Here is a 115343-nt window from a genome sequence, read left to right on the forward strand (position 1 = left end):
GCAACTCGCTCGGCTCGTTGCGGCTGGTGGCGCCGGCGGCACGCTCGGCGGCGGTGCGGTACAGCCAGGCGGGCGGGATGTCGGGCGCGTCGGTCTCCAGCACCACGGCGGTCTCGGGCAGTTCGGTGGCCAGGCGGCGGATCTGCAGCGCGCGCTCATGCGTCATCGCGCCGCCGAAGCCCAGGCGGAAGCCCTGCTCGGTGAAGCGCCGCGCCTGCTCGACGCTGCCATTGAACGCATGGGCGATGCCGCCGGCCACCGGCACGCGGTTCAGCCCGGCCAGCAACTGGTCGGCCGAACGCCGCACATGCAGGATCACCGGCAGCCCGGCGTCGCGCGCCAGCTTCAGCTGCGCCAGGTAGAAGCGCTGCTGGCGCGCCGCGTCCAGCCCGGGCACGAAGAAGTCCAGCCCGATCTCGCCCACGGCCACGAGAAGCGGGTCGTCGCGCCAGCGCTGCAGGGCCTCGGCCAGGCGGTCGAGGTCGGAATCGGCGGCGCGGTCCACGTACAGCGGGTGGATGCCCAGCGCATAGGCCAGGCCCTGGGCATGGGCCAGGTTGCGCACGGCGTCGAAGTGCCCGGCCATCACCGCCGGCAACACCTGCAGCGCCACGCCGGCCGCGCGCGCGCGCTGCGCCACCGCGGCGCGGTCGGCGTCGAACTCGGGCGCATCCAGGTGGCAATGGGTGTCGATCCAGCGGGCCATCGCGCGATGATGCCTTGCGCCAGGGCCGAGCCCCCCGCACGCGCAGGGGCTGGCCGTGCGTGTTACCTTCACGGCACGCAGCCCCGCCACGGCTGCCGGAGCCGGTGATGAAGGCCCGCACACCGCTGTACAGCCGTTCGCCGCAGCGCCCGGTCGCCGGGGGCGACGGTGCCATGCCGGCCGCTACGGTGCCGGGTGCCGCGCCTGCGGCCGTGCCGGCCTCCGCCGGGCCCGTGCGGGCAGCGCCGGTGGCCACGGTGCAGCGCCCTGTGCGGTGGGCCTGGCTGCGCCGGCACGAGCGCTGGGCCTGGGCGCTGGGCGCGCTGCTGCTGGCCATGGCCGCCGGCTGGCCGGCCTGGACGCAGCGGCTGCCGCTGGCCGGCGCGGCGGGCGATGCGGCGCGCCTGAAGGCACTGGACGCCGCACTGCGCGAATCGCTCACCCGCGAGCCCCTGCCCGCCGCCACGGCCGCGGCCCATGCCGCGGTGCTGCCCTCGGTGGTGCGGGTGCAGGGGCATGGCGCACCGGCCGAGGGCCGATCGCCCGGCCGCGCAACCCGCTCGCCCCCATCGGCCCGGCCCCAGGCCGGCACGCCGCCCGACGAGGCCGAGCCCAGCAGCGTGGGCACCGGCGTGGTCATCGTCGACCGGGGCCTGATCCTCACCGCGCTGCACGTGGTGGACGGCGCCGCGCGCATCACCGTCACGTTCTCGGACGGCAGCGACAGCCCGGCCGTGGTGGTGGCCCGCCAGCCCGAGAACGACCTGGCCGTGCTGCAGGCCACCGTGCTGCCCGACGACCTGCACGCCGCCACGATGCGCAGCACGCAAGGCCTGGCGCCGGGCGACGCAGTGCTGGCGGTGGGCTTTCCGTTCGGCATCGGGCCGTCGGCCTCGGCCGGCGTGGTGTCGGGCCTGCAGCGCGAGTTCCGCGCGCCCGGCGGCGGGCCGCTGATGCGCAACCTGATCCAGTTCGATGCCGCGGCCAACCCCGGCAACTCGGGCGGCCCGCTGGTGACGATGGACGGCCATGTGGTCGGCATCGTCACCGCGATCATGAACCCCAACCAGCAGCGCACCTTCATCGGCATCGCCTTCGCGGTGCCGATCGAGAACGCCGCCGCGGCGGCCGGCATGCCGCCGTTCTGACCCCCAGGAACCGACGCCCATGACCGCCTCCGAATCGCCGGCCCCGCTGATCGAGCAACTGCTGTACGAGGTCAAGCGCGTGGTGGTGGGCCAGGACCGCTTCCTCGAGCGCGTGATGGTCGCGCTGCTGGCCCAGGGCCACCTGCTGGTCGAAGGCGTGCCGGGCCTGGCCAAGACGCTCACCGTGCGCACGCTGGCGGCCACGCTGCGCGGCAGCTTCAAGCGCATCCAGTTCACACCCGACCTGGTGCCGGCCGACCTGGTGGGCACGCGCATCTTCAACCAGAAGACCGGCGAGTTCGGCACCACGCTGGGCCCGGTGTTCGCCCACCTGCTGCTGGCCGACGAGATCAACCGCGCACCGGCCAAGGTGCAGAGCGCGCTGCTGGAGGTGATGCAGGAGCGCCAGGTCACGATCGCCGGCGAGACGCACCCGGTGCCGCAGCCCTTCGTGGTGATGGCCACGCAGAACCCGATCGAGACCGAGGGCACCTACCCGCTGCCCGAGGCGCAGGTCGACCGCTTCATGATGAAGGTGCTGGTCGACTACCCCAGCGACGAGGAGGAGTTCGTCATCGTGCAGCGCGTGATCGGCCCGCCGGTGACGGTGCAGGCCGTCACCAGCACCCGCGAGCTGGTGGAACTGCAGCAGCAGTGCCGCGCGGTGTACGTGGACCCCAGCCTGATCCAGTACGCGGTGCGCCTGGTGGGCGCCACGCGGCGGCCGGCCCAGCACGGCCTGGCCGGGCTGGAGAAGTACCTGCAGTACGGCGCCAGCCCGCGCGCCAGCATCGCGCTGGTGGAGGCCGCGCGCGCACTGGCGCTGATGCGCGGACGCCGCTACGCGCTGGCCGAAGACCTCGGCGCGCTGGCCGCCGACTGCCTGCGCCACCGCCTGGTGCCCAGCTACGAAGCGCTGGCCGAGGGCCTGGACGCCGACGCGTTGATCGCCCGCGTGATGGCCCAGGTGAAGCCGCCCGAACAGCCGCTGCAGCATGGCCCGCAAGCCTGAGGCGGACCCGGATTCCCCCGGGGGAGCGCACGGCGCACCCGCCGGGCGAGGGGCCGATGAGGCACTTTTGCAGCGCCTGGAGTGGACGGTGCTCAAACGCCTGGACGGCCTGCTGCAGGGTGACTGGCGCACGCTGTGGCGCGGCAGCGGGCTGGACCTGGCCGACCTGCGCGAATACCAGCCCGGCGACGATGTGCGCCACATCGACTGGAACGTCAGCGCCCGGCTGCAGCAGCCGCATGTGCGCCAGTTCACCGAAGACCGCGACGCCAGCGCCTGGTTCCTGCTGGACCTGAGCGGCAGCATGGACTTCGGCAGCGTGGCCAGCGACGATGCCGACCCCGCCGCGCCGCTGCGCAGCAAGAGGGCGCTGGCCGAGACTTTCACCGCCGCGCTGGCGCGGGTGCTCACGCGCCACGGCAACCGCGTCGGCGCGGTGCTGTACCGCCAGGGCATCGAGGCCGTGCTGCCGCCGCGCGCCGGGCGGGCGCAGGTGCTGCAGCTGCTGGCGCGGCTGCGCGCACCGGCCCCCGCCAAGCGCGCCGCAGCGCCGGAGGCCCGCCACGGCACCCGCCTGGCCGACCTGCTGCAGCACGGCCTGGCGGTGATGCCGCGCCGCAGCGTGGTGTTCGTGCTGTCGGACTTCATCAGCGCGCCGGGCTGGGCCGCGCCGCTGGGCCGGCTGGCGCAGCGCCACGACGTGCTGGCGGTGCGCCTGTACGACCCGGCCGAGCTGGCCCTGCCCGCGCTGGGCCTGCTGACCGTGCAGGACGCCGAAACCGGCGAACAGCTGCTGCTGGACACGCAGGACCCAGGCTTTCGCGCCCGCTATGCCGCGCTGGCCACCGCGCACGAGGCGGCGTTGCGCCAGCAGCTGGCCGAGGCCGCGGTGGACGTGCTGGAACTGGCCACCGGCGACGCGCTGCTGCCCGCCCTGCTGCGCTGCGTGCAGCTGCGCCGCCAGCGCCAGCGCCTGCCGGCACCCCGCCGCGCCCCCGCCTGGCTGGGCGGCGGTGTGGCCACGGCCTGCACCTAGCCCACGACACGAGCGACCACCATGCCCGACTGGCTGCCCGCACTGCACCTGCTCGACTTCCTGTGGCCCCAGGCGCTGTGGGCGCTGGCGCTGCTGCCGCTGGCGGTGGCGGGCTACCTGGCGCTGCTGCGCCGCCGGCGCCGCCAGGTGCTGCAGGTGCCCAGCCTGGCGCTGATCCGCCAGGCCCAGGGCGCCGGGCCGGGCTGGCGCCGCCATGTGCCGCCGGCCCTGCTGCTGGCCGCGCTGGCGCTGCTGATCGTGGCCGCCGCGCGGCCCACGGCCAAGCTCACGCTGCCCGCGTCGCAGCAGACCATCATCCTGGCCATGGATGTCTCGGGCAGCATGCGCGCGGCCGATGTGCAGCCCAACCGCCTGGTGGCGGCGCAGGCGGCGGCCAAGGCCTTCGTGGCCGGGCTGCCGCGCAGCGTGCGCGTGGGCGTGGTCAGCTTTGCCGGCACCGCCGCCGTGGTGCAGGCCCCCACGCTCAGCCGCGACGACGTGGTGGCCGCGATCGACCGCTTCCAGCTGCAGCGCGGCACGGCCATCGGCTCGGGCCTGGTGCTGTCGCTGGCCACGCTGTTCCCCGACGAGGGCATCGACCTGTCGCAGATCACCGGCGCGCGCGCCATGCCCGGCAGCCCGGCCGACGGCCCGGCGAAGAAGCCGCCGGCGCCGGTGGAACCGGGCAGCTTCCGCTCGGCGGCGGTGATCCTGCTCACCGACGGCCAGCGCACCACCGGCCCCGACCCGCTGGAGGCCGCCAAGATGGCCGCCGAGCATGGCGTGAAGGTGTTCACCGTGGGCATCGGCACCAAGGCCGGCGAGGTCATCGGCTTCGAAGGCTGGAGCATGCGCGTGCGCCTGGACGAGGAGACGCTGAAGACCATCGCCACGCTGACCCGCGGCAGCTACTTCTACGCCGGCACCGCGCAGGACCTGCAGCAGGTGTACGAGGGCCTGTCCACCCGCTTGGTGGTGCAGACGCAGGAGACCGAGGTCAGCGCGCTGGCCGCCGCCGCTGCGGCGCTGCTGATGCTGCTGGGCGCCGGGCTGGGGTTGTGGTGGTTCGGCCGCGCGGTGTAGGCGCTCAGCGCGCTGCGCCGGCCACCGGCCCCAGGCATTCGGCCAGCACCCGCTCCAGCTCAGCCACCAGGGCCTGCAGCCGGTCATCGAGCTCGGCCACCTGATCGATCAGCGGCCGCGCCGGATCGGCCGCGTCCAGGGCATCGGCCAGGTCCTGCACCTGCACCGCACCCACCGCGGCGGCGGCGCCGCACAGCGCATGGGCCGCGGCCTGCAGGGCCGGCACGTCGTCCACCAGGGCGGCCAGCTCGGGCACGCCGTCGGCGTACTGGCGCAGGAAGCTGCGCATCACGCGCAGCGCACGGCCGCCATGGCCGCCCACCCGCGCCCACAGCGCATCGGCATCGAAACCGGCCACGGCGGCCAGGCGCCGGCGCAGCGCGGCCTCGTCGGCCGGGGCCAGCGTGGGCGGCACCGGCGCGGCGGGTGCAGCAGGTGCGGCGGTTGCCGCAGCGGCCCCGCCGTCGGGCCCGGCGCCCTGCCCGTGGGACAGCGCATCGCCGCGCGGCAGCCAGCGCAGCAGCGCGCCGTACAGGCGCTCGGGGTCCACGGGCTTGGCCACATGGTCGTCCATGCCGGCGGCCAGGCAGGCGGCGCGGTCCTCGGCAAAGGCGTTGGCGGTCATCGCCAGGATGGGCAGGCGCGGCCCCACCAGCGCCCGGATGGCGCGCGTGGCGGCCAGGCCGTCCATGCCCGGCATCTGCACGTCCATCAGGATCAGCGCCGGCCGCTCCACCGTGGCCATGGCCACGGCCTGCTCGCCGTCCTCGGCCACCAGGGGCTGCAGGCCTGCAGCCAGCAGCAGTTCAGCGGCCACCTCGCGGTTGGTGGCGTTGTCGTCGACCAGCAGCACGCGGGCGCCGCCATGGCGCTGGCGCAGCAGGCCTTCGGCGCGGCCCGGGCCTTGGCCCTGGCCTTGGACGGGCTGGCCGCGGCGCAGCACGTTGCGCAGCAGTGCCTCGTTCAGCAGCGACGGCCCGATGGGCTTGACCAGCACCTCGCCAAAGCCCGCCGCCTGCGCCTGCTGGCGCATCTGCGGGTCGTCGTAGGCGGTGACCAGCAGCGCCGGCGGCGTGCCGTCGCCCAGCAGGCCGCGCAGGCGGTGCAGCGTCTCGATGCCGTCCATCGGCACCATGCGCCAGTCGATCAGCAGCACGTCGTAGCTGCCACCGCTGGCCAGCGCGCGCTGCACGCGGGCGATGGCCTCCTCGCCCGAGTCGGCCATCTCGACCTCCAGGCCCAGCAGTTCCAGCCGGTCACGCAGCACCACGCGCGACTCGGGCAGGTCGTCCACCAGCAGCGCGCGCAGGCGGTCCAGGCCGCCGTGGTCGCCGCTGGCCTCGGGCTGGTCGACGGCCTCCAGCCACGCGGTGAACCAGAAGGTGCTGCCCTCGCCCGGCACGCTGCTGACGCCGGCGTCACCGCCCATCAACCGCGCCAGGTGGCGGGTGAGCGCCAGGCCCAGGCCGGTGCCGCCGTAGCGCCGCGTGGTGCCCGAATCGGCCTGCACGAAGGGGTTGAACAGCAGCGCCTGCTGGGCGGGCGTGATGCCGATGCCGGTGTCGCGCACCTCGAAGCGCACCAGCACGCGGCCATCGGCCTCGCGCAGCCGCTCGCCCAGCAGGCGCACCCAGCCGCGCTCGGTGAACTTCACCGCGTTGGACAGCAGGTTCAGCAGCGCCTGGGCCAGGCGCGTGCTGTCGCCGCGCAGGCGGTCGGGCAGGTGGTCGGTGTCGAGCACCAGCTCGAGGCCCTTGCCGCGCGCGCGCTCGCCCACCATCTCGCAGGCGCGCACCATCAGCGCCTCGACCGAGAACACGCTGCTGTCGAGCACCAGCTTGCCGGCCTCGATCTTGGACAGGTCGAGCACGTCGTCGATCAGCTGCAGCAGGTGCTGCGCGGCCGCGCCCAGGCGGTCGATGCGCTCGCGCTGCAGCGTGTCGCGGCTGTCGCGGCGGATCAGGTGCGCCAGGCCGATGATGGCGTTCATCGGCGTGCGGATCTCGTGGCTCATGTTGGCCAGGAAGGCGCTCTTGGCCCGGTTGGCAGCCTCGGCCGCGTCGCGCGCCTGCTCCAGCGCCAGGTAGGCGTTCTTCAGGTCGCTGATGTCGGTGGCCAGCACGATGACGCCGCGCACCTGACCGTCCACCACGTCGGGCAGGTGGTCCATCTGGTGCACCTGGCGACCGCCGTCGCGCGTGGTCACGCGCTCGAAGCGCTGCGTCTTGCCCCCCAGCGTTTCGCGCAGGCGCTGCTCGACACCGTCGGCCACGAAGCTCGGCCGCAGCTCGGTGGCGGTGTGGCCCAGCGAGGTGTCGGGGTCGAGCCGGTTCCAGCTGAACCAGGCGCGGTTGGCATAGCGCAGGCGCAGCTCGCTGTCCCAGTAGGCCACGCGGCCCGGCACGCCGTTGAGCACGGTGCGGATGAAGCGCTCGGCATCGGCCAGCCGCGCATGCGATTCGCGCAGCGACTCCGTGCGCTCGGCCACCGTCTGCTCCAGCGAGGCGCGCGCGGCCTCCAGGTCCTGGCGCAGGCGGGCCAGCTCGGTGATGTCGCGCGAGATGCCGTACATGCCGATCACCTGGCCCTCGGCATCGCGCAGCGGGCCCTTGGTGGCCAGGAACACGGTGGGGCCGTCCACCGTCTGCACATGCTCCTCGAAGCGGCGGGCCGCACCCTCGGCCATCACCGCCGCGTCATTGGCCATCATCTGCGCCGCCTCGTCGGGCGTGAACAGCGCGCGGTCGTCCTGGCCGAGCACGGCCTCGGCGTCGCGGCCGGTGACGCGCGCGGCCTCGCGGTTGAACAGCAGGTAGCGGCCCTGGCGGTCCTTGGCGAAGATGGCGTCGGTGGAGTGCTGGCCGATGGCCTCCAGCAAGGCCATGGCCTGCAGGCGCTCATGCTGCGCCTGGGCGTGGCTGCGCGCCTCGGCCAGCGCCAGGCGCTGGCGCATCAGCCGCGCCACCAGGCCCAGCACGCCCAGCAGCAGCAGCGCCACCAGGCCGATGACCCCGCACTCGCGCCAGGCCTGGGCGCGCACCGCGTCCAGCGGCAGCGCCAGCTGCAGCCACCAGCCGGTGCCCGGCATGGCCTCCAGCTGCAGCAGCACCGGGCCGGGGCCGGGCACACCGGCGGCCACCGGCGGCGCCTCGAACACCTGGGCCTGGCCGGCCGGCCACTGGCCGCGCAGCACGCGGGCGGCCGGCTGCAGCGCATCGTCCACGGCCACCGCGGCCGGTGAGAGCGCGGCCGCCGCACCCGCGGCCGCACCACTGACACCCAGCAGCTGCGCCTCGTCGCGCAGCCACAGCGTGGCCTGGGCGCGCATGCCGGCGCCCTGGTCGGGCGTGTCGAGCATGGGGCCCAGCTCGCGGCGCGTGTCCACCTGCCACACCACGGCCGCCCGCGCCGGGCTGCCGGTGGCCAGCAGCGGCATCACCACGTCCACACGCGGGGACACGCCGCCTGCGCCGGCCCCGCCGGCCCCACTGACAGGCAGCACGATGTGCGACGGCAGCAGCCGCAGCTCGCCGCTGCGCAGCGATTCGCGCACCACCGCGCGCAGCCCGGGCGACAGCGCCGGCGCACCGGGTCCGGCCGCCGCCACCTCGCCCTCGGCGTCGAACACACGCACGTTCTCGCCGCCGTTGGCCTGCAAGAAGGCCTGGGCACGCCCCAGCAGGCGCAGCGGACCAGCGGGCTCACCGGGCTCGGCCGGCCGCAGGTACAGCTCGGCCCACAGCGGGCTGCCCGACAGGAAGCGGGCCAGCCCCATGCGCGACTGCAGCCAGCCCTTCAGGCGCGCCTGCCGCACCGCGGCGGCGGCATGCAGGCGCTCGACGGCCAGCTCCTGGTGGCGCTGGTGCACCTGCAGCGCGGCACCCAGTGCCGCGGCCAGCACCACCGCCGCCATGCCGATCAGCAACCAGCGCACCGAGGCGCTCAATCGTCCGGCTCCGGCGTCGGGCAGGGTGTTGGCGGTCATGGTGCGCAGTGTCGCAGAGCGCGTGACCCAACCCTGACGCCGGCGACCCACCGGGCCGGCGCGGGCTCCTCAGGCCAGGCGCCCGCGGTCCAGCCGCAGCTGGCGGTCGCAGCGCGCGGCCAGCGCGGTGTCGTGCGTCACCAGCACGAAGGCGGTGCCGCGCTCGCGGGCGATCTCCAGCATCAGCGCGAACACCGCGTCGGCGGTGCCGCGATCCAGGTTGCCGGTGGGCTCGTCGGCCAGCACGCAGGCCGGGTGGCTGACCAGCGCCCGCGCAATCGCCACGCGCTGACGCTCGCCGCCCGACAGCTCGGCCGGCCGGTGCGCCACGCGCTCGGCCAGCCCCACGCGGCCCAGCATGGCCTGCGCCTGGGCCTGCGCCTCGGCCACGCCCTGGCGGCGGATGCGCAGCGGCATGGCCACGTTGTCGAGCGCGCTGAACTCGGGCAGCAGGTGGTGGAACTGGTAGACGAAGCCCAGGTGCTGGTTGCGCCAACGGCCTTGCGCGGCGGCATCCAATTGCGCCAGGTCCTGGCCCTTGAGCGTGACACGGCCGGTGCTGGGCGCGTCCAGCCCGCCCAGCAGGTGCAGCAGCGTGCTCTTGCCCGAGCCCGAGGCGCCCACGATGGCCAGCGTCTCGCCGGCATTCACCTGCAGGTCCACGCCCTGCAGCACGGCCACGTCCAGCCCGCCCTCGGTGAAGCGGCGGCCGAGGTTCTCGCAACGCAGTACCGGATCACTCATAGCGCAGGGCCTCGGCCGGCTTGACACGGCTGGCGCGCCAGCTGGGGTACAGCGTGGCCACGAAGGCCAGCGCCAGCGAGATCAGCGCGATGGGCAGCACATCGCCAAGGCGCGGATCGCTGGGCATGCGGCTGATGACGTAGATGCTGCCGGGCAGGAAGGCCACGCCCAGCGCCCGCTCGATGGCCGGCACGATGGTGCCCACGTTGAAGGCGATCAGCAGGCCGCCGGCCACGCCGGCGAAGGTGCCGATGATGCCGCTCATGGCCCCCTGCACGACGAAGATGCCCATGATCGAGCGCGGGCTGGCGCCCAGCGTGCGCAGGATGGCGATGTCGGCGCGCTTGTCGGTCACGGTCATCACCAGCGTGGAGACGAGGTTGAACGCGGCCACGGCCACGATCAGCGTGAGGATGATGAACATCAGCCGCTTTTCCAGCTGCACGGCGTCGAACCAGTTGCGGTTGGTGCGCGTCCAGTCGCGCACGTACAGCCCCGGCGGCAAGGTCTTGACCAGCTGCTCGGCCACGCCGCGCGCCTGGTGCAGGTCGGCCAGGCGCAGCTGCACGCCGGCCGGGCCGTCCAGCCGGTACAGGCGCTGCGCATCGGCGATGTGGATCAGCGCCAGGCCCGAGTCGTACTCGTAATGCCCGGCGTCGAAGGTGCCAGCCACCGTGAAGGCCTTGAGCCGCGGCACCGTGCCGGCCGGCGTCACCTGCCCGCCCGGCGCCACCAACGTGACGCTGTCACCGGGCATCACGCGCAGCTGGCGCGCCAGCTCCACGCCCAGCACGATGTTCCAGGCCCCGGGCTGCAGCTTGGCCAGCACGCCGTTCTTCAGTTGCGCGGCCATCGGCGTCACGCCGGCTTCCAGCGCGGGGTCGATGCCGCGCACGATGGCGCCACGCATCTCGTCGCCCCGCGCCACCAGCGACTGCACCGCGATGAAGGGCGCCGCGGCCTGCACCTGCGCATTCGCCCGGGCTTGCTGGGCCGTGGCCTGCCAGTCGGCCAGCGCGCCGCCCTGGGCATCGAACACCTCGATGTGCGACACCACGCTGAGCATGCGGTCGGTGACTTCCTTCTGGAAGCCGTTCATCACGCTCAGCACGATGATCAGCGCCGCCACGCCGAGCGCGATGCCCAGCACCGACACGAAGGAGATGAAGGAGATGAAGCCGTTGCGCCGGCCCGCGCGGCCGGCGCGGGTGTAGCGCCAGCCGACCTGCCACTCATAGGGCATGGACATGGGGCAAGCACAAAGTCATAGGCGCTGCATGCTACCGGAGCGCAGCCGGGCGACGCATCGGCGCCGCGCCCTCGTGCCTGTAGGACGGGGCCGCGTGGCCGCGATAATCCCGGGCATGCACCTGGTGCTCCCTTACGCCGGCGCGCTGACGCCGGCCGCCGCGCAGGCGGCGTCCACCCTCGCCCTGCCCCACCTCGAACGCCTGCTGGCCCGGCTGGCCCCCACGCACCGTGATGCGGGCGACGAGCTCACGCTGTCGCCGCCGCATGAGCGCGCCTGGGCGCTGGCCGCTGGCTGGCCGGTGGACGCCGCCACCGATGGCCTGCTGCCGCTGGCGGCCGCCGCCGCACGGCGCGACGGCCTGGCCGTGGACGATGCCGATGCCCAAGACAGCCCCGGCTGGGGCCTGCTGTCGCCCACGCACTGGCACTTCGGCACCGAGCAGGCCTCGCTGATGGACCCGGCCGGCCTGGCGCTGGACGATGCCGATGCGCGCGAGCTGTTCGACGCGCTGCAGTCGCTGTTCAACGACGAGGGCTGGCAGCTGCTGTGGGGCGCGCCCACGCGCTGGTACCTGCGCCACGCCAGCCTGGCCACGCTGCCCACCGCCTCGCTGGACCGCGTGGTGGGCCGCAACGTCGACCCCTGGCTGACCAGCCACCCGCTGGCCCGGCCCTTCCGCCGCCGCCAGGCCGAGGCGCAGATGCTGCTGCACACGCACCCGGTGAATGCCCGGCGCGAGGCGCGCGGCAAGCTGCCGGTCAACTCGTTCTGGCTGTCGGGCACCGGCCGGGCCCGCCCCGGCCAGCCGGGCGCCGACTGGCAGGCCGACGACCGCCTGCGCGAGCCCGCGCTGGCCGAGGACTGGACCGCCTGGGCCGAGGCCTGGGCCCAGCTGGATGCCGGCCCGCTGCGCGAACTGCTGGCCCGCGCCGAGGCCGGCGAGAGCGTGGCCCTGACGCTGTGCGGCGAGCGCCATGCCCAACGCTTCGAGGCCCAACCGCGCGGGCTGATGAAGCGCCTGTTCGGCGCGCGGCGTGTGGCCGCTGCGCCCTTGCTCGAATCCCTGTGAACGCCCCGATGACCGACCAACCCACCCTGCTGACCAGGGACGTGCCACCGCGCACCGCCTTCGCGCTGGAGCAGGCCGGCGTGCACCCGCTGCTGGCGCGCCTGTTCGCCGCGCGCGGCGTGCGCAGCCCCGAGGCGCTGGACGACGGCCTGGGCAAGCTGCTGCCGCCGGCCACGCTGAAGGGCGCGCCCGAGGCCGCCGTGCTGCTGGCCGACGCCATCGCCGCCGGCCAGCGCATCTGCATCGTGGCCGACTACGACTGCGATGGCGCCACCGCCTGCGCCGTGGCGCTGCGCGGCCTGGTGATGCTGGGCGCGGCGCCGGGCCGCGTGCAGTACGTGGTGCCCGACCGCCAGATCCACGGCTACGGTCTCACGCCCGAAATCGTCGACCTGGCCATCGCCCAGCACCGGCCCGACCTGCTGGTGACGGTGGACAACGGCATCGCCAGCAGTGCCGGCGTGGCCCATGCCCGCGCGTGCGGCCTGAAGGTGCTGGTGACCGATCACCACCTGCCGGCGGTCGACGAGCAGGGCGCGGTGCAGCTGCCCGACGCCGATGTCATCGTCAACCCCAACCAGCCGGGCTGCGGCTTCGCCAGCAAGGCCCTGGCCGGCGTGGGCGTGATGTTCTACGTGCTGCTGGCCACGCGGGCCGAGCTGCGCGCGCGGGGGGTGTTCTCAGCCGAGCAGCAACCGAGGCTGGACGCCCTGCTCGACCTGGTGGCGCTGGGCACCGTGGCCGATGTGGTGGCGCTGGACGACAACAACCGCCGCCTGGTCGCGCAAGGCCTCAAGCGCCTGCGCGCGGGCCGCGTGCAGCCGGGCGTGGCCGCGCTGTTCCAGGCCGCCGCGCGGCAGATGCCCCGGGCCTCGGCCTTCGACTTCGGCTTCGCGCTGGGCCCGCGCATCAACGCCGCCGGCCGCCTGGCCGACATGACACTCGGCATCGCCTGCCTGACCACGGATGATGCCGACACCGCCGCGCGCCTGGCGCAGCAACTCGACGCCATCAACCGCGAGCGCCGCGAGGTGGAGGCCGACATGCGCGTGGCCGCCGAGCTGCAGCTCGACCGCCTGCTGGCCGCGCAAAGCACGCAGGGCGAGGTGCCGCCGGCGCTGGTGCTGTTCGACGAGGAGTTCCACGAGGGCGTGGTCGGCATCGTGGCGGGGCGGCTGAAGGACCGGCTGCACCGCCCCACCTTCGTGCTGGCGCGCGGGCAGGACGGCTGGCTCAAGGGCTCGGGCCGCTCGATCGCCGGCTTCCACCTGCGCGACGCGCTCGATCTGGTGAGCAAGCGCCACCCCGGCGTGCTGAGGAAGTTCGGCGGCCACGCCATGGCCGCCGGATGCACGCTGGCCGAAGACCAGGTGGCCACCTTCGCCAGCGCACTGCGCCAGGTGGCCGCCGAGTGGCTGCAGCCCGCGGCGCTGAACCGCACGCTGGCCACCGACGGCCCGCTGGCGTTGGAGTGGTTCAACGCCGACACCGTGGGCGCGCTGGACGCCCAGGTGTGGGGCCAGGGCTTTCCGGCGCCGGTGTTCTGCGACGAGGTCGAGATCGTGCAGCAGCGCCTGGTGGGCGAGAAGCACCTGAAGCTGCGTGTGCGCCAGCAAGGCGCGCTGCGCGACGCGATCTGGTTCGGCCACACCGAGCCGCTGCCGCCGCGCGTGCGCCTGGCCTACCGGCTCAGCCTCGACGAGTTCCAGGGCCAGCAGCGCATCCAGATGGTGGTGGAAGCCGCGGCCTGAAGGCCGCAGCCCTGGCGCAACCCTGGGCGCCGCTCACAGCTCGGCCGACGCCCTGGGCTCCAGGATCTCCACCTGGGCGCGCGCGCCCCACTCGCGCAGCAGGTCGGCGAAGGCGCGGCCGCTGCCGCCGTCGGTGGCACTGGCCGCGGCCTCGCCCAGCAGCGGGCTGAGCTTGGCGTGGCGCAGCCGCATGCCGGCCAGCATGGGCAGCGCCGTGCGGCCGACCCCGAAGTCACGCAGGCCCAGGCGGCAGCCGCTGCGGCTGGCCAGCTCACCCAGCGTGCGCAGCGCGCGCAGCAGCTCGACCGTGTCGCGCAGGTCGGCCAGCTCCAGCGTCAGGCGCCCGGCACGCTGCGGATGGGCCTGCAGCAGCGCGCCCAGGCGCCGCACCAGGATCGGCCGCGCCAGCGACTGGGGCATCAGCTCCAGCGACAGCGACAGCGACTCGTCGGACAGGCGGTTCAGCGCGATCTCCACGGCCTTCAGGTCGAGGTCGGCGATGCGGCCGCAGCGCACGGCTGCGGGCATCCATTCCTCGCGGCCGATGCGGGCGCCGTCGGGCAGCAGCAGGTGCAGCTGCCCGTGGTGGTGCGACAGGCGGCCCAGGCGGTCGTGCACGGGCTCCAGCGTCATGCCCAGGTGGCCGGTGTCCAGCGCGTACTCGATCACCTGCCGCCATTGCGAGGCCTGCTGGAAGCGCACGCCGGCATCGGCGCCCACCACCATCACCTGCCGGCCCTGGCCGATGGCCTGCATCACCTGGCTGTCCACGCGGGCCAGCACCTGCGACAGGGTTTCACCATGCTGGAAGCAGGTGCCGCCGATCCAGGCCGTCACCGGCAGGTCGGTCAGGCCGTCGTCGGACAGGCGCTGCAGCCCGTCGGCCAGCACCTGCAGCAGTGCGCGCCAGTCGTCCACCGAGCGCTCGGGCACCAGCAGGCCGAAGTCGGCGCCGTTCAGCCGGGCGAAGGTGCAGTCCTCGCCGGGCAGGCGGGTCAGCAGGCCGGCGCGCACCGCGGTGGCCACGGCCACCAGCAGCTCGTCGGTGCGCTGGCGGCCCATGCGCTGGTTCAGGCCCTCCAGGTCATTGACGCGCAGGATGGCCACCGCGCCGGTGGCGTCGCGCGTCTGCAGCAGACGGTCCAGCGACCACATGAAGTGCTGCCGGCTGGACGCATGCGTCAGGTCGTCGCGCGCCAGCTGGTTGCGCAGGTCGCCCACCGCGTCGTCGCGCTCGCGCAGGCTGGTCTGCACCTTCTCGATCAGCACGTTGACGGCGCGCGCCAGCGGCACCCACTCCTGCACCGTGGGCTGCTTCATCGGCATGAAGCGCCACTCGCCGAGCGCCTGCACCTGCTCGACGATCTGCCGGGCCGGGCGCATGGCCCAGGCCCGGATGCAGGCCAGGCCGCCCAGCTGCATCGCCAGACCGGCCAGCTGCACACCCAGCATACCGGTCGCGCCGGCTTGCTGCCCCAGCCACCACCAGGTGGCCGGTACCACGATGCACTGGACCGCCAAGATCCAGGCCATCGCCCATGTTGTTGCGGACATCATCCACTCCCTGTTGCGTGCGCGGGCACCCTGCGGATGCCGGCTCAGGCCAGCGCGGGGCTGGCCTGCAGATCACCGAAATCGGTCTCGGCCGCCGGGCTGGCGAGGTAGGCGCCCAGGCCCAGGGTGTCGACCAGCTCCATGTTCACGCCGCTCAGCGTCTGCTCCAGGCTCTCGCCCAGCGCGGCGCCGGCGGCCATGCTGGCGGCCACCTGCAGCGTGCGGATCATGCGCACGTCGGTCACGCGCCCATCGTTGCGCTGGAGCGACTGCGCAATGGCCACCACCACCGGCTGCGGCATGCCCAGCTTGTCGGCCCACACCGCACTGACCATCGGGTGGCTGACGCCGAACAGCTTGTGCTCCAGCCGCGCCAGCGGCTCGCCCCACAGCGGCCGCACGCTCGGAAAGCCCTCGATGGCCTGGCGCGGGTGGCACTGGCACAGGATCAGGTGGCCGATGCCCTGCAGCAGCCCGGCGCCATAGGCGTCGTCGGCGTTCACGCCGGTCTGGCGCGCCAGCATGCGCGCCAGCGAGGCCGTGAGCGTGGATGCCAGCCAGAAGTGCCGCAGGTTGACCGCCGGCACCTGCGCGAAGGCCGCCTGCGCGCCGCAGGCCACCACCAGGGTCTGCAGCGTGCGCGAGCCGACCATGCCCACCGCATCGCCCAGCGACGCGGCGGTGCGCCGGCCACCGAAGTACGAGGAATTGGCCAGCCGCAGCACGCGCGAGCTCATCACCGGGTCCTGCTCCAGCTCGGACACCAGCTCGTGCAGCGCGGCGTCGGGGCGGCGCATCAGCGTCAGCAGGCGCTCCACCACGCGGGGCACGGTGGGCAGCTCGATGCGCCCGGACAGCACGTCGTCGATGAAATTCATGGGGTTCTCTCCAGTCGGGTGGGTGCGTCAGTTCGCCGGGTCGGCGGTCAGCGCATCGCGCATCGAGCGCTTCTCGGTGTTCCACAGCACGGCGTCCATGCGCTTGAGCGCCGCGCCCTGGTGGCGCACCTCCACGGTCAGTTCCAGGTTGGCGGTGTGGCACTGCTCGACCTGCTCGCGCAGCGCCGCCATCGCGGTCAGCGCCTGGCGCAGGTCGGCGTTCATCGCCGCCTGGTCGGGGATGTGGCGCACGATCTGGGCCACGTCCTCGCGGGTCTGGCTGGCCTCGTTCAGGCCCAGTGCGGTGCCTTGCGCCAGCTCGCCGATCAGCGGCACCACGTCGCGCACCTGCCCCACCGCGGCGGTGGTGCGGTCCAGCGCCTCGTGCTGGCTGCGCACCGCGCCGGCCAGCTGCACGCTGGACGTGGCGGCCTGCGTCACCTGCGGCGTCAGCTCGGCGATCTGGCGCGCCACCTCGCTCAGCCGCTCCTGCGACTGGCGGTGCTGCTCCAGCATGTCGGCCATCAGCGTGGCCAGGTAGCGCTCGGTGATCTCGACGTTGGCGTTGACCTTGGACTTCTCGGCCAGCGACAGCACCTCCTCGCGGATCTGGTCGATCAGGCTGGCCATCGTCTTGTTCACGATCACCGCCTGGAAGCCCAGCATGATCGAGCCCACCAGGCCGAACATCGAGGCCGAGAACGCCGTGCCCATGGCCGCCAGCGGCTTTTGCAGGCCGCCGATGATCTTGGCGAACTCCGACTCCATGCCGCCACCGCCACCGCCCACCGAGTGGGCGATGCTGCCGATCAGCTCGCTGGTGGCCAGCAGCGTCTCCAGCAGGCCGATGAAGGTGCCCAGCAGGCCCAGGCCCACCATCAGGCCGACCAGGAAGTTCGACAGCTCCTGGCGCTTTTGCAGGTGGTGCTCCAGCGCCTCCAGCTCGGGCTCCATCGCGGCGGACTGCACGTACACCTGGTGGCCCAGGCCCAGCTTCTCCAGCCGCTCCAGCATGCCCAGCACATAGGCGCCGGGGCCCAGGCGCGGATCGGGCTCGTTGCTCCAGGCACCCTTGCGAAGCCAGGCGATGCCCGAGGAGAAGACCCGGTCCTCGCGGTAGGCCACGCGCACATGGCCGAACATGGCCACCGCACCCCAGACGGCCACCGACAGGATCACGCCGTTGAGCACGGGGTTCGAGGCGAACGAGGTGTGCACGAAATGCCAGGCGCCCACCGCGCCCAGCGCCACCGCCACCAGCGGCAGCCAGATCAGCAGGCCGTACAGGCGGCTCAGGCGGCGCACGCGCAGCGTGCTGTCAGCGGGTTTTGCAGACGCAGTACCGGGCGCCTTTGACTCGGCAGGCAGCAGCGTGTCGTTGTCGTCATCGTGAAGGTCGTGGCTCATTTGCGATCCCGAAAGGCTGTGGCAGACAGGGCGCGCACCGGCGACAGCAGGTACTGCAGCACGGTGCGCTGACCGGTGACGGCATCGGCCGTGACGGTCATGCCGGGGGTGAGGGGCTGGTGGAAGGCTTGCACGCTGGCGGCGTCCACGGCGATGCCCACGCGGAAGTAGCGCTCGCCGCGCTCGTCGACGAGCGAGTCGGCGCTGATCTCGTCGATGCGGCCCTGCAGCGTGCCGTGCACCGTGTAGTCGAAGGCGGCCACCTTGATCACCGCCTTCTGGCCCTGCTGCAGCGCGCCGCGCTCGGCCGGCGACACGCGGGTCTCGAGCACCGTGCCGCCGTCGCGCGGCGTCAGCTCCATCAGCGTGTCGCCGGGCTTGACGACGCCGCCCACGGTGTTGAAGAACAGCTTGTTGACCGTGCCGTCCACCGGCGCCGTGACCACCGTGCGGTGCACGCGGTCGTTGTCGGCGCCGATCTCCTGCTGCAGGCGCTGCAGTTCCACGCGGCTCTCGGCCAGCTGGGTACTGGCCTCGCTGCGGAACTGCGCGCGCGCCTCGGCCATGCGCGCCTGCAGCTCGGCCGCGGCGGTCTGCAGGCGCGGCACGGCGGTCTCGGCCTCGCGCACCTGGGTGACCAGGCGCTCCACCCGGGCCCGTGCGTCCAGCAGCTCCAGCTGCGACGCGGCCTGGCGCGCGATCATGCCGCTGACCAGGTTGAGCTGCTGGCGCGCCACCTCCAGCTCGGCGGCCAGGCCCTTGCGCCGGGCCTCCTGCTCGACGGCCTCCTGGCGCTTCTGCTGGGCCTGCTCCTCGATCACGCGCAGCGACTGCTGCAGCCGCGCCTGGCGGGCCGCGAAGGCCTCGACCTGGGTGCGCATCTCGGCGTTGTCGGCCGTGGTGCCGGCCGGCGTGCCCACGCGACCCGAACCCTCGGTCTCGGCCTGCAGGCGCGCCACGCGGGCCAGCAGCCCGTCCAGCCGGGCCTGCTTCTCGCCGCGGCTGGAATTGGCCTGCAGGTCCGACACCGCGATCAGTGGCTGGCCCTTGCGCACCGTGTCGCCCTCGCGGACGAACACGCGCGCCACCAGGCCGCCTTCCAGGTGCTGCACCAGCTGCTGCCGGCCCGAGGGCACCACGCGGCCCTGGGTGCGCACCACCATGTCCACCTGGGCCACGGCCAGCCAGGCGGCCAGCGCCAGCACCAGCACGCCACCGCTCCACACCAGCGCACGCGGCCGGCGCAGCCGCCGCTGCAGGCCCAGGGCACTGTCGAAATGCCGCCCGATCAGATCCATCGGATCGCTGGGCAGCGCCGCCGTGGCCTGGGCGGCCGCCGGCATCGAAAGCACGGGATTCATCGTCACTCCTTGATGACCAGGCGCACCTGGGGTTCGGCGGCATCGCGCTGGGTGTCGATGCGCACCTGGATGCGCTCGGCCGCGTAGCCCAGCTCCAGCAGCTGGTTGCGCACCGCCATCACGCGCACATAGGCGGCGCGCTGGTTGTCGCTGCTGCTCATCTGTGGCCCGCTGGCCACCACCTCCACGCTGCGCTGGCCGGCGCCGCCGGCCGGCGGCTGCAGCGCGGCACGCAGGCGCTGCGCGGCCTCGTCGTCCAGCGTCAGCGCGCCGGGGGCGTAGGTCAGCTGCAGCAGGTTCTGGCCGGTGCGCACGCGCGCGGCCACGGTGCCGGCCGCGCGCTCGTTGCCCTTCACCGCGATCAGCGTGCGCCCGGCCACCGCCGAGGCATCGCCATCGGCCGCCTGGTCGCCCGGTGGCGGCGGCGCCGCCGGCGCCGAGGCCGCCACCCGCGCCGCCTGCTCCTGCATCAGGCGCTCGGCCAGCTTCTTGCCCATCAGCTGCGCCGCGAAGGTCAGCGAGATGGCCAGCGCCACCACCACGAAGATCATCGCAATGACCACGTTGGTCAGCGCATCCACGAACCCGGGCCAATAGGCATTGACGCCGGAACTTCCACCACCAGCCATGTCAGGCTCCTTCGATCACGGGCGCCAGCCCAGGTTGAACAGCCGGCCGGTGAGGTGCGCCACCTTGAACTGGTTCTGCACTTCGCCGACCACCACCGAGGTCAGGTCCAGCCGGGTCTGGTAAAGGCGCTGGTACGCGTCCAGCACGTCCAGCAGCGGCCGGTTGCCGCCCACCAGCTGCGCCTGGAAGGCCTGCACCACCGTGGCGTTGGCTTCCAGCTCGGTGCGCAGCGCCGCGAAGCGCTCGCCCACCGCGTCGAGGTTGGCGTAGGCACCGTCCAGCTCCTGGCGCAGCTTGCGTTCGGTCTCTTCCAGGCGCAGCTGCTTCTCGCGCTGGCGGGCCAGGGCGGCGCGCTCCTGCGCGCGCTCGGTGCCGCCGTCGCTGAGCGACCAGCTCATCACCACCTGGGCGCGCGTGTCGCGCTGGTGGTTCACCGAGCCGGCGGCGTTGGCGCCGCGGTTGTGCACCACCTCCAGGTCCACGCGCGGCAGGCCGCGGGCGCCGTGGCCGCTGGCCTCCAGGCGCACGGCCTCCACCTCGGCGCGGGCCGAGGCCAGCTCGGGGTTGGCCTGGCGCGCCTCCTCCAGCGCGTAGCCGGCATCGCCAGGCACCAGCAGGCCCTCGGGCAGCGCCACCAGCAGGCCGGTGGGCGCCTCGCCCAGCAGGCTTTCGAGGTTGCGCACCGCGGTGCGCAGCATGGCGCGCGAATCGGCCATCTGCGCCCGCGCATTGGCCACGCGGGCCTTGACGCGATCGCGCTCGGCATTGCTGGTGCCGCCGGCCTCGGCGCGCTTGCTGATGTAGTCGAGCAGCTCGCCCAGGCGCTGCTCGTGGTCGCGGCTGAGTTCCAGCGTCAGCCGCGACTGCAGGGCCTGCAGGTAGGCCGAGGCCACGTCCACCGAGGCGGTGGACACCGCCCCGCGCCACTGCAGCTGTGCCGAGCGGAACAGCGCCGACTGGCGGTCCACCTCCAGCCGGGTGGGCCGGTCGAACAGCGACTGGCGCACGGTGAGGTTGCTGTCGTGGCGGTCGAGGTCGTCGCCGCCCGCGCCCGGCGTCTCCAGCCGGCCACGGCCCTGGGCCACACGCAGGTTGACCTGCGGGCGGCCTGCGCCCTGCGCGGCATGCACGGTGTATTCGAAGGACTCGCGGCGTGCATCAGCGGCTTGCACCTCGCGGCTCTGGGAGACGCCGCGCGGCAGCGCCGCGGCCAGGCTCAGGGCCGGGACCGCATCGTCGGTGCGCGCACCCTCGGCCAGCGGCAGCGCGGGCGCCACGCGCAGCAGCGCAGGCAGCTCGCTCAGCCGGCCGGCACGCGCGGCGGCGGCCGCGGCATTGGCCGCCTCGGTGGCGGCGCTCGGCGCGCCGGGCGCACCGGGCGCCGGCACCGGCGCGGCACCGGCCGCAGGGGTGGCGGCGGCCGGCGTGGCATCGGCCACCACCAGCGGATCGCCCCACTGCGCCTGGCGCGGGGCCGGCGGGGTGGCGGTGGTGGTCGTGGTGGTCGTGGTGGTGACCACCGATGCGGTGGCCGCCTCGGACGCGGCAGGGCCGGGTTCGGCGGTGGCATCGGCGCGCGCAGCACCGGCGGCCAGCAGGCCAGCCAGCGTGGCCACGGTGACCCAGGCGGCCAGCGGCCGGTGGATGTCGGGGTGGATCATGCGGACTCCAGGGCGTTCGAAGAGGGGGTGCGGGGTGCCGCGGCAGGCGCCGCCGCAGGGCGTTGACGCTGGGCCTGCGGACCCAGCAGGCGCGAGGGCGGGCCATCGGCCACGACGCGGCCGCGCTCGAGCACCAGCACGCGGTCGGCCAGTTGCAGCAGCTCGGTGGCGTGGGTGGCGATCAGCACGCAGCGCCCGGCGCGCAGCGTGGGCAGCGCCTGGAACAGCTGCTCCTGCGCCACGCGGTCCAGACCCAGCGTGGGCTCGTCCAGCAGCACCAGCGGCTGCTCGCCGACGAACGCGCCGGCCAGCGCCAGCATCTGCCGCTGGCCGCCCGACAGGCCGGTGCCATTGGTGCCCACCGGGCTGTTCAGGCCCAGCTCGCCACTGTCGAGCTGCGGGCCCAGGCCGGCGCGGCGCAGCGCGGCGATCAGCTGGTCGTCGCCGGCGCCGGGATGGGCGGCGGCCACCACGTCGCGCAGCGTGCCGCCCAGGAAGCACGGGTCCTGCGCCTTGTGGAAGGCCAGACCGGCCAGCGCCAGGCGCTCGGGCTCGCCGTCGATCAGGCAGCCGCCCACCGACAGCCGGCCCTGGCTGGGCGGCAGCTGGCCGGCCAGCAGGCGCAGCAGCGTGGACTTGCCGGCGCCCGAAGCGCCCACCACGGCCACGATCTGCCCGGTGGCCAGGTGCAGGTTCAGGCCCTGCAGCTGTTCGCGGGCGGTCTGGCCCTCGGCGCGGGGGTACTGGAAGCCCAGGTCCTCCAGACGCACACCTTCCTGGCGCAGCGCGGCGGCCTCCAGCCGCGCCGGCTGGGCGCTGCCGGCCTGCAGGTCGAGCGCGGTCGACAGGCCCGCCAGCGCGGCGCGGAACTCGCGCCAGCGGCCCAGCAGCGGCGTCAGCCCGCACAGCGTGCCCACCATGCGGCCGGCCAGCATGTTGGCCGAGATCAGGCCACCCACGCTGAGCAGCTGCGCCTCGACGCGGAACACGCCCCACACCAGCACCGCCACCGAGGCCAGCGCCATCGTGGTGGGCAGCAGCTGCAGGTGCCACTGGCTCCACAGCCGCGCCCGCGAGGCGGCGCGCGCCCCGGCCTGCGACTGGCGGCGCCACAGCGCCTCGGCGCGCTGGCCATCGGCGCGGCCGTACAGGGCCTCGCGGGCGGCCAGCACGTCCACCAGCGTGGCCAGCTTGCCGCGCGTGGCCTCGTGGGCCACGGCCTGGCGCCGGCCCACCAGGGCCATCTGCAGCCAGCCGGCGGCCAGCACCACCGCGCCAGCGGCCAGCGGCACCCACACCAGCGGGCCGGCCACCACCGCCATCACCCCCGCGAACAGCAGCGCGAAGGGCAGATCGGCCAGCGACAGCAGCGCCTGCGCGCTGAGCACATCGCGCGTGGCCGACACCTCGCGCAGCCGCGCCAGCATGTCACCGGCGGTGAGCGTGCGCGACAGCGGCGTGGCCAGCACACCGCGCATCACGCGCTCGTCGAGGTAGGCGTCCCAGCGCGCGCCAGCGTGCTCGAGCAGGTGGATGCGTGCGGCGCGCAACACCAGCTCCAGGCCCAGCAGCAGCGTGACGCCCAGGGTCAGGGCCCACAGCGTGTCGTGCACCTGGTTGCCCACCGCCTTGTCGTAGACGAGCATGGTGAACAGCGGCATCGCCAGCATCAGCAGGTTGATCAGCAGGCTGGCCACACCCAGTTCGCCCAGGTGCCGGCGGTTGGCCCGCAGAAAGAGCAGGATCGATTGGCTCATGGTCTTGGGGTTGGATGAAGGGGGAAACGACCGGGCCACGGCAGCCTCAGCCACCGGGCACGCCCAGCACGCGCACATGCACCAGGGCGTCGGGTGACAGGCTGGTGTCGCTGCTGCTGTAGAGCGCGTAGTCGATGGTCTGCACGCCCTGCGCGTCGGTGCTGCGGCCCAGTTCCCGGTGGGTGTCGGAGATCACCAGGCTGTCGCCGCTGTCGAGCTGCACCACCAGGTCGTGCCGGCTGTCGGTGATGGCCAGCACGCTGTTGAGGTCCAGGCTCACCGTGGCGCCGCCGGTGCCGTCGTCCACACGCACCGTCTCGATGTCGGTGGCGCGGCCCACCAGGCTGGACAGGTCCACCGCCAGGCCGGGCGCGGTGAGCTGCAGCACGTCCTCGCCGGTGCCACCGGCCGCCTGGGCCAGCGCGCTGGCATCGGCCGCCCGCAGCGTGTCGTTGCCGGCGCCGCCCAGCAGCGTGTCGGCACCGCCCACGGCGGTGAGCGTGTCGTTGGCCGCACCGCCGGTCAGCACGTTGTTGCCGGCGCCGCCGGTCAGCACGTTGGCGGCGGTGGCCGAGCCGGTGAGGTTCTCGATGCCCGACAGCACATCGCCCGCCGCGTCGCCGCTGCCCGACTGGCCCGTGGCCAGGCCCAGGTCCACGGTGACACCGGCGGTGCTGGCGCTGTAGTCGGCCATGTCGGTGCCCTCGCCGCCCATCAGCCAGTCGGCGCCGGCACTGCCCTGCAGGGTGTCGTTGCCAGCCGCACCCACCTGGATGTCGCGGCCGGTGGTGCCGGCCAGGGTGTCAGCCGCGGTGGTGCCGAAGTTGCCGGTGAGCGAGCCGTTGCTGAAGGTGAGGGTTTCGATCGACGTCAGGACGTCCGAGCCCATGTTGAGGCCCGAGCGGGTGTCGGCCACGCGGATCCAGCCGTCGCTGACATAGGTGATCGCGAAGTCGCTGGCCGTGCCGGTGCCTCGGTTGTCGGAGGCGGTCCACGACTGGAAGAACGAGACCCGGTCGGATCCTGCCCCTCCGTCAATCGTGTCGTTGCCTTCGCCACCGTCCAGGATGTCGTTGCCGGCACCACCGGTCAGCGTGTCGTTGCCGCCGGCACCGAAGACGCTGTCGACGCCCTCGTGACCGGTGAAGCTGTCGTCGCCACTGCCCAGGTCGAAGCCAATGGCACTGCTGGCCGCCGAAGCGACGACCGAGTCCGCGTAGCTGCTGAGATAGATTTTCTCGATGCTGCTGAAGGTGACGCCGCTGGCCGACCCGCCGAACACACCGGTCACATAGTTCAGGGTCAGGCTGGCTGCCCCGTTGAAGCCAACGGAGTCACTGCCGGCGCCACCGATGAATGTGTCGGCACCGCCCAGCCCGTAGAAGAAGTCATTCCCGCTGCCGCCAGTGAACACATTGGCGCCGCTGGTGCCGTACAAGGTGCTGGCCGCGGTGGCCGAACCGGTGACGTTCTCGATGCCGCTGAGGATGTCGCCCGCCGCATCGCCGCTGCCGGCCTGCGCGGTCGTCAATGCCAGGTTCACTGTGACGCCGGCGGTGCTGGCGCTGTAGTCGGCCACGTCGGTGCCGTCACCACCCATCAACCAGTCGGCGCCGGCGCTGCCGGTCAGCGTGTCGTTGCCGTCGCCGCCGACCTGCACGTCCTGGTTGGCCGTACCCGCAACAGTGTCTGCACCGGCGGTGCCACTGGCGACGTAGATGGTGGAGATGCCGCCGCTGCCGTCGTTGAACTTCAGCAGTTCCACATTGGTCAGCGTGTCCATGCCGTTGCCGGCGGTGCCACTGCGGGTGTCGGTCAAGATCAGAGCGTTGCCGGTACCTGCGGTCAGCGTCACCTGGGCCAGTGTGGTGTCCACCACGGTGCCGTTGGCCGTGTACCAGCTTGTGTCGGTGCCGGTGCCGCCGTCAATCGCGTCGTTGCCTTTCCCGCCGAAGGCGTCATCGTTGCCTCCGTTCAGCATCATCACGTCATCGCCTTCGAAGCCCCTGAAGCCGTCCCACGACTCGCTCCCGATCAGCGTGTCGCCCAGGGCCGTGCCGAACACGGAATCCACGCCGCTGAAGCTGAGCCCAGTCACCAGCGTGCCAGTGGCGGTTTGTGTCGCCAGATTGACAGTGACGGCGCCAAAGCCGCTGGCGTTGTTGAAACTGATGACATCTGCGCCGTCACCGCCCGTGAAGGTGATGTTTCCCGTGAACGACGAGACCAAGGTAAGGCTGTCAGCTCCCGTCCCACCGTCAAAGGTAAAGCCGGCGGCATCGATGGTTGAACCGCTGTTAACAGTGACAGAGTCGTTGCCAGCACCGCCAGCAACGAACTGGGTGCCCACGCCCAGCGTGACGATGTCGGTGTAGGCCGTTCCGACGAGGCGCTCGATGCCGCTGAGGATGTCGCCCGACGCGTCGCCCGTGCTGGTCTGCGCGGTGCTCAGCCGCAGGTCCACCGTCACCCCCGCCGTGCTGGCGCTGTAGTCCACCGTGTCGGTGCCGCTGCCGCCGAACAGCCAGTCGGCGCCGGCGCTGCCGGTGAGGGTGTCGTTGCCATCGCCACCCACCTGCACGTCACGGCCGGTGGTGCCGGCCAGGGTGTCGGCGGCCGAGGTGCCGAAGCGGCCCGTCACGTTGCCGTCGTAGAACGCGAAGGTCTCGACGTTGGTGACCTGGTCGGTGCCCATGGGGGTGCCGGTGCGCGTGTCCACCACCGTCACCCAGCCGCTGCCGGCATCGGTGAAGGTGAAGTCGGCGATGGCACCGATGTTCTGCGCCCCCAGGCTGCCCCAACTGATGAAGAAGTACGCGGTGTCGTTGCCGGCGCCACCGTCGATGGTGTCGTTGCCGTCCCAGCCCCATAGGCTGTCATCCCCCCCCAGGCCGCTCAACGTGTCTGCTCCGCCGCCGCCGTACAGCAGATTGGATGCAGCGTTGCCCGTGAGCACGTCGTCGCCGCCACCGGCGTCAACCGTCGACACCAGGGCTGCGTCGCTCAAGGTAATGTTGTCGGCGTAACTCGTCGTGAAGAACTTCTCGATGCCGATGTAGACATCGCCCGCGGCCTCGCCCGTCTGGGTTCCGCTGATGAGGTTGATGGTGATGCCCGCCGTCGCCAACTGATAGCCAACCGAATCGCCCCCGGCTCCGCCATTGAAGGTGTCATTGCCACCACCGGATGAGTAGAAGAGGTCGTTGCCGCTGCCGCCCGTCAGCACGTTGTCGCTGCTGTTGCCGTACAGGATGTTGGCCGCCGTGGCCGAACCAGTGACGTTCTCGATGCCGCTCAGGATGTCGCCCGACGCATCGCCCGTGCTGGTCTGCGCGGTGCTCAATCGCAGGTCCACGGTCACCCCCGCCGTGCTGGCGCTGTAGTTGGCGGTGTCGGTGCCGTCGCCACCCATCAGCCAGTCGGCGCCGGCGCTGCCGGCCAGTGTGTCGTTGCCGTCGCCGCCCACCAGCACGTCCTGGTTAGTGGTGCCGGCCAGGGTGTCGGCGCCGGCGGTGCCGTTGGTGATGTAGACCAAGGCCTGGCCACCGGCACCGTCGTTGAACCTCAACTGCTCCACATTGGTCAGCGTGTCCACCCCGTTGCCGGCGGTGCCGCTGCGGGTGTCGGTCACGATCAGCGCGTTGCCGGTTCCGGCCGTCAGCGTCACCTGGGCCAGCGTGGTGTCCACCACCGTGCCGCTGCCGGTGTACCAAGCGGTGTCGACGTCGCTGCCACCGTCGATGGTGTCATTGCCCTTGCCGCCGAAGGCGTTGTCGCTACCGCCATTCAGCGTCATCACGTCGTCGCCTTCACCACCCTTGATTTCATCGAAGGTGTTGCTGCCGACGAAGGTGTCGGCCGAAGCGGTGCCGAAGACGATCTCCACCCCGCTGAAGGTGAGCCCGGTGGCCAGCGTGCCGGTGGCCGTCTGCGTCATGAGGTTGACGCTGACGCCGCCATAGCCACCTGCAATAAACATGAGTTGATCCAGGTCCGATCCGCCCTGGAAGTTGACGGTGTTCAACAAGAGGCCTTCAATGGACAGGGTGTTGGTGCCCGAGCCAGCGTTGAAGGTGAAGGCCGCCTGGCTGCCCAGGCCGCTGGAGATGATGACGGTGTCATTGCCGGCACCGCCCGTGATGGCTGTGGTGATGCTTCCGATGCGGAAGTTGTTGTTCAAGCCACTGCCCACCACCGCCTCGATGCCGCTGAGGATGTCGCCCGAGGCGTCGCCAGAGCTGGTCTGTGCGGTGTTCAGGCGCAGGTCCACCGTCACACCCGCCGTGCTGGCGCTGTAGTCGACGGTGTCAGTGCCCTCGCCGCCAAACAACCAGTCGGCGCCTGCGCTGCCGGTCAGGGTGTCGTTGCCCAGGCCGCCCACCTGCACGTCGCGGTCGGTGGTGCCGGCCAGGGTGTCGTTGCCGGTGGTGCCGAAGTTGCCTCTCAGGTTGACGTCGTAGAAGTTCAGCACCTCCACATTGGTCACCAGGTCCACACCCATGGTGTAGGTGGCGGTGCGGTTGTCGGTGAACCGCACCCAGCCATTGCCGGCGTCGGCCAAGGTGAAGTCTGCGATCGTGCCGCTGGCCAGTGAATGGCCGGCGCCATACCAACTCTCGATGAACCTCACCGAGTCTGTGCCGGCGCCTCCATCGATCGTGTCATTGCCTGCGCTGCCGTAGAGCGTGTCGTTCCCACCATTCCCGCTGATCGTGTCGTTGCCGATGGATCCCACCACGTTGTCGGCCAGGTCACTGCCGATGATGGTGTCGTCGCCGCCTCCCGCGTCAATGCTGTAGATCGAGCCATCCAAGGTGATCGTGTCCGCATAGTCGGTACCGAACACCTTCTCGATGCCGCTGAAGGTGTCGCCCGTGGCATCGCCCGAGTGCACACCGGTCACCAGGTTCAGGGTCAGCCCGGCGGCGGTGCCGCTGTAGGACACCACGTCGTAGGAGCCGCCTGCACCCACAAAGGTGTCGGCACCGGCGCCGCCGATGAAGTAGTCGTCCAGGCTGCCGCCGACGAGCACGTTGTTGCCAGCGTTGCCCACCAGGGTGTTGGCCGCGGTGGCCGAACCGGTGACGTTCTCGATGCCCACCAGCACATCGCCCGCCGACCAGGTGCTGGTGGTGGTTCCCCAGACGCCGGTCTGGCTGCCGGTCAAGCGCAGATCCACCACCAGCGCGCTCGACGCCGCCGCATAGCTGACGGTGTCGGTGCCGTCGCCGCCCACGATCACGTCGGCATCGGCGGTGGCGGTCAGGGTGTCGTTGCCGGATGTGCCCTGCACCACCGTCAGCGTGGTGTCGGTGAACACCAGGCGTTCCACGTTGGTCAGCGTGTCGGTGCCGTTGCCGTTGGTGCCGGTGCGCGTGTCGGTGACCACCACCTGGCCGGCGCTGTTGCCGCTGATGGTGAACTGCGCGCGGGTGCCGGCCACGCCGGTGGCGGTCTCGTTGTTGTAGATGACGCGGTCCCCGCCGTCGCCACCGTCAATGAAATCATCGCCGCGGCCGCCGGAGAGGTCGTCTGCGCCACCCATGCCATAGAGGCTGTCGTTGCCGTCGTAGCCACGCAGGAAGTTGTAGCCGGCGCTGCCGGTCAGGCTGTCCGCGAACGAAGTACCTGCGACGCTCTCAATCACATCGCCCAGCGTGCTGCCTTCGGCAATGCCTCCACTGATGGTCTGTGCTCCCAGGTTGAGCGTGACGCCTGCGCCGCCCACCGTGGTGTTGTTGAAGTTCAGGATGTCCAGCCCGTCACCACCGATCAGGATGGGACGCAGGTTGGCGGCGCTGAACACGTACAGGGCGTCATCGCCCGTCCCTCCGTCCAGGGTCACATTGATACCTGCTGATGCGTAAAGGCTATCCACCCCCGACGCACCCTCCAGCCGCACGGTGTTGTTGCCCGAGGCCAAGCTGTCGGCATAGGCCGAGCCCACCAACACCTCGATGCCGGTGAGCAGGTCGCCCGAGGCAAAGCCGGTGCTGGTCTGCGCCGTGCTCTGGTTCAGCGACACCGTGACGCCGGCGGTGGAGGCCGCGTAGCTGACGGTGTCGGTGCCGGCACCGCCGGTGAAGGTGTTGACCTCGGCATTGGCCACGAACACGTCGTCGTAGGCCGAGCCGGTGACGTTCTCGATGCTGACCAGGGTGTCGCCGGTGGCGTCCCCGCCGCTGGCCGTGGCCGTCGCCAGGTTGATGGTCACGGCTGCGGTGCTCAGGCTGTAGTCGGCCGTGTCACTGCCACCGCCGCCGTCCAGCGTGTCGGCGCCGACCAGGCCGGCCAGGGTGTCGTCGCCGGCCCCACCGCTGAGGGTGTTGGCGTCGGCATTGCCGATCAGGGTGTCGGCCTGCGAAGAGCCCTGCAAATTGGTGATGCCGACGAGCACATCGCCCGAGGCATCGCCCGCGCTGACCTGCGCGCCGGTGAGGCGCAGGTCCACGGTCACGCCGGCGGTGCTGCCCAGGTAGCTGGCGGTGTCTGTGCCGCCGCCGCCGGTGAGAGTGTCGGCACCTGCGCCGCCGGTGAGCACGTTGTCGCCGGCGTCGCCGGTCAGGTTGTCGGCGAAGGCGCTGCCGATCAGGTTCTCGATGCCGCTGAGCACGTCGCCCGAGGCGTCGCCGGCGCTGGTCTGCGCGCCGGTGAGCCCCAGATTGACAGTGACGCCAGCGGTCGAGCTGGCATAGCTGGCCGTGTCGTTGCCGTCGCCGCCGACCAGTGTGTCGGCCCCAGCGCCGCCTTGCAGCATGTCGTTGCCTGCACCGCCGCTCAGGATGTTGGCGGTTGTGCTGCCCACCAGGGTGTCTGCGCCGCTGCCGCCGGTGGCGTTCTCGATGCTGGTGAGCGTGGCCTCCGCGCTGAACAGCGAAGAGGCTGTGCTGTAGCCGCTGGCCGAGGCCAGCTTGGCGATGTCGCTGGCGCTCAGCGCGTCGTCGCTGATGACCAGATCGTCGAACTGGCCGGTGGTGGCACCGTCGTTGGAGTAGTTGGACTTGCCCAGGTAATTGCTGGTGCGCGTGACCGTGCTCAGCGCACTGGTCAGCGTCGTGCTGCCGGCCAACGTGCCGTTGACATACAGCTGCATGGTGGTGCCATTGACCACTGCGGCCACATGCATCCAACTGCCTGTGGTGATGGCGGTGGCATCGCTGCGGACAATGCCGGCAGTCGTCCCTCCGTTCAGCGCAAGCAGGTACAACTGGTTGCCCGTTCCAGATCGAGACAAGAGGATGTTGTTGTTGCCGGCGCCGTTGCCGAAGTCGAACACCCGGCTCTGGGCCGTCACGGTGTCGAAGCGCACCCAGGTCGCGATGGTGAAGGTGCTGTCCAGCGTCAGGCTGCCCACCAGCCCGTACGCTTGGGTGGCGTAGGTGGTGCCGGTATTGGCCAGCGTGAGCGCGTTGCCGTGGGTGGCCATGCCGGCGTCCAGCGTGGCGCCGTTCACCAGCGTGAGCGTGGCATTGACGGTGCCGTTGCTCGATGTGGTGACGTTGCTGCTGGCGCTGCTGAAGTCGTAGACGTTGACAGCCGTGGTGGCACTGGCCAGGCCCACTGTGCCGGCGGCCAGGTTGATGGCCAGCGCCGCGCTGCTGGCGCTGCCGTCCACCGTGTCGCTGCCGCCCGCGCCATCCAGGCGATCGACCCCGCCGCTGAGGTAGAGGGTGTTGTTGCCGCCGTTGCCCGTGAGCGTGTCGTTGAAGCTGCTGCCGCGCAGGTTCTCCACATTGCGCAGCAGGTCGCCGGCAGCGTCGCCCGCGCTGCCGCTGCCCATGCCGTCGCCGCGGTCCAGCGTCACCGTCACGCCGCTGGCGCTGTCGGCGTAGCTCACGGTGTCGGTGCCGTCGCCCCCGTCGATGGTGTTGGCGGCGCTGCCCGAGGTGATGGTGTCGTTGCCGCTGCCGCCCAGCGCGTTCTCGAAGCCGCTGACCACATCGCCCTCGGCGTCGCCGCCGCTGACGGCCTGGGTGCCCAGGTGGATGCGCACGCCGGTGGTGTCGCCGGCGTAGCTGAGCGTGTCGCTGCCCAGGCCGCCCTGCAGCACGTCGGCGCCGGCGCCGCCTTCGATGACGTTGTCGCCGTCGTCGCCGGTCAGGGTGTCCACCAGCGCGCTGCCCACCAGGTTCTCGATGCCGATCAGCGTGTCGCCGGCGGCAAAGCCCACGCCCAGCTGCGGCGTGGCCAGCCCCAGGTTGACGGTGACGCCGGCCGTGGAGGCGCTGTAGCGCACCGTGTCGCGGCCGCTGCCGCCGGTGATGACGTTGGCCGAGCCGTTGGCGGTGATGGTGTCGTCGCCGCTGGTGCCGATGACGTTCTCGACGTTGTTCACCACATCGCCCGCGGCGTCGCCGCCGCTGCTGGCGCCGCCGGTCAGGTCCACGCGCACGGCGCCGGCGCTGGCGCTGTAATCCACGGTGTCGATGCCGCCGGCCCCGTCCAGGGTGTCGGCGCCCGCCCCGCCGATCAGCAGGTTGTTGTTGGCGTCGCCGCTCAGGGTGTCGGCATAGGCGCTGCCGATGAGGTTCTCCACCCGCACCAGCACGTCGCCCTGGGCGTCGCCGCCCACGCCGGCGCTGCCGCCCAGGCCGATGGTGACGCCGCTGGCGCTGGCCGCGTAGCTCACCGTGTCGGAGCCGCCGCCGCCGTCGATGCGGTTGGCATTGCCGTCACCCACCAGGGTGTCGGCCATGTCGCTGCCGGTCAGGTTCTCGATGCTGCTGTAGCTGTCGCCCGCCGCGTCGCCGGTGTTGGTGCCGGGGTTCAGCAGGCTGGCGGTCACGCCGGCCGAGGCACCGGCGTAGCTGGCGGTGTCGCTGCCGCTGCCGCCCACCAGGGTGTCGGCGCCGCGGCCGCCTTCCAGCACGTCGTCGCCGGCGTCGCCGTCCAGGCGGTTGTCGCCGGCGTCGCCGGTCAAGGTGTCGGCATAGAAGCTGCCGCGCAGGTGCTCGATGCCGCCCAGCACGTCGCCGGCCGCATCGCCGGCGCTGGATTGCGCGCCGCTGAGGTTGAGGTTGACGGTCACGCCCACGGCGCTGCCGGCATAGCTGGCGGTGTCGTCGCCCAGGCCGCCTTGCAGGGTGTCGGCCCCGGCGCCGCCGATCAGCGTGTCGTTGCCAGCGCCGCCGTCCAGGCTGTCCTGGCCTTCGCCGCCGTCCAGCGCGTCGTCGCCGCCCCAGCCGGCCAGCGCGTTGTTGTCGCCGTTGCCGGTGAGGTTGTCGCCCAGGTCCGAGCCGCCCAGGTTCTCGATGCCGATGAAGCTGTCGCCCGCCGCATCGCCACCGGCGGCCACGCTGGCGCCCAGGTTGACGGTGACGGCCGCGCTGCTGCTGCGGTAGTCGGCCCAGTCGCTGCCGGCGCCGCCGCTCAGCACGTCGGCCCCACCGCCGCCGCTGAGGTGGTCGTCGCCCAGGCCGCCTTGCAGGGTGTTGGCATCGGCATTGCCGGCCAGGGTGTCGGCCAGCGCGCTGCCGCTCAGGTTCTCGAAGCCGCTGATCGCATCGCCATCGGCGTCACCGCCGCTGGCCGCGCCGGTGCCCAGGTTGACGCTGACGCCTTCGGTGCTGCCGGCGTAGCTGAGCGTGTCGTTGCCGTCGCCGCCCTCCAGCGTGTCGGCGCCGGCGCCGCCTTCGATCAGGTCGCCGCCGCCGCCGCCACGGATGATGTTGGCCAGGCCGGTGCCCACCAGCGTGTCGCTGAAGTTGCTGCCGGTGATGTGCTCGATGCTGCTGAAGGTGTCGCCCTCGGCATCGCCGCCGGTGCCCACGTTGTCGCGCAGGTTCACCGTCACGCCGGCGCTGCTGCCGCTGTAGCTGGCGGTGTCGTTGCCGCTGCCGCCGATCAGCGCGTCGGCACCACCGCCGCCGGTCAGCACGTCGTTGCCCGCGCCGCCGCTCAGCACATTGGCATCGCCGTCGCCGGTCAGGGTGTCGCCATAGGCGCTGCCGGTCAGGTTCTCGATGCCCAGCAGGGTGTCGCCGGCCGCGTCGCCGCCGCTGGCGGTGTGCGTGTCGAGGTTGACGTTGACCGAGGCCGACGAGCCCGCATAGCTGGCCGTGTCGGCCCCGGCGCCGCCCTGCAGCGTGTCGGCGCCTTCGCCGCCTTCGAGCACGTCGTTGCCCGCGCCGCCGTCCAGCAGGTTGTCGCTGGCATTGCCCTGAAGGCTGTCGGCCAGGCCGCTGCCCACCAGGTTCTCGATCTCGCCGAGCACGTCGCCCTCGGCATCACCGCCCACGCCGGTGCTGCCGCCCAGGCTCACCGTCACGCCGCTGGCCGAGCGGGCGTAGGTGGCCGTGTCGTTGCCGCTGCCGCCGGTCAGCGTGTCGGCGCCGCCGCAGCCTTCCAGCACGTCGTCGCCGCCGCCGCCGGTGAGCACGTTGGCGCTGGCATTGCCGCGCAGGGTGTCGTTGCCGGCACCGCCGGTCACGCCCTCGATCTCGCTGAGCGTGTCGCCGGTGGCATCGCCGCCGCTGGCCGTGCCGGCGTCCAGGTCCACCACCACGGCGGTGCTGCCGGCGTAGCTGGCGATGTCGTCGCCCAGGCCGCCGCGCAGCTCGTCGCCGCCCGCGCCGCCCAGCAGCAGGTCGTCGCCGGCGCCGCCGTCCAGCACGTTGGCGCCGCTGTTGCCGGTCAGGCGGTCGGCCAATGCGCTGCCGGTGAGGTTCTCGATGTTGGCCAGGCTGTCGCCCTCGGCATCGCCGCCCACGCCGGGGCCGCCCACCAGGCTGACGGTGACGCCCGCGCTGCTGTTGGCATAGGTGACGGTGTCGGTGCCGGTGCCGCCGTCCAGCACGTCGGCGCCCGCGCCGCCGTCCAGCACATCGTTGCCGGCGCCGCTTTCCAGGCGGTTGACGTCGGTGCCGCCCACCAGGGTGTCGGCCAGCGCGCTGCCGACCACGTTCTCCACGCCGCTCAGGCGGTCGCCCTCGGCATCGCCGCCGGCGCCCGTGCCGCTGGCCAGGTTGACGCTGACGCCCGCGGCCGAGGCCGCGTAGGTGACGGTGTCGCTGCCATCGCCACCCACCAGGGTGTCGGCGCCGGCGCCGCCGTCCAGCAGGTCGTTGCCGGCGCCGCCGTCCAGGCGGTTGACGGCCTCGGTGCCGCTCAGCGTGTCGGCCAGTGCCGAGCCGATCAGGTTCTCGATCGAATCCAGCGCATCGCCTTCGGCATCGCCGCCCTGGGCGCTGTTGGCCGCCAGGTTGACGCGCACCGCCGCGCTGGAGCCGGCATAGCTGGCCGTGTCGCTGCCCTCGCCGCCCAGCAGGGTGTCGGCGCCGTCGCCGCCTTCGAGCACGTCGTTGCCGGCGCCGCCGTCCAGGCGGTTGGCGCGGCCGTCACCGCTCAGCACATCGGCGTAGGCCGAGCCGCTGAGGTGCTCGATGCTGGCCAGGGTGTCGCCCTCGGCATCGCCGCCCAAGCCGGTGCCGCGGGCCAGGCTGACGTTCACGCCCTCGCCGCTGCCGGCGTAGCTGGCGGTGTCGTTGCCGTCGCCGCCGGTCAGGGTGTCGGCGCTGCCGCCGCCTTCCAGCCAGTCGTTGCCGGCACCGCCGTCCAGGCGGTTGGCGGTGCCGTCGCCGGTCAGCGTGTCGGCCTGGGCCGAGCCGGTGAGGTTCTCGAAGCCACTGATGGCATCGCCCTCGGCATCACCGCCGCTGGCGCTGTTGACGCGCAGGTTGACGGCCACGCCGCTGCTGCTGCCGGCGTAGCTGAGGGTGTCGTTGCCCTGGCCGCCATCCAGCGTGTCGGCACCCGCGCCGCCGCTGATCAGGTCGTTGCCGGCGCCGCCGCTCAGCACGTTGGCCGCGTCGCTGCCGTACAGCGCATCGGCCAGCGCGCTGCCGATCAGGTTCTCGATGGCCGTCAGCACATCGCCCGCGGCCACGCCGCCGCTGGCGGTGCCGTTGGCCAGGTCCACGCTGACGCCCAGGTCGGATCCGGCGTAGGTGACGGTGTCGGTGCCGTCGCCGCCGGCCAGGGTGTCGGCCCCGGCGCCGCCGTCGAGCAGGTCGTTGCCCGCGCCGCCGCTCAGGCTGTTGGCCTCGGCATCGCCCACCAGGGTGTCGGCGTAGGCCGAGCCCACCAGGTTCTCGATGCCGCTGAGGGTGTCGCCCTGCGCGTCGCCGCCGCTGCCGGTGCCGCTGTCCAGGCTGACGCTGACGCCCGCGCCCGAGCTGGCGTAGGTGGCCGTGTCGCTGCCGTCGCCACCCACCAGGGTGTCGGCGCCGGCGCGGCCGTCGAGCAGGTCGTTGCCCGCGCCGCCGTCCAGCAGGTTGGTGCCGGCGTCGCCGCGCAGCGTGTCGTTGCCGCTGCCGCCGGTCACACCCTCGATGCCGCTGAAGCTGTCGCCCGCCGCATCGCCGCCGGTGGCGGTGCCGCCGGCCAGGTCCACCACCACGGCGGTGCTGCCGGCGTAGCTGGCGGTGTCGGTGCCGTCGCCGCCGCGCAGCTCATCGGCGCCGGCGCCGCCCTGCAGCACATCGTCGCCGGCGCCGCCGTCCAGCAGGTTGCCGTTGGCGTCGCCGGTCAGGCGGTCGGACCAGGCGCTGCCGGTGAGGTTCTCGATGCCGCTCAGCGTGTCGCCCTGTGCATGGCCACCGCTGCCGGTGCCCACGCCGCCCGCGCCCGCCAGGTTGACGGTGACGCCGGCATCGCTGTTGGCGTAGCTGGCGGTGTCGGTGCCCGCGCCGCCCACCAGTGCATCGGCCCCGGCGCCGCCTTCGAGCTGGTCGTTGCCGTCGCCGCCGTCCAGGCGGTTGTCACGCAGGTCGCCGGTCAGGCGGTCGGCCAGTGCGCTGCCGATCAGGTTCTCCACCTCGCTGAGGCGGTCGCCATCGGCATCGCCACCGCTGCCGGTGCCAGCGGCCAGGCTGACAATCACGGACGCGTACGACGCCGCATAGGTGGCCGTGTCCACCCCCTCGCCGCCGGTCAGCGTGTCGGCCCCGCCGCCGCCGTCCAGCGTGTCGTTGCCGGCGCCGCCGCTCAGCTGGTTGGCGGCGTTGTTGCCCACCAGCGTGTCGGCAAAGGCCGAGCCACCCAGGTTCTCGATGCCGCTCAGGCTGTCGCCCGCGGCGTCGCCGCCGCTGGTGGCGCCGCTGGCCAGGTCGATGCTGACGCCGGCGCTGGAGCCGCTGTAGCGCGCGGTGTCGCTGCCGGCGCCGCCGATCAGCGTGTCGGCGCCCGCGCCGCCTTCCAGGGTGTCGTTGCCATCGCCGCCATCCAGGCGGTTGTTGCCGTCGCCGCCGCTGAGGCTGTCGGCCCCGGCGCTGCCCAGCAGGTTCTCGATGGCCGTGAGCGTGTCGCCCTCGGCGTCACCCCCCTGGCCGCTGCCATCGGCCAGGCTGACGGTGACGGCCTCGGCGCTGCCGGCGTAGCTGGCGGTGTCGGTGCCGCTGCCGCCGTCCAGCGCGTCGGCGCCGGCCCCGCCGGTGAGCACGTCGTTGCCGGCGCCGGCGGTCAGCGCGTTGTCCTGGCCGTCGCCGGTCAGCGTGTCGGCATAGGCCGAGCCGGTGAGGTTCTCGATGCCGCGCAGCGTGTCGCCGGCGGCGTCGCCGCCAGCGGCGCTGCCCAGGCCGCCGTTGGCCGACAGGTCGACCTGCACGCCGGCGCTGGAGGCGCTGTAGCTGGCGGTGTCGACGCCGTCGCCACCAGTCAGCGTGTCGGCGCCCGCGCCGCCCTGCAGCACGTCGTTGCCCTGGCCGCCATCGAGCAGGTTGTCGCCCTGGTCGCCGGTGAGGCGGTCGTCGCGGCCGCTGCCCACCAGGTTCTCGATGCCCGACAGCACATCGCCCGCGGCATCGCCGCTGCTGCTCTGCGCGCCGGTGTTGGACAGGTCGACGCTGACGCCCACCGTCGCACCGGCGTACACCGCGGTGTCGTTGCCCGCGCCGCCGATCAGCGTGTCGGCGCCGGCGCCACCGCTCAGGCGGTCGTTGCCGGCGCCGCCGTCGATCAGGTTCGCGCCCGCATCGCCGCTCAGCGTGTCGTCGTAGGCGCTGCCCAGCAGGTTCTCGATGCCGCTGAGGCTGTCGCCCGCGGCCTCGCCCTGCGTGCCGGCGCCCAGGCCGTTGTCGCCGGCCAGGGTGACGGTCACAGCGCCACCGGCCTGCGTGTAGCTGGCCGTGTCGGTGCCTTCGCCGCCCACCAGGGTGTCGCTGCCCAGGCCGCCTTCGAGCCGGTCGTCGCCCGCGCCGCCGTCCAGGCGGTTGGCCTCGTCGTTGCCCACCAGGGTGTCGGCCTGCGCGCCGCCCAGCAGGTTCTCGATGCTGCTGTAGGTGTCGCCCTGGGCGTCGCCGCCGGTGCCGATGCCCGTGGCCAGGCTGACGCTGACGCCGGCCTGCGAGCTGGCGTAGCTGGCGGTGTCGCTGCCGCTGCCGCCCAGCAGCGTGTCGTCGCCGCCGCGGCCTTCCAGCACGTCGTCGCCGGCACCGCCGTCCAGCCGGTTGCTGCCGGCATCGCCCGCCAGGCGGTCGTCGCGGGCCGAGCCGGTCAGGTCCTCGATGTTGCTGAGCACATCGCCCTCGGCATCGCCGCCCGTGCCACGGCCGCTGGCCAGGCTGACGGTGACGCCCTGGGCCGAGGCCGCGTAGCTGAGCAGGTCGCGGCCGCTGCCGCCGTCGATCGTGTCGGCACCGGCGCCGCCGTCCAGCGTGTCGTCGCCGGCGCCACCGTCCAGGCGGTTGTCCTGGCGGTCGCCGGTCAGGGTGTCGGCAAAGGCCGAGCCCACCACGTTCTCGATGCTGGTCAGGCGGTCGCCCTGGGCATCGCCGCCCTGGGCCAGGCCGGTGTCGAGGTTGATCACCACGGCCTGGGCCGACACGGCGTAGCTGGCCGTGTCGCTGCCGTCGCCACCGTCGATCGTGTCGGCGCCGCCGCGGCCGTCCAGCAGGTCGTCGCCCGCGCCGCCGGCCAGGCGGTTGGCGCCGCCGTCGCCAGTCAGGCTGTCGGCGTAGGCACTGCCGCTGAGGTGCTCGATGCTGCTGAAAGTGTCGCCCGCGGCATCGCCCGCGCTGCCGCCGCCGGCCAGCAGGCTGGCGCTGACGCCGGCACCGGCATGGGCGTAGCTGGCGGTGTCGTCGCCATCGCCGCCCTGCAGCACGTCGGCCCCGGCCCCGCCTTCCAGTTCGTCGTCGCCCAGGCCGCCCTGCAGGCGGTTGGCCGCGCTGTTGCCGCGCAGGCTGTCGCCCAGCGCACTGCCCACCAGGTTCTCCACGCGGTTGAGCACGTCGCCCTCGGCGTCGCCGCCGGTGCTGGCCTCGCTGGCGCTGCCGTCGTTGAGCAGCACCTGCACGGCGCGCGTGCTGGTGGCGTAGGTGGCGGTGTCGGTGCCGTCGCCGCCGTCGATCACGTCGGCACCGCTGCCGCCGCTGAGTTCGTCGTCGCCCGCGCCGCCGCGCAGCGTGTCGCTGCCGCTGCCGGCCTCGATGCGGTCATTGCCGCCGTTGCCCTCCAGCACGTTGGCGCTGGTGCTGCCCAGCAGCACGTCGTCGTACTCGGTGCCGGCCACCCCTTCGATGCTGGCCAGGGTGTCGCCGGTGGCGTCGCCGCCGGTGGCGGTGCCGGCGGCCAGGTCCACCGTCACGGCCTGCGCGCTGTGGCTGTAGTCGGCGATGTCCAGGCCGTCGCCGCCCTTGAGCGTGTCGGCACCGCCGGCGCCCTCCAGCCGGTCGTTGCCGCGACCGCCTTCCAGCGTGTTGGCACCGCCGTCGCCCAGCAGCAGGTCGCTGTAGCGGCTGCCCAGCAGGTTCTCGATGCCGATCAGCGTGTCGCCGTCGGCGTCGCCGCCGGTGTTGGCCTGGCTGCCGCTGAGGTCGACATGCACGCCTTCGGTGGACTGGCTGTAGTCGGCGGTGTCGCTGTCGTCGCCGCCGTCCAGCGTGTCGGCACCGGCGCCGCCCACCAGGGTGTCGTTGCCGGCCATGCCGCGCAGCACGTCGTCACCGGGCGCGGCCATCAGGATGTTGGCGTTGGCATCGCCGATCAGCTCGTCGCTGTACTCGGAGCCTTCCAGGTTCTCGATGCTGCTGAAGCTGTCGCCCGCGGCGTCGCCGGTGTTGAGCGCCGGATTGCTCAGGCTGACGCGCACGCCGCTGGTGGCGTCCACATAGCTGGCCGTGTCGCTGCCGGCGCCGCCGATCAGCGTGTCGGCACCGCCTTCGCCGTACAGGTAGTCGTTGCCGGCGCTGCCGTCCAGCGTGTTGGCGTCGGCGTTGCCGGTCAGTTCGTCGGCCTGCGTGCTGCCCACCAGGTTCTGGATGTCCTCGAGCCGGTCGCCCTCGGCATCGCCGCCGGCGCCCTCGCCGGTGGTCAGGCTCACCTGCACCCCCAGTGCCGATCCGGTGTAGGTGGCGGTGTTGTGGCCTGCGCCGCCCTGCAGCGTGTCGGCGCCGGCCCCGCCGTCCAGCAGGTCGTCGCCGCCGCGGCCGTCCAGCGTGTTGGCGTCGGCGTTGCCGGTGAGCTTGTCGGCCAGGGCCGAGCCCTCCAGCGCCTCGAAGCCGCTGAGGCTGTCGCCCTCGGCATCGCCGCCGGCCCCGGTGGCACCGGCCACCAGGCTGACCGTGACGCCCACGGTGGACGCGGCGTAGGACGCGGTGTCGAAGCCGTCGCCGCCGGCGAGCGTGTCGGCACCGGCCCGGCCTTCCACGGTGTCGTCGCCTGCCCCGCCCTGGATGGTGTTGGCCGCGGCGTCGCCGCGCAGCGTGTCGGCATGGTCGCTGCCCACCAGGCGCTCGATGCCGTCGAAGGTGTCGCCCGCCGCATCGCCACCACTGGCAGTGCCGCCGGCCAGGTCCACCGACACGGCGGCCGACGAGCCGGCGTAGCTGGCCGTGTCCTGCCCGGTGCCGCCCAGCAGGCGGTCGGCGCCGGCGCCGCCCACCAGCACATCGTTGCCCGCGCCACCGTCGAGCGTGTCATTGCCCGCGTCGCCGTAGACCAGGTCATGGCCCACGCCGGCGGCCACCACGTCGTTGCCGGCCCCGGCATGGATCTCGTCGCCCAGGCCGTAGGCCGGCAGCACGATGCCCGTGACGCCGTTGGCGCTGTAGACCATGTCGGCCGCGCTGGTCACGTCCTGCACGATGACCGGGATGGTCTTGGTGCCGCTGATCGCGTTGCCTTCCATCTGGCCCGAGGCGGTGATCGTCAGCTCGAAGGTGCGCGGCGTGAAGCCCTGGCCGTCGGCGGCCACGGCGTACTGCAGCTGGATGCTCAGGTTGTTGGCCAGCGCCGTGCCATCGGCGGGCACGGTCAGCTTCCAGGTGGTTCCGCTCAGCGTGGCGCCCACCACCGTCATGTCGGTGGGCACGCCGGAGATCTCCACCGAGGCCAGCGTCACCGTGCTGCGGCCGCTGAAGCCCAGGTCCACGCCACGCACCCAGCCGGTGCCCACCAGCGTGGGGTTGTCGCCAGTGATGCGGTCGTCGCCGCCGGTGCCGGTGATCACCTCGCGGGCGGCCTGCGCCTCGGCCGACAGGTCGGTGGCCGAGGCCAGGCTGCCGCCGCCACCGGTGATGGTGGTCACGCCGTCGCCGCCGGTGCTGCTGGTCTGGCCGGTGATGTTGCGCGCCGTGGCGGTGATCGAGATGGTGTCAGCCGGCGGCGGCGGTGCGGCCGGCGAAGGCGCCGACGGCGGGGACGCTGCGGCCTCGCCCTGCCCGCGCGAGATCACCAGCGTGGGTGCGGCCGCCGGGGCCTCGCCCTTGAACTCGGACTTGCCGCTCTCCTTGGCCGTCAGGTCGGGCACGCTGATGCCCTGCGGCGACGGGGCCGGGGTGGGCTGCACCGCCGGGGTGTCGCTGGCCGCCGCCGGGGCGGTGTCACTGGCTTCGGCGTCGGCGGCCGTGGCGCGCTTCTTCGTGCCGTCGGTGTCGGCGCCGGCCTCGGTGGCGTTGCGCGAGGGCGTCATCGCCACCCGTGTGGCGGCATCGGCCAGCACCACGCGGCCGATGCTGGCGAACAGGTCGGCCGCCGCCATCGGCGCGCCACCGGCCAGCACCAGCTTCAGGTCTGGCGTGGTCATCAGCCGCATGGCCATGTCGCGCAGCACATGCTGCGTGCCGTCCTGCAGGACCAGCAACATGTCGGTACCGACCACCGCGATCCGGGCGATGCCCGAGCGCGGGATGTCCAGCTGCAGAACGCCAGACTCAGGGACGTTGTGAACGATGGGCGCGGAGTTCTTGCTCACGATCGAGGATCCGACGGTGTGTGAGCTCGACTTCCGCGCGCTGCTTGCGGAAGGTTGGCCGAACTTGAATGCGGCCACTCACACGGTACGCAGATCCCATTTTTCGAGAACCCCCTACAGGGCTAACCCGTGAAAAACGCACCATTGAACGCGTATTAACCGGGTTATTGAGCGATCGACATCCATCGATCTGGACTAGGCACGCCACGCGAAGCGCCACCCTGCCGGCACGGCGGGTGGCACTCCCTGGAGAGACCTTGTCTGCTGCGGCGACTATGTCAGCCGCTCAGATGAGTACGCAACTATCAGATCTGATGGAAACGCCGGAACCACGGGTCGCCACCCGGTCCGTCGGGGCCGCCACGGCCTGGCTGGCCGGCCATCGCCGCGCCGTCGGCCTGCGCGACCGGATCGAAGAAGCGGTCCTTCGCGATCAGGGCCTGCACGCCCTCCTGGTGCGCGCGCTGCACCAGCTCGGCATTGCAATTGCCCGACACCAGGTACAGCTGCCCGCCATGGCGTCCGCCACGCGCCGCGGCCAGCACGTCGAAGCCGGTGGCATCGGGCAGGTGCACATCGCTGACCACGATGTCGAAGGCGGATGCGTGCGCGTCCATCAGCGCGCGGGCCTGGGTGGCCGTCTCGGCCAGCGTCACCTCGTAGCCGGCCGCGCCCAGCATGTGCTCGGCCAGCAGGCGCAGCACCGGATCGTCGTCGACATACAGCAGGCGGCGTGCGACCGGGCGCGGCTGGGTGGCGGTGGCGTCGGGCGGGCCAGCGGTGGGGCCAGCGGTCGCGCACGCGGGCGTGCACGCCGATGGGCACGCGGCAGCGCTCTCAGGTGGGGCATCGACGTCCGGCGCCTGCAGCGGCAGCAGCATCACCACGCGGGTGCCGCGGCCCGGTGCGCTGTCGATCTGCAACTGCCCGCCATGGTCACGCACGAAGCGGTCCACCATGGCCAGGCCCAGGCCGTGGCCGCCCTCGGCGCGGCGCGTGCTGTAGAACGGCTGGCAGGCCTGGGCGAGCGTCTGGCTGTCCATGCCCGGCCCGTCGTCCTGGATCACCACGCGCACCATGCCGGCCGGGTCGTGCGTCGGCTCGACCTGCAGCTGGATGTGGCCCGGGCGCTCGTCCATGGCCTGCAGCGCATTGCGGCACAGGTTGATCAGCGCGCGCAGGAAGCGGCTCGAATCCACCCGGGCCCGCTGCGGTGCGGCGGGGCGGCGCACGCTCAACCGCTGCCTGTCCGGCAGACCGGGGCGCAGCAGCTCGGCCACGTCTTCGAGCAGGGCGCCCAGGTCGCACGGCTCGCGGCGCTCGCCGCGCTGCCGATCGGGATCCAGCATCTGGTGCACCAGTTCGCGCGCCCGCGCGGCCGAGCGGCGCACCTGATCGGTCAGCGCCTGCAGCGGATGGTCGGGCGGCAGTTGCAGCGCCAGCTGGCCGATGGCCGCCAGCATGCTGGCGCTGACGCCGTTCAGGTCATGCGCCAGCATGCCCAGGGTGAGCTGCGACTCGCGCAGCGGGCCGCACCGGGCACTGCCGGGGCAATGCCACACGCCCGATTCCAGCAGCGGCACCGCCGTGGGCGCCGGTGGCGCCACGGGTGCTGCCACGCCGGCGATGCCTGCGTAGTCGTCGCGTTTCATAAAAACCCGGTGACACGCCGCCGCGGCGGCCTTGGTGACACACCGCGGGATGCCGCGGCGCCTTGAACTCCGGCCACTGAAAAAACCGTCTGGTGTCAATCAATTGTTGCCAGACTTGACGGTAGCATTTCTTACAAGTTGCCGAACTACAAGATCCGCTAGTTCTGCAGCACGCAACGCTGGAAGCGGAGCGGCTGGCCCGATCCGCCAGCCCGCACGCCTTGCAATCCGGGTAAGCGTCCTCGCCGTACACCCGAAAATCCCAGGAGAAACCAGGTTCTGCGCGGTACCAGAGATCGACCGCCGGCCACCGGGCCAGTCTGCATGCGCATCGCGCCGGCGCGCGCTGCAAAGCTGCAGCGCAAACAAGGCATTCGTGCACACCTTGTCACCAAGACACCCCCGACCAGGGCATGAAACTCGCTAACCCCTCCGCGTGTGTTGTGCACACGGCACAACGGACTGCAGGCCTCGGCCCCGGTCCACGTTCACCCCGTCAGCCTGTCACGCGCGCCTGCTGCACTGGCACCCCGGCGCAGCGCTACCCGCGCACCCGTCACCGACACACCTGCAGTACCGATGTCCAACGCCACTTCCGATGACCCGACACGCCCCCACGGACTGCCGCGGCTGATCGTGGCGCCCCAGATCGCCGAACTGGCCGGCTGCACCACCACGCGCGAGATGCGTGACGGCCTGAAGAAGCTGGCCTCGGCGCTGGGCTTCGATGTGGCGATCGCCGCGATCGAGGACTGGCGGGGCTTCGGCAGTCCGATCCGGCACCTGGTGAGCACACTGCCGGACGCCTGGAGCGAGATGTACCTGGCGCGTTCGCTGTACCGCCACAGCCCGGTGGTGCAGCACTGCCGCGCATCCACCGATGCGATGGTGTGGGTGGCCCAGCGCCGGATGCACGAGGCGCCCGAGTACTGGTCGACCGCACTGCAGCACGGCATGGCCGAGGGCGTGAGCCTGTCCAGCCACCGGCCGCAGTCGCTGGCCCTGCTGACGCTGGCGCGGCGCGAGGGCCCGTTCAGCGCCGCCGCCGACCCACCGGCGGTGCCGCTCGAATACAGCATGCTGCCGCGGATGGCGCACGACTGCCTGCTGAAGATCGTGCACGCCGAGCGCATGCCCATCGCCGAGCACCAGTTCTCCGATCGCGAGCTCGAGTGCCTGCACTGGTCGGCCCGCGGCAAGACCAGCGCCGAGACCGCCCAGCTGCTGCACCTGAGCGAAGCCACGGTCAACTTCCACCTGCAGCGCGTGATGGCCAAGCTGAGCGCCAGCAACCGGCAGCAGGCGGTGGCCATCGCCACCGCGATGGGCCTGTTCAACGATTCCCTGAAGCGCCACGGCCAGCAGGGTTGACCCCGCGCCGCAAGCGGGATCGATGAATGCCTGGGTCAACAGACCCGGCGGATGGTGGTAGAAGCAGCGCCATGACGTCGTTGCAAGCACCCGCCATCCGCCAGCGCAGCGGAATCCCCCCGGCCTGGGCGCGGCTGGCCACGGCCCTGGGCCTGGCCTTGCACCTGGGCACCGCCAGCGCCGCCGCCGCGCCCGCGGCCGGCCCGGCCCCCAAGGTGCAGGCCGTGGCGCATGGCCTGGTCAACCCCTGGGGCCTGGCCTTCCTGCCCGATGGCCGCATGCTGGTCACCGAGCGGCCGGGGCGCATGCGCATCGTGGCCGCCGACGGACGGCTGGGTCCGCCGCTGCCGGGCCTGCCCACCGTGGTGGCCGAGGGCCAGGGCGGCCTGCTCGACGTGGTGCTCGACCCCAAGTTCGCCAGCAACCGCCTGGTCTACTGGAGCTACAGCGAGGCCGCGCAACCCGGCGACCCGGCCGACGGCAACGGCACGGCCGTGGCCCGCGCCCGGCTGGACGGCGCACCGGGCGCCGAGCGCCTGGCCGATGTGCAGGTGATCTTCCGCCAGGCGCCCAAGGTGGCCAGCCGGCTGCACTTCGGCTCGCGCCTGGCCTTCGCCAACGACGGCCGCCTGTTCATCACGCTGGGCGAGCGCTTCACGCGCAAGGACGACGCGCAAACGCTGGACAACACGCTGGGCAAGGTGGTGCGCATCGAGGCCGATGGCCGCGTGCCGGCCGACAACCCGCTGGCCGGCAAACCCGGCGTGCGCCCGGAGATCTGGAGCTGGGGCCATCGCAATGTGCAGGGCGCCGCCATCCACCCCGCCACCGGTGAGCTGTGGACCGTGGAGCACGGCCCGCAGGGCGGCGACGAGCTCAACCTCACGCAGCCCGGCCGCAACCACGGCTGGCCGGTGATCACCTACGGCCGCAACTACGGCACCGGCACCAGGATCGGCGAAGGCACCGAGCGCGCCGACGTTGCGGCGCCCATCGCGCACTGGGTGCCGCTGTCGATCGCGCCCAGCGGCATGGCCTTCCTGACCAGCGACCGCTACCCCGGCTGGAAGGGCAGCCTGTTCATCGGCGCACTGCGCGCCCAGGCCCTGCTGCGGCTGGAGCTCGACGGCAGCAAGGTGCTGCGCGAGGAACGCCTGCTGCAGAACCTGAACGAACGCATCCGCGACGTGCGCCAGGGCCCCGACGGCTGGCTGTACGTGCTGACCGACAACCCCGACGGACGCATCCTGAGGCTGGTGCCATGAGTCACGATCACGACGACCATGACCACCATGGTCACGACGACCACAGCCACCTCGACGAGATGGACCGGCGCGTGCGCGCGCTGGAGACCGTGCTCACCGCCAAGGGCTACATCGACCCGGCGGCGCTCGACGCGCTGATCGACACCTACCAGACGAAGATCGGCCCGCGCAATGGCGCGCGCGTTGTGGCCAAGGCCTGGGCCGACCCCACTTACCGCGACTGGCTGCTGCGCGACGCCACCGCGGCCATCGCCTCGCTGGGCTACACCGGCCGCCAGGGCGAGCACATGGTGGCGGTGGCCAACGGCCCCGGCCAGCACCACCTGGTGGTGTGCACGCTGTGCAGCTGCTACCCCTGGCCGGTGCTGGGCCTGCCGCCCACCTGGTACAAGAGCGCGCCCTACCGCGCCCGCGTGGTGAAAGACCCGCGCGGCGTGCTGGCCGACTTTGGCGTGTCGCTGCCCGAGGGCACGGCCATCCGCGTGTGGGATTCCACCGCCGAGGTGCGGTATCTCGTGATCCCCGAGCGCCCCGCCGGCACCGAGGGCTTCAGCGAGGAACAGCTGGCCGCGCTGGTGACGCGCGATTCGATGATCGGCACCGGCCTGGCCCGCGCACCGGGTCCGGCCGCGGCGGGGGCGGCGACGTGAACACGTTCTACACCTCCTACGCCGACCTGGGCGGCAGGCCCATCACCACGCCGGTGACACCCGAGCCCGAAGGGGCGCTGTGGCACGGCGCCTGGGAACCCAAGGCGCTGGCGCTCACGCTGGCCATGGGCGCCACCGGGCAATGGAACATCGACCAGAGCCGCAGCGCCCGCGAGACCCTGCCCGACTACGCCGACCTGAGCTACTACCAGATCTGGCTGGCCGCGCTGGCGCGGCTGATGGCCGAACGCGGCCTGGCCACGCCCGAAGAACTGGCCAGCGGCACGCTGACACAGCCGCCGCGCCCGGTGGCCCGCGTGCTGCACGCGGCCGATGTGGCCGCCGTGCTGGCCAAGGGTTCGCCCACCGAGCGGCCCGCGCCGCAGCCGCCGCGCTATGCCGTGGGCGCTGCGGTGCGCCCCTGCGCCACGCCGCCGCCGCACCACAGCCGCGTGCCCGGCTACACGCGCGGCCGCGTCGGCACCATCGAGCGTGTGCACGGCGCGCATGTGTTCGCCGACACGCATGCGCAAGGCCTGGGCGAGCGCCCGCAGTGGCTCTACACCGTGGTGTTCGACGGCGCCACGCTGTGGGGCCAGGATGCCCAGCCCGGCACGCAGGTCAGCATCGACGCCTGGGAATCGACCCTGGAGCCCGCATGAACCCACCCGACCTGGCCCTGTGCCCCGGCCTGCCGCTGGGCGGCCAGGGCGATGAAACCACCCCGGTGTTCGCCGCACCCTGGCAGGCCCAGGTCTTCGCGATGACGCTGCAGCTGCACCAGCAGGGCCTGTTCAGCTGGCCCGAGTGGGCGGCCGCGCTCAGTGCGCAGATCCGCCGCGCGCAGGCGGCCGGTGACGCCGACCTGGGCGACACCTACTACCACCACTGGCTGGCCGCGCTGGAAGCGCTGGTGGCCGAGAAAGGCGCGGCCGACCCCGCCACGCTGGCCGCCCATGCCGACGCCTGGGGCCATGCCGCCGAGCGCACACCGCATGGCCAGCCCATCGTGCTGCAGCCCGGGGACTTTCACGCCGACTGAGTCACCGCGGCGGCTCGCCCATCCAGCGGCGCCACGCCCACGCGTCCACCGACAACCGGCCCGGCCCCCACAGCAGCACGCCCAGCAGCAGGCTGCCCCAGAAGAGGTGCAAGTTCAGCGCCGGCTCGGGCATGTCGGGCAGGCTGAGCACGGCCACGACATTCACCACCGACAGGCCCAGCGCCGCGAAGCGCCCACCCAGGCCCAGCAACAGCAACACCGGCAGCACCAGCTCGCCGCCGGTGCCCATCACGGCGGCCACGCCGGGCGGGAGCAGCGGCACGTGGTACTCGTCCTGGAACAGCGCCAGCGTGGTGTCCCAGTCGCGCAGCTTGGTCAGGCCCGACAGGAAGAACACCTGGGCCACATGCCAGCGTGCGGCCAGCTGGGCCAGCGCCTGCGGCCCGGCGGCGGCGCGCTGCACCAGGCCGTGCAGGCGCAGCGCGGCCTGGCGCCAGCCGGCAGGGCGGGCTGCCGCCTGGGAAGAAACCTGCGTCACCATGGTGCGCTCCGGGTGTGTTGGGGGTGGATGACGATGAACCCGTGGCTCAGGCCTGCACGGCCGTGACCCAGCCGGCCCGCAGGGCCTGCAGCAGCCAGGGCTCGAAGGACCAGCCGGCATCGGCCTGCGCGGCCGCATCCAGCGCCGGCCCCAGCGCCTGGCCGGCCAGCACCGCGGCGGTGAAGGCGGCATCGCCGGCCGCCAGCGGCTGCACGGTGGCGCGCCAGCCCTGGCGCCAGACCAGCACCGCCTCGGGCGCGGCCGGGCCGCAACCACCGGGCAGCGCGTCAGGTTCCGCCCGCGCCCGCTGCCACAGCGCGGCCACCGGCCACTGCAGGGCCAGCAGCGTGGTGCCGGGCCGCAGCTGCAGCCGGCGCAGCGGGGCGTCCGGTGCGGCCAGGCCGTCCAGCCCCTCGGGGGGGCCCTCGGGCGCGTCGGCGGCGCGCTCGGCCTGGTGCACGGCCCATTCCAGCCGCGCCAGATCGGCCAGCCAGGGCTGGTCGACCAGCGGTGGCGCCTCGGCGATCAGCACCGGCAGCAGGTCGCCCAGGCCGGTCCAGTCGTCCAGGTCGCCGGCATGGGGCGGTGCGCGGCGCCAGGCCTGGCGCGCCAGCACGGCCGCGGCCTGCGGCCCCAGCGCGCCAGCCAGCACCGAACAGGCGCCGGCCAGCACCCGGTCGGCCATGGCCGCTGCGTTGTCACGGTAGGCCTGCAGCCCCCGCGCCACGCGCTCGGCCGGGCCGGCGCAGGCGCCCTGCAGGGCCTCGGGCGGCTGCTGGCGCCACAGCACCTGCAGCAGCAGCTGCTGGCGCCGGGCTTCGGCGGCCTGCGCGTCGGCGGGGTCGGGCGGTCCGGGTCTGGCCATCGGTGACGTCACCGCGCCGCCAGGCCATGCTGCAACTGCCGCGCCTGGTCGGCCTCGGCCAGCAGCACGTCGAGCGCGGGCAGGTCGGTGTCCCATTCGATCAGCGTGGGCACCGTGCCCAGGCACTGCACGGCATGCACGTAGGCCGCCCACACCGAGGGCGGCACGCGGCTGCCATGGTCGTCGATCACCAGGTCGGGCGTCACGGCGTGGCCGGCCAGGTGGATCTCGCCCACGCTGCCGGCATCCAGCGCATCGACGAAGCCGCAGGCCGTGGCCACCGGGTCCGCGCCGGCATTCAGCGCGTTGACCACCAGGTTGTTCAGGTCCAGCAGCAGCTGGCAGCCGCTGCGCCGCGTGAGGGCATTGAAGAACGCGGCCTCGGGCATCGCGTCGCCCTCGTCGTGCCATTGCAGGTAGGCCGAGAGGTTCTCTACCAGCAGCGGCCGGCGCAGGCGCTCCTGCACCCGCTGCACATTGGCCACCAGGATGTCCAGCGCCGCCGGCGTGAAGGCAATGGGCAGCAGGTCGCTGCCGTGCACCACCGGCCCGCCGGCCTGCAGCGGCGCGCGGGCGAAGCTGGCGTGGTCGCTGACGCGCACGGGCTCGATGCGCCGCACCAGGGCGGCCAGGCGCGCGAGATGCGCCTCGTCCAGCCCGGCGGCCGAGCCCAGCGCCAGCCCCACGCCATGCAGGCTGACCGGGTGGCGCGCCCGGCCCTCGGCCAGCACGGCCAGCGCCGCCCCGCCCTCGGCGAAGAAGTTCTCCGAGTGCACCTCGAGAAAGCCCAGGCCGGACCGCGGCGGCCCGTCGAGCAACTCGCGGTAGTGGGGCTGGCGCCAGCCGATGCCGGTGCTCATGGCTCAGGCCTGCTCGGGCGACGCAGGGCTCACTTCTTGGCCGGCGCCATGGTCTTGCCGCCTTCCTTCTCGCAGGTGCCCTTGGCCACGTACTTCCATTCGTCGGGCGCGTTGTCGGCCTTGGCCTGGCCGGCGCAGCTGTGGCTGCCGCTGGCCGAGGCGCAGTCGTTCTTGCCGGCCTTGGCGATGCCGTAGCACTTCTCCTTCTCGGCGGCCGCGGCGGCGGGGGCGGCGGCGCCCAGCGCCAGAACGGTGGCCAGGGCCGAAGACAGGACGAGACGATGATCCATGGTGAACTCCATCGGAGGTGGGTGTGCCGCCGCAGCGGCGTCACGGGGTTGGCGACAAGGGTGGAACGGTTGTGCGGCCTGCCGCGCTGCCCGCCGGAACGACCGGGTGGCGCGAATCTGACCGACGCAGGCTCTGTCGCGCCAGGCGGTCCGGTCCTTACACTGCGCACGCGAAAAAAACTTCTCCGCCCGGAACCGCCTTGCCGCCCGCCGATTCTGCCCAGCCCGATGTGCCGGCCACCGCGCCGCCAGACACGGTGCCGTTCGCGCAGCGCATCGAGGCCCTGCGCCCGCAGCTGATGCGCTATGCCCGCACGCAGCTGCGCAACGAGGCCTGGGCCGAGGACGCGGTGTCCGACACGCTGCTGGCCGCGCTGGAGAAGCCCGCCGCCTTTGCCGGCCAGTCGCAGCTCAAGACCTGGCTGGTGGGCGTGCTCAAGCACAAGCTGATCGACCAGCTGCGCCGCCACCGGCGCGAGGCCACCACGCTGGATGCCGACGACGCCGAAGACCTCGACAGCCTGCTGTTCGACGCCAGCGGCCACTGGCGCGAGCCGCCGCCCGACTGGGGCGACCCGGCCGCGGCGCTGGGCCAGCGCCAGTTCTTCGAGGTGCTGGACGCCTGCTGCGAGCGCCTGCCGGCGGCCCAGGCCCGCGTGTTCATGATGCGCGAGTGGCTGGAGCTGGACACGCCGGAGATCTGCAAGGAACTGGCGATCACGCCGACCAACCTGTGGGTGCTGCTGCACCGCGCGCGGCTGCGCCTGCGCGACTGCCTGCAGCAGCACTGGTTCGCCCGCGGCGCCTGACGCGGCGCCCCGCCCCACCCTGACGCGAAGACCCGACCATGGCCCTGCTGCGAAAGACCTGCCGCGAAGTCACCGCCCTGGTGCTGCAGGGCCAGGACCGCCCGCTGCGGCCGTGGGAGCGCCTGGGCCTGCACCTGCACTGGCTGGCCTGTGCGGGATGCCGGCGCTTTCGCCGCCAGGCCGGGCTGATGCAGCAGGCCATGGGCGGCTGGCGCCGCTATCGCGACGATTGAGCGGCCCCGCCGGCAAGAAGGCGCGGCAACCGTCACACATCGCCCACCACGTCGTGTAAATGGGCTTGATGCCGGCGGCAAATCGGCCGATCGGTGACAGGTGCTGCGTTGCAGCATCGCAGTCATCAGCACACAAACGACCGGGATGGCCATGATCGCCTTGACACGTGTTTCTGTTCGCACGCGCCAGCTGTGGCTGGCCGCCCTGGGCGCCCTGACCGTCTGCCTGTGCGTGCTGGTGGCGATCGCGGTCACGCGCGAACTCACCCGCAGCAGCCAGAAGGCCTTCATCGCCAAGGACGTGGTGGCCGACATCCTGCCGCCGCCGATGTACCTGATCGAGATGCGGCTGGTGCTGTCGCGTGCGCTGGAGACGTCCATCCCGGTGGACCAGGGCCTGTCCGAGATGAAGCGCCTGCGCCGGGAGTACGAGGAGCGCGTGGCCTGGTGGACCGCCCACCCGCCCTTTGGCCTGGAGGCCGAGCTGCTGGGCGCCCAACACCGCGAGGCCCAGGCCTTCATGACCGAGGCCGAAGCCCTGTTCCGCCACCTGCGCGAGGGCGATCACGAGGCCGCCACCGCCGCGCTGCTGCGCGCCGAGGTGCGCTACCTGCGCCACCGCCAGGGCGTGGACGCCACGGTGAAGGCCGCCACCAGCCTGGCCAGCCAGACCATGCTGGATTTCGAGGAACGCACCGGCCACGCCACCGGCATCCTGCTGGGCCTGGGCCTGCTGAGCCTGGCCCTGCTGCTGGCGCTGGCCTGGGCGATCTCGCAGTCGCTGGTGCGGCCGCTGCGCGAGGCGGTGACCGTGGCCGAGGCCGTGGCCGCCGGCGACCTCACGCACCAGCCCCCGGTGAACGGCAGCGACGAGCCGGCCATGCTGCTGGTCGCGTTGAACACCATGAGCACCCGCCTGGCCGGCACCGTGGAGCGCGTGCGCCTGGCCAGCCTGAAGGTGGGCGCCGCCAGCACCCAGATCGCTGCCGGCAACCAGGACCTTCGGCTGCGCACGCAGCAGCACCAGCAGGAACTGCAGGCCGCCGGCCAAAGCCTGGCCGAGGTGACGGGCTTCGTGCAGGCCAATTCGCAATCGGCCGAGACCGCGCGCGACCGCGCCCAGGTGGTCAACCAGACCGCCGAGCGCGGCCTGCAGGCCATGCGCGACCTGACGGTGCGCATGAGCGGCATTGCCAGCAGCTCGCGCAAGGTGGGCGACATCGTCGGCCTGATCGAGTCCATCGCCTTCCAGACCAACCTGCTGGCGCTCAATGCGGCGGTGGAAGCCGCCCGTGCGGGCGAGCAGGGCAAGGGCTTTGCGGTGGTGGCGTCCGAGGTGCGGCAGCTGGCCGGGCGTTCGTCGGCGGCCAGCCGCGACATCCGCGCGCTGGTGCAGGCCAGCGCGGGCGAGATCCAGGCCGGCGAACAACATGCCGTCATTGCCCAGAGCGCGATCGACGAGATGGTGACGCAGGTGGCCGAGATGAGCCAGCGCATCGGCGAGATCTGGGAGACCACCTTCGCGCAGAGCTCGGGCATCAACCTGCTGGCCGACACCATGCGCACGCTGGCCGACAACGCCTCGTCCAACGTGGCACTGGTGGCCCAGACCACGCAGCTGGCCAGCGAGCTGGAACACCAGGCCGGCGAACTGATCGGCGGGGTGGACACCTTCCGCCTGCCGGCCACGGCCGGCCAGCCCGTGATCGCCTGATCGACGGATCAACCGGTCGCGGCCCGGTCCGCGTTCAGGACAGCGTGCCGCCCGCCACCCGCAGCTCGGCCGCGCCGCTGGCCAGCAGCTCGATCGCCAGCGCGATGCCGCGCACCTGATCGGCCAGCGGCATCGCGCGGCCCAGGCCGTGGCGGGCCGCCTGCTCGGGCAAGGGCGGCAGATGCACGAAGCCAGCCGGCACCCCGGGCCGGCGCCGCAGCCGGTGCAGCAGGCCGAACATCACCTCGTTGCAGACGAAGCTGCCGGCCGACAGCGACAGCTCGGCCGGCAGGCCCGCCGCCTGCAGCCGCGCCACGATGGCCTTGGCCGGCAGCCGCGTGGCCAGGGCCAGCGGCGCACCCGGCACCACCGGCACGTCCACCGGCTGCGCGCCGGCGTTGTCGGGGATGCGGGCATCGACCAGGTTGACGGCCACCCGCTCGACGCTGATGGCGCCGCGGTTGCCCGCCAGGCCCAGGGCGACCACGCCCGCCAGCGCACCGGCCGGCCGCAGCCGCGTGATGGCCGCATCCAGCGCCGCACGCGAGGCACCGAACACGCAGGGCAGCCGCACCGCCACCACGCGCCAGCCACCGATCAGCTGACCATCGAGCGCACGCGCCACCTCCCAGCTGGGATTGATGGCCTCGCCGTCGAAGGGCTCGAAGCCGGTGACGAGCAATTGCCCCTCGCCCGATGCGTCCATCGGTCGATCCCCCGCGGGGATGGCGGGCCGGCTTGCGGACTGAGACCGGCGCTCGGCCCCGCTCACGACTGCGCACCCCAGCCGCCGCCGCCGGGCGTCTCGATCACGAACACATCGCCCGGCCGCATCTCGGCGGTGCCGATGTGGCCCAGCGGCTCCACCGAGCCATCGGCGCGCTCCACGCGGTTGATGCCCGCCGCGCCGGCCGCGCCGCCGGCCAGGCCGAAGGCCGGGTGCACGCGGCCGTTGCTGAGGATGCCGGCCGTCATGGCCTGCAGGAAGCGCACGCGGCGCACGCCGCCATCGCCGCCGCGCCAACGGCCGGCACCGCCCGAACCGCGGCGGATGGCATAGCCCTCCAGCCGCACCGGAAAGCGCCACTCCAGCACCTCGGGGTCGGTGAGGCGCGAGTTGGTCATGTGCGTCTGCACGACCGAGGTGCCATCGAAGCCGCCGGTGATGCGGCCCTGGGCGTCGGTGGTGACGCCCGCGCCCGAGCCGCCCGAGATCGTCTCGTAGTACTGGTGCGCCGCATCGCCGAAGGTGAAGTTGTTCATCGTCGGCTGGGCCGAGGCCAGCAAGCCCAGCGCGCCGAACAGCGCGTTGGTGATGCAGGTGCTGGTTTCCACGTTGCCGGCCACCACGGCGGCGGGCGGGTTCGGGTTCAGCATGCTGCCGGCCGGCACGGTGATCTTCAGCGGCTTGAGGCAGCCGGCGTTCAGCGGGATGTCGTCGTCGACCAGGCAGCGGAACACGTACAGCACCGCGGCCATGGTCACGGCCTTGGGCGCGTTGAAGTTGTTGGCCAGCTGGGCGCTGGTGCCGCCGAAATCGATGTGCGCCTCGCGCGCCGCCGTGTCGACCGTGACGGCCACCTGGATCTGCGCGCCGTTGTCCAGCGGCAGCGTGAAGGCGCCATCCTTCAGCGCGGTGATCACGCGGCGCACCGATTCCTCGGCGTTGTCCTGCACATGGCGCATGTAGGCTTCGACCGTGGCGCGGCCGTAGTGGGCCACCATCGCGCGCAGCTCCTGCTGGCCCTTCTCGTTGGCGGCGATCTGCGCGCGCAGGTCGGCCAGGGTCTGGTCGGGGTTGCGGGCGGGCCATTCGCCGGAGCCGAGCAAGGCGCGCAACTCGGCCTCGCGCAGCTGGCCGTCGCGCACCAGCAGCACGTTGTCGAGCAGCACGCCCTCCTCGGCGATCGAGCGCGAGAACGGCGGCACCGAGCCCGGCGTGATGCCGCCGATGTCGGCATGGTGGCCGCGGCTGGCCACGTAGAACGCGGGTTGAGCTTCGCCATCCAGGTACACCGGCGTGACCACCGTGACGTCGGGCAGGTGCGTGCCGCCGTGGTACGGGTCGTTCAGCACGTACACATCGCCGGGCTGCATGACCGGGTTGCGCGCGATCACGGTCTTGATGCTCTCGCTCATCGAGCCCAGGTGCACCGGCATGTGCGGCGCATTGGCGATCAGCTGGCCCTCGTGGTCGAACAGCGCGCAGCTGAAGTCCAGCCGCTCCTTGATGTTGACCGAGTGCGCGGTGTTCTGCAGCCGCAGCCCCATCTGCTCGGCGATGTTCATGAACAGGTGGTTGAACACCTCCAGCATCACCGGATCGGCCGCCGTGCCCACCGCATGCACCACGGCGCGCGGGCGCACGCGCTGCAGCAACAGCTCACCGCCCGGCAGCACGCGGGCCTGCCATCCGGGCTCCAACACCGTGGTGGCATTGCGCTCGGCGATCACCGCCGGGCCATCGATCTGCGTGCCCGCCGCCAGGGCCTCGCGCTGGTACAGGCCGGCATCGCGCCAGGCATCGGCCTGGCCATCGTCCTGCGCGCAGTGCATGGGCACGGTGGTGATCGGCGCCGGGCGGGAGGCGGGCACGGCCGCAGCGCCGCCGGCCGGCGCGTCAGGCACGGCCTCGGTGGCGCCGATGGCCTCCACCGACACCGCCTCGATGACCAGCGCGCGGTCGGGCATCAGGAACGCGAAGCGCTGGCGGTAGGCGGCCTCGAAGCCGGCGCGCAATTCATCCAGGTGGCCCAGCGGCACGGCCAGCGCGGTGTCGGTGCCCTGGTAGCGCAGCAGCAGGCGGCGCTGCAGGCGGATGCGCTCGGCCGGCACGCCTTGCGCCTGCACCTCGGCCCGCGCGCCCTCGGCCAGCGTGGCCAGCTGGGCCTCGGCCGCGGCCAGGCCATTGCCATCGAGCGGCTGCTCCACCGAGGCCTCGCGCATCGCGATCTGGTCGGCCAGGCCCATGCCATAGGCTGACAGCACGCCGGCCAGCGGGTGGATCAGCACGCGTTCCATGCCCAGCGCATCGGCCACCGCGCAGGCATGCTGGCCGCCGGCCCCGCCAAAGCACTGCAGCGTGTAGCCGGTGACGTCGTAGCCCCGCGCCACCGAGATGCGCTTGATGGCATTGGCCATGCCGGCCACCGCGATGCGCAGCGCGCCGGCGGCCACGGCCTCGGGCGCGGGGGGCTGACCCGTGGCCTGGCCGATCTGCGCCGCCAGGTCGGCGAAGCGCTGGCGCACCACGCCGGCGTCCAGCGGCTCGTTGCCAGCCGGCCCGAACACCGCCGGAAAGTGCGCCGGCTGGATGCGGCCCAGCATCACGTTGGCATCGGTCACGGCCAGCGGGCCGCCGCGGCGGTAGCAGGCCGGGCCGGGGTTGGCGCCGGCCGATACCGGGCCCACGCGCAGCCGCGCGCCATCGAAGGTGATGATCGAGCCGCCGCCCGCCGCGACGGTGTGGATGCTCATCATCGGCGCACGCATGCGCACACCGGCCACTTGCGTGTCGAAGGCGCGCTCGAACTCGCCGGCGTAGTGGCTCACGTCGGTGGAGGTGCCGCCCATGTCGAAACCGATGACCCGGTGCTGATCGGCCTGCTCTGCGGTTCTGACCATGCCGACGATGCCGCCCGCGGGGCCCGACAGGATGGCGTCCTTGCCCTGGAAGCGGTGCGCCTCGGTGAGGCCGCCCGAGCTCTGCATGAAGTACAGCGGCACGCCGGGCATCTGGCCGGCCACCTGGTCGACATAGCGGCGCAGGATGGGCGACAGGTAGGCATCGACCACCGTGGTGTCGCCGCGCGGCACCAGCTTGAGCAGCGGGCTCACCTGGTGCGACACGCTGACCTGCGTGAAGCCGATCTCGCGCGCGATGTCCCCGGCACGCAGCTCATGCGCCGCGAAACGCCAGCCGTGCATGAACACCACCGCGCAGGCGCGGATGCCGGCGTCGAAGGCCGCCTGCAGCGCCGTGCGCAGCGCGGCCTCGTCCAGCGGCTGCACCAGGGTGCCGTCGGCGCCCACGCGTTCGTCGGCCTCGATCACGCGCTCGTACAGCAACTCAGGCAGCACGATGTGGCGCTGGAACAGCTGCGGCCGGTTCTGGTAGGCGATGCGCAGCGCATCACCGAAGCCCCGCGTGGTCACCAGCACGGTGCGGTCGCCCTTGCGCTCCAGCAGCGCGTTGGTGGCCACCGTGGTGCCCATCTTCACGCAGGCCACCTGCCCGGGCGTGATGGCCTGGTGTGGCGCCAGGCCCAGCAGGCGGCGGATGCCCTCCACCGCCGCGTCACGGTAGGCCTCGGGGTTCTCGCTGAGCAGCTTGGCGGTGGTCAGCGTGCCATCGGGACGGCGCGCGACGATGTCGGTGAAGGTGCCGCCGCGGTCGATCCAGAACTGCCAGCGTGCATCGGGGCGGGAAAGGTCGGTCATGCGGCGCTTCGATTCACAGGGAGGTGGCCGCACGGGCGGCCTGGTCGTAGAGACCCGACATGGTGCGCAGCAGGCGCGCCAGCTCGCCGAGGTCGGGGTTGCGGTCGGCATCCAGGTTGGCCACCAGGCAGGCCTCGCGCACCTCGCGGTAGGCCTGCACATGCGCCTCGCCCTGGGGCGTGGGGGCGTAGAACACTTCCTTGCCCTGCTTCTCGGCAGCCACCAGGCCGGCGGCCACCAGCTTCTTCAGCGCATAGGCCACCACATGGGTGTCCTCGTAGTTCAGCACGAAGCAGATGTCGGCCAGCTTCTTGTTGCGGGCACGGTGCTGCAGGTGGTGCAGCACCAGCACGTCGGTGACGGTCAGGTCGGGGCAGCCGGCGGCGGCCATGCAGCGCACGGCCCAGCGCGAGAAGGCGTTCCAGGCCACGATCAGGCCGAACTCCAGCTCCGACAGCTCGACGCTGGCCGGCGACACCAGGTGCGACGACGACACGATGCCCGCCCGTGGTGCGGCGGCCGCGCCGCCGTCGGGTACGGTTCGTGCTGGGGCTCGGCGGCTGGGCATGAGGATATGTACCAAGAACGTTGACGATTTATTGACAATTTATTGGAACCATTCCTAGACTGCAAGTGCACCCTTTCCCCTAGCCTGTCCATCCACACCCGATCCGACACGGAGTCCCGCGATGAGTCTCACGCCCCGCCGCGCCGCGCTGCGCACCCTGCTTGCCACGGCTGCCCTGGCCGCCAGCCTGGGGGCCCAGGCCCAGACCAAGTGGGACCTGCCCTCGGCCTACCCGGCCACCAACTTCCACACCGACAACCTGGTGCACTTCGCGGCCGATGTCGAGAAGGCCACCGGCGGCAAGCTCAAGATCACGCTGCACCCGAACGCCGCGCTGTTCAAGGCCACCGAGATCAAGCGCGCCGTGCAGCAGGGCCAGGCCCAGGCCGGCGAGATCCTGCTGGCCAACTTCAGCAACGAGTGGCCGATCTACGCCGCCGACGGCCTGCCCTTCCTGGCCGACAGCTACGACGAGGCCGCCAAGCTCTACAAGCTGCAGCGCCCGCTGCTCGAGAAGAAGCTGGCCGAGCAGGGCATGCAGCTGCTGTACGCCGTGGCCTGGCCGCCGCAGGGCATCTTCGCCAAGAAGGCCATCAATGCCGGCGCCGACCTCAAGGGCGTGAAGTGGCGCGCCTACAGCCCCAGCACCTCGCGCATCGCCGAGCTGGTGGGCGCGCAGCCGGTCACCATCCAGCAGGCCGAGCTGAGCCAGGCCATGGCCACCGGCGTGGTCGAGAGCTACATGTCCAGCGGCTCCACCGGCTACGACACCAAGACCTACGAGCACCTGAAGTTCTACATGGACACCCAGGCCTGGCTGCCCAAGAACGCGGTGATCGTCAACAAGGCCGCCTTCGATGCACTGGACGCCGCCAGCAAGCAGGGCCTGCTGAAGGCCGCCGCCGACGCCGAGGCCCGCGGCTGGGCCACCAGCAAGGCCAAGAACACCGAGTACCTGGAGCTGCTGAAGAAGAACGGCATGACCATCGTCACGCCCAGCGCGCAGCTCAAGGCCGACATGAAGAAGGTGGGCGACACCATGCTCAAGGAATGGCTCGACAAGGCCGGCCCCGAAGGCAAGGCCCTGGTCGACGCCTACCTGAAGTAAGCACGGAGCCCGGTGACGATGCGCCGCGCACTCGACGGTCTGTACGACGGCGCGGCGGCCCTGGCCGCGCTGGCCATGGTGGGCCTGCTGGGCATGGTGCTGCTGTCCATCGCAGGACGGCAGCTGCACTTCCACCTGCCCGGCACCGATGCCTATGCCGGCTACCTGATGGCGGCCAGCGGCTTCCTGGCGCTGGCGCACACGCTCAAGCGCGGCGAGCACATCCGCGTCACGCTGCTGCTGCAGGCGCTGCAGGGCCGCGCCCGCCGGGCGCTGGAGCTGTGGGCGCTGGCGGCGGCCACCGCGCTGGCCCTGCTGGCGGCCTGGTACAGCGTGCGCCTGGCCTGGCAGTCGCGCGTCTTCAACGATGTCTCCACCGGCAACGACGCCACGCCGCTGTGGATCCCGCAGCTGGCCATGGCCGTGGGCAGCGTGATCCTGGTGATCGCCTTCGTCGACGAGCTGGTGCTCGAGTGGCGCGGCGAGCGTGCGCAGCCCAGCAGCGACGAAGCGCTGCACAACGAGTGATGTGATGAACGATCTCCTCGTCACCGCCCTGCTGATCGCCGCGCTGTTCGCCATCCTCGGCAGCGGCGTGTGGATCGGCCTCACGCTGTCGGGCGTCGCCTGGATCGGCATGCAGCTGTTCTCCAGCCGCCCGGCCGGCGACGCGATGGCGCTCACCATCTGGGGCAGCAGCTCCAGCTGGACGCTGACCGCGCTGCCGCTGTTCATCTGGATGGGCGAGGTGCTGTTCCGCACCCGGCTCAGCCAGGACATGTTCCGCGGCCTGGCGCCCTGGGTGCAGGCCCTGCCCGGCCGGCTGCTGCACACCAACGTGATCGGCTGCGCCATCTTCGCCGCGGTGTCGGGCAGCAGCGCCGCCACCTGCGCCACCATCGGCAAGATGACGCTGCCCGAGCTGCAGCGCCGCGGCTACCCCGACGACATCGCCATCGGCTCGCTGGCCGGCGCCGGCACGCTGGGCCTGCTGATCCCGCCGTCGATCATCATGATCGTCTACGGCGTGTCGGCCGATGTCTCGATCGCCCAGCTGTTCATGGCCGGGGTGCTGCCGGGCGTGATGCTGGCCGTGCTGTTCTCGGGCTGGCTGGTGCTGTGGGCGCTGCTGAACCGCGGCAAGGTGCCGGCGGCCGACGCGCCGATGTCCTTCGGCGCCAAGCTGGCCGAGTCGCGCTACCTGATCCCGGTGGTGCTGCTGATCGCCGCGGTGCTGGGCAGCATCTACGCCGGCATCGCCACCGCCACCGAGGCGGCCGCGGTGGGCGTGGTCGGCGCGCTGGTCCTGTCGGCCGCCCAGGGCTCGCTGAACTGGTCCACGTTCAAGGAGTCGCTGCTGGGCGCCACGCGCCTGTACTGCATGATCGCCCTGATCCTGGCCGGCGCCGCCTTCCTCACGCTGGCCATGGGCTACATCGGCCTGCCGCGGCACCTGGCCGAGTGGATCGGCTCGCTGGGCCTGTCGGCCGGCGGCCTGCTGGTGGTGCTGACCGTGTTCTACGTCGTGCTGGGCTGCTTCCTCGACGGCATCTCGATGGTCGTGCTGACCATGGGCGTGATCCTGCCCACGGTGCAGAAGGCCGGCATCGACCCGCTGTGGTTCGGCATCTTCATCGTGCTGGTGGTCGAGATGGCGCAGATCACGCCGCCGGTCGGCTTCAACCTGTTCGTGCTGCAGGGCATGACCCAGCGCGACATCGGCTGGATCGCCCGCGTGACGCTGCCCTTCTTCTTCCTGATGGTCGCGGCCGTGGCGCTGATCTGGGCCTTCCCCGGCATCGTCACCTGGCTGCCGACGCAGATGCGCAGCTGACCCTGCGAAGCGGCGATCAGGCCGGACCTTCCCCGGCTGATCCCGCGATCGGCCGCCGCCGCGGCTCCTAGCATCGACACAGCGCCTTGCCCGCACGCCCTGTGCGGCCGCGGCGCCTTGCCCGTTCGCGAGGATCCGCATGTCCGACATGTCTTTGCCGCCGCTGTCGTTGCTTCCGCTGGATGACACGGCCACCGCGTCCCGTTCGCTGCCGAAGTCGGGCGCTCCCGAGGCCTCGGCCGCGACCGGCTCGCCGGCGCCCGCCCCGGCCGACGCCGCGGGTGGCGTCTTCGCCTGGCCCGCACCCACCGAGCCGGGCTACCCGGCGGCCACCGCCTTCGCCGAACCCGAGCCCTGCGAGATCGAGGGCTTGAACGGCACCGTCAGCGCCGCGCTGCTGCTGGCCATCGACGCCGCAGCCGGCGTGGTCAGCATCCGGCGCAAGCAGTCGCGCGCGGCCGTGCCGCTCAAGCTCAGCCAGTTCCGCCGCCTGACGCTGATGCGTCCGCTGTCGCCGCTGCCGGCGGCCGAGGGCAGCGCCTTCGACGACACCACGCCGCTGCCGCTGCGCGGCGGCAGCACCGAGGGCGGCTGCCGCCTGCGCCTGCGCGACGGCTCGGTGGTGCTGGTGAACTGCCGCTCGCACGTGGACACGCCGCTGGGCCTGTTCACCTTCGCACCGATCAACACCGACGGCGACCTGCTGCGCAGCCTGTACCCGCGGCCGATGCTGGTGAGCGTGGAGTTCAACCTGCGCCAGCCCGAGAACCAGGGCACCGAGAACCCGGCCACGCCGCGCCGCCGCGCCGGCGACCTGATCGGCGGCGAGCTGATCCGCCTGCCCGAGCAGCTGCGCGCGGCCATCGAGGCCCAGGCGCGCATGCCCATGGTGCGCATCGGCGAGGCGCTGGTGGCGCTGGGCACCATCACCAAGGAGCAGTTGTCCGACGCGCTGCAAGTGCAAAAGCGCGAGCGCAACGTGCCGCTGGGCGAGTTGCTGGTGCGCCTGGGCCAGGTGACGCCCGAGCAGCTACAGACCGCGCTGTCGCGCAAGATGGGCTACCCGGTGGTCGACGTGATGGAGTTCCCGGTGGAGCCCACGGCCGCGTTGCGCCTGCCGATGGCGGTGGCGCGCCGGCTCTCCGCGCTGCCGCTGATGAACCATGTCGGCCGCCTGGTGGTGGCGGTGGAGGACCCGTCGGCCCGCAAGGTGATCGACGAGATCGAGTTCAGCGCGCAGTGCAAGGTGCTGCCGGTGCTGGCCCCCACCGGCAAGCTGGGGCGCGCGGTCGACCGCGTGTACCTGCGCCTGGGCGAGGACGGCATCGATCCCGGCGGCGACCTGGCCAGCCCGTTCACGATGTACAGCAGCGATCAGACCGAAAAGGCCGACAAGCTGCTGGCCAACCTCGAGATCGAGCAGGGCAGCGACGCCGACGAAGGCCCGGCCATCGAGCAGAGCGACAACTCGCTGGTGCGCCTGATCAACACCATGATCCAGGAGGCGCGCGCGCAGGGCGTCTCGGACATCCACATCGAATGCCCGCCCAGCCCGGCCAAGGTGCAGGTGCGCTTCCGCCGCGACGGCGTGCTGCGGCCCTACATCGAGCTGCCGGCCAGCTACCGCAGCGCGATGGTGGCGCGGCTGAAGATCATGTGCGACCTCGACATTTCCGAGAAGCGCAAGCCGCAGGACGGCAAGATCAACTTCGGCCGCTGGGTGCCGGGCCAGAAGCTCGAGCTGCGCGTGGCCACCATCCCCACCGCCAGCGGCTACGAGGACGTGGTGATGCGCCTGCTGGCCAGCGCCCGCGCGCTGCCGCTGGAGAGCATGGGCATGCAGCCCGACACGCTGTCACGGCTGAAGCACGCCATCGAGCGTCCCTACGGCATGGTGCTGTGCGTGGGCCCCACCGGCAGCGGCAAGACGACCACGCTGCACGCCGCGCTGGCGCATCTGAACACGCCCGACCGCAAGATCTGGACGGCCGAGGACCCGGTGGAAATCAGCCAGCCCGGCCTGCGCCAGGTGCAGGTGAACGCGCGCATCGACTGGACCTTCGCGAATGCGCTACGCGCCTTCCTGCGCGCCGACCCCGACGTGGTGATGGTGGGCGAGATCCGCGACAAGGAGACCGCGCAGATGGCCATCGAGGCCTCGCTGACCGGCCACCTGGTGCTGAGCACGCTGCACACCAACAGCGCGCCCGAGACCGTGATCCGCCTGCTGGACATGGGCATGGACCCGTTCAGCTTCGCCGACAGCCTGCTGGCCGTGCTGGCGCAGCGCCTGGTGCGGCGCTGGTGCCCGCAGTGCGTCACCGCGCAACCGGCCACGCTGGAAGAAACCGAGCTGCTGCTCGACGAGTACCTGCACGCCTACCCGGACGGCGCAGCGGCTCCCACGCGCGATGCGCTGCTGGCCGACTGGACGCAGCGCTACGGGCAGGACGGCGCGCTGCTGCGCCACCACGCGCCCGGTTGCAAGCGCTGCAACGGCAGCGGCTACTCGGGCCGCGTGGGCCTGCACGAGCTGCTGCTGATCAGCCGCGAACAGCGCCACCTGATCCAGACCACGGCCGCGGCCGAGCAGATCCAGGCCCTGGGCATGCGCGAAGGCATGCGCACGCTGCGCCAGGACGGCATCCTGAAGGTGCTGGCCGGCCTGACCTCGATCGACGAGGTCAGAGCCACCAGCAACAGCTGATCGAAGCGGCGCCGACCGAGCGCCGGGCCGCCCCAAGCCGGCCGGCGACCCGCCCGGCAGGTGGCCCCGCGTCACCGCGAGGCCGGGTGCCCCAGTTCAAGGCTGCCGCCAGGTCACCTTGGCAGCGTTGAACATGCGCTTGAGCTCGCCCGAGGTCGCCAGGCCGTTCATCGCGGCCTGCACCGCCTGCGCCAGGTCCTCGGACTCCTTCTTCACCGCACAGCCCACGGCCCAGCCGTCGCGGCCGCGCGGGATGGGCAGCGGCTCGATCGAGAAGCGCGGGTCGCCGCCCAGCACCGACTCCAGCTCCGACGCATGGCCAGCCGCGGCCGCCACCTCGCCGGCCGCCAGCGCGCGGGCGGCCTCGCAGCCGTCCTTCAGCTTGGTGACCAGGCGCTCGCGGTACTTGCCGCCGTCGGCGCCGATCAGCAGCCAGCCCGCCAGACTCAGGCCTGGCACCGCGATGCGCTGCTGCGCCGCGATGTCGTCCAGCGAATCGAACTTGGGCACGGCCTTCAGGTCGCGGGCGATCATCACCCGCTCACGGAAGTACGGCGCGAAGATCTGCACCTTCGGGTTGCCCAGCATCAGCGGGCGGTCCACCGGAACGTGCAGCAGCACATCGGCCGGGCCCCAGCCCAGGTAATGCCCCTTCCAGACCATGTTGCGCAGGTCGTCGTCCATGTTCTCGCCGGCATGGAAGGGCAGCAGCGAGGCCTTGACGCCCAGCGCCTGGGCCAGCGCGTTGGCCATCTCCACCTCGATGCCCTTGCCGTCCACATGGAACGGCGGCAGCTCGTGGTACAGGCCCACGGTGAGGGTGCCACGGGCGCGGATGCGCGCCAGCGCGCTCTGGCCGTCCTGCGCCAGCGCGGCCAGCGGCGTGGCCGTGGTGGCCAGCGCGGCCGCGCCGGCGGCCAGCAGTTGGCGGCGGCCCAGGGCCGCCGGATCTCGTTGCGTCATGGTGTCTCCAGGGGGTGACGCAGTATCGAACCGCCACCCCCGGCCCTGAGGCCGGCGGGGTCACGGCGGTCAACTTGCCCAGGTCGTCGCCCGGGTCAGACCGGCAGGCGCGCGATCAGAAGGCGCGCTCGCGGCGCGTCTCCAGATAGGCCTTGATCGACCACATGGCTTCCTGGTTCAGGATGCCTTCGAACGGGGGCATGTAGACGGCGCCGTTGCGCACCTTGCCGCGGCGCACGCTGGACAGGTAGTAGTCGTCCACGTCCTTCACGCAGGCGGCGCGCTTCTTCTCGTCCTTCAGGCCGGCGCACTCGTTGTCGAGCTTGCGCAGATCGGGCGCGATGCCACCGGAGATGGCCTCCAGGCCGTGGCAGCGGGCGCAGTTCTGGTTGTAGGCCGAGGTGCCGATCTTGATCGCCTTGTCGTTCTTGCGATACGGGTTCTCGGCACGCCACTGCTCGCCCAGTTGGGGCAGGTCCTTGGTGTCCACGGCCTGCGGCGTCACGTCGCCGTGCGACCAGGCGGTGGCGGCGGCCAGGGCCAGCGCGGCGGCCACACCGGCGCGGCGCAGGATGAAAGAGGGCTTGAAGGTGCTCGACATGTTGCTGTCTCCGTCCATTGATGAAACACGACCGGCGGGCCCGTCTGCAAACGCCATGCCATCCAATTCCTGGGCCGCGAAGCGCGGATGATGCCCCAGCGCATCCGCACTGGCCCACCCCCTGGCGACCCTGCGCGTGACACTTCGCGCTACCATCGCGCCCCTCGGTAGCGGTTTTGTGCCGATATGGAGCAATCCGGGCTCGGCCCGGGTCTTGCGATGTGTGCCGCCGCGGCGCCGGGAGAGGTGCCCGCGACAGGAGACAACCGCCACCGAGCGGGCAGGAGAAGAGCACATGCGAGGGCCGTTTCACCCGGCGTTCGGTAGTCAGGGCATCCGCCGCGCCAGCGACGCGCCCGCCCGACCGATCGCCTCCAGCCTCAATCTGGGCCACGATCACATCGACAAGATCGAGCAGTCGCACGAACGCTGCGCTGCACTCGGCGTGTCGCGCATCGACGCGCCCGATCTGTCGCCGCTGGCCCGGCCCGACATGGTGGTGGTGCGCGACCGCAACCGCCGCCTGCACGAGCATGCCGCGCCGGTGATGGAGATGCTCTACGAGCAGATCGTGAACACCGAGAACATGGTGGTGCTGACCGATGCCACGGGCACCATCATCCACTCGATCGGCGACGACGATTTCCTCAGCCGCGCCAGCAAGGTGGCACTGCAGCCGGGCGTGAACTGGAGCGAGACCACCAAGGGCACCAATGCCATCGGCACGGCCCTGGTGGAAGAGACGCCCACGCTCGTGCACGCCGACGAGCACTACCTGCACGCCAACCACTTCCTCACCTGCTCGGCCGCGCCCATCCTCGATCCGCGCGGCAACATCCTGGGCGTGCTGGACGTGTCGGGCGACCAGCGCAGCTACCACCAGCACACGATGGCGCTGGTGAAGATGTCGGCGCGCATGATCGAGAACCACTGGCTGACGGACGACTACCGCAACGTCATGCGGGTGCACTTCCACAGCCGCGTCGAGTTCATCGGCACGCTGATGGAGGGCATCCTGGCGATCAGCGCCGACGGCAAGATCGTCGGCGCCAACCGTGGTGCGCTGGAGCAGCTGGGCCTGAGCGGCGCGGCGCTGCGCATGCACAGCCTCACCACGCTGTTCGGCACCACGGTGGGCGCACTGGTCGATCGCTTCCGCAGCCCGCTGGCCACGCCGATGCCGGTGCACCTGAACGGCGGCCGCCAGTTCCACATCCACGCCCGCTTCAACTGGCCGGTGTGGACCAGCCTGGCCGAGGCGGTGTCGGGGGCGGCGGTCGAGCCGGCCGCCGGCACGCGCGAGGCCGGCTTCGACGGCAGCGGCACCGCGGCCGAGGCCGGCGCCAGCCCGGTGGCCAGCGGCGGCGGCGGCGGCATCGGCACCGCGGCGCCGCGCAGCGAGCGCAGCAGTTCCGGCCTCGACCAGCTGCGCACCGGCGACGCCCAGGTGGCCAGCGTGATCGACAAGATCCGCCGCGTGCTCGACCGCGACATCCCGATCCTGGTGCTGGGCGAGACCGGCACCGGCAAGGAGCTGCTGGCGCGCGCCATCCACATGGATTCGGCCCGCGCCAAGCAGCCCTTCGTGGCGGTGAACTGCGCCTCCATCCCCGAGACCCTGATCGAGGCCGAGCTGTTCGGCTACGAGGACGGCGCCTTCACCGGCGCGCGCCGCAAAGGCCAGGTGGGCAAGATCGTGCAGGCCAACGGCGGCACGCTGTTCCTCGACGAGATCGGCGACATGCCGATCGGCCTGCAGGCCCACCTGCTGCGCGTGCTGCAGGAGCGCCAGGTCACGCCGCTGGGCAGCACCAAGAGCGTGGCGGTGGATGTGTCCATCATCTGCGCCACGCACCGCAACCTGCGCGAGATGATCGACGCCAAGCAGTTCCGCGAGGATCTGTTCTACCGCCTCAACGGCCTGGCCGTGCGACTGCCGCCGCTGCGCGAGCGCAGCGACCTGATGGTGCTGGTGCGCCGCATCCTTGACCGCCAGCTCGGCGAGGGCCGCGGCGACGAGCGCGGCACGCGCCGGCTCGACCTCACGCCCGAGGTGGTACGCCTGTTCGAGCGCTACCCCTGGCCGGGCAATGTGCGCCAGCTGTTCAACGTGCTGCGCACCGCCGCGGTGATGGCCGCCAGCGAGTCGGTGATCACGCGCGAGCACCTGTCGGACGACTTCCTCGAGGAGTCGCGCGCCGCGCTGGGCGCCGAGGCCGCCGCGCTGCCGCGCGCCGAGCCGCTGGCCGCGATGACGCTGCCGCAGATGGCCGCGCCGGCGTCCATGGCCAGCCTGCCCGCCATGCCGTCGTCGATGGGCCAGGCCCAGCCCGTGGCCACGCCGATGCCGGCCGCGCCCGGCGGCCTGCCGCCCTATGGCGCGATGCCGACCCCGGCGTCGCCCGACTCGGCCACCGCGATCCGCTCGCTCGAGGAGCAGGAGATCGAGGCCATCCAGCGCGCGGTGGACCTGGCCGGCGGCAACATCTCCGAGGCCTCCAAGCGCCTGGGCATCAGCCGCAACACCATCTACCGCAAGCTGCGCTGGAAGAAGTGAGCCCGCGGGCCCGGCGGCCCGTGGCCCATGGCCGCCGCTACCTGAGCGGCGCGGCCAGCACCGACGGCTCCACCTGCCGCCAGGCACGCTGCCAGTTCAGCGCATGCCAGGGGTGGCCGGCCCAGCCGGCCGGCAGGCCCGGCCAGGCCGGCGCGGGGGCGGTGTCGGCCTCGCCGCGCTCCAGCGCGGCGCGGGCCTGGGCCAGCAGTTCCAGCCAGTAGGCCTGCAGCTGCCGCGCGGCATCGGCCGGCTGCGGCGCGCCCTGCTCGCCCAGAAAGCGCGGCGCCGAGCTGGCGTCCGTGTCCGACGCCAGCTCGGCCAGCCGGCCGGCCGAAGCGGCCAGCAGCGCCAGATCGGCATCGCGGCCGTCGGGCGGGCCGCTGCCGCCGGCACCGCTCAGCAGCCCTGGCGCGAACCACATAGCCTGGGCCTGGGCTCGCCACACCGTCACCACGCGCCCGTCGCTGCGCGGCAGGCGCCACCAGCGCCAGGGGCCCAGCGTGCCCTGCTCGCCCTGCAGCAGGGCGGTCGGCCGCGGAATCGGCGACGGCCCCAGGTCCACCGCCGCGGTGCCCAGGCGCGCACGCAGGCGCTGCACGCAGTGCGGGCACTGCTCGGCCATGGCGCGGGCCACCTCGGCATGGGCCCAGTGCCGCACCGCCCGCCCGGCCACCACGCCCTTGGCGCCCAGCACCAGCTCGGGCCGGGCCCAGGGGCTCACCACGTCGGTGATCGGCCGGCCCAGCTGCCGGCGCACCTGGCACGCCAGCCGGCGCCCGAAGGCCGGGCTGGGGCCGCTGCCCAGCAGCCACAGCCGCGCACCGGCGGTGGCCGGTCCGGCATCGGGCGGGTCGGCCGCCAGCACCAGGTTCGAGACCTGGCCGCGGTTGGCCGCATCGGCCTCGCCGGGTTGCGCCGGCACCCACCACAGGCCGGGCCCCAGTGTCTCGATGCGCAACAGCGGCCCGTCACAGCGGGTGTCCGCCGCAGCGGCCACCGGCGCGGGCCCGGACAGGCCGGCGACCCCCAGCACGACCGCGGGAATACCCTGTGACACGAGACACCGCCACTGCGCCGTGCTGACACAGCGCGCCACAGCATCGAACGCATTCGTCGGCCACCAGCGCCCGCAGCGCGACGGCAGACCCCGGCGCAGCGCGGCATATGTCTTGCAGCGCCAGTTCCTCCAAAAGCCCGTCATCGGCGGGCACCAACCAAGACCATGAGGGACGACCTTTCCATGACCGCCGCATCGGCCCAGCCCGGCTTGCCGCCCGACCCGAACCCGGGGCGCCGCCAACCGTGAACATCGTGATCCTGCGCGGTGGCGCCCCACGAAGGCGCCGCAACGATACGCGAAACCCCGAGACCGGCACGCGCGACCGCGGCGTGATGGCGATCAGCGACGGCAGCGGCAGCGGCCACTGGGCGCTGGTGAACATGTCGCCCGCCGTGGCCCACCAGCTCGACAGCGACGCCCGGCTCGACCAGCACCCCGGCCTGCCCGATGGCGGGCTGCGCACCGTGCTGCTGACCGATGCCCAGGTCGACCATGTCGGCGGCCTGCTCAGCCTGCGCGACGGCGCACCGATCGAGCTGTACGCCACGCCCGCGGTGTTCGAGGAGCTGACCACCGCGCTGCCGGTGCTGCCAGTGCTGCAGCACTACTGCGGCGTGCACTGGCATGTGGTGCCGGTGGCGGGCGACCGGCAGCAGGCCAGCTTCCGCGTCGAGGGCCTGCCGGGCCTGGAGTTCACCGCCGTGGCCACGCGCGCGCCGGCGCCGCCCCACATGGCGCGCGGCGAGCATGGCGTGGTAGGCGACAGCATCGCGCTGGCCATCCGCGACACGGCCACCGGCCAGCGCGTGTTCTGCGCGCCCGGCCTGGCCCAGCCCGGCAGCGAGGCCTTCGAGTGGATGCAGGGCGCCGACTGCCTGCTGATGGACTGCCCCGACGCCGAGGCCGCGCCCGACTGGCTGGCCGCGATGCGCGCACTGCCGGCGCGCCACAAGGTGCTGCTGGGCCCGGCCGACGAGGCCCTGCCGCTGGCCGACGAGGGCATCGCGCTGGCCTACGACGGCATGGAAATCTCGCTCTGACCACCCACCGGGCGGCCAGGCCGTCCCGCCCGGTCACAGACCGCAGGCAAGCTGCCCGGGCCAGCCCGGGCATTCCACAGGTAGGCTGCGGCGCAGCGCCCCGTTACAAACGGTGCCCAGACAAGCCCCCGGTGCTTTCCAGGGGCGACAGCGCAGCGGCCCGCGGCCGATGCAACATCCGCCGCATGAACCCATCCCCGTCCCACCCCGCGCCGGCCGCGCGCCTGGCCATCCAGTCGCTGACCAAGCGCTATGGCGAACGCACCGCCGTCGACGCCTTGTCGCTCAGAGTGGCGCCGGGCAGCTTCGTGGCCCTGCTGGGCCCCAATGGCGCCGGCAAGTCCACGCTGTTCCAGGTGCTCACCGGACTGTTCGCGGCCGACGCCGGCGACGTGCTGGTCGACGGCCTGTCGCTGCGCCGCCAGGCGGTCACGGCGCTGCGCCACATCGGCGTGGTGTTCCAGCAGATGTCGCTGGATCTCGATCTGTCGGTCGAGCGCAACCTGCGCTTCCATGCCGACCTGCACGGCCTGCCGCGCGCCGTGGCCACGCAGCGCATCCAGGCCGGCGCCGCCGCCGGCGGGCTGGCCAACGACCTGGCGCGCCCGGTGCGTGAACTGTCGGGCGGCAACCGCCGCAAGGTGGAGCTGGTGCGTGCGCTGCTGCACCACCCGGCCCTGCTGCTGATGGACGAGCCCACCGTGGGCCTGGACCCCAAGTCGCGCCGCGACCTGCTGGCCACCGTGCGTGCCGACATGGCCGCGCGCGGCACCAGCGTGCTGTGGGCCACGCACCTGGTGGAAGAGGCGGCCCAGGCCGACCGCGTGATCGTGCTGCACAAGGGCCGCCTGCTGGCCGATGGCACGCCGGCCGAGGTCACGGCCACGCTGGGCGGCACCGACCTCGAAGACGCATTCATCCGGGCCACCGGCCCGGCCGGAGACAAGAAGCAATGAACCGTTCCCTGACCGCCCTGGCCGCCACCGCCGTGCTGGCCGCGCTGGCGCCGCTGACCCTGCACGCCCAGGGCGTGGCCTATGTGTCCAGCGAGAAGGACCACACCCTCACCGTCATCGACCTGAAGACCCAGGCCGTCACCGGCACCGTGGCCACCTGCAAGCGCCCGCGCCACCTGCAGAAGAGCGCCGACGGCAAGCAGCTGCTGGTGGCCTGCACCGACAGCCACCAGGCCGACGTGATCGACCTGGCCACGCGCAAGAGCGTGCGCAAGGTGGCGCTGGGCGAGGACCCCGAGGCCTTCGACCTGTCGCCCGACGGCAAGACGCTGTTCGTCACCAACGAGGAGGACGCCGCCGTCAGCTTCATCGACCTGGCCAGCGGCAAGAAGCGCGCCGAGGTCAAGGTGGGCCAGGAGCCCGAGGGCGTGAAAGTCACGGCCGATGGCAAGACGCTGTACGTGACCAGCGAGGTGGCCAACCTCGTGCACCAGATTGACGTGGCCACGGCCAAGGTCACCCGCAACATCCCCGTCGGCAAGCGCCCGCGCCGCTTCGCGCTGACGCCCGACGGCGCCCAGCTGTGGGTGACCAACGAGCTCGATGCCAGCGTCAGCATCATCGACACCAAGAAGGGCGAGGTGCTGGACACCGTGCGCTTCGAGGTCAAGGGCGCGCGCGCCGACGACATCACACCGGTGGGCCTGGCGATGAGCAAGGACGGCAGCCGCGCCTTCGTGACGCTGGGCCGCGCCAACCATGTGGCCTTCGTCGATGTGAAGACGCGCAAGACCACCGACCTGGTGCTGGTGGGCAAGCGCGCCTGGGGCCTGGCGCTGGATGGCGCCGAGAAGATGCTGTACGTGGTCAACGGCCTGTCCGACGACCTGACCATCGTCGACGTGGCCGCCGCCAAGGCGTTGAAGACCGTCAAGGTGGGCCGCGTGCCCTATGGCGTGGTGGTGGTCGAGTGATGCCGCTGCGACTGTCCCCGCCCCTTGCGGCGGCGCTGCTGGCGCTGGCCGCCGGCGCCATGCCGGGCAGTGCCGTGGCCGCCAGCTTCAAGGTCACGCTGCTGGTGCCGGCCGACGATGCACGCCTGGAGCGCGGTGCGCTCGAACGCGCCGCGCTCGGCCACCCCACCGGCCCGGCCCTCGATGCACTGAAGCTCGCGCTCGCCGATGCCAAGCTCGAGATGGACGCGGCCGGCGCTGCGCTGCAGCTCGACACCGTGGCCGTGGCCGATGCCGCCGCCGCCAAGGCCGCCGCCACCAAGGCCGAAGCCGGCGGCGCGGCCGCCCTCGTCACCGACCTGCCTGCCGCCTGGACGCTGGCCGTGGCCGACGGCACCAAGGCCCCGGTGCTCAACGTCGGCGCCGCCAGCGACACGCTGCGCGCGGCCGACTGCCGCCGCAACCTGTTCCACCTGGCACCCAGCGAGCGCATGCGCGCCGACGCGCTGGCGCAGTGGCTCACCGCGCGCAAGTGGAGCCAGGTGCTGCTGCTCACCGGCCCCACGCCGGCCGATGCCGAGCGCGCCGCCACGGCCCAGGGCGCGATCAAGCGCTACGGCCTGAAACTGGCCGGCAGCAAGCCGTTCAAGCTCTCGGGCGACCCGCGCGAACGCGACCTGGCCAACCCGCTGCTGCTGACCCAGGGCCAGTACGACGTGGTGTGGGTCGTCGACAGCGAGGGCGAGTTCGCGCAGATGCTGCCCTTCCGCACCGCCCTGCCGCGCCCGGTGGTGGGCGACGGTGGCCTGGTGGCGCTGGCCTGGAGCAGCCGCTACGAGCGCTACGGGGCACCGCAAGTCACACGCCGCCTGGCCAAGGCCAACGGCCGCCGCATGGAAAGCCATGACTGGACGGCCTGGATGGCCGGCAAGGCCCTGGTGGCCGCGGCCGTGAAAGCGCCGAAGGGACCGGCCGCGGCCTTCCAGAAGGCGCTGGCCGACGGCGAGGTGGACGGCAGCAAGGGCGTGGGCATGAGCTTCCGCCCCTGGGACGGCCAGCTGCGCCAGCCGCTGCTGCTGACCGACGGCCAGGGCGTGGTCGGCACCGCGCCGATCGACGGCATCCTGCATCCGAAGAATGCGCTGGACACGCTTGGAGCGGATCAGCCCGAGAAGCTCTGCAAGGCAAGGGGCTCGTGATGCGACATGCCTTGCAAGCCTGGTGGGCCATCGTTCTCAGGGAACTGCTGAAGTTCAGCCGACAGACTGGCCGGCTGGTGTCGGCCCTGGTGCGGCCGCTGCTGTGGCTGGCGGTGTTCGCGGCGGGATTCCGCAACGTGTTCGGCGTGGCCATCGTCGAGCCTTACGACACCTATATCCCGTATGACGTGTACATCGCGCCGGGCCTGATCGGCATGGTGCTGCTGTTCAACGGCATGCAGAGCAGCCTGGCCATGGTGTATGACCGGGAGATGGGCCTGATGCGCCTGCTGCTCACCGCACCGCTGCCGCGCTGGTGGATCCTGTTCGCCAAGCTCAGTGCCACCGCCGTGCTGTCGCTGGCCCAGGCGCTGGCCTTCGTGATCGTGGCGCGGCTGCTGGGCACCGATCTGCCACTGATCGGCCCGCACACGCCGATGGCGCTGCTGGCCGCGGTGAGCGCGGCGCTGATGCTGGGCGCGCTGGGCCTGCTGCTGAGCGTGCACGTGAAGCAGCTGGAGAACTTCGCCGGCACGATGAACTTCGTGATCTTTCCGATGTACTTCATGTCTACCGCGCTGTACCCGCTGTGGAAGCTGGAGGAATCGGGCGCCGGCTGGGTGTACCAGATCGCCCGCTTCAACCCCTTCACGCATGCCGTGGAGTGGCTGCGCTTCGCGCTGTACGGCAAGGACCCCGGCCTGTCGCCGTGGATCGTGCTGGGCACGCTGGCGCTGTGTTTCATCCTGGCGGCCTGGGGCTACGACCCGCAGCGCGGCTTCGGGCAACTGACCAAGCGCGGCGGAGGGCCGGCATGAACTTCCCGTTCCTTTCAGGCCGCCGTGACGGTGCGGGCGGCCGGGACACTGGCGCGCGCGCGGCCGCGCCGGCCATCGAGCCGATCTGGCTGGAATGGCTCACGCTGGGCGGCATGCTGCTGTTCGGCAGCTGGCTGCTGGGCGTGCGCGGCGTGTGGGCCCTGCTGCTGAGCAGCGACCCCACCGGGCTGACGCTGGTGATCATCGTGGTGTTCCTGGGCAGCACGCTGTGGTGCGGTGCGCGCAGCCGCGAGCTGCAGCGCCAGCGTGCGCTGCTGGCCACGGCCCGCCCCGGCTTGCCCGGCCAAAGTGGCCAAAGCTGGGCCACCGAGTACCTCAGCGCGCTGGCCGCCGCGCCGCGCGATGCCGATGCGCCGGCCGACCTGCTGGCCGAGCACACCCACGGCCCGCACCACACGGCCTGGTGGGTCAACGGCATCCAGCTCAAGCTGGGGCTGCTGGGCAAGGTGATCGGCTTCTCGGTGCTGGCGCTGCAGATCGGCAACATCCAGAGCTTCGACCCCAGCCAGAGCCAGGACCTGCTGAAGAGCCTGACCGCCGGCCTGGGCATCGCGCTGCTGACCACCATGGTGGGCCTGGTGGGCAACATCCTGCTGGGCCTGCAGCTGACCCGGCTGGACCGCTATGCCGACGCGCTGATGGCCGACATCCAGCGTGCAGGGATTGCCCTGCGCTCGCAGCAACAGGGCTGAACACGACATGGCACGCCGCCGCCGGGGCCCCGAGGCCGAGGTCGATCCGTTCTACGACATGTTGTTCAACATGTTGATCGCCTTCGTCTTCTGCTTCATCGTGGCCCTGCTGGCGATGAACCCCAAGGCGCTGAAGGCGGGCGACATCCCGGCCAAGGCCGAATACATCATCACGGTCAGCTGGCCCGACATGAACCCCAACGACATCGACGCCTGGGGCCAGGACCCCGGCGGCAACCTGGTGTGGTTCCGCGCCCGCGAGGCCGGCCTGATGCACCTGGACCGCGATGACCGCGGCCTGGCCAACGACTCGATCGTCGTCAACAACAAGAGCATCGTGAACCCGCTGAACCAGGAGGTCATCACGCTGCGCGGATTCGCCCCGGGCGAGTACAGCTTCAACGCCCACTACTACGACAGCAAGGACGGCCAGCCGGTGGAGGTGACCGTCTCGGTGGTCAAGGTCAACCCGCGCGCCGAGGTCGTGTACTACGGCACCGCCACCCTGGCCCGCAAGGGCGACGAGGTGACGCTGGTGCGCTTCACGGTGCTGCCCGATGGCAGCGCCAACAACATCAACACGCTGCCCAAGCAGCTCGTGCAACGGATGTAACGCCCATGGGACTTGCCCTCACCCTCTCGTTCGCGGCCCTGGTGCTGCTGGCCACGCTGGCGCTGCTGTGGAGCCGCTGGCCGGTCTGGCTGAAGGGCCTGCTGGTGGCCGGCGTGGCCGTGTTCTATTTCTGGGCCGACGACGTGGTGCACAACCTGTCGGGCTGGCCCACGCCCGACGCCCTGCCCGAGCGCTTCACGCTGCTGGCGGTGGTGATCGAGGAGCCCAGCAACAAGACCGTCGGTGCGCTGTACCTGTGGGTCAACGCCATCGAGAACGGCAAACCGGTGCCGCAGCCGCGCGCCTACAAGCTGCCCTACACCAAGGACCTGCACGCCCTGCTCAACGAAGGCATGAAGAAGGCCCGCCAGGGTGTCAGCCAGATGGGCCAGGCCACCCCCAAGCGCGGCAAGAAGGGCCTGGGCTGGCTGCGCCCCGGCGCCGACGAACAGGAAGTCAAGATCCGCGACATGCCCGCGCCCCAGCTTCCGGAAAAGTGATCATGCGGCGCGCCCTCACCCTCACCGCGCTGGCCGCTGCGGCCACGCTGCTGCAAGCCTGCTCCCAATCCGCCGCCAGCGGCTACTTCCCGCTCGAGGCCGGCCACACCTGGCGTTATGAGCAGGTCAGCGAATGGGAGAACAACACGCAGGACAAGGAGACGGTGGAGCTCTCGACGCTGGGTGCCGAGAGCCTGCCCGACACCGTGCCCGGCAGTGGCAAGGGCTGGCGCCGGCGCAGCGCCAGCGGCGTGGACTACTGGCTGCGTGCCGACGACACCGGCATCTACCGCGTTGCAGCCAAGACCGATCTGCAGGCCGATCCCGAGCCCGACAAGCCCGCACGCTATGTGCTGAAGATGCCGCTGGCCGTGGGCACCAGCTGGCAGGCGCCCACCACGGCCTACCTGCTCAAGCGCGGCGCCGAGTTCCCGCCCGAGATCCGCCACACGCACAAGCCGGTGGTGATGACCTACCAGATCGCCGCACTCGGCGAGGCGGTGAAGACCCGTGCCGGCGACTTCAAGGACTGCATCCGCGTGCAGGGCACGGCGGTGATGAAGCTGTTCGCCGACCCGGTGGTGGGCTTTCGCGACATGCCGCTGGCCACCACCGAGTGGTACTGCAAGGGCGTGGGCCTGGTGAAGCTGGAACGCAGCGAACCGACCAACAACTCCACCTTCCTCAACGGCGGCAAGCTGGTGATGGAGCTGACCGAATGGCAATGACCCGATCCCCGCGCGCCAGCCGGCACCGCCACGATCCCACGCGCCGCAAGCTGCTGGGCGCCAGCGCCGCGCTGGCGCTGGGGCCGGCGCTGGGCGCCACGCTGGCGCATGCGCAGGCACCGTTCCCGGTGCGGCCCATCACGATCTGGCTGCCCTGGCCGGCCGGTGGCGCCACCGACCTCACCTTCCGCATCCTGGCCGACGGCGTGTCGCGCCGTCTGGGCCAGAAGGTGCTGGTGGAAAACCGTGGTGGCGCCGGTGGCACGCTGGCCATGCCCATCATCCAGCAGGCCCAGCCCGACGGCTACACGCTGGCCCAGTTGCCGCAGACCGTGCTGCGCGCGCCGTGGACGCGCAAGGTGCTGTGGGACCCGATCCGCGACACCACGCCCATCATCCAGATCTCGGGCGTCACCTTCGGCATCGTGGTGCCGGCCAACAGCCCGTTCAGGAGCCTGGACGACCTGTTCGCCTGGGCCAAGGCCCACCCGGGCGAGCTGAACATCGCCACCAACGGCACCGGCACCACGCCGCATGTGGTGATGGACGACCTGTTCGGCCGCCGCGGCCTCACGTTCAACCATGTGCCGTACAAGGGCACGGCCGAGCAGATGATCGCCGTCAGCACCGGCCAGGTGCAGGTGGGCGTCAACAGCAACGGCTTCGGGCCCTTCGTCGATTCGGGCCGCCTGCGCCTGCTGGTGACCTTTGGCGAGCACCGCACCAAGCGCTGGCCGAACGTGCCCACGCTGAAGGAGCTGGGCCACGGCATCGTGGCCACCTCGCCCTACGGCATCGTGGGCCCGGCGGGCATTCCGGCGCCCATCGTCGCCACGCTGCACGACGCCTTCCGCGCCGCGATGAACGACCCCGCCCACGTGGCCGAACTGGCCGTGTACGACCAGGAACTGGCTTACCTGGGCCCGCAGGAGTACGGCCGCGCGCTCAAGGTCTCGTACGAGACCGAGCGCAAGGTGGTCGAGCGCATGGGGCTGGCCAAGAGCGAGTGAGGCCAGCCCGGCCGACGCGTCAGCGCGGGCAGGCCGCCCAGGTCTGGCCCGCGTCGGTGCTGCACTCGCTGGTGCTGGTGCCATCGGCCAGCGTGCGGCTGCGCACCCAGGGGCCGCTGCTGGACTTTTCCAGCGTGACGCGCAGGCCGGTGTCGTCGGTGACGCGCTTGAACCAGCTGTCGGTGTCCACACGCACCGCCTCGTCGAAGCCGATGCCGCTGGCGGCGATGCGCTGGATCACGCGGCCGAAGTCGAGTTCGCCGCTGCGGCCCTGCAGATGGTGCCAGTCCTGCAGCGCCTGGTACTCGGCCTGGGCGCTGCCGAAGCGCAGGTTGGCGTCGTGGCTCACCCGGCCCACGGTGCTGTGGGTGTCGTAGTGGCGCTGCCGGGGCACGCCCGGCGTGGCATGGCGCTCACCCAGGCAGGCCAGCGGATCGGCCTCGCGCACGGGGTCGTCGTAGACCACCGCCAGCGCGTAGCTGGTGCCGCCCTGGGCCTGCGACACGGTCTCGTCCAGCGCACACAGGTAGTCGGCCTGGTTGCTGTCGAAGTTGTAGGCCGTGCGCGTGGTGGTCAGCGTGGCTGCGCCCCAGGGCGCCCTGTCCTCCCGCCGCAACGACATCACCTGCCTCACCTGGCCCAGGCTGTCGTCCAGCGCCACCCACTCGCTGACGTAGCCCGCCGGGCGCCAGACCGAGGCGTTGCGGTACCACCGGTCGGCCCGGTCGTACACGGTGTGGGTGCCGCGGCCGCGGTAGACCTCGGCCCGCACGAAGGTGGCGTCGGGGTACCGCGCCTGCAGCTGCTGCTGGTAGGCGTAGCCGGCCTTCAGGCCCTTGACGATGTCGAGCGCCAGCGCATGGCTGGGCGCGTCCTGCGTCTGGATGAAGTCGGCGTGGATGCGCGCCTCCGACAGGTTGTGGCGGCGCACCAGATCGCCCATCACCGAGCGGATCTCCTGCATCAGCCCCTCGCGCAGGGCCTGGTTCTGGCGCAGCTGATCGCAGCTGCCCAGGCCGGGGGCCGAGGCCGTCAGCCGGCTGCGCACCTGGTCCCAGATGGCGGTGGTCAGCGGCGTGACGTTCAGCACCTGATCCTCGCCCAGCGGCTGCAGTCGCGGGGCCATGGCCATCTGGTAGGCGGCCTGCACCGGGCCGCTGTCCTCGTCCACCGCGCCCACCGGCACGTCGACATACAGCGTGGCGTAGGGCAGGCAGGCGCGCTGGGCCTCGGTGAGTTCCAGCTGGTAGGCGCCGGCGGCCTGCGACACGGCCGCAGGCTCGTCGGCATCGCGCTGGTGGTTGCCGTTCACGTCCAGCCACACGGTGGCGCCGCGCACATAGCCGTCGATGACCTTGCCCGTCTGCACGCTGCGGGCACCGGTTCCGGGGTTGCCACCGGGGGCCGAGGCCGGTGGTGTCGGCGTGGTGGGTGTGGTGGGCGTGGTCGGTGTCGGCGGCGTAGTGGACGCCGTGCGGTCGCCCTCGCCACCGCCACCTCCCCCGCAGGCCACCAGCGCCCCGGTCAGCGACAGTGCCGCCCCCACGCGGATCCACCGCGCCACTCCCCAACGAACTGCTTTGGTCGTACGCAAGAAAACTCCCCAGTCTGATGCGACGAAAAGCGGCGGAGTGTAGGTGCGCCAGGGGCCGGCGGTACGCAGTGTTACCACCGAGTCAGAGGTCTTGCATTTGAAGTGTGCGGCCGACTGTTTGTACAGTCGGCGCGACGGGCCGGCACCGGCCGCCGCCAAGGAGACCACCATGCTCGACCACATGACCTTCCGCGTCAGCGACATCCAGCGCGCCAAGGCCTTCTACGGCGCCGCGCTGGCGCCGCTGGGCTACACGCTGTGCTACGAAGGCCACCACGGCGTGCACATCGTGGGCTTCGCGTATCCCGACCCGGCCGAGCGCGATGGCCGCAAGGCCGATGTGTGGTTCGTCGACGGGCCGTCGCCCTATGGCGGCGCGCCGGCCACCACGGCCTGCCACCTGGCCTGGAAGGCGGCCAGCCGCGCGCAGGTGGACGCGTTCCACCAGGCCGCCATCGCAGCCGGCGGGCGCGACAACGGCCCGCCGGGCCTGCGCCCCGAGTACCACCCGCACTACTACGGCGCCTTCGTCATCGACCCCGAGGGCAACAACATCGAGGCCGTGTGCCATGCGCCAGCCTAGCCGGCGCGGCACGGCTCAGATCGCGTAGCGCACGGTCAGCGCCACGCTGCGCGGCGCCCCCGGCGCGTAGAAGGTCGAGCCGACCAGCGGCCGGTCGCCCTCGGCATTGGCCGGGAACGGCCGCGCCACGAAGTTGCCCTTGGCGTCGAAGCCGGTGGCGCCCAGCTGCGCGGCCGTGGCGTAGCGGCGGTCGAACAGGTTGTTGACCTGCAGACCCACGCGCAGGGCCGCCGTGGGCTGCCACGCCAGGCCGGCGTTGGCCAGGGCATAACCCGCGCTGCGGCCGGCCCCCAGGTAGTAGGTGCCGTCGGGCTGGTGCGCGTTGTTCTCGTTGCCGCGCGCATACGCGCCGGACATCGCGACCACGTCCACGCTGGCCGTCCAGCCGGCGGCGATGGGTGCCTCGGCAAACAGCTTGAGCTGCCGGCGCGGCGTCAGCGGGATGCGGTGGCCGGGCTGCACGGTGATCGTGCCATCCACGCCGGGCAGGCCCTCGTCCACGGCCTCGTTGTTGCTGCTGTTGCCGGCGCCGCCCAGCACCTCGGTGCTGCGGAAGGTGGCGTCCAGCAGCGTGAGCTGGGCGCCCACGCTGGCACCCTGCCAGCCCGGCACGCCGGCGCTGAAGCCGGCTTCCAGGCCCTGGCGGCGGGTCTTGCCGAAGTTCTTGAAGTAGCCGAAGCCCGCGGCGTTGTCGGCCACGAACAGGATGTCGTCCTTGTTGTCGGCGCGGAACACGCCCACGTTCCAGCTCAGGCCCGCGGCGGTGCGGCCGCGCAGCCCGGCTTCCAGGTTGGTGGTCACCACCTGTCGCAGTGGCGGATCGCCGGCCATGCTGTTGGGCAGCTTGCAGGGGCTGTCGGGATCGGCGCAACCCAGCTCGATGGCCGAGGGCGCGCGGCTGCCCTGGTTGGCACCGGCGTACAGCGTGACGGCCGGCGTGGCGGCCCAGGTCAGGCCCAGCGCCGGGTTGACGCGGGCGAACACATGGTCGCCGTTCAGCGAGCCGGTGCCGCCCTGGGGCTGCAGTTCGTCCAGCGTGTGCACCACGGAGCGGTTGTAGCGGGCGGCCAGCGTCAGGTGGGTGCGCGGGTTCAGGGCCACGGTGTCGCTGGCGTACACGCTGCTGGTGTGGCTGCGCGAGCGCAGCCGCACCTGGGTGTCGAAGGGCTCGCCATCGATGTCGCCGCCGCTCAGGCCGTCGGCGAAGGCGCCCACGCCGGTGACGGTGCGGTCGGCATTCAGGTAGCCCAGTTCGGACAGTTGGTGGAAGCTGATGCGGCTGCGCTCGTGGGCCGCGCCCAGCACCCAGCGGTGGGTGCCCACCGGGCCGGCCACCTCACCGGCCAGCTGGGCCGACAGGCCCCACTGCGCCTGGTGCGTGCTGCCGCGCGTGATCAGGCCATTGCACTTCTCGGCCGGCTCGTCGTTCTGCAGCGCCTGGGCGATGCAGCGCCACTTCGGGAACGGCGTGTTGGCGGCGGTGGCGCCGCTGGCGGGGTAGCCGCTGTAGCCGGCGGCGGCCAGGGCCGCCTGGTCGGCGGCGCTGGGCTGGTAGACCGACTGGTCCAGCGAATCCTCGTTGATGTCGGCGTTCAGCGCGCGGGTGCGCACGGTGCGCGCATGCAGCTGGGTGGTCAGGCGCAGGTGGTCCGACAGCGCGGTGGTGGCCGCCAGGTTCACCAGCGCCGAGCGGTTGCGCGTGGTGTCGGGGCGGGTGTAGACGCTGCGGTGGTCGGCATCCAGCAGGCGCTGCTCCTGCAGGCCGTTGCCGTTCATGCGCGTCTCGGCCAGCGCGGCGCTCAGCGTGAAGTCGGTGGCGCCGCGGCGCAGGCCCAGCTTGCCGAAAACCTGGCCCACACGGCTGGCCGAGTCGGTGCGCCAGCCCTGGGTCTGCTCCTGCTGGCCGGCCAGGTACCAGTGCATCTCGCCACCGGCCTGGTGGCCGCCATGCTCGAAGCCCAGGCTGGCGCGACCGTGGCTGCCGGCGCCGGCATGCAGCACGGTGCCGGCGTGGCGCAGGCCATCCTTGGTCTGCAGCGCCAGCGCGCCGCCCAGCGTGTTCAACCCGAACAGCGGGTTGGCGCCGGGCATCAGCACGGCCTGCGCGATGGCGTTCTTCGGGATCAGGTCCCAGCTCACCACGTCGCCGAAGGGCTGGTTCAGGCGCAGGCCATCCAGATAGACCGACAGGCCCTGCGCCGTGCCCAGCAGCGGCGAGGCGGTGAAGCCGCGGTAGTTCACATCGGCCTGGAAGGGGTTGCCCTGCACGTCGTTGAGGTACACGCCGCCCAGGCGCCGGTTCAGCGTGGTGGCCAGGTCGGCATCGCCGCCTTGCGACAGCGCGTCGGCGCGCAGCACCTGCACCGGCGCGGGCACCTGGTCGCGGGCGATCTCCAGCCCCGGCAGCGGCGCGGGGGCGATCACCTCCACGCGCTGCGTGGGGGCCGAGGCGGAGGGCTGGGCCAGCGCGGCGCCGGCGGCCAGGGCCAGCGCGGCAGCGGCCACGGGACGCAGGGCCAGGTTGGTTGAGCGGGTGAGGCAGGCAAGGCGGCGCACGAACAGGTCTCCGAATCGTTGTGTGTCAGGGCGAAAGAATCGCCCCGAGGGTGCGCAGGTTTCGCGCCAGAACGACTGGGAAAACTTCCCGATGCGGATCGGGGTTGGCCCTCAGGGCACGAACAGCCGGTGCTGCTGGGCGTAGCGCAGCAGCTCCACGGCGGTGGCCACGCCCAGGCGCTGGCGGATCTGCGTCTGGTGGTTGCTGACCGTCTTGGGGCTCAGGTGCAGGCGCTCGGCGATCTGCTCGATGCCCAGGCCCTCCACCAGGCCGCGCAGCACGTCGAACTCGCGCACGCTCAGCGCCATGTGCGGCGGCTGGGCGGCGGGCGTCTCGGCACTGCCGGCGATGTCGGCCGAGCACACGCCCACCTCGCCGGCCGCCACGCGGCGCAGCGCGGCCACCAGTTCGTCGGGCTCGCTGCTCTTGGTGACGAAGCCATGCGCGCCGGCCTTCAGCGCCTGGGCCACCATGGCCGGGCTGTCGTGCATGCTGAACACCAGCACGCGCAGCACCGGCCAGCGCAGGCCGATGCGGCGCAGCAGATCCAGCCCGCTGCGGCCGGGCATCGACAGGTCCAGCACCACCAGGTCCACCGCCGGCGGGCGGGCATCGGCCATGCGCTGCAGCTGCGCGAAGGCGGCATCGCCATCGCCGCATTCCGCCACCACCGCAAAGCCGGGTTCCAGGTCGAGCAGGCGGCGGTAGCCGGCGCGCACGATGGCATGGTCGTCGACCAGCATCACGCGCACCGGCGTGGTGGCGGGATGAGTGGCTGTCGGGTTCATGGGGCGGCGTCGTTCACGGCCTGCCAGTGTGCCTGCAGCGTGGTGGCCAGGCGCAGGCCCGGCCGCGCTGCGCCGGGGCTGGCCGGGCCCAGCTGCAGATCGCCGCCCTGCGCCCACACCCGCTCGCGCAGGCCGGCGATGCCGTTGCCACGCGCGGCCGCATCGCCCAGCTGCGCGTCGGGCAGGCCGCGGCCGTCGTCGCTGACCTGCCAGTCGATCTGCAGCGGCGCACCGGCCATGGCCGCGCCGGTGAAGCCCAGGCACAGCTCGGCCTGCGCGGCCTGGGCATGGCGCATCACGTTGGTCAGCGCCTCCTGGCTGATGCGGTACAGCGCCAGTGCCAGCGGCCGCGGCAGGCCCAGCCCGGCCAGCGGGGCCAGGGCCGGTGGCGCCTCGGCCCAGGGCTGCCGGTCGTCGGCGCGCCAGCGCCACACCAGGCGCAACTGCGCGCGCGCCTCGCGCCCCGGCGCCTGCCAGGCGGCCACCAGGCCCTGCACCAACGCCTGCAGCCGCGGCATCGGCTCGGGCTGGCCGGCATCGCTGGCGCCAAAGGGCTGCAGCTGGCCGAGCAGCGCGCGCACATCGCGCTGGATGGCCTGGCCGTGCTCGGCGATGCCGGCCACCACCGGCTGCAAGGTGGCGTCGCCCTGCAGGCGGCGCATCAGCCAGGCGGCATCGGCCCGCAGCGCGGTCAGGCGCTGGCCGAATTCATCATGCAGGTCGCGCGCCAGGCGCATGCGCTCGTCCTCCTGCAGCGTGAGCACCTGCTGGCTCAGGCGGCGGCGCCGCGCCTGCTCGTCGTCCAGCGCCTGGGCCAGGTGGCGCAGCGCAGCAGCCAGGGCCTCCAGTTCGCGGATGGGCATGGCCGGCAGCGCCCGCACGGCGCGGGTGTCATGCCCCTCGATGGCCCCGATGGCGCCCAGCAGGCGGCCCAGCGGGCGCAGGGCATGGTGCAGGTTGGCCCGCATGGCCAGCAGCAGCGCCACCACGGCCAGCAGCAGCAGGCCCAGCATGCCGGCCAGGCTGACCAGGGCCTCGCGCCGCTCGCTCTCGTGCGAGGCGGTCAGCGAGACGATCCAGCGCCGCCCCTCCTGGCGCGGCACGGCCCAGGCCACGCGGCGCTCGTCCACCGGCCCGTCCAGCCAGCGGTGCAGGCGCAGCGCCAGTTCCAGCGGCCAGGCGGCGCGCGGCTCGGGCTGCGGCGCCAGCAGCACCTGGCCGCCCTCGTCGGCCACCTGCAGCACCAGGTGGCGCAGGCGGTGGGCGCTCTGCACGCGGCGCAGCAGGGCCAGGGCCTGGGCGTCGTCGTGTGCCGGCAGGTGCGCCAGCTGGGCCACGGTGTCGGCCAGGGCCATCGCGGCATCCACCTCGTCGGCCATGTCGTCGGCCATGCGCGCCAGGCCCAGCAGCAGGGCCAGCAGCAGCACGGCGGCGGCCACACCGGCCGAGCGGCGCATCAGCAGGCGCGGCAGGTCCAGCGGCGGCGGCGCGGCGGCCGCCGCGGCCGTGGACGCGTTGGACGGGGTGGATTCGGACGGGAGCGGCGGCGCCATGGCGGCGATTGTCGGCCGGGTGCTGCCCGGGGGCGCCGCCGCGCGAACGCTCAACCGTGGTACAGCCGCTGTTCCGCCACGAGACGCATCAGGCTGAAGTCGCTGGGGGCGTCGAGCTTGCGGCGCACGCTGGACATGGTGCCGTGGATGGCCTGGTGGCTGAGCTGCAGCGCGCGGCCGATCGACGTGACGGTGAGGCCGTCGGTGGCCATGCGCAGCACCTCGTACTCGCGCGGGGTCAGCCCGGCCAGCGGGCCGCGGGTCATGGGCTGGCCGGCATCGAGCCAGGTGCGCAGCACGGCCGGCGGGAACACCCGGCGTCCCGAGGCCACGCCGCGCACGGCCGGCAGCAGCGCGCCGGCCTCGCACTCGTGCGGCATCCAGCCCATGGCGCCGGCCTGCAGCGCCAGTGAGGCGTCACACGGGCCGGTGGCCGCTGCAGACGCCGGGCCGCCCAGCAGCAGCACGCGCGCCTGCGGCGCCTGGCGGCGCAGCGCACCCACCAGGCCGGCGGCGGTGGTGGCCCCGGCCAGCGGCAGAGCCGCCAGCACCACGTCCACGCCCTGCAGGCGCAGCGGCTCGCAGGCGCGGTCCAGGCTCTCGGCTTCGGCCAGCACGCGCAGGTCGGGCGCGCCGGAAATCCGGCGCCGGAACGACGCGCGCAGCTCGGCCGACTCGATGGCCAACATCACGTGGATCATGGGGGGCTCTCCGGGGGATTTCGGGGCACAGGGCCCAGCCGCTCTGCAAAGGCCGTTCCTGCCCCCCGGTGTGACACCGCGCGGTGCCCCGTGCTCAGCGCCGGTTGGCGCGGATGCTGACCTCGACGCGCCGGTTGGGCAGCAGGCATTCCTCCAGATCGGACTGACGGCTGAAGCGCGCCTCGCAGCCCTGGATCTGCTGCTGGTCGCCGCGCGCGGCGGTCTCGATCAGCCTGGCATCGAGGCCCAGCCTGACCAGCAGGTCGCGCACGGTGGCTACGCGCTTTTCCGACAGCTGCTGGTTGTAGTCGGCCTGGCCGGTGCTGTTCAGGCGGTCGGCATGGCCCACCAGGCGGATGGCCTGCACATCCAGCTTCTGCTCACGCACCTGGGCCACCAGTTGTTCCAGCTGCAGCGTGCTGTAGGGGCGGATGTCGGCCGCGGTGTGCTTGTCGAAGTTGAACACCACCTGGGCGCCCAGTTGGAACTGCTGCACCACCACCGGCGGCGCGTCCTTCACCACCGGGACGGGCACCGGCACCGGCACCGGCACCGGCACCGGCACGGGCGCGGGCGCGGGCGGCGCCGGCGGCGGCACGCAGGCCTCGGCCAGCGCACGGGCCTCGCCGAGCAGGTCTTCGGCGATCTGCACATAGGGCTTGGCATGGCGCCAGCCCTGCTGCGCCTGCTCGTTGCCGGCATGCACCAGCTCCACCTCGGCGCAGGCGGTCTTGTGCTGCGCGCAGCGCCAGCCGGCATGGCCTGGCAGGGCCTTGGCTGCCGCCCAGAGGTCGGGGCGGATGGCCACGGCCTCGCCGACCAGCGGCGTGGCCATCGGCAGCGGCTGGGCGCCCTGCTCCATCGCCATCACCAGCTTCTCGCTCTCGGTCAGTGCGGCCTGCGGGAACGGGCCGCGGTCATTGCGCGTGTACTCGTGGAAGCTCACGTCCAGCCAGCACTGAGCCTTGCTGAGGTGGTAGTCGCGCACCGGCCGACCCTTGTCGTTCAGGCCCTTGATGCGCGCCTGCAGGCCCTCGTAGGCCCGCTGGTCGGCAGCAATCGCCACATCGCTGATGCGCTGCGGCGCGGGCGTGAGCTGGGTGGCCTGGGCCTGCACGGCGGCAGGCAGCAGGGCGGCGGCGGCCAGCGTGGCCAGGGGAAGGAGCTTCATCGGGGATGTCATCGGTCGAGACTCCGGTTGACCTCGTGGTCACGGCGCTTGAACAGGTTCTCGTCGAACTTGAAACGCAGGCGCACATAGGCGCCCGAGCGGGTGTACTCGTAGCCGGCCAGGTCGGCATCGCCGGCAAAGCCGGTGGCGTTGACGCCGGCGCTCAGCCAGAGGTTGGTGCGCAGCAGGTAGCCGGCCTCGACACCGAAGGCCGTCTGCCGCGCGCCGTGCTGGCCGATCTGGGCCGCGGCCATCGCGCCGATGTCCCAGCGCTCGGTGATGTCGTAGACGACACGGCCCGAGACCAATTGGGCACGGAAGCTGTCGCTCACGCCGGCCTCGAAGCGGTCGGTCTGCCACTTGCCCGCCACGCGGCCGGTGAACCACCACGGCCGCGTGGGATGCCAGTCGGCATGGGCCGAGGCGATCCAGGCGCGCGTGCGCAGTTCGCCCACCGTGGCATTGCTGGCATCGCGCTCGAGCTTGTGCTCGATGCGCGCCAGCGCATTAACGCGGTTGGTGTCGGTGTCGCGGTAGGCCAGGCCGATCTGGGCACGGTCCTGCAGCACGTCGCCACGCGCGGCGTAGTCGGTGCGCAGCAGGTAGTTGCGGCCCAGCAGCGTCCAGTCGCGGTCGAGCTTGCGCGCCACCGTCACCTGCCACAGCGTGGTGGTGAAGGCGTCGTTGTCGGCGGTGCCGGCCAGGTCGCCTGAGCGGCGCACTTCCAGCCGCGTGCCGGCACGCCACAGCGGGTGCGCCGTCCAGTCGAGCGCGCCGGCCACTGCCTGCGTCTTGGCGGTGCTGCCCGACAGCACGTTGACCTGCTCGTAGGCGCCGGTGGCCCGCCAGCCCTCGGCTATGTCCCAGCCCTGGCGCACGCCCGAGGCCAGTTGCAGGTCACGGCCCGACACCGCATCGCGCAGCCGGTACTCGCTGAACAGCTGCGTGTCCTTCAGGTAGGTGGACTCGACGCCGAAGGCGAAGGCCGAGGCCGAGCGCCCGGTGTCGGAGACGCCCGCCATCTGCACCCAGCCGCTCTGGCGCTCGTAGCGGCCGTACAGGCGCGTGCGCTCGGCCACCTGGTAATCGGCGCCCAGCGCCGCGCGGCGACGGCTGTCACCCGACACATCGGTCTCGACCTCGGCGCCCAGGCGCATCAGATCGGTGGCACGCCAGCCCAGGCCCAGGCGCACGGTGTCGCTGCTCAGCTGGGTGCCCGCGGCCAGACTGGTGGTGGCGGTGCTCAGGCCGCCCTGCGTGATGACCGGCAGGCCGCTGACCGGATCGAGCACCGCCGCGCCATAGCCCAGTGCACCGCCGGCCGAGCCGGTGGCGATGCTGCCGCTCAATCCGGACGTCAGGCCGAACGGCGAGGTGAGCACGCCGTTGCCATGCGTGCCCACGGTCTCGCGCGCGCTGCGCAGGCTGGCATCGAGCGTGAGGCGCTCGCTGGCCAGCCAGCGCAGGCCCAGGCCGGCCTGGCTGCGGTCGCCGCCACCGGTGTTGCGGTCCTCGCTCTTGTAGCCTTCCACATAGGCCTTGAGCTCGGGCGTGAGCTTGATGCCCGCGATGCCGTAGGCCTCGCCACGGCCGCCGCTGAGCGGTGCGCCGGGGTTGTTGAAGGCCGGCGACGAGCGGCCGGCCGACAGGCGTGCCTCGGTGCGTTCGTCCTCGTGCGTGAACTCCAGGCGCGCGGCCTTGCCGGTCACTTCGCCCGTGCGGCCGGCCAGGCCCGGCGTGACGTTCTGGTTGGCCGGGTTGGTGTTGACGGTGCTGGTGCTCTGCGCCACTTCCACCACGGCCGCGGTGCGTGGGCCCATGCGCCAGGTGGCGTTGGCGCTGGCCAGGTCATAGGGGCTGAGCGGGTTGCGGTCCTTCACCAGCGAGCCGCCGACCTCGATCGCATCGGTCAGCTTCACCTGGGCGTCGCCGCCCACGGTCCAGTACGGGTCGCCGCCCTGGTCCACCTCGTAGCTGACGCGCAGCGACACGGGGTTCAGGCTGTCGTCCACCGCCGGCAGGAACTGGCTGAGCAGGATGCGGCCCGAGAAGGGCTCGAAGCTGTAGTCGATCAGCCGCGCAAGTGCGCGCACGCTGACGATGCGCGCCGGCTGGGCGCGGTCACGCACTACCACCTCGACCTTTTCGCTGCCCTCCACCACCGCGCTGTTGCGCAGGCCGTAGGGGCCCGAGCCCTGGCTGGAGAACTCCTCCACCACGTTGCGCAGCGTGTCCTGGAACACGAACAGGTTGCCGACCACGCGGCCCTCTTCGTGGTGCAGGCGCACGCCGGTGGCGGTGCGGTTCCAGGCGCCCAGGCTGCGCGCCTTCAGCGAGGCCACGTTGCCCTGGCCGATGGGTTGCGAGAAGCCGTCGCCGGTGGCGAAGTCACCGTACAGCGCGTAGCTCTTGGCCTGGTCGACGCGCACGAACAGGCGGCTGCCCGAGCGCGCGTCCACACTGCGCAGCGAGGCATCGCCATAGACCGGGTAATACTCGTCGGGCCGGATGTCGCGCAGCAGGCGCGCGCGGGTGTCCTTGTCGGAGTCGTAGCCGGCGGTCAGCAAAAGGTCGCCACGGATCGTGCCCTTCAGGAAGAAGGCCGTGCGCGCGCCGATGTTGGCCTTGCCGCCGCTGAACTCGCGCGCCCAGGACTGGATCTCGCGCTCGAAGGCGTCGCCCTGGCGCACCGGCGTCAGCACCGCGTGGTTGCGGAAGTTGACGATGCCTTCCACCAGGCCGGCGGCCACCATCTGGCGCAGCTCGGGCACGAAGCTGATGGTGCCCGCCGCCTCGTGATCGCCGGCGCTGACGCGCACGCGCACATCCTGCGCAGTAGCGGGGGCCAGCAGCGTGAAGGTGGCCACGCCGCCCGTCACCTTGAGCTGTACGCCGGGTACCGTGCGGTCGGCATCCAGGCCACGCGGGCCGGCCTCGTCGGTGTGCGCGCCGGGCAGCAGCACGCGGCCGCCCGAATGCTCGAGGGTGGCGAAGGCCTCGCCCACCAGCGGCTGGCCCTTGGCATCAAAGAGGCGCACGGTGAGCTGCACCGGGCTCTGGCCATCGGCCGGCACACCGTCGCGATCCACTTCGACCACGATGCGCTGCACGCCGGCATTGGCCGCGTAGTTGACGCCGGCGCGCTCACCGCGGAACAGCACGCCGGGCTGGGCGTCCTGGCCGGGGATCTGCGGGAAGAGGCGCGCATCGCCGGCCGACAGCGGGGTGTAGCGCACATCGGTGGGCGAGCCCGCCGGCGGTGCGCTGCCAGCACTCGACTGGGCCTGCGCCCAGGGCGTGTTCAGGCCCAGCACGGCGGCCGCGGCACAGGCCAGCGGACACATGGCCCAGCGACCGGCCGGGCGATGGAGGCGGCGATCAGCGCGTGCCATTCGAGCCTCCGTTGGCTTGGGCCTGGGCGGTGTTCGCGGCGTTGGCGGCATCGGGCGCCTGCGACGCGTCTCGCCCGTCGGGTGGCGGCCGGTTCATCGGCAGTTGCGGAGTCGGCACGTTGCTTTCGGTCTGGGTGCGCTGCGGCATCGGCTCGGCGCCGGGTGCCGCGGTGCGCGGCTTGGGCGCCAGCTGGTTGGCACCGTCGGTGCCCTGCTGCGGCGAGGTCTGGGTGTTCAGGCCATGCGCCTTGCTGTCGAAGCGCAGCGCGGGGCCGCCCTGCTTCTCGGTCTCGGGCGCACGCACCTCGCCCTGGGCGCGGCGGGCCTTGACCTGCTCGAGCACGGTGTTGCTGCAGCTGCCTTCGATGAAGTCGGCACGGTGCAGCTCGCCGGTCTTCAGGTCCAGCCACAGGCTGCCGGCGTCACCCAGGTTGCGGTTGCTGCTGGTGGTCAGGCGGCTGCCGCGCGGCAGCGTGGCCGGATCCACCTTGATCACCGCACTGCGCGGCGGCAGGCCGCACACGCTGTACTTGCCCTCGGAGTCGCTGATCAGCGTGGTGCCATCGCTGAGCATCAGGCGCACGCCCGGCACGCCGAGCTCCTCGCGGTCCTGCACATGGTTGCCGTTGCAGTCGACGAACACCTTGCCCAGCACGCAGGCCTCGGTGGCGAACACGCCGCCGCTCACACGCACGGCATGGCGGCCCTCGTTGGTGGCCACGGCGCCACCCACCGGGTTGAAGCCGGCGTCCACGCAGCCGGCGGGCAGGCCGCAGGCATGGGCACGGGCGCGGTTGATGCCGTCACCCTGCTGGGCACCGACGCCGACGCGCACGCGGTACTTCAGCACCGCCTGGCCGCTGGGGCCGATGGCGCCCAGGTGGAAGGCCAGCGTGGGGCCCAAACCGCCTTGCGGGTCGGCGATGGCCACACCGTCCACCGTGGCCGTGCCGCGGATGTAGGTGAAGCCGGCCGGCAGGCGGTCGACCACCGTGGTCTGGCGCGGCTTCGGGCCGCTGGTGACCTGCACCGTGATGGTGTAGCGCACGCTGTCGCCCACCTCGGCCACCGACTTGTCGCCGGTCTTGCTCAAAGTGATGCCGGTCGGCAGCGCCGGGTCGATCGGGATGTGGTTGTTGACCACGTCGGGGCCGCCGGAGCCGGTCTGGATCGACAGGTAGTACGGCGTGTCGCTGCCGGTGGGCGGCGCGGCCGAGGGCTGCACCGCGAAGCGGGTGCCCGCGGCACCGCTGGGCACCAGCGGCCCGGCCAGGGGCGGCAGAGCCTGCGACGGGAAGGCATAGCCCGACGGCGGTGTGACCGTGATTGCGAAGGTGCAGCTGGCCGGCGCCAGCGGGCCGAACAGGAACTGGTACAGCCCGTTGTCGCCCACGGTCATCGAGATGGCGTTGCCGCTGACCGTGTAGCCGCCCAGCGTGGCACCGACGATCTGCGTCACCGGGTTCCAGCCGGGGCAGCTGCCGCTGGGGGCCAGCGTGACCACCGCCCCCGGCACCGCGGTGCGCGTGCCGGCGTCATAGACCACGCCGCTCGGATCGACCGGCAGGCTTTGCTGCGTGAGCTCCTGGCCCGGGGCCAGCACCACGCTCAGCTGCGCGTTGCCGCTGCCCACGCAGGAGGTGGCCACGCCCGCGGCCCGCGTGCCGGCCGGGCAGGCTGCGCCCGACGAGCCGGTCGCGGTCTCGCCATTGACCGGGTAGCCCATCACCACCTGCGACACCGGGTCACGGAAGCGCACGGCGTATTCGATACCGGGCGTCAGCTCGGTGATCTGGTAGCTGCCGTCGGTGGCGGTGGTGCCGCGGGCCACGATCTGGCCGCTCGCCGGATCCACCACTTCCACACCCCAGCCGGGCAGGCGCTTGTCGCCGGCATCGAGCACGCGGGTGCTGCTGCCGACGTCGAACCACACCGTGCCCGACAGCGAGGCGGCCAGTTGCACCGGTGCCGCGTCGCGGCAGGCGTTGTACGCCGGCACGCTGCCGCACAGCGGCAGGGCCGCGATGTTGCCGGCCATGGCCGCACGCTCGGCCGCGCTGGGTCGGCGCACTTCGAGCTCGCCACCGCCATCGACCATCACCGCGTTGTTCACCGGCGAGGCATGGGCCGCGGCGGCGCCCACCGTGGTGACGGCGGTGATGACATCGGCGCTGGTGCTGCCCACGCCGATCACGGTGCTGCTGCTGCAGCTGAACTGCGACGCACCCGCCGCGCCGGTGCACACCCAGCCGTTGCCGCTGGGCGTGGTGGCCAGGGTCACGCCGACAGGCAGCTGGTCGGTGACGGTGTAGGGGCCGCTGCTGGCCAGCTCGCCCACGTTGCGTACGCTGATGCGCCAGGTGGCCGCCTTGCCGACGGTGAAGATCGCCTCGTCATGCGTCTTGCGCACGCGCAGGTCGGGCGACTGGCCGATCTCGGCGAAGTTGTTGGCCACGCTCTCGCCGCCCGGCGGCAGCACGATGCCACTGATCGCCGACGGCGTGGTGCCCACGGCCGTGGCCGTGCCGCCCAGCGAGCCCGCCAGGGTCTGGCCGTTCAGCGTGCCGGCCGGCTGCGTGGGCTCGGTGACGGTGTAGGTGCCCGGACGCAGGCCCTCGAAGGCATAGCTGCCGTTGGCGGCGGTGGTGACCGTGAGGTTCACCGCACGGCCCAGGTCGTCGGTGCCGGTGAGCACCAGCGTGACGTTGGCGATGCCGGATTCGACGCTGTCGATGGCGCCGTTGTCATTGCTGTCGCCCCACACGCGGCCGGCGATGTGGCCGGCCAGCACTTCGCCGAAGTCGTTGGCGCTGGACACCTGCGCCACGCCCAGCGCAATGGCGCTGATGACGCTGGGCGTGCTGCCCTTGGCCGTGGCCGTGCCGCCGGTGGAGCCGGCGCGCACCTGGCCATCCACCGTGCTAGTGGGCTGGGTGGGCTCGGTCACCGTGTAGGTGCCGGGCGTCAGGGCCTCGAAGCGGTAGTTGCCCAGTGCGTCGGTGGTGGTGCTGCGGGTGACGGCCTGGCCGGTGGTGTCGGTGCCGGTCAGCGTCAGCGTGACACCGGCGATGCCGGTCTCGCCCGCATCGGCCGTGCCGTTGTTGTCACTGTCCAGCCACACGCGTCCGGTGATGGCGCTGTTGCTCGGGATCTCGCCGAAGTTGTTGGCCGTGGCGGCCCCGCCCGGCGTGGTGAGCACGATGCCGCTGATGGCGCTGGGCGCGGTGGCCTGCGCCGTGGCCGTGCCGCCGGCACTGCCCGGCACCGTGGTGCCGTTGCTGGTGCCGCCGGGCTGCGTGGGCTCGGTGACCGTGTAGGTGCCGGGGCGCAGGTCGGCCACGCTGTAGCTGCCGTCGGCGCCGGTGGTGACGCTGCGGCTGACCGCGGCGCCGGTGTCGTCGGTGCCAGTGATGCGCAGCGTGACGCCGGCGATGCCGGTGTCGCCGGGCAGGTTCTGCACGCCGTTGTTGTCGAGGTCGAGGAACACGGTGCCGCTGATGGCCACCGGCAGGATTTCGCCGAACTGGTAGGCCGTGGCATCGGTGCCGGCCGGCAGCGCGATGGCGCTGATGACGCTGGGCGTGGTGCCCGGCGCCGTGGCCGTGCCGCCCGCGCTGCCGGCCGTGCTGCGGCCGTTCAGCGTGGTGACGCTGGCGCCCGACACGGTGACCACCGGCTGCGCCGTCTGCTCGGTGACGGTGTAGCCGGCCGGGCCGGCGGCCAGCAGATCGGTGAACGACCAGTGGCCCGAGGCGTCGGTGGTGGTGCTGCGGTTCACCGCGTTGCCGGCGGCATCGGTGCCGGTCAGCGTGACGGTGACGCCGGCGATGCCGGTCTCGCCGCTCTGGCGCGTGCCGTCGTGGTTGGCATCGAGGTACACGCCACCGGCCAGCGAGCCGACGCGCTCACCGAACAGATTGCCCGCCGAGCCCGTGGCGGGCAGGTTGGTGATGGTGATGGCATTGGCCACCGCGCTGGCGCTGTTGGTGCCGGGGTTGACGCCGCCGTCGGCATAGCCGGCGGGCTGGGTCTCGCACACGGTGTAGGTGGCGCCGGCGGCAAAGCCGCTGAAGCTGAAGTTGCCGTTGCTGTCGCTGCGGGTGGTGGCCAGCGGCGTGCCGCTGCAGGCGGTGCCGGCATACAGCGTGAGCGTGACGCCCGCGATGCGGCCATCGGTGGGCGTGGCATCGGCCGCGCCATTGCGGTTGCGGTCGATGTAGACCGTGCCGCTGATCGGCGCCAGCGGCAGTTCGCCGAAGGTGTAGCCCGTGGCCTGCGTGCCGGCTGGCAGCACGATGGCACTGATGACGTCATTGACGGCCGTGCTGCCACCGGCCGAGCCGGCCGCCTCGCGGCCATCGGCAAAGGTACCCGCCGACGCCGGGATCGTGCCTTCGGTCAGCGTGTAGCCCGCGGCGCTGGACGGCGCCAGGCCGTCGAACGTGAAGTTGCCGTCGGCATCGGTGGTGGTGCTCAGGTTCACCGCGTTGCCATTGGCATCGGTGCCGCTCAGGCGCACCGGCACGCCGGCAATGCCCAGCTCGCCGCTGTTGCGCACGCCGTTGTCGTGGTGGGCCAGCGTGCCAGCACCGGTGTCCTGGTAGACGCTGCCGCTGATCGCGGCCAGGGTCTCACCGAACAGGTGGCCCGACGAGCCGCCGGCCACCAGGTTGCTGATGCTGATCTGGTTGCTGCCGGCCGTGCCATTGGCGTTGCCGTTGCCGTAGCCGGCGGGCTGTGTCTCGCAGACCAGGTAGTTCTGGCCGACGGTGACGTTGTCGAAGCGCCAGCTGCCATCGGCGGCGCTGGTGGTGGTTTGCAGCACGGTGCCGCTGGCGCAATCGGCGCCCTGCACCAGGCGGATGGTGACGCCGCCGATGCGCGTGCTCTCGCCGCTGCCCAGCGCGTTGTCGCGGTTGGCATCCAGGTAGACCAGGCCGCTGATGCTGGTGAGCGGCACCACACGCTCGCCGAAGTTGAACAGCGTGCCGTCCACCCCGGCCGACAGGTCGATGCTGGCGATGCGGTCGGTGCCGCTGGCCGGCGTGTCGGGCTGGGCCGTGCAGCCGCTGGCGCAGGCCGCACCGCCGATCAGGCCGGGGTTCAGGCCCGAGCGCTGCAGGTTGGCCGGGCTGGCGGGCAGCGGCTCTTCCAGCGTGTAGGCGATCAGCGGATCCAGGCCGGTGAAGGCATAGGCGCCGCTGGCATCGGTGGTGGTGGTGGCCACCACGGCACCGGTGCTGGCGTTCAGCAGGCGCACGGTGGCGCCGCTGATGCCGGTGTCGCTGCCGGCATCGCGCGTGGCATTGGTGTTCAGGTCCAGGTACACGAAGCCCGACAGGCTGGGCTGGCGCAGCTCGGGGAAGTGGTACTGCGTGGCCGCGGTGTTGGCCGGCAGCACGATGGCGCTGTAGCTGGAGTTGCCGCTGCCGCCGGTACCCGCGCTGTAGCTGCCGCCGGCCGTGGGGGCCAGCGCGCCGCTGGTGGGCGGCGCCACCGGGCCGTTCACGTAACCCGCGGGTTGGGTTTCGGTGACGGTGTAGCCGTTGGCGTCCGACGGCGACAGGCCGCTGAAGCTGTAGTTGCCGCTGGCGTCGGTGGTGGTGGTCTGGCTCACCGCGTTGCCGTAGGCATCGGTGCCGGTCAGCGTCAGCGTCACGCCGGCGATGCGCGGCTCGCTGGCGGCAGCCTGGGGCACACCACCACTGCTGCCGCTGCGGTCGCGGTCCTGGAACACGGTGCCGCTCACCGAGCTTTGCTGCACCTGCACGGTGGCCGTGCCGGTGTTGTTGCCGCCGGGCACGTCCATGGCACCGGTCTTGTTGGGATCGGTGTCCACCGTGGCGCTGTTGCTGGCACTGCCGCCCGTGGGGAAGCTGGTGAAGCGCACCGGCACCGTGATGGTGGCGGTGCCATCGGCGTTCAGCTGGCCCAGCGCGCAGCTGATCGCGCGGCCGGCGACCGTGCAGGTGCCGGTGGTGGTGGTGGCCGTCGGCGCCGAGCTGGTCCAGGTCACTGGGCCGGTGGCCTCGCTGCCCACCGGCAGCGTGTCGCTCAGGTCGGTCTGCAGTGAATTGCCGGGGCCGCGGTTGGCCACGGTGATCACCCAGTTGAAGGGCTGGCGCATCTGCACCGGGCTGGCGCTGGCCGCCTTGGTCACGCGCAGGTCGATGCGCTGGCGCGTGGTGGTGGTCTCGGTGACGGTGTCGTTGTCGGTGCGCGTCTCGGGTTCGTTGGCCGACACGGTGACCTGGTTGCTGAACACGTCGCCACGCGGGGCGGGTGTCTGGTTCACCTGGAAGCGCAGGAAGATGTCCTTGCTCTGGCCGCTGGCCAGTTCGCCGCGGCCGCTGCCGGTGGTGGCGGTGCCGGCCGGCACATCGCAGGTGAAGGCCGGGATGGCCGTGCCGGTGCCCGACTGCACATTGCTCACCGAGCACAGCGGCGGGCTGTTGCAGGTGGCGCCGCCGGCCACCGTGGTGTCGCAGACGAAGGTGACGGTGGCGGTCGACGGCGGCGTCATGCGCTCGGTGATCCGCACGTTGGTGCCGTACGAGGGGCCGGCGCTGGTCACGCGCACGCGGTAGTTGATGAAGGTGGCGTTGTCGGTATAGGGCACCGGGTCGCCGGTGCCGCCGATCACCAGGTCGGGCACGTCCACCTTGTTGACCAGCAGGTCGATGGCCGCGGGGTTGACCGCCAGCGTGGCGCTCTGGCTGTTGTTGCCGTTGTCGCCGCCGGCCGGGTTCTCGGTGCTGCTGGTGGTGATCTGGGCGATGTTGGTGAAGCTGCGCGCCAGGTTCGGCGCCAGGAAGTTGGGCCGCACCACCAGCGTCACCGATTCGGTCTGGCCATCGGCCAGTGTGCCGATGTCGCAGGTGAACGCCGGTGCGGCCGGGGTCAGCTGCGCGCCGGCGGCGATGCTGCAGGTGGAGCCCGAGCGGCTGCTGGCGATCGACACCACGGTCAGGCCGCTGTCGCCGGCCGGGAAGCTCATCGTGTCGGTGATGCGCACGTCCTGCGCCACCGACGGACCGTTGTTGCGGTACGAGAGCGTGTAGGTGGCGTTCTCGCCGGCCCGCACGGCCGCGGGCAGCACCGTCTTGCCGGTCATCTGCACATCGGCGATCGGTGCGACGCTGAGCGTGTCGGACGCGCTGTTGTTGCTGGCGTCCGGGTCGCCCTCGGCGGTGTTGCGCACCGTGGCGGTGTTGGTGAAGCTGCCGTCGCGGAACGGGCGGTTCACGGTGATCGGCACCGTGACGGTCTCGCCCCGGGCCAGCACGCCGCCGGTCTGGGTGCAGGTGACCGTGGCCCCCGACACCGCACAGCCGAACACCGCCGTGCTGCCGCCCGACACGGTGGCCACCGGGGCGGTGATCGTGGTGCGGCCCGAGATGTACAGGCCGCTGGGCAGCGTGTCCTCGATGACCACGCCGGTGGCGCCCTCGGCCGTGGCCGAGGCGTTGCTGACCACCAGCGTGAAGGTGGCGCTGGACTCGCTGAGCGAGACGCTCTTGTCGCCGCCGGTGGGCGTGCTGGTGGTCTTGGTGATCGCCAGATCGGGCCGCACGGTGGTGGACGTGGCGCTGGCCGAGGCGCAGTCGTTGGCGCTGTTCAGGTCGCCCTCGACCGGCGGGCTGGCGCTGGCCGCGCTGCCGGCCGGCACGCTGGTGCCGGTGCAGGCCACGTTGCCCAGGCTGCCGGCCACGGTGGCCTGGGTGATCAGCGTCAGCGTGGGCAGGCTGGCATTGACCGCCAGGCCACCGCTGTTGGCGTGGTCGCACACCACGTCCTGGCCGCTGGGCACGCAGCTCCAGCCGGTGCTGCCGGCGCCCAGGCCCACATAGGTCTCGCTGCCCAGGCGGTCGATCACGCGCAGCGGGCCGGTGGCCCGCAGCGGGCCGTTGTTGCGCACGGTGATCGTGGTGCTCAGGTTCGATCCCAGGGCCACCGGGTTGGGGGTCTTGGACTTGCTGAGCCCCAGGTCGGCGCTCTGCGGCAGCACGTTGATGCTGGCCGTGCCGGTGTTGTTGCCGGGCGCCGGGTCGGCGGTGTCGGCCCCCACCGTGGCGGTGTTGGTGTAGCTGGCGCCCGACCCGACCGCGGCGTTCGACGGCGCGGTGGCCACCACGGTGATGTCGTCGGTGGCCGTGGTGGGCAGGCTGGCGCGCGTGCAGCGAATGACCTGGCCGGCCGCCGTGCAGCTCCAGCCGGTGGCCGTGGCCGAGACGAAGGTCCAGCCCGCGGGCAGCGTGTCGGTGACCACGGCGTTGACCGCCGTGGCCGGGCCGGCATTGCGCGGCTGCAGCCGGAAGCTGACATCGCTCTCGGCCGAGGCCGGCGTGCCCGAGGTCACCGACTTGGTGACGCGCAGGTCGGCACCCGGCGTCACCGTGGTGTCGGCCGTGGCGGTGTTGTTGCTGTTGTCGGGATCGGCCGTGCCGCCGGCCGAGGCCGGCGCCACCGTGGCGGTGTTGGTCACGGTGCCGCCCGCGGCGTTCACGGTACCGATCAGCGTGACCGGCGGGATGGCGGCGCCCACCGCATGCGGCCCGGCGCGGTTGCAGGTGACCACGCCCGCGGCGTGGCTGCAGGTCCAGCCGCTGCCGCTGGCCGACACGAAGCTCACCGACGGCGGCAGGTTGTCGGTGATCACCAGGTTGCCCGAGGCATTGGGCCCGGCATTGGCGGCGGTCAGCGTGTAGGTGACGTTGGCGCCCCCCACCACCGGCTCGGGCGCGGCGGTCTTGGCCAGGCTCAGGTCACCGCCCTCGCGCACCGTGGTGTTCTGGGTCAGCGTGTTGTTGCCGCTGTTGACGTCGTTGTCGGACGTCAGCACGGCCGTGGCGTTGATGGTGTCGGGGCCCGGGCCCAGGGCGCGCCAGGTCAGCACGATGCTGCGCACGTCGGCGCCCAGCGCCGCCACGGTGCCCAGGTTGCAGTCGATCTGCGTGGCGGTGGTGGCCACGCAGTTGGCACTGGCCGGCGCGGCCGACACGAAGCTGGCCCCCGCCGGCACCGTGACGCGCAGGCGCACCTGGGTGGCCGCGTCCACGTCGTTGTTCACCACCGTGGCGGTGTAGGTGTAGCGGGCGCCGGCCACCACCGGGTCGTCGTCGACGAAGGACGACAGCTGCGGATCGGCGGCCAGCGCCATCGTCGGCAACGCCCCCGCCAGCATCACCAGACCACGCCATGCCGCCACCCAGCGCTGTTGCGCGGCCCGACCGCCCTTGCGGATTGCCTCGATCACCGTACCACTCCTGCGGCCAGGCCGCACCGGCCCCTGGGTGGCAGGCTCAAAGGCCGGCCGCCAAGAAACACTTCTTCATGCAAAGGGGGCGAATGCTAAAAGCCATGCAGGGATTTCTTGACAAATTCCAGCCCCATGACAGGCCATTCATCAGAAAAACGGCATTTGCTGACAGAATCAGCCAGATATGATCTGAAGATCGGCGCATCCCGATCTGGCGCCGGCACGCCGCTGGCGGTCACCGCCGCGGCATAAGATGCCGGCATGACCCGCGCCGATGCCATGGGCCTGCTGCTGTCCTTCATCGCCCGGCTGATCACCGGCGCGCAGGGCCACTGGAAGGGCTGCCCGCCCAAGGCCGAGCAGCGCATCTACTTCGCCAACCACCAGAGCCACCTCGACTGGGTGCTGATCTGGGCCGCGCTGCCGCGCGAGCTGCGCGCCACCACGCGCCCGATCGCCGCGAAGGACTACTGGACCAGCAGCCCGTTCAAGCACTGGATCACGCGCGAGGTGTTCAACGCGGTGTACGTGAACCGCCAGCGCACCGATGACCAGGACCCGCTGGAGCCGCTGCTCGAGGCGCTGGCCAAGGGCGATTCGCTGGTGATCTTTCCCGAAGGCACGCGCAGCAACCGCGGCCTGCCCCAGGCTTTCAAGAGCGGGCTGTACCACTTGGCGCGGCAGTTTCCGCAGGTGCCGCTGGTGCCCTGCTGGATCGACAACGTGCAGCGCGTGATGCCCAAGGGCGAGGTGGTGCCGGTGCCCATCCTGTGCACCGTGACCTTCGGCGCGCCGATCACGCTGGGCCAGGTGGACGGCGTGCCCGAGGACAAGGCCGCCTTCCTGGCCCGCGCGCGCCAGGCGGTGATCGACCAGCAGCCGCCCGGATCGCCGCTGGGCGACGGTCGCGAGGCGCAGGCATGAGCTGGCTGCGCAGCCTGGATGCGCGCGAGCAGGTGGCGCTGCTGTTCGTGGTGCTGTTCGGCGTGCTGGCGCTCAGCAGCGCGGCCATGGGCCTGCTGGCACTGCGCGAGCGCGCGGCCCCGGCACAGCGCCGCTTCGAGCGCGCCCAGCGCGACCTGCGCGCGGTGTGGATCGGCGCGGTGGTGTTCTGGCTGGCCTGGGTGTCGGGCGCGGCCGGGGCCACGGCGCTGTTCGGCGTGATCTCGTTCCTGGCGCTGCGCGAGTACATCACGCTGGTGGCCACGCGCCGCAGCGACCACCGCAGCCTGATCCTGGCCTTCTTCGTGGTGCTGCCGCTGCAGTTCGTGCTGGTGGGCTGGCGGCGCTTCGACCTGTTCTCGGTGTTCATCCCGGTCTACATGTTCCTGGCCATCCCGGTGATCAGCGCGCTGGCCGGCGACCCCGAGCGTTTTCTCGAGCGCAACGCCAAGATCCAGTGGGGCATCACGGTGTGCGTGTACGGCCTGTCGCATGCGCCGGCCCTGCTGCTGCTGAACTTCCCGAAGCTGCCCGACCGCGGCGCCTTCCTGCTGTTCTTCCTGGTGATGGTGACGGCCGCCGCCCAGCTGGCGCAGGAGGCCGCCAGCCGCCACCTGCGCAGCCGCCCGCTGGCGCGGCACATCGACCGCGACTTCTCGGCCCGCGCCTGGGGCCTGGGCGTGCTGGCCGGGGCGCTGCTGGGCGCGCTGCTGTTCTGGATCACGCCGTTCAAGATCGGCCAGGCGCTGGTGATGGCCGCGATCGCCGGCGGCGCCGGCACGCTGGGCGACTTCGTCATGCGCGCGCTGAAGAAGGACGCCGGCGTGCGCTGGTGGGGCAACGAGAGTTCGGTGACCGGTGCCGTGGGCCTGCTCGACCGCGTGGCGCCGCTGTGCTTTGCTGCGCCGGTGTTCTTCCACTCGGTGCGCTGGTATTTCCAGCTGCAAGTTTGAAGGTGACACGCCCCATGCGAATCCTGGGCATCGACCCCGGCCTGCAGCGCACCGGCTTCGGCGTGGTGGACATCGACGGCCCGCGCGTCAGCTACGTGGCCAGCGGCACCATCAGCACCGCCGAGGCCGCGCGCGGCAACCTGCCGGCACGGCTGAAGCTGATCTTCGAAGGCGTGACCGAGGTGCGGCGGCGCTACGAGCCGCAGGCCGCCTCGGTGGAGATCGTGTTCGTCAACGTCAACCCGCAGAGCACGCTGCTGCTGGGCCAGGCGCGCGGCGCGGCGCTGGCCGCGCTGGTGGCCGGCGACCTGCCGGTGGCCGAGTACACCGCGGTGCAGATGAAGAAGGCCATTGCCGGCCACGGCCTGGCCAACAAGGCGCAGGTGCAGGAGATGGTGATGCGCCTGCTGCAACTGCCCGGCCTGCCCGGCAAGGACGCCGCCGACGCTTTGGGCCTGGCCATCGTGCACGCCCATGCGGCGCGCCATCTGGCTGCGCTGGGCAGCGCGGGCGACCTCTCGCCGCGCAGCCAGGGCCAGTATCGGCGCGGCCGGGCGGTCTGATGTCGGCACCCGGCGCCGCGGGTACGCGACGCCACCCGCACACGGGCTACATCAGCGCGCGCATGCCGTCGATCACGCGGCCGAAGATCCAGACGTTGAAGGTGCCCAGCACCACCACGATGCACCAGCGGTACAGCGCCTTGGCGCGCGCCAGCGGCACCGGCTCGCCGGTGGTGATGTGCAGCACGTAGTTGACGGCGGCGGCCACGGCGGTCAGCAGCAGCAGCGTCCCACCCACCCAGAACAGCTTCATCGCGCCACCCCCGTCACAGCGCCACGGCCAGGCGCTCGAGCACCAGCACGCCGAAGAAGCCCAGCGCCGCGATCAGCGCCCACTTGAGCACCAGCAGTCCGCGCCGCCGCCACACCGCCTGGCGGGTGCCGATGGACATCGCGAAGCAGAACAGGCTGGCGAACAGCAGCAGCCCGAAGACGAGGCGAAAGACGAGCATGCCCCGGATGTTGCCCTGAAAACGCGACCGCCGACGGGCTGCCGCGCTGGCGCCACACTCGGGGGCCCGTCACCGGCCGGTCGTCACCAGGCCGGGGCCAGTTCGGCGAAGCCCGCCGGCGCCTGGCGCTCGTCGTCGAAGCTCACCAGCTCCCAGGCCTCGGGCCGCTCGAACAGGGCGCGCAGCAGCAGGTTGTTCAGCGCGTGGCCGCTCTTGTAGGCCACGTAGTGCGCCAGCATCGGGTGGCCGGCATTGAACAGGTCGCCGATGGCGTCGAGGATCTTGTGCTTGGCGAACTCGTCGTCGTAGCGCAGGCCGTCGGCATTGAGCACGCGGTTGTCGTCCACCACGATGGCGTTGTCCATGCTGCCGCCCAGCGTCAGGCCGCGGCTGCGCATCAGCTCCACATCCTTGGTGAAGCCGAAGGTGCGGGCGCGGGCGATGTCGCGCTTGTAGCGGCCCGAGCCCATGTCGAACACCACGCGCTGGCCGGTGGCATCGACCGCCGGGTGGTCGAAGTCGATCTCGAAGCTGAGCTTGAAGCCGTGGTACGGCTCCAGCCGCGCCCACATCAGGCGCTTGCCTTCGCCCTGGCGCACCTCCACCGTCTGCTTGACGCGGATGAAGCGCTTGGGCGCGCCCTTCTGCACCTCGATGCCTGCGCTCTGCAGCAGGTACACGAAGCTGGCCGCCGAGCCGTCGAGGATGGGCACTTCATCGGCGGTGATGTCGATCACCAGGTTGTCCAGCCCCAGGCCGCAGCAGGCGCTCATCAGGTGCTCGATGGTCTGCACCTTGGGCGCGTCGGGCTGGCCGCCAGCCGAGATGGTGGAGGCCATGCGCGTGTCGCTGACCGAATCGGGCCGCACCGGAATCTCCACCGGCTGGGCCAGATCCACGCGGCGGAACACGATGCCGGTGTCGGCCGGCGCCGGTCGCAGCGTCAGCTCCACCTTCTGGCCGCTGTGCATGCCCACGCCCACGGCGCGGGTGATGGATTTGAGGGTGCGTTGGGCGAGCATCGCGGCCGATTGTCCCGCATCGCCGCCGCGCGCGCCGGGCGGTGCCGGCTTGCCCTCACGCCGTCCCGCGGGCGGCACTCAATCGGGCAGCTTGGACAAGGCGTCGATCAGCTGCTGGCGCGCAGCGGGGTCGTCCACCGCCTGCGCCAGCCGCGCCAGGAAGCCGGTGCGCTGTGCCTCGGCCGCCGCCGCGCGCTTGACCACCACCGCGGCGATCGGCCCCAGGTGCCTGGCCAGCAGGCGCTGCGCGGCCTCGCGCAGGCCCTCGCTGACCGGCGGGCCGGCGGCCACGGTGGGCGGGCCCAGCCGCTGCGTGGGCGCGAAGGCCGTGGCCAGCCGCGCACCGGTGGGCTGGCTGCCGGTGGCCCCGGTGGGCTGACTGCCCGTGGCGACGCTGCCCAGCGTGCGGTCACGCAGCTGCAGCAGCGCACTGCGCGCGCCGGCATCGGTGACATGTTCGGCCAGCCACTGGTACAGGCTGGGCAGGTCGGCCGTCTCGCGGGCACCGCGGCGCACCAGCACGCGGGCCATCGGGCCCAGGTGCCTGGCCAGCGAGCTCTCGGCCAGCGCCAGGTCGGTGTCGCTGAAGTGCGTGGGCGGCGGGCCCGAGGTGGTGCCGCCACCCGGTGCCGGCGCCACACCCGGCATCGGCGGCAGCAGGGCGGTGACGGTGGCGTCCGACACCGCGGCGTTGTGCATGCGGCCCACCACGGCCACCAGCGCATCGCGGAACTCGATGGCGTCGGCATAGCGGTCGGCGGGCTCCTTGGCCAGCGCGCGGGCCAGCACGGCGTCGTAGGGCCGCAGGTGCTCCAGGCCGGCCAGGCGCGAGGGCAGCGTCAGCGGCTCGTGCACCACCTTGTACATCAGCGCCTCGGGCTCGCCGTTGAACGGCAGCTGGCCGGTGAGCAGCTGGTACAGCACCACGCCGGCGGCATACAGGTCCACGCGGCGGTCGATGGCCTTGCCGCGGAACTGCTCGGGCGCCATGTACATCGGCGTGCCCACCAGGCTGGCCACCTGCGTGAGCTCGGCCGACTGGATGCGCGCGATGCCGAAATCGGTGATCTTGATCTTGCCCTGGCGGGTCATGATCAGGTTGCTGGGCTTGATGTCGCGGTGCCACACGCCCTGCTCGTGCGCATGGTGCAGGGCCTCGAGCAGCTGGCCGACGATGGACAGCACGTCGTCGTCGGCGATGGCCAGCTCGCCCGCCGCGGCCTGGCGCAGGTAACGCGACAGCGTGTGGCCGGCCACGTACTCCATCGCGATGAAGGCGGTGCCGGCATCGCGGCCGTAGTCGTACACCGCCACGATGCCCGGGTGCTGCAGCCGCCCGCCGGCCTGGGCCTCGTTGCGGAAGCGCTCGGCCATCGACACACCCGAGGCCACCGCCCCCTCGGCCGAACGCAGCAGCGTCTTGATCGCCACCTCGCGCTGGATGTCAGGGTCCACCGCGCGGTACACCACGCCCATGGCGCCCGAGCCCAGCACCTCGAGGATGCGGTACTTGCCCAGGCGCTCAGGAAGGCTCATGACAAGCTCAGGCTTCCAGCATCTTCATCGCCTGCACGACGCTGGCGCGCATGCGGGCGAACGATGCGGCCAGCACGCCGATCTCGTCGCGGCTGCGGGCGTCGAACTCGGGGGCTTCCAGGTCGCCCTGGCTGACGCGGTCGGCCAGCGTGGACAGGCGCGTGACCGGCCGCACCACCACCCACCAGATCATCAGGTTCAGCACCACGCCCACCGCGGCAAAGATGCCCAGCTGGGCGGTGATGAAGACATTGAAGGCACGATCAGCCCGTGCCAGCGGCACGGCCATCGGCACCGAGACGATCTGCGCGCCCACCACCTCGTTGAACTGCCAGCCGAAGCCGTTGGCCGGGCCGTAGCGGTCGACCAGGGTCTTGGGCGCCGCCTCCACGCTGCTGTGGCAGCGCAGGCAGGCGGCATTGGTGATGCGCAGCGGCCGCGACACATACAGCGACGGGCCGGCCGGCGTGTCGCGCGTGCCCGAGAACTCCTTCAGCTCGGCGTTGTTGCGGAACTGCTGGACGATGTCGACCTCCCAGCCGTCGGCGCGGTCACGCGGGTTGGTGGGGTTCAGCGTGGCCTCCTTGTAGGCGAAGGCCGGGTACTTGCTGTGCAGGGCGTTCTGCACCTCGGTGGCCGAGTAGCTGGGCACGGCCTGCGGCAGGAACTTGGTCTGCAACTGCTCTTCCAGCAGGCCGGCGATCTGGTTGCTGGTGTAGCTGCGCACGGCCAGCGCGTTCTCCATCAGCAGGCGGGCGCTGTTGAGCACCTCCTCGCGTGCGGTGTTCTGCAGCAGGTCACGCGCGATCCAGCCGCTGACCGCCACGCCCACCGCGACCACGCTCACGAAGATCAGGTTGAACTTGACCAGCAGCTTCATCGATGCACCTCACGCCCCCCACATGCCGCCGCCCCGTGTTGCCACGGGCGGTGAGCCGCGCACTTTAACTGGCGGGTGTGAAGCGCGCCAACGCCCGCGCGCGGTAGCGGTCCATGGCATTGGGGAGCGGCCGCCGCGCGCGGCATACTGTCCGCGCCACCGCCCCGGCCCGGCACCATCCCAACCTCACCCCCGACCGCCATGACGCACGCACTGCTGGCCCGCCGCCTGATCCTCGCGCAGATCGGCCTGGTGTCGCTGCTGGGCCTGGCCGCCACGGCCGCCACTGGCGCCGAGCGCGCGATCGACAAGGAGGTGGTGGTCGAAGCCACGCCCGACCAGGTCTGGGCCGCCTGGACCACGCGCGAGGGCATCGTCGGCTTCTTCGCGCCCGACGCGCGGGTGGAAGCCCGCGTGGGCGGGCCGTTCCAGATCCACTTCGACCCGCAGGCCGAGCCGGGCCTGAAGGGCGCCGACGATGCGCGCTTCCTGGCCCTGCAGCCGCCGCGCATGCTCAGCTTCGACTGGAACGCCCCGCCCTCGCTGCCGCAGGCCCGCCAGCAGCGCACGCTGGTGGTGGTGCGCCTGGCGCCGGTGGACGAGCGCCGCACCCGCGTGACCCTGCACCACGTGGGCTGGGGCGATGGCGGCGAGTGGGACCGGGCCTACACCTACTTCGACACGGCCTGGGGCCGCGTGCTGGCCAACCTGCAGCGGCGCTTCGAGCAGGGCCCGATCGACTGGCGCCCGTGGCTGGAGCAATTGGCGGCGCAGCGGCAGCGCGCCGCCAAGCCGTGATGCGCCTGCCCGCTACGCCGCGCCACTGACGCTTGGCACCGGCCAGCGCCCGCCGGCGGGTGCCGCGGGGGCGGTCGGTGGGCCTGGCGGATCACCGGCCGCGGCACGTGCAAAGCGCGAGGCCCCGCACTCGACGTCTCGAATGCGGGGCCCCGGGTTCGTCGGCAGCCGCCGGGTGGACGGCTGCCGCTCAGATCATCAGTCCGCCTGCTTGCGCAGGAAGGCCGGGATCTCGATCTCGTCCATGCCGTTGGACGACAGGGCTTCGACCTTGGCCGCGGCCTGGGTGCGGGCGCTGCGCCACACGCTGGGGGTGCTGAGGTTGCTGTAGTCGTGCGCGGTGGTGCCGGGCAGGCCCTGGCCGCCCACCTGGGCCACGGTGTTCAGGATCGGCAGGTTGTCGGTGCCGGTGCGCAGGGCCTGGGCGTGCTGGGCGGTGGGCTGCACCACGGTCAGCGGCGCGGCCTGCGGCTTGCGCTGCGACAGGCCGGTGGCGATCACCGTCACGCGCATCTGGTCGCCCAGGCTTTCGTCGTAGGCGGCGCCGTAGATGATGTGGGCGTCGTCGGCGGCGTAGCGGCGGATGGTGTTCATCGCCGCCTTGCTCTCGTTCAGGCGGAAGTTGTTCTTGCTGGCAGCGATCAGCACCAGCACGCCCTTGGCGCCCGACAGGTCGATGCCTTCCAGCAGCGGGCAGGCCACGGCCGATTCGGCAGCCTTGTTGGCGCGATCCGGGCCGCTGGCGGTGGCGGTGCCCATCATGGCCTTGCCGGGCTCGCTCATCACGGTCTTCACGTCTTCGAAGTCGACGTTCACCAGGCCGTGCATGTGGATGATGTCGCTGATGCCGCCGACGGCATTCTTCAGCACGTCGTTGGCGTGGGCGAAGGCCTGGTCCTGGGTGATGTCGTCGCCCAGCACTTCCAGCAGCTTCTCGTTGAGCACCACGATCAGGCTGTCGACATTGGCTTCCAGCTCGCTGGTGCCCGAGTCGGCCTGCTTCATGCGGCGGGGGCCCTCGAAGTCGAAGGGCTTGGTCACCACGCCCACGGTCAGGATGCCCATCTCCTTGGCCACCTTGGCCACCACCGGCGCGGCGCCGGTGCCGGTGCCGCCGCCCATGCCGGCGGTGATGAACACCATGTGCGCGCCCTCCAGGGCCGTGCGCACGCGCGCTTCAGCCTCGTGCGCGGCCTCCTTGCCCTTCTCGGGCTTGCCGCCGGCGCCCAGGCCGTTGTCACCCAGCTGGATCAGCGTGTGGGCGCTGCTGCGGTTGAGGGCCTGCGCATCGGTGTTGGCGCACACGAACTCCACGCCCTGCACACCCTGGCTGATCATGTGCTCGACGGCGTTGCCGCCGCCGCCGCCCACGCCGACCACCTTGATGCGGGTACCTTGGTCGAATTCTTCGATCATTTCGATGGGCATGGAGACCTCCTGTGTCGTGTTCAAGCAGTTGCCGTTAATGAGGTTGCTTCTGTACAGCGAAGCGGTTGTGTCGCGGAACGTGGACGTTCCTTGTTAGAAATTCCCGAGAAACCAGTCCTTGGCGCGGCCGACGAAGGTCTTCACCGACCCCGCCTGCTGTGCCACCTTGTGCCCGCGTGCACGGGCGATGCGGGCCTCTTCCAGCAAGCCCATCACCGTGGACGAGCGGGGGTTGGCCACCATGTCGTAGAGCGGGCCGCTGTAGGTGGGCAGGCCCTTGCGCACCGGCTTGAGGAAGATGTCCTCGCCCAGCTCGACCATGCCCGGCATCACGGCCGAACCGCCGGTGATGACGATGCCGCTGGACAGCAGCTCTTCGTAGCCCGATTCGCGGATGACCTGGTGCACCAGCGAGTAGATCTCTTCCACACGCGGCTCGATCACGCCGGCCAGCGCCTGGCGGCTGAGCATGCGCGGCGCGCGGTCGCCCAGGCCGGGCACTTCCAGCGCCTCGCCGGGGTCGGCCAGCAGTTGCTTGGCGACGCCGTACTCGACCTTGATCTCTTCGGCATCCTTGGTGGGCGTGCGCAGCGCCATCGCGATGTCGCTGGTGATCAGGTCGCCGGCGATGGGGATCACGGCCGTGTGGCGGATCGAGCCTTCGGTGTAGATGCTGACATCGGTGGTGCCGGCGCCGATGTCGACCACGGCCACACCCAGGCTCTTCTCGTCGTCGGTGAGCACGGCGGCGGCGCTGGCGCTGGGGTTCAGCACCAGGCGCTCCACCTCCAGGCCGCAGCGGCGCACGCACTTCAGGATGTTCTCGGCCGCGCTCTGCGCGCCGGTCACGATGTGCACCTTGACCTCCAGGCGCGAGCCGCTCATGCCGATCGGCTCTTTCACCTCGTGGCCGTCGATCACGAACTCCTGCGGCTCCACCAGCAGCAGGCGCTGATCATTCGGGATGTTGATGGCCTTGGCGGTCTCGACCACGCGGTGCACGTCCACCGGCGTCACCTCGCGGTTGTCGCGCACGATGACCATGCCGGTGCTGTTCTGGCCGCGGATGTGGCTGCCGGTGATGCCGGTGTAGACGCGCTCGATCTTGCAGGCGGCCATCATCTCGGCCTCCTTCAGCGCCTGCTGGATGCTGGCCACCGTGGCGTCGATGTTGACCACCACGCCGCGCTTCAAGCCATGCGAGGGCGCGATGCCCAGGCCGGCCACGCGCAGTTCACCTCCGGGCAGCACCTCGGCGGCCACCGCCATCACCTTGGCGGTGCCGATGTCGAGGCCGACGATCAGATCCTTGTATTCCTTGGCCATACCTGCCTTGCAGTGCTGCTTTCTCTTGTCCGGATTCTCGGTGCTGTCAGAGGTGTTTTTCGGCTTTACCGACGACGAATCGGTGGTGCGGGTACGTTGGTGGTGACGCCCCTGAGCTTGACGGCGAAACCGGCCACATGGCGCAGGTCGGCCGACTCGAGCGGACGCTGGTAGGCCGCCACCACCTGGGGCAGCGTGCGCACGAAATGCTGGGTGCGGGCGAGCACCTCGTCGTCGGTGCCGCGGCCCAATTCGACCGTGGCGCCCTTGTCCAGCGTCACGCGCCACGAGCCGCGCGGCGACAGGTGCAGCTGCGACAGGTCGCCGGCCTGCAGCGGCTCGAGCAGCGGGGCCAGGCGGCGGTACATGGCCAGCATCGACGCGGCCGTGCCTTCGGGGCCGTGCAGGCGCGGCAGGTCGTCGTCTTCCACGTCGCCGGTGTTGGCCTCGAAGACCTCGCCGAAGCTGTTGACCAGGCGGTCGTTGCCATCGTCGGCCACCCACAGGGCCACGGGCTTGTGCTCTTCCAGCTTCACCGCCAGGCGCATGGGCCACACGCGCTGCACCACGGCGTGGCGCACCCAGGGCACCGACTCGAAGGCCGCACGCGCCTTCTGCAGGTCCATGGTGACGAAATTGCCGGCCAGCTTGGGCGCGGCATTGGCGCGGATGGTGGTCTCGCTGTTGCGCGCCACCTCGCCGTCGATGCGGATCGCGCGCAGCGCAAACACCGGCAGGCGCAGCGCCCAGGCGATGGCCGCCACGCACAGGGCGAAGCCGGCCACCAGGAACAGCGTGTTCGCGGTGGCCTGCATCAGCCGCACGTCGGCCGGCAGCGGCGCGGCGGGCGCCGGCCGCTGGCCGAAGACGTAGGTGTGCGGGGCGTAGGCGGCCATGGCGGGTGTCAGGCGGCCTCGGGATCGGGCGCGGCGGGGTCAAGCAGCACGCGCTCGGGGCCGCTGTCCAGCGTGGCCTGCGACAGCAGGTGCAGGCAGAGCCGCTCGTAGCTGATGCCTGCGGCGCGGGCCGACATCGGCACCAGCGAGTGCCCGGTCATGCCGGGCGAGGTGTTCATCTCCAGCAGGAAGGGCTTGCGGTCGGCGGCGCGGATCATCAGGTCGGCGCGCCCCCATCCGCGGCAGCCCAGTGCCCGGTAGGCGGCGACGACAAGGCGCTGGATTTCACGCTCTTCGTCAGGGGGCAAGGTGCTGGGACACAGGTACCGAGTATCGTCGGTGAAATACTTGTTCTGATAGTCGTAGTTGCCCTCGGGCGCCACGATCTTGACCACCGGCAAGGCCTGCGCAGAAGCCCCTTCGCCGATCACCGGACAGGTCACTTCGTCGCCCTCGATGAACTGCTCGCACAGCAGGTCGGGGTCGTAGCGGGTGGCCAGCTGCACGGCCTCGGCCATCTCGCTGTAGCCCTGCACCTTGCTGATGCCGATGGTCGAGCCCTCGCGCGGCGGCTTGACGATCAGCGGCAGGCCCAGCGTGTCGGGGATCTCGCGCACCCGCTCGCGGGTTTGCTCGGCCGGACTCAGCCACACCCAGTCGGGCGTGCTCAGCGCTTCGGCCTTCCACACACGCTTGGTCATGGTCTTGTCCATGGCCACGGCCGAGGCCATCACGCCCGAGCCGGTGTACGGGATGCCCAGCAGCTCGAGCGCGCCCTGCACCGTACCGTCCTCGCCATGGCGGCCGTGCAGCGCGATGAACACGCGGTCGAAGCCCTCGCGCTTGAGCTCATCGAGCGCGCGCTCGGCGGGGTCGAAGGCGTGGGCATCGACGCCCTGGCTCTTCAGCGCCGCCAGCACGCCGGTGCCCGACATCAGCGACACCTCGCGCTCGGCGCTGGTGCCGCCCATCAGCACGGCCACCTTGCCCAGGGCCGCCCCGTCCACGGGCGGCAGATCCGCCACCGACAGCGTCATTGCTTGTTCTCCTGCTGCAACCGCGCCACCACCTGGCCCGGCACGGCGCCGATCGAGCCGGCACCCATCGCGATCACCACATCACCGCCGCGCGCATGGGCCAGGATGGCCTCGGGCAGCGCGCTGACGTCGTCCACGAACACCGGATCGACGCGGCCCGCCACACGCAAGGCGCGGGCCAGCGCGCGGCCGTCGGCGGCCACGATCGGCGCCTCGCCGGCGGCATACACCTCGGTCAGCAGCACGGCGTCGGCCTGGCCCATCACCTTGACGAAGTCCTCGAAGCAGTCGCGTGTGCGGGTGTAGCGGTGCGGCTGGAAGGCCAGCACCAGGCGCTGGCCCGGGAAGGCACCGCGTGCGGCCGCGATCACCGCCGCCATCTCCACCGGGTGGTGGCCGTAGTCGTCGATCAATGTGAAGCTGCCGCCCTGGGCGACGGGGATCTCGCCGTACCGCTGGAAGCGCCGGCCCACGCCGCTGAAGGCCGCCAGCGCGCGCACGGTGGCGGCGTCGTCGAGCTCCAGTTCGGTGGCCACTGCGATGGTGGCCAGCGCGTTGCGCACGTTGTGCTCGCCGGGCAGGTTCAACGTCACGTCGAGCTCGGGCAGCTGGCTGCCGTCGCGCTCGCGGCGCCGGCAGGTGAAGCGCATCTGACCGCCAGCCAGGGCCTGCACGTTCACGGCGCGCACCTGGGCGTCGGCGTTGAAGCCGTAGCTGATCACCGGGCGCGAGACCATCGGCAGGATGCTGCGCACACCGGGATCGTCGGTGCAGACGATGGCCGCGCCGTAGAAGGGCATGCGGTGCAGGAAGTCGACGAAGGCCGCCTTGAGCCGCGCGAAGTCATGCGCGTAGGTGTCCATGTGGTCGGCGTCGATGTTGGTGACGACGCTGAGCACCGGCGTGAGGTTCAGGAACGAGGCATCGCTCTCGTCGGCCTCGACCACGATGTAGTCGCCCGAACCCAGGCGCGCATTGGCGCCGGCCGCATTGAGCTTGCCGCCGATCACGAAGGTGGGGTCCACGCCGGCCTCGGCCAGCACGCTGGCCACCAGCGAGGTGGTGGTGGTCTTGCCATGCGTGCCGGCAATCGCGATGCCCTGCTTCAGGCGCATCAGCTCGGCCAGCATCTGCGCGCGCGCCACCACCGGGATGCCGCGTGCACGGGCGGTGATGACCTCGGGGTTGTCGCCCTTCACCGCGGTGCTGGTCACCACGGCCTGGGCGTCGCCCACGTTGGCGGCATCGTGGCCGATGGCCACGCGGATGCCCAGCTCGCCCAGGCGCTGCGTGGTGGCGCTGGCCGATTGATCGGAGCCCGAGACCTGGTAGCCCAGGTTGTGCAGGATCTCGGCGATGCCGGACATGCCGGCGCCGCCCACGCCAATGAAGTGAATGCGCTTGACGGCGTGTTTCATGACTTGTTCACCAAGCGTTCGAGTTCATCGGCCACGCGTGCGGCGGCCTGGGGCCTGGCTGCGGCGCGGGCTTTCTCGGCCATGGCCAGCAGCGCGGTGCGGTCCAGCGCAGCCAGCTTGTCCGCCAGCAATTGCGGCGTGAGTTCGGTCTGCGGCAGATGGATGCCGGCGCCCTGCCCCGCCAGCCACCGCGCGTTGTCGCGCTGGTGCGCGGTGGTGCTGACCACCAGCGGCACCAGGATGGCCGGCACGCCGGCGGCGCACAGCTCGCTCACCGTCACCGCGCCGGCGCGGCACACGATCAGGTCGCACTGCGCCAGGCGCGTGGCCATGTCGTCGATGAAGGGCAGCACCTCGGCATCGGCCACGCCAGCGGCGGCATAGGCGGCGCGCACCGCATCGGCCTCTTTCGCGCCGGTCTGGTGCGTGACGATGGGGCGCTGATCCGCCGGCAGCGCGGCGATGGCCTTCGGCACGTTGGCGTTGAGCACTTGCGCGCCCAGGCTGCCGCCCACCACCAGCAGGCGCAGCGGGCCGCTGCGGCCGGCAAGGCGCTGGGCCGGCGGTGCGATGGCCTCGATCTCGGCACGCACCGGATTGCCGGTCACCAGGCCCTGCTTGACGTGCGAAGCCGGGCCGTCGAAGCCGAAGGCCACGCGGTCGGCCACCGGCAGCAGGCTCTTGTTGGACAGCAGCAGCGCCGCATCGGCATTCACCAGCATCAGCGGCTTGCCGAGTGCCGCGGCGGCATAGCCACCGGGAAAGCACACATAGCCACCCATGCCCAGCACCGCACTGGCGCGGCGCCGGCGCAGGATGGCGGCGCTGTCCCACAGCGCCTTGAGCATGCGAAAGGCCCCAGTCAGCGTATGCATCAGGCCCTTGCCGCGCAGGCCGCTGAAGGCCAGCGTGTCCATCGCGATGCCGCTGGGCGGCACCAGCTTGTTCTCCATGCCGGTGGCGGTGCCCAGCCAGCTCACGGTCCAGCCGCGGCGCTGCACTTCGCGCGCCACCGCCAGGCCGGGCATGATGTGCCCGCCGGTGCCTGCTGCCATGACCACGAGGTGCGGCATCAGGCCCTGCCTCCGCGCATCAGCTGCCGGTTCTCGATGTCCACCCTGAGAACAATCGCCAGCGCCACGAGGTTCAGCAGGATGGCCGAGCCGCCATAGCTCAGCAGCGGCAGCGTCAGGCCCTTGGTGGGCAGCGCGCCCAGGTTCACGCCCATGTTGATCAGCGCCTGGCCACCGAACCAGATGCCGATCCCTTGCACCATCAGGCCGGCGAACACGCGGTCCAGCACCACGGCCTGGCGGCCGATGACGAAGATGCGGCGGGTCAGCCAGAAGAAGGCCAGGATCACGCAGGACACACCCACGAAGCCCAGCTCTTCGCCGATCACCGCCATCAGGAAGTCGGTGTGCGCCTCGGGCAGGTAGTGCAGCTTCTCGATGCTGCCGCCCAGGCCCTGGCCCGAGAACTCGCCACGGCCGATGGCGATCAGCGAGTGCGTAAGCTGGTAGCCCTTGCCTTTGGCGTAGACCGGATCCCACGGGTCCAGAAAGGCCAGGATGCGCGCGCGGCGGAACGGGCTGGTGGCGATCATCAGCGCGAAGGCGCCCAGCAGCACCGCCACGCTGAGGAAGAACATGCGGCCGTTCACGCCGCCCAGGAACAGGATGCCCAGCGCCATCATCGCGATGACGACAAAGGCGCCCATGTCGGGCTCGGCCAGCAGCAGCAGGCCGATCACCGCCAGCGCCACCGCCATCGGCCACACGGCCTGGAAGAAGCGCTCCTTCACTTCCATCTTGCGCACCATGTAGCTGGCCGCGTACATCGCGATGCCCAGCTTGGCCAGCTCACTCGGCTGGAAGTTCATCACCCCCAGCGGCAGCCAGCGCCGCGCGCCGTTCACGCCCTTGCCCACACCGGGGATCAGCACCAGGGTCAGCAGCAGCAGCGAGGCCACGAACAGCCACGGCGCCCAACGCTCCCACTGGTTGACGGGGATCTGCACCACCACCACGGCGGCGATGAAGGCCAGCGCCAGCGAGAAGGCATGGCGCGTGAGGAAGAAGGTGGACGAGTAGCGCGCGTACTTGGGGCTGTCGGGCAGCGCCACGCTGGCCGAATACACCATCACCAGACCCAGCGCCAGCAGGCCCAGCGTGCACCACACCAGCGCCGTGTCGAAGCCGGCGATGCGTGGCGCCTGGCCGGCCGTGGGGCCCTGCCAGTCGTGGATGGGCACGGCCTCGCCGCCACCGCCACCGCTGCGCAGCGACTTCAGGCGCGCCAGCAGGCTGACGGGGTTGAAGCGGTCGGCGAAAGCGCTCATCAGAACATCTCCCCACGCGCATCGGCCTCGGCCTGCACCGCGGCCACGAACACCTCGGCGCGGTGGGCGTAGTTGCGGAACATGTCCAGGCTGGCGCAGGCCGGGCTCAGCAGCACCGCGTCACCGGGCCGGGCCTGCTCGAAGCACCAGGCCACGGCGGCTTGCAGCGTGTCATGGCCCTGCATCGGCAACGGCGTGTCGCCGGTGGCCACGTCGGCCAGCGCGGCCTGGATCGCCGGTGCGTCACGGCCGATCAGGGCCACGGCGCGGGCATGGCGGGCCACCGGCGCGGCCAGCGGCGCGAAGTCCTGGCCCTTGCCGTCACCGCCCAGGATGACCACCAGCTTGGCCGGTGCCTTGTCGGCGCCCAGGCCCACCAGCGCGGCCACGGTGGCGCCCACGTTGGTGCCCTTGCTGTCGTCGAAAGCCTCGACACCGCCCACCGTGGCCACATAGGCCACGCGGTGCGGCTCGCCGCCATAATCGCGCAGGCCGTGCAGCATCGGCGCCAGCGGGCAGCCGATGGCGGTGGCCAGCGCCAGCGCGGCCAGCGCATTGGCGGCGTTGTGGCGGCCGCGCACGCGCAGCGCATCGGCCGGCATCAGGCGCTGCAACTGGATCTCGTCGTCCTCGGCCGCGGCCTTGCGGCTGCTGCGCTTGAGGGTCTCGTCCACCTCGCGGGCGCGCACCAGCCAGGCCATGCCGTTCTCGGTGACCAGGCCGAAATCGCCCGGCTGCTGCGGCGCATCGAGCCCGAAGCGCACCACCTTGCGCTGCAGCGTGCGCGGCTTGACGCCGCGGCCGCCCTTGACCACCACCGGCGCCGGCACCAGCGACTCGACGGCCAGGTCATCGCGGTTGATCACCATCACCGTGGCGCCTTCGACACCGGCCGGGCCGTAGATGCGCGCCTTGGCCGCCGTGTACGCGGCCATGTCGCCGTGCCAGTCGAGGTGATCCTGCGTGATGTTCAGCACCGCGGCGGCGCTGGGCGCGAAGCCCTGCACGCCGTCGAGCTGGAAGCTGGAGAGTTCGAGCACCCACACCTCGGGCAGCACCTCGAAGGTGGGCGCGGCCGGCGGCGGCGGGGCGATGGGCAGTGCGGCGGGTTCGTCGTCGTCGGCGGGGATGTCGGCGTCGGCAGCGATCGCTTCGGCCGCCTCGGGGGTGTCGGCTGCAGCCACGGCTTCGTCGGTTGCTGCTGCCTCAGCCTGCTCATCAGCGCCGGTGGCCGCTTCCTGCGCATCACCGGCTGGCTGCGCCTGGTCTGCGGTGTCCGCCGCATCAGCCTCCGGCTCAGGCGCACGC

Annotated in this window: 78 protein-coding genes (2 of these 78 cut by a window edge); 34 read left to right on the forward strand and 44 right to left on the reverse strand. The window is 72.1% G+C overall.

The annotated features are described in order from the left end of the window. Nucleotides 1–706 carry the 5' portion of a TatD family hydrolase gene (locus tag AACH10_RS03490; protein WP_341408964.1) on the reverse strand. Its footprint begins 146 nt before the window's first position, so 706 of the gene's 852 nt are visible here — the first part of the coding sequence; the start codon lies at nt 704–706; the stop codon falls past the left edge of the window. A gap of 107 nt (nt 707–813) precedes the next feature. Here AACH10_RS03490 and AACH10_RS03495 point away from each other — a divergent pair, with 107 nt between their 5' ends. Genes AACH10_RS03495 through AACH10_RS03510 form a run of 4 tightly spaced genes read left to right on the forward strand, consistent with a single transcriptional unit; the run spans nt 814 to nt 4985 of the window. Further along, nucleotides 814–1854, forward strand: a complete 1041-nt coding sequence (locus tag AACH10_RS03495; protein WP_341408965.1) for a S1C family serine protease — start codon at nt 814–816, stop codon at nt 1852–1854. 19 nt (nt 1855–1873) lie between these two features. Next, nucleotides 1874–2866 (forward strand): AAA family ATPase, encoded by a 993-nt coding sequence (locus AACH10_RS03500; protein ID WP_341408966.1) that lies wholly within the window; start codon nt 1874–1876, stop codon nt 2864–2866. Further along, nucleotides 2850–3902: a DUF58 domain-containing protein gene (locus tag AACH10_RS03505; protein WP_341408967.1), complete on the forward strand. Its 1053-nt coding sequence runs from the start codon at nt 2850–2852 to the stop codon at nt 3900–3902. Before AACH10_RS03500 ends, AACH10_RS03505 begins: the two co-directional genes overlap by 17 nt. A gap of 21 nt (nt 3903–3923) precedes the next feature. After that, a complete protein-coding gene (locus AACH10_RS03510) occupies nt 3924–4985 on the forward strand; it encodes a VWA domain-containing protein (protein WP_341408968.1) in 1062 nt (353 codons plus the stop codon). A gap of 4 nt (nt 4986–4989) precedes the next feature. On the opposite strand, the gene AACH10_RS03515 is transcribed toward AACH10_RS03510, so the two are convergent. The 3 genes from AACH10_RS03515 to AACH10_RS03525 form a co-directional block, all read right to left on the reverse strand. Beyond that, entirely contained in the window at nt 4990–8970 is a 3981-nt protein-coding gene (locus AACH10_RS03515; protein ID WP_341408969.1) for a response regulator, read from the reverse strand. 69 nt (nt 8971–9039) lie between these two features. Further along, the gene (lolD, locus tag AACH10_RS03520) at nt 9040–9714 is read right to left on the reverse strand and encodes a lipoprotein-releasing ABC transporter ATP-binding protein LolD (protein WP_341408970.1); all 675 of its coding nucleotides are present in this window, start codon (nt 9712–9714) and stop codon (nt 9040–9042) included. Further along, nucleotides 9707–10963 carry a lipoprotein-releasing ABC transporter permease subunit gene (locus AACH10_RS03525; protein ID WP_341408971.1) on the reverse strand — a complete coding sequence of 419 codons (1257 nt, stop codon included), beginning with the start codon at nt 10961–10963 and terminating at the stop codon, nt 9707–9709. Before AACH10_RS03525 ends, lolD begins: the two co-directional genes overlap by 8 nt. 115 nt (nt 10964–11078) lie before the next feature. Between AACH10_RS03525 and AACH10_RS03530 the strand changes: the two genes are divergently transcribed. Then, nucleotides 11079–12035, forward strand: a complete 957-nt coding sequence (locus tag AACH10_RS03530) for a hypothetical protein (protein ID WP_341408972.1) — start codon at nt 11079–11081, stop codon at nt 12033–12035. An 8-nt stretch (nt 12036–12043) separates the two neighbouring features. Further along, nucleotides 12044–13786, forward strand: coding sequence for a single-stranded-DNA-specific exonuclease RecJ (gene recJ / locus AACH10_RS03535; protein WP_341408973.1), 1743 nt, complete (start codon nt 12044–12046; stop codon nt 13784–13786). A 33-nt stretch (nt 13787–13819) separates the two neighbouring features. On the opposite strand, the gene AACH10_RS03540 is transcribed toward recJ, so the two are convergent. From AACH10_RS03540 to AACH10_RS03580, 9 genes are all read right to left on the reverse strand, one after another. Beyond that, nucleotides 13820–15319, reverse strand: coding sequence for a bifunctional diguanylate cyclase/phosphodiesterase (locus AACH10_RS03540; RefSeq protein ID WP_341408974.1), 1500 nt, complete (start codon nt 15317–15319; stop codon nt 13820–13822). Between the two features lie 65 nt (nt 15320–15384). Further along, a complete protein-coding gene (locus tag AACH10_RS03545; protein WP_341408975.1) occupies nt 15385–16218 on the reverse strand; it encodes an HDOD domain-containing protein in 834 nt (277 codons plus the stop codon). A 27-nt stretch (nt 16219–16245) separates the two neighbouring features. Then, nucleotides 16246–17625, reverse strand: a complete 1380-nt coding sequence (locus AACH10_RS03550) for a methyl-accepting chemotaxis protein (protein WP_341408976.1) — start codon at nt 17623–17625, stop codon at nt 16246–16248. Further along, nucleotides 17622–18986: an HlyD family type I secretion periplasmic adaptor subunit gene (locus AACH10_RS03555; protein ID WP_341408977.1), complete on the reverse strand. Its 1365-nt coding sequence runs from the start codon at nt 18984–18986 to the stop codon at nt 17622–17624. Before AACH10_RS03555 ends, AACH10_RS03550 begins: the two co-directional genes overlap by 4 nt. A gap of 2 nt (nt 18987–18988) precedes the next feature. After that, the gene (locus AACH10_RS03560; RefSeq protein WP_341408978.1) at nt 18989–19615 is read right to left on the reverse strand and encodes a hypothetical protein; all 627 of its coding nucleotides are present in this window, start codon (nt 19613–19615) and stop codon (nt 18989–18991) included. Between the two features lie 15 nt (nt 19616–19630). Continuing rightward, a complete protein-coding gene (locus AACH10_RS03565) occupies nt 19631–21277 on the reverse strand; it encodes a TolC family protein (RefSeq protein WP_341408979.1) in 1647 nt (548 codons plus the stop codon). Further along, complete coding sequence (locus tag AACH10_RS03570) at nt 21274–23034, reverse strand: peptidase domain-containing ABC transporter (RefSeq protein WP_341408980.1); 1761 nt, start codon at nt 23032–23034, stop codon at nt 21274–21276. Before AACH10_RS03570 ends, AACH10_RS03565 begins: the two co-directional genes overlap by 4 nt. 46 nt (nt 23035–23080) lie before the next feature. Beyond that, complete coding sequence (locus tag AACH10_RS03575; RefSeq protein WP_341408981.1) at nt 23081–41224, reverse strand: beta strand repeat-containing protein; 18144 nt, start codon at nt 41222–41224, stop codon at nt 23081–23083. A 305-nt stretch (nt 41225–41529) separates the two neighbouring features. Next, nucleotides 41530–42876, reverse strand: a complete 1347-nt coding sequence (locus AACH10_RS03580) for a hybrid sensor histidine kinase/response regulator (protein ID WP_341408982.1) — start codon at nt 42874–42876, stop codon at nt 41530–41532. A gap of 579 nt (nt 42877–43455) precedes the next feature. Here AACH10_RS03580 and AACH10_RS03585 point away from each other — a divergent pair. From AACH10_RS03585 to AACH10_RS03605, 5 genes are all read left to right on the forward strand, one after another. Beyond that, nucleotides 43456–44247 carry an autoinducer binding domain-containing protein gene (locus tag AACH10_RS03585; protein ID WP_341408983.1) on the forward strand — a complete coding sequence of 264 codons (792 nt, stop codon included), beginning with the start codon at nt 43456–43458 and terminating at the stop codon, nt 44245–44247. A gap of 71 nt (nt 44248–44318) precedes the next feature. After that, complete coding sequence (locus AACH10_RS03590; RefSeq protein WP_341408984.1) at nt 44319–45512, forward strand: PQQ-dependent sugar dehydrogenase; 1194 nt, start codon at nt 44319–44321, stop codon at nt 45510–45512. Next, nucleotides 45509–46162, forward strand: coding sequence for a nitrile hydratase subunit alpha (gene nthA, locus AACH10_RS03595; protein ID WP_341408985.1), 654 nt, complete (start codon nt 45509–45511; stop codon nt 46160–46162). Before AACH10_RS03590 ends, nthA begins: the two co-directional genes overlap by 4 nt. Continuing rightward, nucleotides 46159–46824, forward strand: coding sequence for a nitrile hydratase subunit beta (nthB, locus tag AACH10_RS03600; protein WP_341408986.1), 666 nt, complete (start codon nt 46159–46161; stop codon nt 46822–46824). The genes nthA and nthB overlap by 4 nt, the downstream gene beginning before the upstream one ends. After that, nucleotides 46821–47204, forward strand: coding sequence for a nitrile hydratase accessory protein (locus AACH10_RS03605; RefSeq protein WP_341408987.1), 384 nt, complete (start codon nt 46821–46823; stop codon nt 47202–47204). The genes nthB and AACH10_RS03605 overlap by 4 nt, the downstream gene beginning before the upstream one ends. A 1-nt stretch (nt 47205) precedes the next feature. Here the strand turns inward: AACH10_RS03605 and AACH10_RS03610 are convergent, their stop codons facing one another. From AACH10_RS03610 to AACH10_RS03625, 4 genes are read right to left on the reverse strand one after another with little or no spacing between them, the layout of a single operon-like run. Further along, nucleotides 47206–47706: a DoxX family protein gene (locus tag AACH10_RS03610; protein WP_341408988.1), complete on the reverse strand. Its 501-nt coding sequence runs from the start codon at nt 47704–47706 to the stop codon at nt 47206–47208. A gap of 46 nt (nt 47707–47752) precedes the next feature. After that, on the reverse strand, nt 47753–48571 hold the full coding sequence (locus AACH10_RS03615; RefSeq protein ID WP_341408989.1) for an HvfC/BufC family peptide modification chaperone: 819 nt from the start codon (nt 48569–48571) through the stop codon (nt 47753–47755). A gap of 8 nt (nt 48572–48579) precedes the next feature. Further along, nucleotides 48580–49431, reverse strand: a complete 852-nt coding sequence (locus AACH10_RS03620) for an MbnB/TglH/ChrH family RiPP precursor modification enzyme (protein WP_341408990.1) — start codon at nt 49429–49431, stop codon at nt 48580–48582. Nucleotides 49432–49460: 29 nt separating this feature from the next. Continuing rightward, on the reverse strand, nt 49461–49721 hold the full coding sequence (locus tag AACH10_RS03625) for a BufA1 family periplasmic bufferin-type metallophore (protein WP_341408991.1): 261 nt from the start codon (nt 49719–49721) through the stop codon (nt 49461–49463). 257 nt (nt 49722–49978) lie between these two features. Between AACH10_RS03625 and AACH10_RS03630 the strand changes: the two genes are divergently transcribed. The 3 genes from AACH10_RS03630 to AACH10_RS03640 all read left to right on the forward strand — a co-directional run bounded on the left by AACH10_RS03630 (nt 49979) and on the right by AACH10_RS03640 (nt 52477). Further along, nucleotides 49979–50530, forward strand: a complete 552-nt coding sequence (locus tag AACH10_RS03630) for a sigma-70 family RNA polymerase sigma factor (protein ID WP_341409196.1) — start codon at nt 49979–49981, stop codon at nt 50528–50530. Nucleotides 50531–50568: 38 nt separating this feature from the next. Next, complete coding sequence (locus tag AACH10_RS03635; protein WP_341408992.1) at nt 50569–50763, forward strand: anti-sigma factor family protein; 195 nt, start codon at nt 50569–50571, stop codon at nt 50761–50763. Between the two features lie 151 nt (nt 50764–50914). Beyond that, complete coding sequence (locus tag AACH10_RS03640) at nt 50915–52477, forward strand: methyl-accepting chemotaxis protein (RefSeq protein WP_341408993.1); 1563 nt, start codon at nt 50915–50917, stop codon at nt 52475–52477. Nucleotides 52478–52511: 34 nt separating this feature from the next. Here AACH10_RS03640 and pcp read toward each other — a convergent pair whose 3' ends face one another. The 3 genes from pcp to AACH10_RS03655 form a co-directional block, all read right to left on the reverse strand. After that, nucleotides 52512–53183 carry a pyroglutamyl-peptidase I gene (pcp, locus tag AACH10_RS03645; RefSeq protein WP_341408994.1) on the reverse strand — a complete coding sequence of 224 codons (672 nt, stop codon included), beginning with the start codon at nt 53181–53183 and terminating at the stop codon, nt 52512–52514. Nucleotides 53184–53245: 62 nt separating this feature from the next. After that, nucleotides 53246–56917 carry a hydantoinase B/oxoprolinase family protein gene (locus AACH10_RS03650; protein WP_341408995.1) on the reverse strand — a complete coding sequence of 1224 codons (3672 nt, stop codon included), beginning with the start codon at nt 56915–56917 and terminating at the stop codon, nt 53246–53248. 13 nt (nt 56918–56930) lie between these two features. Beyond that, complete coding sequence (locus AACH10_RS03655) at nt 56931–57485, reverse strand: winged helix DNA-binding protein (RefSeq protein WP_341408996.1); 555 nt, start codon at nt 57483–57485, stop codon at nt 56931–56933. Nucleotides 57486–57606: 121 nt separating this feature from the next. Here AACH10_RS03655 and AACH10_RS03660 point away from each other — a divergent pair, with 121 nt between their 5' ends. From AACH10_RS03660 to AACH10_RS03675, 4 genes are all read left to right on the forward strand, one after another. Then, on the forward strand, nt 57607–58593 hold the full coding sequence (locus tag AACH10_RS03660) for a TRAP transporter substrate-binding protein (RefSeq protein ID WP_341408997.1): 987 nt from the start codon (nt 57607–57609) through the stop codon (nt 58591–58593). A gap of 18 nt (nt 58594–58611) precedes the next feature. Then, entirely contained in the window at nt 58612–59121 is a 510-nt protein-coding gene (locus AACH10_RS03665) for a TRAP transporter small permease (RefSeq protein WP_341409197.1), read from the forward strand. Between the two features lie 4 nt (nt 59122–59125). Next, nucleotides 59126–60427, forward strand: coding sequence for a TRAP transporter large permease (locus AACH10_RS03670; protein WP_341408998.1), 1302 nt, complete (start codon nt 59126–59128; stop codon nt 60425–60427). Between the two features lie 139 nt (nt 60428–60566). Further along, nucleotides 60567–63134, forward strand: coding sequence for a GspE/PulE family protein (locus AACH10_RS03675; protein ID WP_341408999.1), 2568 nt, complete (start codon nt 60567–60569; stop codon nt 63132–63134). Between the two features lie 96 nt (nt 63135–63230). On the opposite strand, the gene AACH10_RS03680 is transcribed toward AACH10_RS03675, so the two are convergent. Then, on the reverse strand, nt 63231–64097 hold the full coding sequence (locus AACH10_RS03680) for a substrate-binding periplasmic protein (RefSeq protein ID WP_341409000.1): 867 nt from the start codon (nt 64095–64097) through the stop codon (nt 63231–63233). 115 nt (nt 64098–64212) lie between these two features. Then, a complete protein-coding gene (gene pedF / locus AACH10_RS03685) occupies nt 64213–64698 on the reverse strand; it encodes a cytochrome c-550 PedF (protein WP_341409001.1) in 486 nt (161 codons plus the stop codon). Between the two features lie 295 nt (nt 64699–64993). Here pedF and AACH10_RS03690 point away from each other — a divergent pair, with 295 nt between their 5' ends. After that, a complete protein-coding gene (locus AACH10_RS03690; protein ID WP_341409002.1) occupies nt 64994–67255 on the forward strand; it encodes a sigma-54-dependent Fis family transcriptional regulator in 2262 nt (753 codons plus the stop codon). 37 nt (nt 67256–67292) lie between these two features. On the opposite strand, the gene AACH10_RS03695 is transcribed toward AACH10_RS03690, so the two are convergent. Continuing rightward, nucleotides 67293–68213, reverse strand: coding sequence for a hypothetical protein (locus AACH10_RS03695; RefSeq protein ID WP_341409003.1), 921 nt, complete (start codon nt 68211–68213; stop codon nt 67293–67295). A gap of 344 nt (nt 68214–68557) precedes the next feature. Here AACH10_RS03695 and AACH10_RS03700 point away from each other — a divergent pair, with 344 nt between their 5' ends. From AACH10_RS03700 to AACH10_RS03745, 10 genes are all read left to right on the forward strand, one after another. Beyond that, nucleotides 68558–69355, forward strand: a complete 798-nt coding sequence (locus tag AACH10_RS03700; protein WP_341409004.1) for an MBL fold metallo-hydrolase — start codon at nt 68558–68560, stop codon at nt 69353–69355. A gap of 185 nt (nt 69356–69540) precedes the next feature. Next, nucleotides 69541–70311, forward strand: a complete 771-nt coding sequence (locus AACH10_RS03705; protein WP_341409005.1) for an ATP-binding cassette domain-containing protein — start codon at nt 69541–69543, stop codon at nt 70309–70311. After that, on the forward strand, nt 70308–71285 hold the full coding sequence (locus tag AACH10_RS03710; RefSeq protein WP_341409006.1) for a PQQ-dependent catabolism-associated beta-propeller protein: 978 nt from the start codon (nt 70308–70310) through the stop codon (nt 71283–71285). Before AACH10_RS03705 ends, AACH10_RS03710 begins: the two co-directional genes overlap by 4 nt. After that, complete coding sequence (locus AACH10_RS03715) at nt 71285–72463, forward strand: type 1 periplasmic-binding domain-containing protein (protein WP_341409007.1); 1179 nt, start codon at nt 71285–71287, stop codon at nt 72461–72463. Before AACH10_RS03710 ends, AACH10_RS03715 begins: the two co-directional genes overlap by 1 nt. Next, on the forward strand, nt 72463–73281 hold the full coding sequence (locus AACH10_RS03720) for an ABC transporter permease (RefSeq protein WP_341409008.1): 819 nt from the start codon (nt 72463–72465) through the stop codon (nt 73279–73281). Before AACH10_RS03715 ends, AACH10_RS03720 begins: the two co-directional genes overlap by 1 nt. Next, nucleotides 73278–73994: a hypothetical protein gene (locus AACH10_RS03725; RefSeq protein ID WP_341409009.1), complete on the forward strand. Its 717-nt coding sequence runs from the start codon at nt 73278–73280 to the stop codon at nt 73992–73994. Before AACH10_RS03720 ends, AACH10_RS03725 begins: the two co-directional genes overlap by 4 nt. 7 nt (nt 73995–74001) lie before the next feature. Continuing rightward, on the forward strand, nt 74002–74607 hold the full coding sequence (locus AACH10_RS03730) for a hypothetical protein (protein ID WP_341409010.1): 606 nt from the start codon (nt 74002–74004) through the stop codon (nt 74605–74607). 5 nt (nt 74608–74612) lie between these two features. Continuing rightward, entirely contained in the window at nt 74613–75107 is a 495-nt protein-coding gene (locus AACH10_RS03735; RefSeq protein WP_341409011.1) for a hypothetical protein, read from the forward strand. A gap of 2 nt (nt 75108–75109) precedes the next feature. Then, nucleotides 75110–75835, forward strand: coding sequence for a hypothetical protein (locus AACH10_RS03740; RefSeq protein WP_341409012.1), 726 nt, complete (start codon nt 75110–75112; stop codon nt 75833–75835). Beyond that, nucleotides 75832–76845 (forward strand): tripartite tricarboxylate transporter substrate binding protein, encoded by a 1014-nt coding sequence (locus AACH10_RS03745; protein ID WP_341409013.1) that lies wholly within the window; start codon nt 75832–75834, stop codon nt 76843–76845. Before AACH10_RS03740 ends, AACH10_RS03745 begins: the two co-directional genes overlap by 4 nt. Nucleotides 76846–76864: 19 nt before the next feature. Here the strand turns inward: AACH10_RS03745 and AACH10_RS03750 are convergent, their stop codons facing one another. Further along, nucleotides 76865–78409, reverse strand: a complete 1545-nt coding sequence (locus AACH10_RS03750) for a hypothetical protein (protein ID WP_341409014.1) — start codon at nt 78407–78409, stop codon at nt 76865–76867. A gap of 199 nt (nt 78410–78608) precedes the next feature. On the opposite strand from AACH10_RS03750, the gene AACH10_RS03755 reads away from it, so the two are divergent. After that, a complete protein-coding gene (locus AACH10_RS03755) occupies nt 78609–79022 on the forward strand; it encodes a VOC family protein (protein WP_341409015.1) in 414 nt (137 codons plus the stop codon). A 15-nt stretch (nt 79023–79037) separates the two neighbouring features. Here the strand turns inward: AACH10_RS03755 and AACH10_RS03760 are convergent, their stop codons facing one another. The 7 genes from AACH10_RS03760 to AACH10_RS03790 form a co-directional block, all read right to left on the reverse strand. After that, a complete protein-coding gene (locus tag AACH10_RS03760) occupies nt 79038–81578 on the reverse strand; it encodes a TonB-dependent receptor (RefSeq protein WP_341409016.1) in 2541 nt (846 codons plus the stop codon). Nucleotides 81579–81689: 111 nt separating this feature from the next. After that, nucleotides 81690–82367: a response regulator transcription factor gene (locus AACH10_RS03765; RefSeq protein WP_341409017.1), complete on the reverse strand. Its 678-nt coding sequence runs from the start codon at nt 82365–82367 to the stop codon at nt 81690–81692. Beyond that, nucleotides 82364–83920 carry a sensor histidine kinase gene (locus AACH10_RS03770; RefSeq protein WP_341409018.1) on the reverse strand — a complete coding sequence of 519 codons (1557 nt, stop codon included), beginning with the start codon at nt 83918–83920 and terminating at the stop codon, nt 82364–82366. The genes AACH10_RS03765 and AACH10_RS03770 overlap by 4 nt, the downstream gene beginning before the upstream one ends. A gap of 50 nt (nt 83921–83970) precedes the next feature. After that, nucleotides 83971–84621 (reverse strand): LuxR C-terminal-related transcriptional regulator, encoded by a 651-nt coding sequence (locus AACH10_RS03775; protein ID WP_341409019.1) that lies wholly within the window; start codon nt 84619–84621, stop codon nt 83971–83973. A 94-nt stretch (nt 84622–84715) separates the two neighbouring features. Then, nucleotides 84716–85792, reverse strand: coding sequence for an OmpA family protein (locus AACH10_RS03780; protein ID WP_341409020.1), 1077 nt, complete (start codon nt 85790–85792; stop codon nt 84716–84718). 8 nt (nt 85793–85800) lie between these two features. After that, nucleotides 85801–89136, reverse strand: coding sequence for a hypothetical protein (locus tag AACH10_RS03785; protein ID WP_341409021.1), 3336 nt, complete (start codon nt 89134–89136; stop codon nt 85801–85803). Nucleotides 89137–89170: 34 nt separating this feature from the next. Further along, nucleotides 89171–98440, reverse strand: a complete 9270-nt coding sequence (locus AACH10_RS03790) for an SdrD B-like domain-containing protein (RefSeq protein ID WP_341409022.1) — start codon at nt 98438–98440, stop codon at nt 89171–89173. 264 nt (nt 98441–98704) lie between these two features. Here AACH10_RS03790 and AACH10_RS03795 point away from each other — a divergent pair, with 264 nt between their 5' ends. The 3 genes from AACH10_RS03795 to ruvC are packed head-to-tail and all read left to right on the forward strand — an operon-like array spanning nt 98705 to nt 100901. Further along, nucleotides 98705–99367 carry a lysophospholipid acyltransferase family protein gene (locus tag AACH10_RS03795; RefSeq protein WP_341409023.1) on the forward strand — a complete coding sequence of 221 codons (663 nt, stop codon included), beginning with the start codon at nt 98705–98707 and terminating at the stop codon, nt 99365–99367. Next, nucleotides 99364–100338 (forward strand): phosphatidate cytidylyltransferase, encoded by a 975-nt coding sequence (locus AACH10_RS03800; protein WP_341409024.1) that lies wholly within the window; start codon nt 99364–99366, stop codon nt 100336–100338. Before AACH10_RS03795 ends, AACH10_RS03800 begins: the two co-directional genes overlap by 4 nt. 14 nt (nt 100339–100352) lie before the next feature. Then, nucleotides 100353–100901: a crossover junction endodeoxyribonuclease RuvC gene (gene ruvC / locus AACH10_RS03805; RefSeq protein ID WP_341409025.1), complete on the forward strand. Its 549-nt coding sequence runs from the start codon at nt 100353–100355 to the stop codon at nt 100899–100901. Nucleotides 100902–100947: 46 nt separating this feature from the next. On the opposite strand, the gene AACH10_RS03810 is transcribed toward ruvC, so the two are convergent. The 5 genes from AACH10_RS03810 to AACH10_RS03830 form a co-directional block, all read right to left on the reverse strand. Continuing rightward, entirely contained in the window at nt 100948–101154 is a 207-nt protein-coding gene (locus AACH10_RS03810; protein ID WP_341409026.1) for a hypothetical protein, read from the reverse strand. 13 nt (nt 101155–101167) lie between these two features. Next, on the reverse strand, nt 101168–101353 hold the full coding sequence (locus tag AACH10_RS03815) for a hypothetical protein (protein ID WP_341409027.1): 186 nt from the start codon (nt 101351–101353) through the stop codon (nt 101168–101170). Between the two features lie 83 nt (nt 101354–101436). Beyond that, nucleotides 101437–102375 carry a UDP-3-O-acyl-N-acetylglucosamine deacetylase gene (lpxC, locus tag AACH10_RS03820; RefSeq protein ID WP_341409028.1) on the reverse strand — a complete coding sequence of 313 codons (939 nt, stop codon included), beginning with the start codon at nt 102373–102375 and terminating at the stop codon, nt 101437–101439. Between the two features lie 78 nt (nt 102376–102453). Then, nucleotides 102454–103911, reverse strand: coding sequence for a serine/threonine-protein kinase (locus AACH10_RS03825; protein ID WP_341409029.1), 1458 nt, complete (start codon nt 103909–103911; stop codon nt 102454–102456). A 7-nt stretch (nt 103912–103918) separates the two neighbouring features. Then, on the reverse strand, nt 103919–104791 hold the full coding sequence (locus AACH10_RS03830; RefSeq protein ID WP_341409030.1) for a c-type heme family protein: 873 nt from the start codon (nt 104789–104791) through the stop codon (nt 103919–103921). A gap of 201 nt (nt 104792–104992) precedes the next feature. Between AACH10_RS03830 and AACH10_RS03835 the strand changes: the two genes are divergently transcribed. Beyond that, a complete protein-coding gene (locus tag AACH10_RS03835) occupies nt 104993–105589 on the forward strand; it encodes an SRPBCC family protein (RefSeq protein WP_341409031.1) in 597 nt (198 codons plus the stop codon). A 198-nt stretch (nt 105590–105787) separates the two neighbouring features. On the opposite strand, the gene ftsZ is transcribed toward AACH10_RS03835, so the two are convergent. The 8 genes from ftsZ to murD form a co-directional block, all read right to left on the reverse strand. Beyond that, nucleotides 105788–107017, reverse strand: coding sequence for a cell division protein FtsZ (gene ftsZ / locus AACH10_RS03840; protein WP_341409032.1), 1230 nt, complete (start codon nt 107015–107017; stop codon nt 105788–105790). Between the two features lie 93 nt (nt 107018–107110). Then, nucleotides 107111–108343 (reverse strand): cell division protein FtsA, encoded by a 1233-nt coding sequence (ftsA, locus tag AACH10_RS03845; RefSeq protein ID WP_341409033.1) that lies wholly within the window; start codon nt 108341–108343, stop codon nt 107111–107113. Nucleotides 108344–108408: 65 nt separating this feature from the next. Next, nucleotides 108409–109239, reverse strand: coding sequence for a cell division protein FtsQ/DivIB (locus AACH10_RS03850; protein ID WP_341409034.1), 831 nt, complete (start codon nt 109237–109239; stop codon nt 108409–108411). 8 nt (nt 109240–109247) lie between these two features. After that, nucleotides 109248–110276, reverse strand: coding sequence for a D-alanine--D-alanine ligase (locus AACH10_RS03855; protein WP_341409035.1), 1029 nt, complete (start codon nt 110274–110276; stop codon nt 109248–109250). Beyond that, complete coding sequence (gene murC / locus AACH10_RS03860; RefSeq protein ID WP_341409036.1) at nt 110273–111694, reverse strand: UDP-N-acetylmuramate--L-alanine ligase; 1422 nt, start codon at nt 111692–111694, stop codon at nt 110273–110275. Before murC ends, AACH10_RS03855 begins: the two co-directional genes overlap by 4 nt. Next, the gene (gene murG, locus AACH10_RS03865) at nt 111691–112767 is read right to left on the reverse strand and encodes an undecaprenyldiphospho-muramoylpentapeptide beta-N-acetylglucosaminyltransferase (protein WP_341409037.1); all 1077 of its coding nucleotides are present in this window, start codon (nt 112765–112767) and stop codon (nt 111691–111693) included. Before murG ends, murC begins: the two co-directional genes overlap by 4 nt. Further along, on the reverse strand, nt 112767–114035 hold the full coding sequence (gene ftsW / locus AACH10_RS03870) for a putative lipid II flippase FtsW (RefSeq protein WP_341409038.1): 1269 nt from the start codon (nt 114033–114035) through the stop codon (nt 112767–112769). Before ftsW ends, murG begins: the two co-directional genes overlap by 1 nt. Then, nucleotides 114035–115343: the 3' portion of a UDP-N-acetylmuramoyl-L-alanine--D-glutamate ligase gene (gene murD, locus AACH10_RS03875; RefSeq protein ID WP_341409039.1), read on the reverse strand. Its footprint extends 518 nt past the window's final position; 1309 of the gene's 1827 nt are visible here — the last part of the coding sequence; its start codon lies beyond the right edge, outside the window; the stop codon is at nt 114035–114037. Before murD ends, ftsW begins: the two co-directional genes overlap by 1 nt.

This window comes from Pseudaquabacterium inlustre (assembly GCF_038066595.1).
GTDB classification, from domain to species: domain Bacteria; phylum Pseudomonadota; class Gammaproteobacteria; order Burkholderiales; family Burkholderiaceae_C; genus Pseudaquabacterium; species Pseudaquabacterium inlustre.

Excerpts from the sequence above, each read along its gene's own strand:
- AACH10_RS03495 (WP_341408965.1), top strand. The coding sequence starts at position 814 with ATGAAGGCCCGCACACCGCTGTACAGCCGTTCGCCGCAGCGCCCGGTC.
- AACH10_RS03500 (WP_341408966.1), top strand. The coding sequence starts at position 1,874 with ATGACCGCCTCCGAATCGCCGGCCCCGCTGATCGAGCAACTGCTGTAC.
- AACH10_RS03505 (WP_341408967.1), top strand. The coding sequence starts at position 2,850 with ATGGCCCGCAAGCCTGAGGCGGACCCGGATTCCCCCGGGGGAGCGCAC.
- AACH10_RS03510 (WP_341408968.1), top strand. The coding sequence starts at position 3,924 with ATGCCCGACTGGCTGCCCGCACTGCACCTGCTCGACTTCCTGTGGCCC.
- AACH10_RS03515 (WP_341408969.1), bottom strand. The coding sequence starts at position 8,970 with ATGACCGCCAACACCCTGCCCGACGCCGGAGCCGGACGATTGAGCGCC.
- lolD (WP_341408970.1), bottom strand. The coding sequence starts at position 9,714 with ATGAGTGATCCGGTACTGCGTTGCGAGAACCTCGGCCGCCGCTTCACC.
- AACH10_RS03525 (WP_341408971.1), bottom strand. The coding sequence starts at position 10,963 with ATGTCCATGCCCTATGAGTGGCAGGTCGGCTGGCGCTACACCCGCGCC.
- AACH10_RS03530 (WP_341408972.1), top strand. The coding sequence starts at position 11,079 with ATGCACCTGGTGCTCCCTTACGCCGGCGCGCTGACGCCGGCCGCCGCG.
- recJ (WP_341408973.1), top strand. The coding sequence starts at position 12,044 with ATGACCGACCAACCCACCCTGCTGACCAGGGACGTGCCACCGCGCACC.
- AACH10_RS03540 (WP_341408974.1), bottom strand. The coding sequence starts at position 15,319 with ATGGCCTGGATCTTGGCGGTCCAGTGCATCGTGGTACCGGCCACCTGG.
- AACH10_RS03545 (WP_341408975.1), bottom strand. The coding sequence starts at position 16,218 with ATGAATTTCATCGACGACGTGCTGTCCGGGCGCATCGAGCTGCCCACC.
- AACH10_RS03550 (WP_341408976.1), bottom strand. The coding sequence starts at position 17,625 with ATGAGCCACGACCTTCACGATGACGACAACGACACGCTGCTGCCTGCC.
- AACH10_RS03555 (WP_341408977.1), bottom strand. The coding sequence starts at position 18,986 with ATGAATCCCGTGCTTTCGATGCCGGCGGCCGCCCAGGCCACGGCGGCG.
- AACH10_RS03560 (WP_341408978.1), bottom strand. The coding sequence starts at position 19,615 with ATGGCTGGTGGTGGAAGTTCCGGCGTCAATGCCTATTGGCCCGGGTTC.
- AACH10_RS03565 (WP_341408979.1), bottom strand. The coding sequence starts at position 21,277 with ATGATCCACCCCGACATCCACCGGCCGCTGGCCGCCTGGGTCACCGTG.
- AACH10_RS03570 (WP_341408980.1), bottom strand. The coding sequence starts at position 23,034 with ATGAGCCAATCGATCCTGCTCTTTCTGCGGGCCAACCGCCGGCACCTG.
- AACH10_RS03580 (WP_341408982.1), bottom strand. The coding sequence starts at position 42,876 with ATGAAACGCGACGACTACGCAGGCATCGCCGGCGTGGCAGCACCCGTG.
- AACH10_RS03585 (WP_341408983.1), top strand. The coding sequence starts at position 43,456 with ATGTCCAACGCCACTTCCGATGACCCGACACGCCCCCACGGACTGCCG.
- AACH10_RS03590 (WP_341408984.1), top strand. The coding sequence starts at position 44,319 with ATGACGTCGTTGCAAGCACCCGCCATCCGCCAGCGCAGCGGAATCCCC.
- nthA (WP_341408985.1), top strand. The coding sequence starts at position 45,509 with ATGAGTCACGATCACGACGACCATGACCACCATGGTCACGACGACCAC.
- AACH10_RS03605 (WP_341408987.1), top strand. The coding sequence starts at position 46,821 with ATGAACCCACCCGACCTGGCCCTGTGCCCCGGCCTGCCGCTGGGCGGC.
- AACH10_RS03610 (WP_341408988.1), bottom strand. The coding sequence starts at position 47,706 with ATGGTGACGCAGGTTTCTTCCCAGGCGGCAGCCCGCCCTGCCGGCTGG.
- AACH10_RS03615 (WP_341408989.1), bottom strand. The coding sequence starts at position 48,571 with ATGGCCAGACCCGGACCGCCCGACCCCGCCGACGCGCAGGCCGCCGAA.
- AACH10_RS03620 (WP_341408990.1), bottom strand. The coding sequence starts at position 49,431 with ATGAGCACCGGCATCGGCTGGCGCCAGCCCCACTACCGCGAGTTGCTC.
- AACH10_RS03625 (WP_341408991.1), bottom strand. The coding sequence starts at position 49,721 with ATGGATCATCGTCTCGTCCTGTCTTCGGCCCTGGCCACCGTTCTGGCG.
- AACH10_RS03635 (WP_341408992.1), top strand. The coding sequence starts at position 50,569 with ATGGCCCTGCTGCGAAAGACCTGCCGCGAAGTCACCGCCCTGGTGCTG.
- AACH10_RS03640 (WP_341408993.1), top strand. The coding sequence starts at position 50,915 with ATGATCGCCTTGACACGTGTTTCTGTTCGCACGCGCCAGCTGTGGCTG.
- pcp (WP_341408994.1), bottom strand. The coding sequence starts at position 53,183 with ATGGACGCATCGGGCGAGGGGCAATTGCTCGTCACCGGCTTCGAGCCC.
- AACH10_RS03650 (WP_341408995.1), bottom strand. The coding sequence starts at position 56,917 with ATGACCGACCTTTCCCGCCCCGATGCACGCTGGCAGTTCTGGATCGAC.
- AACH10_RS03655 (WP_341408996.1), bottom strand. The coding sequence starts at position 57,485 with ATGCCCAGCCGCCGAGCCCCAGCACGAACCGTACCCGACGGCGGCGCG.
- AACH10_RS03660 (WP_341408997.1), top strand. The coding sequence starts at position 57,607 with ATGAGTCTCACGCCCCGCCGCGCCGCGCTGCGCACCCTGCTTGCCACG.
- AACH10_RS03665 (WP_341409197.1), top strand. The coding sequence starts at position 58,612 with ATGCGCCGCGCACTCGACGGTCTGTACGACGGCGCGGCGGCCCTGGCC.
- AACH10_RS03670 (WP_341408998.1), top strand. The coding sequence starts at position 59,126 with ATGAACGATCTCCTCGTCACCGCCCTGCTGATCGCCGCGCTGTTCGCC.
- AACH10_RS03675 (WP_341408999.1), top strand. The coding sequence starts at position 60,567 with ATGTCCGACATGTCTTTGCCGCCGCTGTCGTTGCTTCCGCTGGATGAC.
- AACH10_RS03680 (WP_341409000.1), bottom strand. The coding sequence starts at position 64,097 with ATGACGCAACGAGATCCGGCGGCCCTGGGCCGCCGCCAACTGCTGGCC.
- pedF (WP_341409001.1), bottom strand. The coding sequence starts at position 64,698 with ATGTCGAGCACCTTCAAGCCCTCTTTCATCCTGCGCCGCGCCGGTGTG.
- AACH10_RS03690 (WP_341409002.1), top strand. The coding sequence starts at position 64,994 with ATGCGAGGGCCGTTTCACCCGGCGTTCGGTAGTCAGGGCATCCGCCGC.
- AACH10_RS03705 (WP_341409005.1), top strand. The coding sequence starts at position 69,541 with ATGAACCCATCCCCGTCCCACCCCGCGCCGGCCGCGCGCCTGGCCATC.
- AACH10_RS03710 (WP_341409006.1), top strand. The coding sequence starts at position 70,308 with ATGAACCGTTCCCTGACCGCCCTGGCCGCCACCGCCGTGCTGGCCGCG.
- AACH10_RS03715 (WP_341409007.1), top strand. The coding sequence starts at position 71,285 with ATGCCGCTGCGACTGTCCCCGCCCCTTGCGGCGGCGCTGCTGGCGCTG.
- AACH10_RS03720 (WP_341409008.1), top strand. The coding sequence starts at position 72,463 with ATGCGACATGCCTTGCAAGCCTGGTGGGCCATCGTTCTCAGGGAACTG.
- AACH10_RS03725 (WP_341409009.1), top strand. The coding sequence starts at position 73,278 with ATGAACTTCCCGTTCCTTTCAGGCCGCCGTGACGGTGCGGGCGGCCGG.
- AACH10_RS03730 (WP_341409010.1), top strand. The coding sequence starts at position 74,002 with ATGGCACGCCGCCGCCGGGGCCCCGAGGCCGAGGTCGATCCGTTCTAC.
- AACH10_RS03735 (WP_341409011.1), top strand. The coding sequence starts at position 74,613 with ATGGGACTTGCCCTCACCCTCTCGTTCGCGGCCCTGGTGCTGCTGGCC.
- AACH10_RS03740 (WP_341409012.1), top strand. The coding sequence starts at position 75,110 with ATGCGGCGCGCCCTCACCCTCACCGCGCTGGCCGCTGCGGCCACGCTG.
- AACH10_RS03745 (WP_341409013.1), top strand. The coding sequence starts at position 75,832 with ATGACCCGATCCCCGCGCGCCAGCCGGCACCGCCACGATCCCACGCGC.
- AACH10_RS03755 (WP_341409015.1), top strand. The coding sequence starts at position 78,609 with ATGCTCGACCACATGACCTTCCGCGTCAGCGACATCCAGCGCGCCAAG.
- AACH10_RS03765 (WP_341409017.1), bottom strand. The coding sequence starts at position 82,367 with ATGAACCCGACAGCCACTCATCCCGCCACCACGCCGGTGCGCGTGATG.
- AACH10_RS03770 (WP_341409018.1), bottom strand. The coding sequence starts at position 83,920 with ATGGCGCCGCCGCTCCCGTCCGAATCCACCCCGTCCAACGCGTCCACG.
- AACH10_RS03775 (WP_341409019.1), bottom strand. The coding sequence starts at position 84,621 with ATGATCCACGTGATGTTGGCCATCGAGTCGGCCGAGCTGCGCGCGTCG.
- AACH10_RS03780 (WP_341409020.1), bottom strand. The coding sequence starts at position 85,792 with ATGAAGCTCCTTCCCCTGGCCACGCTGGCCGCCGCCGCCCTGCTGCCT.
- AACH10_RS03785 (WP_341409021.1), bottom strand. The coding sequence starts at position 89,136 with ATGTGTCCGCTGGCCTGTGCCGCGGCCGCCGTGCTGGGCCTGAACACG.
- AACH10_RS03795 (WP_341409023.1), top strand. The coding sequence starts at position 98,705 with ATGACCCGCGCCGATGCCATGGGCCTGCTGCTGTCCTTCATCGCCCGG.
- AACH10_RS03800 (WP_341409024.1), top strand. The coding sequence starts at position 99,364 with ATGAGCTGGCTGCGCAGCCTGGATGCGCGCGAGCAGGTGGCGCTGCTG.
- ruvC (WP_341409025.1), top strand. The coding sequence starts at position 100,353 with ATGCGAATCCTGGGCATCGACCCCGGCCTGCAGCGCACCGGCTTCGGC.
- AACH10_RS03810 (WP_341409026.1), bottom strand. The coding sequence starts at position 101,154 with ATGAAGCTGTTCTGGGTGGGTGGGACGCTGCTGCTGCTGACCGCCGTG.
- AACH10_RS03815 (WP_341409027.1), bottom strand. The coding sequence starts at position 101,353 with ATGCTCGTCTTTCGCCTCGTCTTCGGGCTGCTGCTGTTCGCCAGCCTG.
- lpxC (WP_341409028.1), bottom strand. The coding sequence starts at position 102,375 with ATGCTCGCCCAACGCACCCTCAAATCCATCACCCGCGCCGTGGGCGTG.
- AACH10_RS03825 (WP_341409029.1), bottom strand. The coding sequence starts at position 103,911 with ATGAGCCTTCCTGAGCGCCTGGGCAAGTACCGCATCCTCGAGGTGCTG.
- AACH10_RS03830 (WP_341409030.1), bottom strand. The coding sequence starts at position 104,791 with ATGAAGCTGCTGGTCAAGTTCAACCTGATCTTCGTGAGCGTGGTCGCG.
- AACH10_RS03835 (WP_341409031.1), top strand. The coding sequence starts at position 104,993 with ATGACGCACGCACTGCTGGCCCGCCGCCTGATCCTCGCGCAGATCGGC.
- ftsZ (WP_341409032.1), bottom strand. The coding sequence starts at position 107,017 with ATGCCCATCGAAATGATCGAAGAATTCGACCAAGGTACCCGCATCAAG.
- ftsA (WP_341409033.1), bottom strand. The coding sequence starts at position 108,343 with ATGGCCAAGGAATACAAGGATCTGATCGTCGGCCTCGACATCGGCACC.
- AACH10_RS03850 (WP_341409034.1), bottom strand. The coding sequence starts at position 109,239 with ATGGCCGCCTACGCCCCGCACACCTACGTCTTCGGCCAGCGGCCGGCG.
- AACH10_RS03855 (WP_341409035.1), bottom strand. The coding sequence starts at position 110,276 with ATGACGCTGTCGGTGGCGGATCTGCCGCCCGTGGACGGGGCGGCCCTG.
- murC (WP_341409036.1), bottom strand. The coding sequence starts at position 111,694 with ATGAAACACGCCGTCAAGCGCATTCACTTCATTGGCGTGGGCGGCGCC.
- murG (WP_341409037.1), bottom strand. The coding sequence starts at position 112,767 with ATGCCGCACCTCGTGGTCATGGCAGCAGGCACCGGCGGGCACATCATG.
- ftsW (WP_341409038.1), bottom strand. The coding sequence starts at position 114,035 with ATGAGCGCTTTCGCCGACCGCTTCAACCCCGTCAGCCTGCTGGCGCGC.